The organism is Sphingobacterium sp. UBA1897, from assembly GCF_002337775.1.
In the GTDB taxonomy this organism is placed as follows: Bacteria; Bacteroidota; Bacteroidia; order Sphingobacteriales; family Sphingobacteriaceae; genus Sphingobacterium; species Sphingobacterium siyangense.
Map to the genome: position 1 here is coordinate 133,455 of NZ_DDGR01000006.1, position 105,203 is coordinate 238,657.

The following is a 105,203-nucleotide window of genomic DNA, read 5'->3' on the forward strand; positions in this document are numbered from 1 at the left end:
TTTCCCTTGGTTCCCATAGTTGGACAATGATTTCAGTCCAGGAGTTCATTACGCCACCACAATCGACGGATACGATAGGAGCCTGTTTGATTTCTGTAATATGGTAGGAGGGATCTACCCATTTACCTGCTGCATATTCAAATTGTAAAATTTGATTCGGGTTTTGCTGGAGCTGCGTTTTAAACGTTTCCCAGCTGATAAATGCGGAGTTGTTCATGTTATATTGCAATTTAACGATTAATTGATGTAAATTTTTTTAGCAACAGTTTGTGTTCTCTTTATAAGAGTCAAAGAAAGCTGCCAGGTTTGTTTTCAATAATTTCCAGGCTTTCGGTTCAATGCAATAGCATACCCGTACACCCTCAATGGTGCCCTGGATAATACCCGCATTCTTCAATTCTTTAAGGTGCTGGGAAATTGTTGGCTGTGCCAATCCTAGTTCCTCAACCAAATCACCACAGATACACGAATTTGCACGGATGATGGATTGAAGGATCGCAATACGGGCAGGATGGCCCAACGCTTTGAGCATTGTGGCGAGCTGATTCTGCTCTTCTGTGAATATTTCTGTCTTAGTAAGTCCCATAATGTTATTGCAATATTACGATTAATTTTTCTAAAATCCCAAATTGGAAACATAAAAATTATGTTACGATGATATTAATCGTAGTATTGCGCTCAAATCGAACTCGAAATGGCCTAATATTAAATTTGGGGCAAAGGGTTTATATTGGTATAAAAAAAAAGAGACAACCGATATTCGGCGTCTCTTTTTGTACCTAGGGCGGGAATCGAACCCGCACTCCCTTAACGGGAACAGGATTTTAAGTCCTGCGTGTCTACCAGTTCCACCACCTAGGCAGGTGAGCGAAAAACGAGATTCGAACTCGCGACCCCAACCTTGGCAAGGTTGTGCTCTACCAGCTGAGCTATTTTCGCATTGGAATTATTATTCTTTCAATCTGTCAGAACCTTGCGTTCTTCCTTTTTGGTGGTGCCAGCTGGATTCGAACCAGCGACACAAGGATTTTCAGTCCTTTGCTCTACCAACTGAGCTATGGCACCTTTTCAATTTAGCTGTCTGCCTTATTGATGATGCAAATATAGACGGATTATTTGAATTACGAAAGCTAAAAGCGCTTTTTTTTGCGTTTAAACGCCAACCTGCTGATTTTTAAGGAAAAAAAATAAGGGGCTATTCGTGTAGAATAGCCCCTTTATAGGATTACTGGTCGAGTTGATTAAGACAATTTACCAACTTCTAATACCAAGTCAACGATTTTGTTTGAATATCCCCATTCGTTGTCATACCAAGATACAACTTTAACGAAGTTATCATTCAATGAAATTCCTGCTTTTGCATCGAAGATTGATGTACGTGCATCACCTAAGAAATCTGAAGAAACAACTTCGTCTTCAGTATAACCTAAGATACCTTTCAATTCGCCTTCAGAAGCTTCTTTCATTGCAGTTTTGATTTCTTCGTATGAAGCACCTTTGTTCAAACGTACTGTTAAGTCAACAACTGAAACGTCTGCTGTAGGAACGCGCAATGACATACCTGTCAATTTACCTTTCAATTCTGGAAGAACCAAACCTACTGCTTTAGCAGCACCTGTAGATGAAGGGATGATGTTTTGGTATGCACCACGACCACCTCTCCAGTCTTTTACTGAAGGACCGTCTACAGTTTTTTGTGTTGCTGTAACCGCGTGTACTGTTGTCATCAAACCTTCAACGATACCAAATTTATCGTTTAATACTTTAGCGATAGGCGCTAAACAGTTTGTAGTACATGAAGCGTTTGAAACGATGTGTTGATCAGCTTTCAATTCTTTGTGGTTTACACCCATTACGAAAGTAGGGGTGTCGTCTTTCGCTGGAGCAGACATTACCACTTTTTTAGCACCTGCATCGATGTGTTTTTGAGCCAACTCTTGAGTCAAGAAGAAACCTGTAGATTCGATGATTACTTCAGCACCTACTTCATTCCATTTCAAGTTTGCCGGATCTTTCTCAGCTGTAACACGGATAGTTTTTCCGTTAACAACCAAATTACCGTCTTTTACTTCTACAGAACCGTCAAATTTGCCATGTGTTGAATCATATTTCAACATATAAGCCATATAATCTGGTTCAACTAAGTCATTGATACCAACAATTTCAATTTCTGGACGATTGATAGCCGCTCTAAATGCTAAACGACCAATACGGCCAAATCCGTTAATTCCAATTTTCATATTCTTAATTTTTATTGATATAATATTTAATTAAATTATGTATCGGTTCTTTTACAACAGTACCAATACTGATATTAAATTCGTCTGTGGCAACTTCCCGAAGCAGGTGCTCATAATTAAACGCTACTGAACCTGTAAAGTTTACGTCACTGTCCGGATATTCTTTCATTAAGGGCTTGATGTAAGTTTTTATAAACGTACGAAGACCATTTTTAACCAATTGACTAATGAATAGATGATCTTTATTTTCGAGGACAAAGTCGGTAAATGAATTCAGAAAATTTGTCGGTTGTGGGGAAATATACACCCTTTCCAAAATGGTTTTCTTATCGATGTTAAATTCTCTTTCCAGTTTGTCCCGCAGATCAACAGGTAAGGTATCTGTCATATAATGTTTGAGCAACTGCTGGCTATTCCAGTTTGTCGCCCCTTCATCGGCCAGAATATAACCTAGACCATAGTTATTGTCAATGATTTTTTTCCCTGTATAATAAGCTGCATTTGATCCACTCCCAATGATACCAATGATTCCTCTTTCGTCGCCGAAAGTTGAAATTGCCGAAGCAATGACATCATGATCAACCCGTACGCGCGCATTGACGAAAAAACGTTCGAGAACGTTTTTTATTTTATCCTTACGTTCCTTCGACGAAGATCCCGCTCCAAAAAAATAGATCCGTCTGATTTTTTCGGCGTTGTTGATCAGGTTGGTGTTTTTATGTAAATGCTGTAGTATGGAGCGCTCATCTTGAAGATAAGGATTGATCCCGTTCATGCGGAACCCCGTAGTGATCCGCCCCTTGTCAGCCAATCTCCAGTCTGAGAATCGAGATCCACTATATACTACTGCTATCATGTCTGTTCAAATTATGATTATAAAATCTCAGCCATTTCCAATAAATCAGGGCTAAGTTTAATTTCCTTATTGCTGATTGCTTCTTCAATTGGAGTTGTCTTGATTTCATTACCACGAAGCCCAACAGTAACTCGTGTGTTTCCGGCCAATAATTCATTGACAGCAGCAAAGCCCAATCTACTCGCAAGCACGCGGTCGAAACTCGTTGGAGAACCACCTCGTTGCAAATGCCCTAATATACTAACTTTCGTGTCGTAATGATCAAACTTTTCTTTTACTTTTTTTGCGACATAATAAGCACCACCATTTTGGTCGCCCTCTGCAACAATAACAATAGATGACGATTTCTTTTTAATGGCGCCGTCTTCTAAATGACGGATTAAATCGTCAATGGCCGTTTCTTTCTCTGGAAGTAAGATTGCCTCGGCTCCGCCTGCAATACCTGCATTCAACGCAATACAACCTGAATCCCGGCCCATTACTTCAACAAAGAAAAGACGTTCATGTGACGCCGCAGTATCTCTGATTTTATCAATAGCTTCAATGACTGTATTGTTGGCCGTATCGTAACCGATGGTATAATCAGAACCGTAAAGGTCGTTATCTATTGTACCAGGTATACCTATAATAGGTATCTCAAATTCTTTGGAGAAAAAATTAGCCCCTGTAAAGGTGCCGTCACCACCAATAACCACCAATGCATCCACACCGGCAGCGATCAGGTTGTCATATCCTTTTCGACGGCCTTCCGGCGTCTTGAACTCCATGCAACGCGCTGTTTTTAGTATCGTACCACCACGTTGTATAATATTGCTGACCGAACGCGTATCCATTTCCATGAAATTTGCATCGATCAGACCTTGGTATCCTTGATAAATACCCGTTACTTGCAATCCCTTATGTAACGCTGTTCGAACAACAGCACGAATACAGGCATTCATACCGGGAGCATCACCTCCCGACGTTAATACACCTATTTTTTTAATTTCTTTTATCACACGCTATATTTTAGGTTTTACGAATATAAGATTTTTATAGTGTATATTCTACACTTTGAATAAATTTTTCAATATTTTTTTGCGCATCACGTTTAGGAAGCGTATAATTGTTACAGATAACCCGATGATTAGTAACCGCTAAATTTAGCTCAGTATATTGCACATAAATAAATTTAGAAGTTTTGTATAGTAATTTTACCGTTGACTGTGTCATATTAGGCTTTCACGAAGGAGAATTAAAAGTTCTTTTGGCCGAAAGAAATGAATATCCTTTTAAGGATTGGTGGGCATTGCCAGGTTTTTTCGTGGATAATGACGAAGAGATGGAAGATGCCGTAAAACGAATTTTGTATGAGAATACAGGTTTGAAAGATGTATTTATGGATCAACTGCATTCCTTTGCCGGATTAAAACGGCATCCAAAGGGGCGCATTCTGACGGTGGCCTATTACGCCCTCGTGCAGCTGGATAATACCAAATTGAAAACCAAGCCTGTTACAAATTATATGAAACAGGCGAAGTGGTTTCCCGTTCGGAATGTACCTGAACTGGCATTTGACCATAAGCAGATTTTGGACCTCTGTCTGGAGCGATTGCAGCGGCGCCTTGCTTATAAGCCGATTGCTTTTGAGCTGCTACCCGAAAAATTTACCCTCACCCAGTTACAGCTGGTGTATGAGGGAATCTTGAATAAACCACTCGATAAACGCAATTTTAGAAAGAAAATGCAAAATTATGGCTTTCTAAAAGAGCTCGACGAAGTGCAGACTGGAGTTGCCTATCGCGCAGCACGGCTCTATAAACTGGATAAACGAAAATTCTTAAAACATTTTCAGAACACGGTCGCATTCTAACAGATCTGTTCGTATAATAAAAGGCAAACTCGAGAGTTTGCCTTTTTTGTTGTCAGGTTAATATCAAAATTATTACAATTTCAAAATTTATTTTGCCCAAGATGTTACTTTTTATATTTTTGAACAATTTTTGACAAAAGTCAGAAAGTAGAAAGGAGTTTTTTGAAGAATGGAAGATAGAAAAGATCAAATCATTCATGCAGCGATAAGACGCTTTATGCATTACGGTTTTAGTAAGACTACGATGAATGAAATTGCGGAGGATATAAAAATTACCAAAGCGAATTTGTACTACTATTATTCGGAAAAGAATGCACTTATACGGGATGTGATTGTGCGTTTGACAGATGAATATAGGGAAGAGGAGGAGAAGATGGTGGCTGTGCATGTGGGCACCACTTACGAGCTGATCATGAAAATACTGGAACTGCGCGATGCATTTGTCCGTAAATACTATATGTTGCACATGAACGAAAATCTGGAATGGATCAAGGGACTTTCCATGCAGGATTTTTTTCAATGTCTCCACGACCGCGATGTGAAAGCCTTGTTTGAGATCCTTCAGATCGGTGCCGAAAAAGGTGAAATCGATGGGGAGCATCTCTATGAAACAGCCGAAATCTATGTGGAATTGATGAAAAGCTTATCCTTGATGTGCAATATTTCCGATATCATTTCGGGGATTCCAAATCAGGATCGGTTTGATGAAGTATTGCAGAAACAAAAGCTGGCTACCAAGCTGTTTTTTAATGGTATAAATAAAAAGTAGATATAAAATTAGGACAAATAAATTAGGAATGAAAACAATCAGAATACTAGCCAGCCTTTTATTAGGTACGATGGTTTTCCAGAGTCATGCACAGCAACAATTGAGCTTAAGTGATGCGATTAAATTTGCTTTGCAGAACAAAAAGGAAGCTAAAAAGGCAAAGTTAGATCTCGAAAACTCGCAATACCAGATTGATGAGGTTAGGGGTAGCGCGTTGCCACAAATTACAGCAAATGGTTCCTTAAAATACAATGTGTTAATTCCAGAAATGGTATTGGAAGCCGGTGGTCAGACTCAAAAGATTAAAATGGGACAACCCTGGAATTCAACAGCAGTGGTTTCTCTGAATCAGCAGCTTTTTAATCAATCAATCTTTACAGGGTTGAAAGCTGCTAAGACAACAAAAGAGTTTTACCAAATAAATGCGCAGTTAACAGATGAACAGGTGATCGAAAAAGTAGCAAATGCTTACTATGATATCTACCAAGAACATCTGAAACTTCAAACGATAGAAAATAACTTGCAAAGTACCACAAAAACGAAAGATGTGACGGAAGGACTTGTGAAAGCTGGGCTTGCAAAAAAAATAGATTTGGATCGCTTGGTGGTCAATGTGAATAACCTGGAGGCACAGAAACAACAAACAACCAACGCCGTACAGATCAAAGAAAATGCATTGAAATTCGCAATCGGGAAGCCGATCGAGGAAGACATTGAATTATCTGAAGAGACTTTTGATATTAATGCAGCATTGGCCGTGGAATCGGATAATGTAGAAAATAGGACCGAGGTGCAGTTGATGAAGAAGCAAATTGAACTTTACGAACTGAATAAGAAATCGAAAGTTGCTGATCTATACCCTAAATTATCCTTAGGTGGAGATTTTGGTTTTAATGGATTTGGTAAAGGGTTTCCTATTGGTGGTGATTTTAGCTGGCCAAAGACCTCGAGCATAGGTTTAAATCTTTCGGTGCCAATCTTCACGGGAGGTACAACAAGAGCAAGAATCAACCAGGCGGACATTCAGATTAGACAAGCACAGGTTGATCTTGAAGATACCAAACTTGGCCTAAATCTAGCGAAAGAAAATGCCAAATCACAGATCAAGATCAGTTTGCTGACGATCGACAATAATCGCCGGAATGTTAAATTGGCTAAAGGTGTTCTAGATGATACAAAAAACAATTTTAACAATGGTTTAGCAACTTTAACAGAATTACTTGACGCTGAAAAAGCACTAGCTGATGCAGAAAATAATCTAAATACGAGTTTGTTGAACTATAAAGTAGCCGAAGTACAGATTATTAAGGCGAACGGCGAATTAAAATCACTAATTAAAGAATAATTGACTAATACAATATGAAACGCGGAATTATTACCTTACTTATTATTGCTGCTGGTTTAGCAGGAATATTTTTTGTGTTAAATAAGAATAAAAAGAAAAATGAGGCCGAAACTGCGGAAGTAGCCAAGAAAAATGTGGCTATTGCTGTGCGTATCGATACAGCAAAAGTATCTTCCATGGATTTACGCTATACTGCTAACGGAACATTTTCTCCGAAACAGGAAGTAACTGTTTCGGCTGAAACTGCCGGCCGGGTAGTGAAAGTATTGGTTGATGAGGGTTCGCATGTGAGTGCGGGACAGACTTTGGCAATCATCGAGGGTGATAAACTGAATGTTAACGTGGCGAATGCGCAAGCGGCATATACCAATGCGCAGGCTGATCTGCACCGCTTTGAAAGTGCTTTTTCTACGGGAGGTGTAACCAAACAACAGTTAGATCAGGTGAAATTGCAATTTGAGAATGCGAAAAATAACTTAAAAGCTTCTAAATTAAATGCTGGCGATGTAACCATAAAAACGTCGGTATCGGGTATTATCAATTCACGTAAAATCGAACCGGGGACTTACCTGAATGTCGGTGCTGCGGCCTTCGATATTGTGAATGTAGCGACCTTGAAATTGCGTGTCAATGTAGACGAAAAGAATGTAGCTACCTTAAAGATCGGTCAATCTGTTGATGTGACAGCGAGTGTGTATGCAGATCAACGCTTTACCGGTAAAGTAACATTTATCGCACCTAAATCGGACGGTAGCTTAAATTTCCCGGTTGAAATCGAGGTAAATAATGCATCGAACCAATTGCGTGCTGGTATGTATGGCACGGCCATCTTCGGCGAGGGCGTTGCCAGCAATACATTGATCGTACCACGAAATGCTTTTGTGGGTAGTGTGAGCGACAACAAGATCTTTGTGCTGAAAAACGGTAAAGCAATCGAAACAAATGTCAAATCGGGTAGAAACTTTGGTGATTACATCGAGATCTTAGGTGGTTTGCAAAATGGCGATCAGGTGATTGTTTCGGGTCAGATCAATCTATTTGACCAAAGCCCAGTAGAGATTATTAAATAGAGCATACTGTAATCAGTAGCAGATGCAACCCCGGTTGCATGGCTATTAAAAATAAATTATTCGAATGAAAATTACCGAAATATCGATAAAACGCCCCAGTATAATTATCGTATTATTTATAATACTGACATTAGGCGGGTTGTTTTCTTATACGCGATTGGGCTATGAATTGGTCCCTAAATTTGAAATTAACGTCATTACGGTACAGACGGTCTATCCGGGAGCTTCACCTGCAGAGGTTGAGAGTTCGGTGACCAAAAAAATAGAGGATGCCATTTCATCCCTGGAAAGTATCAAAAAGGTGGAGTCTACTTCGTTGGAAGGGGTATCGATTGTCATGATTACCCTCAACAACGGTGCGGATGTCAACTTCCTGCTTACCGATGCTCAACGGAAAATCAATGCCGTGATCAACGATTTGCCGGATGATGTAAAGACACCTTCACTCTCCAAATTCTCCCTGGATGATGTGGCCATCATGAGTTTGGCCGTCACGTCCAACTTATCGGAAAAAGAACTCTATGATCTTTTGGATAATAAAATCCAACCGGTCTTTGCGCGGATCAATGGTGTCGCAAAAGTAGACCTGATCGGTGGTGAGGAGCGTGAAATCCAGATCTCTGTAGATCCGAAGAAAATTGAAGGTTATGGACTGACAATTTCTCAGGTACAGCAAATAGTAGCTGCATCCAATCTCGATTTCCCGACAGGTAACGTAAGTACCCGCGATAACCGGACAACCATCCGTCTTTCGGGTAAAGTAACTTCGATCGAGGAGCTGCGTAACCTTCCGATCACAACGCCGGCAGGGGTGCAGATCTATCTGCGCGATATCGCCGATGTACGGGATGGTATCAAAGAGATTGAAAAAGTAGCTCGTCTGGACCGTCAGAATACAATCTTATTGCAGGTCTTTAAACAGTCTGATGCAAATGCGGTAGCGGTGTCCGAAGCGGTCAAGAAAACGATTGCTGTACACGATAAAAGTGGAAAAGTAATTAGTGGTGTAGAGAAGGATTATGCGGCACAGAATATTAAAATTCTGGTGGCCAATGACTCTTCAGAATTTACATTGAATGCGGCCGATAACGTGATCCACGACTTAATGATTGCCATTGCATTGGTGGGCTTTATCATGTTGTTCTTCTTGCAGAGTTTACGTAATGCGGCGATCACCATGGTGGCGATTCCTTTATCTTTGATTGCTACCTTTATTGGCTTGCTTTTAATGGGCTATACCCTGAATTTGATGTCTTTACTAGGTTTATCCCTGGTGGTAGGTATCCTCGTGGATGATGCGATCGTTGTTATCGAGAATATTCACCGCCACATGGAGATGGGTAAAAACAAGGTGCGTGCGGCATTTGATGGTGCTTCGGAAATTGGATTTACGGTAACGGCGATCACCTTGGTTATCGTGGTGGTGTTCCTTCCGATCGCGATGTCTACGGGCTTGGTGGCCAATATCCTGGCGCAATTCTGTGTGACTGTAATCATCTCGACTTTATTATCCTTATTGGTGTCATTTACGGTAGTACCTTGGTTATACTCGCGTTTCGGTAAATTGGAGCACTTGAGCAAAACTTCTTTCTTTGGCCGTATTATTCATGGCTTTGAAAGCGGTTTGAACAGCTTCACACATTGGGTTGCAGGATTATTGACATGGGCTTTAAAAAACGTTGGTACAAAACTAGCTACTTTGTTTTTGGCTATTGGTTTGCTTGTGGCATCGTTTTTTTTGGTCGGTATGGGTTATATCGGTTCGGACTTCTTCCCGAGTATCGACCGTAAGGAGTTTTTCATCCAGTTGGAACTCGATAAGGATGCTTCCCTGGAGAAGACCAACTTATTGACGCAGAAAGCGGAAGCTTATATTAAGTCGAAACCCGATGTCAAAGAAATTATTACGACAGTGGGGCAGTCTTCGGACGGTATGGCCTCGACAACGGGTTCGCGTTACAAATCGGAGATCCACGTGATCCTCGACAAAGAAAATTTTGAAGGCAACTCACAGGTATATTCAGCGACGTTGAAGCGTGAACTGGAAAATAAACTGATCGGTGCAAAAATTAAAACCGTCAATGTGGGTATCATGGGAGCGGAGCAGGCGCCATTAAAGCTGACCATTATTGGTGCTTCTGTCGAAGATGCACAGGAATTTGCGGAGAAGGCGGCAGATCAATTACGCAAGATTCCTGGAGCAGCGGGTGTCAAATTGACTTCTGAAGCGGGTAACCCCGAGATCAATGTTAAGATCGACCGTGATAAAATGACCTCTTTGGGGCTAAATGTCTCTACTGTGGGTATGACGATGCAAACGGCATTTTCAGGAAATACGGATAACAAATACAGAGCCGGCGATAATGAGTACGATATCAATATCCGCTATGCGGAAAATGGTCGTGCCAATATCGACAACGTGCGTGATCTGAAATTTATCAATAATCAGGGCGCTTCTATTTCTTTGGATCAATTTGCCAATGTAACTTATGGTTCGGGACCTACTTTGTTGGAACGTCGCGACAAGTCGCCGGCAGTATCCATTCAGGGACAGGCGATCGGTAGACCAATGGGTACCGTAGCGCAAGAGTGGCAGGCACAGTTTGAAAAATTGCCGCGTAAACCGGGAATCGTCTTTATCTGGGGTGGTAACATGGAGAACCAAACCGAAGGTTTTGGTACTTTGGGAATTGCCTTATTGGCATCTATTATCCTAGTATACTTGGTAATGGTTGCTTTATACGATAGTTTTATCACACCATTTGTGGTCTTGTTCTCTATTCCATTGTCGTTTATCGGAGCCCTGTTATTCTTGGCTTTGGGAAATCAGACCTTGAATATCTTTACGATTTTGGGTATCATCATGTTGATTGGTCTAGTGGCCAAGAATGCGATCATGCTGGTTGATTTTGCCAACCATCGTAAGGAAGCTGGCGATAACACGCACGATGCATTGGTGGCAGCCAATCATGCACGTCTTCGTCCGATTTTGATGACGACAATTGCCATGGTATTTGGTATGATTCCTATTGCAATCGCTACTGGAGACGGTGCCGATATGAATAGAGGTCTTGCGATTGTTATCATCGGAGGTTTGTTATCTTCTTTATTTTTAACCCTGGTTGTTGTACCAGTGGTGTACTCCATTTTTGATAGTCTTCAACGCCGTTTTGGCAAGAAGGAAAAAACAGATTATGAAGCCTTGATGAAGGAAGATTATGACCATGTAGATGTGGCAGAACACTAAAAAATAATACATTTTACAATAGAAAAAGGCGGCTAATGTTTCATTAGCCGCCTTTTTTGTGTTAATTTTAGGTTAATCAATCGATTGCGTAGATATTTTTTATTACATTGCGGCGCATTAACAAAATATACACTTAAAATTGAGACATACATGTGTGGAATTGTAGGATACACAGGTTATCGTCAGGCGTATGGTATCGTCATTGACGGATTACAAAAGTTAGAATACCGTGGTTATGACAGTGCTGGAGTGGCATTGCATAAAGGTGATCAGATCGATGTTTACAAAAAAACAGGTAAAGTCGCAAACTTGGAGGAGTTTGTGTATGACAAAGATCTACAGTCGACCACAGGGATAGGCCACACCCGTTGGGCTACCCATGGCGAACCTTCTGATCGGAATGCACATCCGCATTATTCCAATAGCGGACGTATTGCGATGATTCATAATGGCATCATTGAAAACTATGCTTCCTTAAAATCAGAATTAATCAATAAAGGTTATACATTTAAAAGTGATACCGATACAGAGGTTCTGGTCAACTTTATCGAAGAGATCCAATTGCAGAATGAATGTTCTTTAGAAGAAGCGATTCGTATTGCTTTGAAACGGGTCGTAGGGGCCTATGTGATCCTTGTATTGGAGGCAGGTCATCCTGATCGTATTATTGCAGCGCGTAAAGGAAGTCCTTTGGTGATTGGTATCGGTAAAAATGAGCATTTTTTGGGTTCAGATGCTTCTCCGATGCTAGCATATACCAAAGAAGTCGTTTATATCAATGACTACGAACTGGCCATTATCACTCCGGAGGAGTTGATCCTTAAAAATCTGGGTAATGAGCGCATCACGCCTTATGTCCAAAAATTGGATCTGGAGTTGTCGGCTATTGAAAAAGGTGGCTTTGATCACTTTATGTTGAAAGAGATCTTCGAGCAACCGCAAACGATCTTTGACTCCATGCGTGGACGTCTGGATCTGCAATCCCATCAGATTACATTGAGTGGCATTGAAAAATTTGCGAATGAGATCAGCAATACCAATCGCATTGTGATTGTTGCCTGTGGTACGAGCTGGCATGCCGGACTTATTGCAGAATATGTTATTGAGGAATTATGCCGTATTAATGTAGAAGTTGAATATGCGTCGGAATTCCGCTACCGTAATCCGGTTATTCATCCGGGGGATGTTATCTTGGCGATTTCCCAAAGTGGTGAAACGGCTGATACATTGGTTGCATTGGAAAATGCGAAAAAACAAGGCGCTATCATATTGGGTGTTGTCAATGTTGTTGGATCTTCTATCGCCCGACTTTCGGATGCAGGTGCCTATACACATGCTGGACCTGAAATCGGTGTGGCGAGTACAAAAGCATTTACGGCACAGTTGACTGTATTGAACCTGATTGCCTTAAAGATTGCTTCTTTGAGAGGTTCGATCAGCGAAGAACGTTATCAAAAACTTGCACAGGAATTAAATGAGGTGCCTGAAAAGGTCCAGTGGATTTTGGATACGCAGGTTGATAAAATCAAAGCCATCGCCAAAAAGTACAAAGATGCCCGAGACTTCCTTTTCTTGGGTAGGGGGTATAATTTCCCGGTTGCCTTGGAAGGTGCGCTTAAACTCAAGGAAATTTCCTATATCCATGCCGAAGGTTATCCTGCAGCAGAAATGAAGCATGGACCTATTGCATTGGTTGACGAGAACTTACCGGTTGTTTTTATCGCTACAAAAGATGCTTATCACGAGAAGATTGTTTCAAATATTCAGGAGATCAAAGCGCGTAAAGGAAAGATTATATCGGTGGTTACCAAAGGCGATGCTGTTTCAGAAAATCTATCGGATGATTTTATGGAAATTCCGGAGGCCGATGAGATCATTGCTCCATTGATTTCGGTTGTACCATTGCAACTGCTATCGTATTATATTGGTGTAGAGCTAGGCTTGGATGTGGACAAACCACGTAACCTGGCGAAGTCGGTAACTGTAGAGTAAGGAGGCCGATGAGTGTATTGAAGAAGAAACCTTTGGAACAGCTGGGATATGGATTTATCCCAGATGAGTTTATTCCAACAGGACAAGACGAATATACCCTGCGCTTTCAGCAAAACCCGCGTAATGACTACCGTGATCTGACGGAAACGGAGGTTCAACACTTGATTAACAATGGAAACTGGTCCAGCGACTGGTCCAAGGTCAAAGTATCGGCAGTCTTTGATCCGAATCAGGTTCAGCACTGTAAGTTTTATGGCCTGGTTCGTATCGGCAATTTGAGTCCGAGTTACCTGGATTACCGCAATTTGCAGTTGCCCATTGGCCTGTATCATTCGACGATCATCAGTTCGGACTTTGGCGACGATGTTGCTGTCCATCATGTGGGCTACTTGTCCTACTTTATTGTTGGTAATGAAGTGCTGTTGAGCCAGATCAAGGAAATGGAGACCGGTAGTACAGCTAAATTCGGTAATGGTATTCTCCGTGATGGTGAAGAGTCAGAAAAACGGATCGAGCTGGAACTCTGCAACGAAAATGGTGCCCGTTCGGTTTATCCTTTTGACGGTATGCAGGCTGCAGATGTGTACCTATGGACCCGCAATCGACATGATCATGCTTTACAGCAACGATTTGGAGAACTGACTGATCAGAAATTTGGAAGTCAACGGGGTTATTACAGCCAGATTGGCGACCGTTGCGTCATCAAAAATACGTTAACGATCAAGAATGTCAAGATCGGAACTGATGCTTATATCAAAGGGGTCAGTAAGCTGAAAAATGTTACCGTCAATTCCTCGCAGGAATCGTATACACAGATCGGTGAGGGTTGTGAGCTTGTTAATGGAATTATTGGCTATGGCTGTCGTATATTTTACGGCGTTAAAGCTGTACGTTTTATCCTGGCTTCCTATTCGCAGTTGAAATATGGCGCGCGCCTGATCAACTCTTATTTGGGAGACAACTCGACAATTTCCTGTTGTGAAGTATTAAATTCCTTGATTTTTCCAGCACATGAACAGCACCATAACAACTCGTTTTTATGTGCGGCATTGGTGATGGGCCAAAGTAATATGGCTGCTGGAGCAACCGTAGGATCTAATCACAACTCCAGAGCTGCGGACGGTGAAATTATTGCGGGACGTGGTTTTTGGCCTGGACTCTGTGTGAGCCTAAAACACAACTCCAGGTTTGCATCGTATTGCCTTATTGTAAAAGGGGATTTTCTGCATGAACTGGATATCAAGTTGCCTTTTACCTTAGTGAGCAATGACGTACAACATGATCAACTGGTCTTGATTCCGGGGTATTGGTTTATGTACAATATGTATGCTTTGGTACGGAATGCCAATAAGTATGCGGCGCGGGACAATCGACATTTTAAAAACCAATATTTTGAATACGATATGTTGGCACCGGATACGGTGAATGAAATGTTTGAAGGGATGGATATGCTGGCCTTGGCCGTGGCAGATAGTCTCCACACTGCAGTTGGGAAGGATAAGCACGAACGTATTGTTGCCGGCCGGGCACTGCTTGCCAACAACATGGACCTAAAGGATCAGACAATTGTGCTGCAAGGAGCCGAGAATTCACGCAGACCGACTGTTATTCAGAAGGTTGGCGAGGCTTATCATTTATATCGTTCGTTTATTAAATACTATGGTGTACTGCACCTGATGGATGCCCTCGAGGAAGGCCTGTCACTGCGGGATATTATTGGAGCCTTATCTGGTAGATCGCGTACGAGCTGGGAAAATATAGGTGGACAGCTGATTGAAAGCAATGCCCTGCAAACTTTCCTAGATGAGGTCAAATCAAAAAAAATAGATTCATGGGATGATATTCATGAATTCTATCACGATAAAAGTAAAGCATACCCCTTAGATAAACGTGAACATGCACTCTTGTCTTTAATAGAAATCTTAAATTTGGAAGGTATGGTTTTATCAACAGATAAAATTGTATCTTTGTTGGATCAGGCGCTTGGACACCGGATCTGGATTGGTGAACAGATTTATAAATCCCGTGCCAAAGACTACAAAAATCAGTTCAAAAACATGGTTTATGCCAATGATGAAGAACGTGATATTGTGGTAGGAAAACTGGAGGAAAATTCTTTTATCAATCAACAACAAAAAGAATTAGAGATATTTAAGATAAGGGTTGCTAATTTGAAAGGGCAATTTTAAAAGAAAGGCTTCCGCTCGGAAGCCTTTTCTTTTTTTTTGAACCACGGATTAACGGTCTTGACAGTTGGTAATGTCCCAAAAGTGGTTTTGTAGATTCTTTTTCTGCGATAGCGAGAAGCGGTCAAACTTTGATTTCTTCCTGCGCTGTGAAGCGCATCGCAGGTCCTTAGTCGTTGATCTTATCAAGTGGTTTGCGTTTATTGTCTTTGATTTGCTTAAAGTGGCTTGGCGTCAATCCGGTTACTTTTTTGAATTGATTGCTTAAATAAGCAACACTGGAGTAATTGAGTTTATAGGCAATTTCACTCAAGGTAAGTTCATCGTAAACCAATAACTCTTTGACATATTCAATTTTCTGGCCGATGAAGTATTTTTCGATGGTTATGCCTTCAACATCCGAAAAAAGATTGGAGATGTAGTTGTAATCATGGTGCACTTTCGTGCTGATGATTTCGGAAAGATTAAGGGTGGTGTCGTTATGTTGATTACGGATAAGATCCAATACGACATGTTTTACCTGTTCGATGATGACGGTTCTTTTATCGTCAATCAATTCAAAACCAAGTGCCGAAAAATTTGAGGCAAGTTGCTTGCTCTCCGCTTTGCTCAGCTCTTCTTCAATCTCAACCTGGCCCAAAGAAATATGCTTAACATGGAGATTGAGCTTAGCCAATTCATTTTCAACAACCATAATGCATCTATTGCATACCATATTCTTTATTGCAAGTTTCATATCTAAATTATTACTGATTTAAGTCTGCATCCAATGGTATTTATGAATGCTTCGCATGTTGTCTTTTAGAGGTCCTATGGAATATCCTGTTGATTTTGTGCAGGTGTATTTAATTCTTGGATGCCGTGCATGCTGTGATGTGGTCATCGGTATTTGTGTTTATCACATTGGATATTCCATCGGAATTATTTTAAATACAAGTTACTAATGTAAACTCAAAAATCGATAATTTATTAGACATGGGGTTGTAATATTTAGGGTTTATCTTGTAGTATTTTGAAAACGAGGTATAGGGTAAAATAGGGGGAACGGCTAAGCGGCCAGCGGATGAGCGTAATGGACGGGCCATTCGGCGCTTTAGCCTTCAGGTCGTTAGGGGTGTGTTCCAGCCAAGAGTTGTTTTAGTTAAGTCTTTATTCCAGTTAGGGTTTTATTTCAATAGCTGCACCTATGGGAACAGCATCAAAAAGTTCGTCAATCTCTGCATTTGTAAGTGCCATACAACCGAAAGTCCAGTCCATGTGGCGCTGCAATTTACCAATAAAGCCTAGTCCGTTTCGAAGTCCGTGGATCTTGATGTCGCCACCGGCCTCTTTTCCTAAACTTTTGGCGTGGGCAATATCCTGTTCATTTGGGTAGGAGACCCCCAGGTTTTTGTGATAGCTGCTATATTGATTTTTATCGTTGATCGTGTAAAGCCCTTCGGGTGTTTTTAAATCGCCTTCAAATTCTTTGGCGCCCACAGGTTGGCCGCCCAATGAAATACGGTAAGATTTTAGGAGCTTTCCCTTACTATAGGCCAATAGTGTTCTTTTTGATTTATAGACGATAAGCTTGTCTACTTTGGCATGCTGATCCAACGTTGGTTCTGGATAAAGATTATAGCCTATCAGGCCCAGGCAAAGTAAGATGACGAGGCTGATTACTGTTTTTAAAACTATTCGACGATTTCTTGGTCGCTTCATCTTGGAGATTGTTAGCTAATGGATAAAACGTTTAGACCGAGTGCCTAACCTAGGGCCCTGCACTCGGCCTACTCATGTATTTTGATGCTGCAGCTTAGAATTCGCGGTCAACATCTTTGTCGCCACGTCCCGAGAGGTTCACAATAGCGACTTTGTTTTTGTCTTTTAGCAATTTCACCGCAAGGGCAACAGCATGGGATGATTCAATGGCCGGAATAATACCTTCCAGTCGGGAAAGTAGCTTGTAGGCTTCAATCGCTTCTGCATCTGTCACGGGGTGATAGTTTGCACGATTGCTATCTTTTAGCTGGGCATGTTGTGGCGATATCCCTGGGTAATCAAGGCCTGCAGACACCGAGGTTGACGGGATCGGGTTGCCCTCATCATCGACCAAACAGTACGAAAAGGTTCCCTGGAATACGGTTGGTTTGCCAAAAGAAAGTGTCGCAGCTGTTTTTGGATAAGTTCCGGTGCCACCGCCTTCGCCACCATGAATTTCGACCTCATGATCATCGAGAAAACCCGAAAATAAGCCAATGGCATTTGACCCGCCACCTACACAGGCGAAGATACTGTCTGGAAGGCGCCCTTCCTGATCAAGTATCTGCTGGCGTGCTTCCTTACCGATAACGCTTTGAAAATAGCCGACCATTTTTGGATAGGGGTGCGGGCCGACGTGCGATCCCAGTAGGTAATAAGATGTTGGATTTTCAACGTAATACATCAAGGCCGCATCGACGGCATCTTTCAATGTACGGCTACCTAAGTTGGTCGTTACAACTTCGGCGCCCAACAATTCCATGCGTTTGACGTTCAGGGCCTGGCGTGCAGCGTCGATTTCGCCCATAAATACTTTACATGGTATGTTTAACAATGCTGCCGCTGTTGCTGTTGCAACACCGTGTTGACCGGCGCCAGTTTCGGCAATGATCTCTGTTGCTCCCATCTGTTTGGCCAGAAGAATTTGACCGATACAGTTGTTTATCTTATGGGAACCCGTATGGTTGAGATCTTCCCGCTTTAAATAGATTTTGGAGCCAATATACTCACTTAAATTCTTCGCGTAATATAAAGGTGAGGGACGACCGACATAATGTTTTAAGATTGCAATAAACTCTTTCTGAAATTCTTCTTTTTGGACATGGCTATCGAAAAAAGAAGCCAGTTTATTTAATTGCTCTTCCAGTACCGGGGGGATATAAGATCCGCCGTACGCTCCATATTGGCCATTGTATTGAAGCATCTTTTCGTTTGCTTCGACAGATGCTGCTTGTGTTAGACTCATTTTAGGCTTAAGTTTCTTGTTGTAAAAGGATATATTATTTATTGAAGCCTAATATAGTAATCTTTGTAGGTATTGGGAAAAAAAAACAGGCATCTTTTCTAGAAAAGATGCCTGTTAAATCTTGTATTTGCAAACAAGGATATATTGCGCCCTGTTTTAAGCTTTGGTTTTCCGGAAGATAAAGTAGAAACCCACCAGAATAAAAGGTATACTCAGTAATTGGCCCATGTTTAAAGCCATACTTTGCTCGAAGGCTTCCTGATCAATTTTAAAATGTTCCAACACCATACGTGCACCAAATAATAAGACTAGGAATATGCCAAATAATTGACCTTTTTGGCGATTGGGGTTCGATTTGAATAGGGAACCGATGATAATAAAGATCAAAATATAGGCGATTGCTTCATAAAGCTGTCCCGGATGGCGCGGTACATTGTCGACACGTTCAAATACGATAGCCCAAGGTAGATCTGTAGGCGTACCAATTATTTCAGAATTGAAGAAATTTCCGATACGGATAAGTGCACCGGCAATAGGGACTACGACAACCAATCGGTCCGCTAGCCATAGAAAGTCGGTTTTTGTTTTTCTGCAGAATAAATATAATGCGAGGATAATTCCGATGGCGCCACCGTGAGAAGCCAAACCTGCAAAGCCGGTGATATGAAATCCTGTTTTATCCCATTTAAATGGAAGGAAGATTTCAAGTATATGATCTTTGTAATAGTCAAAATCGTAAAATAGGCAGTGTCCTAATCGAGCTCCGATCAAAGTGCCCAGGAAAATATAAATTGAAAGCTGATCCAGCTGTTCTTGTGTGCGGCCTTCCTTTTTGAATATACGCAACATGATCACGTATGAAACAAAAAACGCTAATAACCAGCATAAGGCATAATAGCGAAGGGCAAAGGCGCCAAAGTTGAACATTTCAGGGTCAATATTCCAATGTATTGCACTTAATATTGAATTCATAAATTTTATAGCTGTTTAAATTACTTTGGAGTAAAGATAAGCTTTAATCTCATTTTTTATTCCTACAATTTGTTTTTAAATATAATATCATTGGGCTGCGAACTTAATTGATTCATCGTGAATGAAATATTGTCTTTTGCTGATCCTTTTTACTAAAATAAGGGGCTATGATCTAAAATAAATTGCGCAAACAATATTTCAAAAAACATTTTTACTTTTGCATTTCATTGAAATTTTCATATTTTGACGAAAGTAAATAGAAAAGGAAAAGATGGCAGAAAAAAACAAGAAAAAAGAGCCGAAGCACAACGCGGTTGTGACTAAAGATTCGCTTTCATTTTTTGAAAAATATATCAATAATGCTTCTCCTACAGGATTTGAGTGGGAAGGACAGCGACTGTGGTTGGATTATTTGAAGCCTTATGTCGATGATACATTCGTTGACAACTACGGTACAGCTGTAGGGGTAATCAATCCAAAAGCGGAGTACAAGGTCGTTATAGAGGCTCATGCGGATGAGATTTCTTGGTTTGTCAATTACATTACCAAAGATGGACTGATCTATGTGATTCGTAACGGTGGTTCGGATCACCAGATTGCACCGTCTAAGCGCGTGAATATCCATACGGAAAAGGGCATTGTCAAAGCTGTATTCGGCTGGCCGGCAATTCATACACGTTCGGGAGAGAAAGAAGAAAATCCTTCGCTGAAAAATATCTTTTTGGACTGCGGCTGTAGTACCAAAGAAGAGGTTGAAGCCCTGGGTATACATGTGGGTTGTGTTATTACCTACGAAGATACATTCTCTATCCTCAACGACCGTTATTATGTTGGGCGGGCTATGGACAATCGTGCCGGTGGTTTTATGATCGCTGAGGTTGCTCGTTTGCTAAAAGAGAATAAAAAGAAATTGCCATTTGGATTATATATCGTAAATTCGGTGCAGGAAGAGATTGGTTTACGTGGCGCCGAAATGATTGCAGATCGTATCAAACCGAATGTCGCTATCGTAACCGATGTGACACATGATACACAAACTCCGATGATCAATAAGATCACGCAGGGAGATCTGTTTTCAGGAAAAGGCCCTGTATTGTCTTATGCTCCAGCGGTTCAGATCAATCTGAATAAACTGTTGGTGAAGGTTGCTGAAAAGAATAATATTCCTTTCCAGCGTCAGGCTTCCTCTCGTTTTACAGGAACTGATACGGATGCATTTGCCTATAGCAATGGTGGTGTACCGTCGGCATTGATTTCCTTACCGCTCCGTTATATGCACACAACAGTGGAGATGGTACATAAAGAAGATGTTGACAACGTGATCAGATTGATCTACGAGACATTATTGAATATCGAGAACGGACAAGACTTTAGAACATTTACAAAGTAGAATTTAAGAATATATTAACTTATCATTAGAATTATTATGGAAAATAACCAAAATCAAAACGAATTGAGCATTGAGTTGACAGAAGAAGTAGCAGAAGGAACCTACTCAAATCTTGCGATTATCACTCACTCTAATACTGAATTTGTGGTTGACTTTATCCGTGTGATGCCAGGAGTGCCAAAAGCAAAAGTGAAATCAAGAATCGTTTTGACTCCAGAGCATGCAAAACGCTTGTTAGGTGCATTGGTTGATAACGTGAACCGTTTCGAAGCATTAAATGGCCCAATTAAAATGGACTTAGGTGTTGCTGAACAACCTCAACAAGGTGGCGATCCTACAGTTGCATTCCCTTTTGGAACGCCACAAGGTCAAGCATAGTTGAGAGCAGCTATCATTGAGATATCAGAAGCGCCAATTGAACATTGGCGCTTTTTTTTTGGCTTTATTTTTAGTAAGTCTTTCCGATGCTCCGATTCGGTTTATGTATGAAAAAGACGATGATCCTAACTGCCTGTTAAGATATTGGATCATCAAGATCTATATTAAAATTGAAACATCTGCATACTAGGTAGTAACTATTAACATTTTTTAATCAATGTTTAGACAGTAATAAGTCAGTGCATATTCAGTGTACACTGAGCAAGCACTGAGCAAGCACTGAACGAGCACTGAACAATCACTGAGTAAGCACTGTCTAAAATACGAAATTGTATGCCATCTGGTGTTCGCTTGTTGCCTATTGCTAGTTTTGGACTTGGCCTTTACTTTTACTAAATTTAAATAACTAATTTCAAAAAGGAGATTTATATGGATATTCAAGTGCGGAACTTGACAAAGAAGGATTATGTTGATTTGAAAAAATCGATGGAACAGGCATATGATGGTGTTGGTGAGACCTGGTCAAAGGAAAATATTCAGGATTTGATAGAGTTATTTCCTGAAGGGCAGCTATGTGTGGAGATTGATGGACATGTGGTCGCTTGTGCCTTGTCGATTATCCTGAATTCAAAGAAGAATAATATTTACGATAGTTATTATGATATTATCGATGACGGTAAGTTTACCAAACATAGTGATGATGGAGATACACTGTACGGAATAGAAGTGTTTGTTCATCCGGCACATCGGGCCTTACGTCTTGGACGCCGTCTCTATGATGCACGTAAGGAGCTGTGTGAACAGATGAACCTCAAATGTATTGTTGCCGGGGGGCGTATTCCCAATTACCATAACTATGCGGATAAAATGAGTCCGCGGGTTTATATCGAGAAAGTCAAACGTAAGGAGATCTATGATCCGACGCTGACCTTTCAGCTATCGAATGATTTTCATGTCAAAAAAATACTTAAGCACTATCTGCCTGAGGATGCTGAATCGATGGAGTTCGCTACCCTGTTGGAATGGAATAATATTTATTATGAGCCCGAGACAAGGTCTATTTCGACGACTAAGCAGACAATCCGCTTGGGACTGGTGCAATGGCAGATGCGTTTATTTGATAATCTTGAGGCATTTTACGATCAGATAGAATTCTTTGTGGATACGGTGAGTGATTATGGAACCGATTTTATCATGTTTCCGGAATTCTTTAATACGCCGTTGATGAGCCCGTATAATGATCTTCCCGAGCGCCTGGCAATGGAGAGGCTTGCGCAGCATACCTCGGAGATTATCGATCGCATTCAACAGTTTGCCGTTTCCTACAATGTGAATATCATTGCCGGGTCGATGCCTTTGGTGGAAAACAAAAAACTCTATAATGTTTCCTACCTCTGCCATCGCAACGGTAAGCTGGATGAGTTTAAAAAAATTCATATCACACCAAATGAATTTAAATATTATGGTATGGTGGGCGGAAGTGAGGTGAAGGTGTTTGACACCGATTGTGGTAAAGTGGGGCTGTTGATCTGTTACGATGTAGAGTTTCCTGAACTGAGCCGTATTTTGGCCGATCAGGGGATGCAGATCCTATTTGTGCCCTTTATGACGGATACTCAAAACGGATACATCCGGGTGCGTACCTGTGCGCAGGCTAGGGCGATAGAAAATGAATGTTATGTGGCCATTGCAGGCTCCGTGGGCAATTTGCCGCGTGTGAATAATATGGATATACAATATTCGCAGTCCGCTGTTTTTACCCCTTCGGACTTTGCTTTTCCCAATAATGCCATTAAAGCTGAGGCGACACCGAATGCTGAGATGGTGCTTATTGCCGACGTTGATCTTTATGCCCTACGAGACCTGCATGAGTACGGTACCGTTAAAGTCAAGAAGGATAGACGGAAGGATTTGTATGAAGTGAAACTTTTGAAGTAAATTTAAATACTCTTTTAATCTCTTAAAATATGATACAAAAAGTCAAATGGGGGACGCTATCCATGGTCTTAATGATGATGTCATGTCAGTCAAATAAGAAAAGCGATACTGCTCAGGAGGTCCGCACAAATTTTTTTGATGTCTCAGGCATGGATACCACAGTGAATCCAGGAGATAATTTCTTCCAATATGCGAATGGAAGCTGGATGAAAAATACCCAGATCCCGGCTTCTGAAACTGGCTGGGGTTCATTTTATATTCTTGCTGATGAAAACCTGGCAAACCTGAAGTCTATTTTGGAGGGTGCGGCGAAGTCTGACAACAAAAAAGGTTCCGATCAGCAAAAGGCCGGCGATTTCTATGCGAGTGGTATGGATACGGTGACGATTGATAAATTGGGCGCGAAACCGATCGAAGGGGCTATTCAAAAAATCAATGGGTTGAAAAGTATGGATGAATTGATCGCTTATGCTGCGGATGGATTTAAAGAGGGTGATGGTGATCTTTTTACATTTTATGTAGCAGCAGATGACCGGATCAGCACTAAAAATGCATTGCAATTTTTCCAGGGGGGACTTAACCTGCCTGAAGCAAGTTATTACTTGGATCAGGATGACAAAGCGAAGAAAATCCGGGAGGCCTATGTTGCGTATCTGGTAAAATTATTCGGACTGATCGGCGAAGGGGCAAATGCGCAAAAGTCGGCTGAGGAAGTGCTGCGCTTGGAAACAGAAATAGCCAAATCGCATGCTACACCGGTGGAATTGCGGGATCCCATCAAAAACTACCATAAATTTGCGGTACAGGAATTTCAAAAACAAACACCAAACCTCAATTGGAAAGATATTTTGCAACGTTTGGATGTGAAGACCGATACCATTTTGGTACAGCAACCCAAATTTTATCTTGCTCTGAATAATTTGTTGAAATCACAGTCCTTAGCTAGTTGGAAAACAAAACTAAAAGCAGATTTAGCGAATGCTTCTGCGACGGCACTGAGCAAAGGTTTCAGGGATGCAAAGTTTGAATTATTCGGAAAAACCCTAAATGGACAGAAGCAGGAGAAGGAACGTTGGAAGCTGATGGTGAGCTCGGCCGACGAGAACCTTGGCGAGATTGTCGGAAAGTTGTATGTGGATGAGTATTTTAAACCCGAAGCAAAAAAACGAATGCTCGAATTGGTCGATAATTTGCAAAAAGTCTATAAGAGCCGTATCGAGAAATTGGACTGGATGACACCTGAAACCAAAAAGAAAGCGATTGAAAAATTGGAAGCATTTACCAAAAAAATCGGTTACCCGGAGAAGTGGAAAGATTACAGTGATGTGGAGGTTGCCAAAGATACCTACTATGCCAATTTACAGTCTGCTGCAAAGCATGCCTATAAAGAAATGGCAGGTAAAATTGGTAAACCGGTTGACAAGGCCGAATGGCTGATGACGACACCTACGGTGAATGCCTATTACAATCCACCATATAATGAAATAGTATTCCCGGCCGGCATCTTGCAGTTCCCATTCTTTGATGCCAATGCGGACGATGCGATCAATTATGGCGCTATCGGTGCCGTTATCGGACACGAGATGACACATGGTTTTGACGATCAGGGGCGTCAATATGATAAAGACGGTAACTTGAACGATTGGTGGACGGCAGTGGATGCGAAACAGTTTACGGAACGCGCCAATCAGGTAGCGAAGTTATATGGTGGCTTTACACTGTTGGACAATCAACATGTAAACGGTGAGCTTACTTTAGGTGAAAATCTGGCAGATATCGGCGGTTTGAATATTGCTTATGATGCTTTCAAATTAACTAAGCAAGGGCAGGGACAGGATAAAATTGATGGTTTTACACCAGATCAACGTTTCTTCTTGAGTTTTGCACAAGTGTGGCGCGTAAAGAGCAGCGATGAGCGCATGCGGTTACGTTTAAAAGTTGATCCACATAGCCCCGAACAATTTCGGGTAAATGGTCCCGTATACAATATGGAGGCCTTCTATAAAGCATTTAATGTACAGCCTACGGCAAAAATGTATGTAGCACCAGAGAAGAGAATTTTGGTTTGGTAAGCGAAAACAGGGGTGAACAGCATTGTCCCGATACGGATTAAGATAATGCTGTTCAACTCATAACGTTTAATTGGAAACGAAAAAGTAAATTTGTCTTTGAATTATGATAAAAACTGATTACTTTTGCCCTTCATTTAATAACACATTTAATTAATTAACAATGTACGCAATAGTAAATATAGCAGGACAGCAATTTAAGGTTGCAAAAGACCAGTTCCTTTTTGTACACCGTTTACAAGGAGATGAAGGCGCTAGTATTGAATTTGACAATGTATTGTTAGCAGAAGACGGTGGTAAATTTACCATTGGTACACCTAGCGTTGCTGGTGCAAAAGTTTCGGCTAAAATTTTGTCTCATTTAAAAGGCGATAAAGTTATCGTTTTCAAGAAAAAACGTCGTAAAGGCTACAAAAAGAAAAACGGTCACCGTCAACAATTTTCTAAAATCCAGATCACTGGTATTACGTTATAATTGAATTTTTAATCAGACAAATAGTCTTAAATTAAGATAAAGAAATGGCACACAAAAAAGGTGCGGGTAGTTCTAAGAACGGCCGTGAGTCACATAGCAAGCGTTTAGGTATCAAAATCTTCGGTGGTCAACAAGCAATCGCTGGTAACATCATCGTACGCCAACGCGGTACACAACACAATCCTGACACAAACGTTGGTATTGGTAAAGACCACACATTGTTCGCTTTAGTAGACGGTAAAGTAGTTTTCCGTAAAAAAGCTAACAATAAATCTTATGTATCTGTAGTTCCTACAGAACAAGCATAAGGTTTTGCAACAATATTGGAAAGGCATCAAGAAATTGATGCCTTTTTTTGTTGTTTATACTTTTAGCTACTGTTCCGATGTGTCTGCTATCGGGTGATGCTGGAGCAGGATAGCGGGCTGCTCTGCGGAATTGCTACCTGGTATGCTGAATTTATCGGGCTTGGTACTGAGCTTTTTAAGCTTTTTGGGCTGTTTAAATTGTTATTTTCTGTTAAATGTAACCGCTTTGGTACAATTTTTATAAGGGATAGGTGTTTTTAAGACAATAGGCGTAGCATTCGTAAATATCACTGGATGCAAGCACGATTGAATAAATACTTACATATGAAATACAACAAGTTTGGATATGGTTTGTGTGCCGGGTTATTTGCCTGTTCATTTTATTCCTGTAGTTCGATTTACATGCCTAATGTGCCTTCAGCGCCGATGTTTACAGAAGCTGGCGAGGTCTATGTTTCCGGCAATATCAATACAAAGGCCAATGTATCGGCCAACCTGGGGGTAGCTGTAACTGATCATGTGGCTGTCATTGCCAATGGTTCATATGTCGATAATAGATCCAATATCAAAGACTACGCACAAAAGATGGGTGAAGCGGGGATAGGTTATTTTACACGCTTTGGTAGAAAAAATAATCGTGTATTTGAGGTTTACGGGGGTTATGGGCTGGGTAATACCAGTGTGGTTGATAAGCGTTCGTCGACGATGGGACAGGCCGTTGTAGAAACGAAGGACATGGATTTTGACAAGGTGTTTGTGCAGGTGAACTTTTCATCGGAGAAAAAGGATGCTCTGAAATTGTTCGGCAACCGGCATGATATCGATTACGGTACCATCATCCGGCTGAGCAATATGCGTATGAAAAATTTTGCTATTGACGGTCTTCCGGCAGAAAAAGAAGATAATATGCTTATTGAACCTGTATTTTATACAAGAATGGGGTTAGGGAAAGGATGGAAGCTGCAATATACGAACGGTATGGTATTCGGTTTTAAAAGTAATACCTATTTAAAAGCAGGGTACCCATTGTTTACACTGGGAGTTTTATATAAATTTGGAGGAAAATAGTGGCTATGAGCAAGAAAATTTTATTTGGATGTTTGGTTCTGCTGGGTTTGTTTATTTCCGGCTGTGGTGTGAATCGACAAAAGGCACAGATCGAAAATTTGGCGAAATGTAAGTTCGATGTGGAATCGGTAGATAGTATTCGGTTGGCTGGAACATCATTACAACGACTGATCAGGAATAATCAAATTGACCTGGGAGCGGCGCCGAGCTTGGCATTGGCCTATTTGCGGAAAGATATTCCATTGGATGCAGTTATCCGACTTAAAATTGATAACCCGACGCTCAAAAAAGCGTCTATCAATAAGTTCCAGTATATCATTCTTTACGGCGGACAGCAGCTTGTGGAAGGGATTGTGAATCAATCATTACAAATAGAGCCCGGAGAATCTACAGTGGCCAATGTGCGTATAGCCACCAATATCTATGATTTGTTGAAGAATTCGGACCTGCAGGATTTTTTAATGTCAAGCGATGAGAATAAAAAGGGAATATTTACGTTAAAAGTTAAACCTTCTATCAATATCGCAGGGCAGTCGGTGTTCTACCCGGGGTATATTACCATCGATAAGGCGGTAAGTCGTAAGATTCTGCTTTAGACACAGGCATGCTGTGATAAGATATCGAGGTTTTCCATGAAAATGGAAAACCTTTTTTATTGATCTTGATTTTCAGGCTAATTAAGTTCCCCGAGGATCCTAATCAGTATCTTGCTAAATCGTTATTACGAATGGACTATTATGTTAAGAATTAAACTGTAATAAAAAAGTTATAGTGTCAAAGTGTAAAGTATACACCTTATTTTATATTTTAGTCTCTAATTACAAACCTAAATATGTTAAAAAGAATCTTTATTCCTGTTTTGTTATTTGCTGGCGTGCACGCTATGGCTCAGAAGACGTTCGAACCGTATGAGCAACCCATTGAAGGAACCAATCTGACGTTCAAAATGCTAGCAATCCCTGGTGGTAGTTTTAAAATGGGAACTACAAGCGGCGGGAAAGAAGATGAAAAACCTGCACATGAGGTGAAGTTGGACCCATTTTGGATGGGGCAGTATGAAGTAACCTGGGATCTCTTTGAACCGTTTCTGTATAAAGATTATGAGATCGCAAAGAGTAAGGACGGTAAAGTATCCAAAGAGATTGATGCCGTTACGCGACCTACCAAACCCTATTTGGATATGACTTTTGGTTTTGGAAAAGAAGGACACCCGGCCTTGGCGATGACCCATTACAATGCCATCCAATTCTGTAAGTGGTTGTATGTCCGTACGGGTGTGTTTTATCGTTTACCAACAGAGGCTGAGTGGGAATATGCAGCTCGAGCTGGTTCAAAGACAACTTATTTTTTCGGTGATCAAGCAACGCCATTAGCAGATTATGCCTGGTTTAAAGATAACGGTGAACAGAAAACACATATTGTAGGACAGAAGAAACCGAACCCTTGGGGCCTTTATGATATTTATGGCAATGTTGCTGAGTGGACTTATGACCAATATAAGGCCGATAGTTACAATGAAGGCAAAGGAAAGGTATTGACCAACCCCGTAGTTGTTCCGACAACCCTGTATCCACATGTTGTACGAGGTGGTGCTTTTGACAGTGGGACCGAGGACATGCGCTCTGCAGCGCGTGGTGCTTCAGATCCCGTGTGGAAACAGTTGGATCCACAAATTCCAAAAAGTAACTGGTGGTTTCCGGAAGCCCCATTTGTGGGTATGAGACTGGTAAGACCCCTTAATCCACCCAGTCACGAAGAAATTATGGCTTATTACGACAAACAGCCAATCAAAGACTTTTAATATAAAATAATCAATATAAAACTGTTATGGAAAATCTAGAAAGAAGAGATTTTATTAAAACTTCTGCTGTAGTTGCTGGGGGCGCTGTGTTGAGCTCAATGCCTTTATCAGGTGCATATGCTGCTGGTTCAGATGTTATCAAAGTTGCCTTAGTGGGCTGTGGGGGCCGCGGAACTGGAGCTACATTTGATGCGTTAAGTTCGGGAATGAACATTAAAGTGGTGGCACTTGCAGATGCTTTTAAAGATAATTTAGAGAGTACTTATAAAACGCTGAAGGAAAAACGGCAAGATAAGATCGATGTAAGTGACAACCATAAATTTGTAGGGTTCGATGCGTATAAAGATGCAATTCAATTGGCCGATGTTGTTATTTTGGCAACTCCTCCAGGATTTAGACCAATGCATTTTGAGGAAGCGATCCGTCAAGGTAAACATGTTTTCATGGAGAAACCGGTAGCGGTTGATATACCTGGTGTACAACAGGTCTTACGTGTGGCTGCAGAAGCTAAACGTAAAAAATTGAATGTTGTGGTTGGTTTGCAACGCCGTTATCAAACGAATTACCGTGAGGCTATCAAACGTATTCACGAAGGTGCTATCGGTGATGTTACCTCTGGACAAGTCTACTGGAACTCAGGTGGCGTATGGGTGCGTCCGCGCAAGCCAGAGCAAACTGAAATGGAGTACCAAATGCGTAACTGGTATTATTTTAACTGGTTGTGTGGCGATCATATCGTTGAGCAGCACGTGCACAATATTGATATCGCCAATTGGGTAAAAGGCGCTTATCCCGTATCGATCCAAGGTACAGGGAGCAGAGCACACCGTACAGGCAAAGAGTATGGTGAAATCTATGATAATTTTGCATTAGAATTAACCTATGCTGATAACAGTGTTGTTTATAGTCAGTGTAGACACTTTGAGGGTATACATAACCGTGTAGACGAGCAATTCCAGGCAACAAAAGGACGTGCTTATCTTTCTGCAGGTGGACAGGCTGTATTGTACGACTGGAAAGGAAAAGAAATCTATCGCCATGATGCTAAGGGCAATCCAAATCCTTATCAACAAGAACATAAGGAACTTTTTACAGCAATTTCGAAAGGCGAATATAAATTTGATAATGCAGAATATGGTGCTTATAGTACGTTGACAGGTATTATCGGGCGTATTGCTTGTTATACAGGTAAGGTGATCAAATGGGATGAAGCCTTGAAATCTACTATCAAACTGGGGCCAGATGTACTTGCTTGGGATGCTAAACCAAAGTTACTTCCGGATGCAGAAGGTTTTTACCCTGTAGCGATGCCTGGTCAAAACACAAACCTATATATTTAAGTTTTTGGGCCGATGGGATTAAGGTGGAATTTGTGTCTTCTATTTTTTGTCACGATTTGTTGCATTGATGTACAGGCGCAAATACCATCAACGAAACTCCATAAAATTCGGCTGGAAGGACCCGCGCAGGGGACTCAATTCCATATCACTTACTTCGCTTCCGACAGTCTTGTTAGACGGTCGGAAGTTGACAGTATTTTAACGGCGATTGATTTGTCGATGTCAATTTATCGGAAGGACTCGAGAATATCCAAGTTCAATACAGATACGGTAATGTCTATCGTGATGGATAGCCATATGGCCAAGGTGATAAAAGCTTCCTTTAAATATCATAAATTATCGAAAGGTCAATTCGATATTACTATTGCCCCGCTAGTCAACCTATGGGGCTTTGGTGCTAATAAGAGTCCGGTCGCCCCAGATTCGGCGACGGTGCTAAAAGCGAAGGAACTAGTGGGAATGCACTATCTGAAGGTTAGCGGCAATCGGCTGATCAAAAAGAAGAAAGGGATTAAAGTAGATGTAAATGGTATTGCCCAGGGCTATACGGTAGATGTTTTGGCCGACTATCTTGGGCGAAAGGGGATTGCCAATTATATGGTAGAGGTCGGTGGTGAAATCAGGGCTTTGGGGACTCCGCCAAGTGGGCAGGGCTTTTCTATTGGTATTGTTCAGCCCGATGATGCGGGCGGGGAGGAATTGATGACCGCTGTTGCGCAGCTCAAAGAAGGGGCGCTGACAACGGCAGGCAGTTTCGAAAAGTTTATGAAGTACAAAGGGAAAAAATTGGGTCATCATATCGACCCTGTTTCGGGTTTTCCATACATGACCGATATATTGAGTGTCAGCGTCTATGCGAAGACTGCTATGGAAGCAGATGCACTGGATAATTATTTTATGGGCATGGAACCCGAACAAGTTAAGACAAAGGCCAAAAAATTGAAGGGTGTGGAGGTTTTTGTCATTTTTAAAAATAAAAATCAGTCCATCGAAGCGATTTATTCGGATGGATTTGGTAAATTATTTAAAAATTAATCAATTATAAATAAAATGAAGAGATCGGATTTTATTAAAGGTAGTCTTTTGGCCGCCGGGGCAGGACTAGCTGGACAGACTTTTGCGTCAACCACTCAAAATACAGCAAATACGATGGATAAAGGAAAGACATTTAACTTAAATTATGCCCCGCATCAGGGGATGTTCAAAAATCATGCAGGTGACAATTTCCTGGATGAAATTCGGTATATGTATGATTTGGGATTTCGTGGAATAGAAGATAATGGCTATTTGGGCAGAACATTGGATGAGCAGAAGAAGATCGGTGATTTATTGGCTAAGTTAGGCATGACAATGGGTGTATTTGTTGTGGATGGCGGACAAAACTGGATGCCTTCTTTAGCGACGGGTAAACAAGAGTATTTAGATAAGTTTGTCGAAACATGCAAGAAGTCTGTCGAAGCTGCCAAGCGTTGCAATGCAAAATGGCTGACTGTGGTACCGGGCTTTTATGAAAGAAAACTACCTTGGGGTAATCAGTTCAGCAACATACTTACTGCGATGCGTAAGGGTGCGGAGATCTTTGAACCACATGGTTTGGTGATGGTGTTGGAAACCTTAAGTGATACACCAGATTTATTTTTGCAGCAAACACATGAGACGTATGCTTTATGTAAGGCCGTGAACAGTCCATCCTGTAAAATTTTATATGATATTTATCATATGCAGCGTACCGAAGGAGATTTAATTGCAAATATGAATCGTTGCTGGGATGAAATTGCTTATATTCAGATCGGCGATAATCCAGGCCGTAAAGAACCGACTACAGGAGAGATCAATTATAAAAACGTATTCAAACACATTCATAGTAAAGGATATAAGGGTATCATGGGGATGGAACATGGTATTTCCAAACCTGGTAAAGAGGGTGAGGATCGCTTGGTGGCAGCTTATCGGGAGGTCGATAGCTTTTTGTAATATTTTAATAGTGTACTATTGACAATTAGATTTAATTTCTTAAATTGAGCAGGTAAAACCAATTAGTAGTATTGTAAAACACCATTTTTTTTATGATTTCATCAACAATAAAATTTAAACTATCCTTCATGATGTTCCTCGAATTTTTTATTTGGGGGGGATGGTTTGTCACATTAGGTACTTTCTTGAGCAAAAATCTACATGCAACGGATTTTGAAATGGCCAATGTATTTTCAACACAATCATTGGGTGCTATTATTGCTCCCTTTATTGTCGGAATGATTGCAGATCGCTATTTCAATGCGGAGCGTATTTTGGGTGTTTTACACTTGGTCGGTGCGGTATTGATGTATCAGATGTATGGTGCTGCAGACATGTCGACATTTTATCCATATGTTTTGGCCTATATGATACTTTACATGCCAACATTAGCTTTGGCTAGTTCGGTTTCCTTTCGCCAATTAACCAATCCGGAAAAACAATTTTCAGGTATACGTATCTGGGGAACAATCGGTTGGATTGTTGCAGGTCTTGCAATCAGTTATATCTTTAGATGGGACGCTGCGGCATCAGAGGGAGCTTTGAAAAATACCTTCTTAATGTCAGGTGTTGCCTCATTGGTACTCGGGGTGTTTTCTTTTGCATTGCCTAAAACACCGCCGGTTAAACTGGATGAAAATGAAAAACCATCCTTTGCATCAATCATTGGTTTGGATGCGATCAAATTATTGAAAGACAAAAACTTCTTGATTTTTTTCATTTCGTCGGTATTGATCTGTATTCCGTTGGCATTTTATTATTCAAATGCAAATTTGTTCCTTTCAGAAATAGGTCTGGAAAATCCAACGGGTAAAATGACAATCGGTCAGGCATCGGAAGTGTTGTTTTTATTGGCCTTACCTGTATTTTTTACAAAATTTGGCTTTAAGAAAACAATCCTTGTGGGGATGTTGGCTTGGGTAATCCGTTACCTGTTATTTGCTTATGGCAATGCGGGTGAATTATCGTTCATGTTGTTGATCGGTATTGCATTGCACGGTATCTGTTATGACTTTTTCTTTGTTTCGGGACAGATTTATACAGATAGCAAAGCTGGTGTTAAATACAAATCGGCAGCACAGGGCTTGATCACTTTGGCAACCTATGGTGTTGGACAATTGATCGGTTTCTGGGTAGCAAGTTATGTCGGAGATAAGTACAAAGAATTGAAAGCAACTGATATGGCGGCATTCTGGAATCATACTTGGGTTGTACCTGCAATTATCGCAGCTGTTGTATTTTTTATCTTTTTAGCTTTATTTAAGGACGAAAAGATCGACAGTACAAATGCTGCACACTAAACAGAAAAAATAACTATTTAAAAACAAATAATTAGAAGAGAGATGGCAACAAATACTTATGACGCAATTGTAATCGGTTCGGGGATAAGTGGTGGATGGGCTGCGAAAGAATTGACAGAGAAAGGGCTGAAAACAATTATGCTGGAGCGTGGTCGTAACATTGAACACATCAAGGATTATACTGCGCCAAATAAAAATCCATGGGAATGGCCTCATGCTGGTGGTCGTACGCAACAAATGATCGAAGATTATCCGGTTTTGCGTAGAGATTATCCTTTGAATGAGAAGAACCTGGATTTTTGGGTAAATGAAAAAGAGAGTCCATATACAGAGGTAAAACGTTTTGACTGGTACCGTGGGTATCATGTTGGTGGACGTTCTTTAATGTGGGGAAGACAATCTTATCGTTTGGGCGATTTGGATTTTGAAGCTAACTTAAAAGATGGCCACGGTGTGGATTGGCCGATTCGTTATAATGAAATTGCTCCTTGGTATAGTTATGCTGAAAAATTTGCGGGTATCTCTGGAAATAGAGACGGTGTACCGTCTTTGCCAGATGGAGATTACATGCCTGCAATGGCGATGAATATTGTTGAAAAAGACCTGGCTGAGCGTTTGAAAAAACAATACGGTGGTCAACGTCATTTCATCATGGGTAGAACAGCAAACATTACTGTTCCGCATCATGACCGTGTAAATTGTCAATATCAAAATCAATGTTGGTTGGGTTGTAATTTTGGTGCTTATTTCAGTACGCAATCGGCGACTCTTCCTGCAGCAAAAAAGACAAATAACTTGACATTACGTCCTTTTTCTATCGTAACAAAAATTATCTACGATAAAAACACGAAAAAGGCAAAAGGCGTTGAGATTGTAGATGCTGAAACAAATCAAACTTATGAGTTTTTCGCTAAAGTAATTTTTGTTTGTGCATCTGCATTGAACTCGACTTGGGTATTGATGAACTCAGCTACAGATGTTTGGGAAGGTGGTTTAGGAAGTAGCAGCGGTGAATTGGGCCACAATTTGATGGATCACCATTTCCGTTGTGGTGCTGGTGGTAAGTTGGAAGGCTATTTAGATAGCTATGTATTTGGACGTAGACCGACAGGTTTGTATGTACCACGTTTTGTAAACGTCGAAGGTGATACCAAAAAACGCGACTATGTACGTGGATTTGGCTACCAAGGTGCTGCAGGTCGTGGACGCTGGTCTGGTGCAGTAGCAGAGATGGAAGTAGGTGGCGCTTGGAAAGATGCGATCTGTGAGCCAGGCGACTGGACGGTTGGCTTTACAGCCTTTGGAGAAACCTTGCCATATCACGAAAATAAAATTACACTTGACAAGTCCAAAAAAGATAAATGGGGTTTACCTGTATTGTCTTTTGACGCTGAGATCAAGGATAATGAATTGAAGATGCGTGGTGACATGCAAAATGAAATGAAGGAAATGTTGGAAAGCATTGGCGTAAAAGATACGTATACGTACGATAACGTATATGGTCTGGGCCAAGGTATCCACGAAATGGGAACTGCCCGTATGGGACGTGATCCGAAAACTTCGGTATTAAATGGTAACAACCAAGTTTGGGATGCATTGAATGTTTTCGTAACGGATGGTGCTTGTATGACTTCTGCAGGTTGTGTCAACCCTTCATTAACGTATATGGCACTTACTGCTCGTGCGGTTGATTTCGCAGTGAGCGAATTGAAAAAAGGTAACATCTAATAGCTAAAGATTGATAACAATGGAAAATAACTCAAATAAGACGAGTAGAAGAGGTTTTATAAAGAGCGCGGCAACAGCTGCTGCGGCTTTTATGATCGTCCCTCGCCATGTATTGGGCGGAAATGGCTTTACAGCTCCAAGTGACAAATTGCAAGTAGCAGGTATTGGTGTAGGGGGTAAAGGTTTTAGTGACATCAATGCATTCCATGATTCAGGAAAGGCAGATCTAGCTTTCTTGTGTGATGTGGACGACCGTCGTGCAGCTGGTGCGTTGAAACGTTACCCGAAAGCAAAATATTACAAAGACTACCGTGAGATGTTGGATAAGGAGCACAAACGTATAGAAGCCGTTTCTGTATCAACTCCAGATCATCAACATGCGATTCAAGCGCTTGCAGCTATGCAATTGGGTAAACACGTGTACGTTCAAAAACCGTTGACTCACGATGTATGGGAAGCGAGAGCATTGACGCATGCAGCTAAGAAATATAAGGTTGTTACCCAAATGGGAAATCAAGGTGCATCAAATGATGGACCACGTTTTGTACGTGAATGGTACGAAGCAGGTCTGATCGGTGATGTACATACGGTATATTGTTGGACAGATCGTCCGGTATGGCCTTCAGGTATTGCATGGCCTACAGGTAAAGCTGAAATTCCAAAAGAATTGGATTGGGACCTTTGGTTAGGTACAGCGCCACATAAAGAGTATGTTGACAAATTGGTGCCTTTCAACTGGCGCGGCTGGTGGGATTACGGTACTGGTGCATTGGGCGATATGGGCTGCCACTTGTTGGAAGTTCCTTTCAGTACTTTAGGATTGACTTATGTACAAGATGTACAGGCAACTGTAGGATCGGTGTATGTGGATGAGTTCAAACGGGGATATTTCCCTGAAAGTTGCCCTCCATCGAGCCATGCGACATTAACTTTCCCTAAAACGCCGCGTACAAATGGTCCTGTTACGTTACATTGGATGGATGGTGGTATTCAGCCTGCCCGTCCAGATGAATTAGGTCCAAACGAAATTTTTGGTGACGGTGGTAATGGTATCTTACTTGTTGGTACAAAAGGTAAAATCCTTGCTGATACTTACGGCCAGAATGCACGCTTGTTGCCGACTTCAAGAAAAGAACAGGTGGCACAGAAATATGCCCGTGTTCAAGGACAAGAAGGCGGACACTATGCACAATGGGTTGAAGCTTGTCAGGCTGGATACGGCAAGAAAGAAGTGAGTTCACCTTTTGAAATAGCAGGTCCGTTGACAGAAGCTTTATTAATGGCTAACCTGGCAATCAGAGGTGCTGATTTACGTATTGATGGTAAATACCCTGGACGTAACTTAAAATTGTTGTGGGATAACGATAACATGCGTGTCACCAATTTTGATAACGTCAATCAATATGTAAAACGTAATTACAGACAAGGTTGGGAAATGAAATATAATTTCTAAAATTAAGATATTTAGTAGTATGAATAGAAGAGAAGCATTACAACGAGTTGCCTTAATTTTAGGAGGTACCGTTATCGGCGCTAATTTATTTTTGGAAGGTTGTACACGCTCAGCAACAAAAGATGTACAAGCCTTGTTTGAAGCGAAGACAACTGATTTATTAGGTGACTTGGCTGAAGCAATTTTACCAGCTACCGCAACTCCGGGTGCGAAAGAAGCAGGGGTAGGAAGTTTTATTCCGGTCATGGTTCGCGATTGTTATACGGAGAAGCAACAAAAAGCATTTTTAACTGGTTTTGGGAGCTTAGATGATAAAGCAAAAGAGGTGAAAGGAAAACCATTCCTGGAGCTTTCTGCTGAAGACAGAACAGCTGTTGCCGCTGCTTTGGATAAAGAAGCAAACGAGTTTAATAAAAAGCAAGCTGAAGATCAAAAAGATATTCTGGAGAAAAATAAAGAAAAACAAAATCAATTGTACAATTATGTTGAGAACGATCCACCACACTGGTTCACGATGTTCAAACAGTTGACATTGACTGGTTTCTTTAACTCAGAGCTGGGTTGTACAAAAGCTTTGCGTTTTGTGAAGATCCCAGGAAGATTTGATGGTAACCTTCCTTACAAAAAAGGAGATAAGGCATTTGCATAACATTATGCTATATGTAAAATAAAAGGGAGGCCCAAAGCCTCCCTTTTTTATTTTGTTTTTATAGCCAAAGCAAAGTGGATTCGTTGCTGTTTAGTAACCGTCATAAAGTAACCTTGATCTGTTGCATCGCCGTTAATTTCAACGGTATCATTATAGCGTAATTCACGCAGGTAATTCATCTCTAAGGATCTGATCTGATTGGTCAATACCAGCTCAATGGGCAATCTGTCCATACACCAATCCAGGTATTTTACATTGTTGGCGTGATTGACAATGTCCAGGTCAGAAAGCCTAACGCTATATTCATCAATATTTTTGACGGTCTGGGAAATATTCAATTTTGAAAATGGCTGTTGTGTTGCCGGGCGATCAGGATAGGTGGTAAAATCTTCAGTGGAAATTGCGAGTGTTTCAGAGCTCCTTTTCACGGTATTGATAACAGCCCAATAACTGGTTGCAGTAACATAGATCTGTCCATTGACTGTAATTTCGAAATTCCGCGTTGAGCGTGCGCCCTCTAATTCTTGAACCCAAGTTTTTACCTTGACATGGTCCATCCATTTGGGCAAGCGTGCAATCTCTATGCGTATGCGGCTAAGTACCCAGGTTTGGTTATGTTTGGCCATTTCTTTAAAACCGAATCCGACAGCATTGGCATGTTCTCCCGCGGTAAGCTGCAGGATATTGGATAAATCGGAGAAACGAATACGGCCGTTAGAATAGCATTGTGTGAAATAAATTTCCCACTCTTTTTCAAAAACAGATTTTTCCATTTACATATTGTTTTGATCAAAAATAGGCAATATGAATGATTTTGGCTATAAATTCAAAATGAAATGACACTATATTTAGATATCTCGTTATAAATGCCTGTTGGGCTTGCTGGTAACCCTCAAAGCGGAGCAGTGTGTCCAAAGTACAATCGTTTTTTTATTGTAAAATAAATGATAGTTTTCAAGGATTTAATTGATTTTTATCATGGGAATCGGTAGATTTAAATAAGCCAATGGCAGAAAGAGATAAAATAAGATTGGCTTTAAAGCGTTATAAAAGTAGCATAGCGCAAAACAATAATTTACACATTAAATGCTAGTATTATGGTTGGAGAACTAATAGCTAAAGAGGAAATTCCTCAATTTAAATTTATCCCGGCGAGTGAAGATAAGACAGCGACTTTTATGGATAAATTGAAAGGGGCACTTCGGTTGGGAAATGAGTTTAAATCCAAAACTGAAATCGCCTTTGAGACTGATTCCGGACCAAAGCGTATCGAGACCACTGTATGGTCGTTAACCGATAGATATATTCAGATTAAAAGTGGCGTTTTAATACCGCTGAAATCTATTATAGCAATTGACTATTAAATAGACAAAGAAAGGCTCCTTATTTAGTTAAGGAGCCTTTCGCTTTTAATAATAGATGCTGTTAAGAAGCGCATCAGATAGTGTTCCTTTCTAAGAGGGCCTCTTGCAAAAAGAAATTTCTAATACGTTTCGCCTGTTAATTCTTTTAGGCGTATCTCGGATACCTTCGCATCATATTGTGCTGTATAGCTACGTGTCATTACATTGATGTAGTTTAACTGCGCTGTTCTTACTTCTAAGGTTGTGATGGTACCGATACGGAATTTATCCATCGTGATGTTTAAATTTTCTTTTGCCAGCTCCTCATTTTTCCGTTCTACATTAGCCAGCTCCATATTGGTGATGTAGGTTTGGAATAGGGTTCTGACCTGAGCCTGGATATCTTGTTTTTGCTGCTGTATCTGTAGCTCGGAGCCTTTAATCTGAAATTTGGCAATCCGTTCGTTTCTATTTTGCAGAAATCCATTGAAAATATTAAGGGAAGCCGATACGCCGTAGGTAAGACCTCTATTTTTGTTTTCTGTCGAGAAACCGAGGGAGGAGTGGGATTCGTTCCAATTGTACCCACTATTTAGGCCAATTTTTGGATAACGTTCGGCCTTAACTGCTTTTAAGTTGAGCTCGGCCACCCGATTGTTGATGATGGCAAGCTGAATTTGCGGATTTTGTCGATCGGCAATTTCGATCAGATTACCAAGTTTAAGATCCGTATCAAGTTTCATGTCGTCTTCAATTTGAAAATCTAGGCTCAAGTCGCGCGTCATCAGCTGATTGAGGTAAGTCTTGGTATTTTTGAAGCTTTCCTGTTGTCTGAGTAAGTTTGTCTGATCGGTATTTAAATCGACTTTTGCATTCAGGAGGTCAAGCTTGGAGCCTTTTCCGATCTCTAGGCGATTTTCGGCAAGCGTGACACGGTATCTCGATAAGGTGATGGTTGTATCTAGGGCATTTATCAGGCGCTTTTGCTGCACCAGATTGTAGTAGGTAGCCATGACTTCGCTGAGCTGGGTAATCACTTGATATTTAATCTCCGCTTCCCCTTGACGTTGTATTTCTTTGAAGCGGTCGCGACGGGCGAACATGCCCAATCCATCGAATATCGTCCAGTTTAGGTTAACTCCATAAGACATGTTATCATTTTTGGCATTGGAAATTTGCTGTATTTGACCATCTGCTCTGACCTGCCTTGAATTCTGGATGGAGTTGCTTCTATTGAACGTTCCAGTTACCGCTGGAAGCATACCGGCGCTTCCCAGACTGGTATTCTCCATATCGATGTTATTGTCATTTTTAGCCAAAAGAATATTGAAGTTATTGCTCAACGTTGTTTTTAGCGCATCTTCCAAGGTCAGTATCTCTTGTGCACGAGCTTGAAACATGATGGAGTAAAGTAATACTAGTAGGATGAAATTTCTCTTCATGTCTTTATTATTCGTAGCTTTTAATGTTATCAAATTCAGGTCTATGCTTTTTTTGTCTTGACCACATGTAATAGATTGCCGGGATAATGAACAAGGTTAGGATAAGGGAGAATATTGTACCACCAACGATAACAACCCCCATACCAATTCTACTCGTTGAAGCAGCTCCAAGTGACATGGCAATCGGTAATGCGCCCAAGGCAATGGCTAGACTTGTCATTAAGATCGGTCTGAGGCGTGATTCGGCAGAGTGCATAATTGCCTCAAATTTTTCCATTCCCTCTTCGCGCATCTGGTTGGCAAACTCAACAATCAAGATACCATTTTTGGTCACGAGACCAATGAGCATAATCGTTCCAATTTGGCTGAATATATTCCAGGTTTGATCAAATAACCATAGACTTATCAGTGCTCCGGCAACGGCCATGGGTACCGTAAGGATAATGATAAATGGGTCGAGGAAGCTTTCAAATTGGGCCGCTAAGATCAGGTAGATGAGCAACAAAGCAAGGCCAAAGGCAAATAGTGTATTGGAACTACTCTCAACGAAGTCACGTGATTCGCCACTGAGGTCGGTGGTGAAACTCTGATCGAGTACCTTTTCTTTTATGCGATCCATTGCTGCAATGCCGTCACTCATACTCATGCCCGGCGCCAAACCGGCTGAAACTGTAGCCGACATGTAGCGGTTATTGTGGTAGAGTTGGGGTGGACTGCTCTCTTCCTTAACGCTTACAACGTTGTCTAACTGGATAAGCTGTCCGAGGTTATTTCGCACGTAAATTGACGCAAGGTCTGTAGGTGTGGCTCTACGGTCGTTTTCAACCTGGCCTATGACCTGATATTGTTTGCCATCACGCATAAAATAAGCGAAACGTTGGCCGCTTAGTAATAATTGGAGGGACTGCGAAACGTCAAGTACAGAAACGCCCAGACTGAGGGCTTTCAGACGATCAATTTCGACATGCAGTTCGGGTTTGTTGAACTTCAGGTTGATGTCCGTTGTGGAGAATGCGGGATCGCTGTTGACCTCATTCATAAATTCGGGTATCTTTTCCTGAAGTTTTTCAAAATTTTGTGCCTGGATAATGTACTGAACAGGTAATCCACCTCTGCGATTCATGGATATCGTTGGCGTTTGCGAAACATTGACGCGGACACCATCGTATTTTTTTGTCCATTTGGTCAGTTCTTTTGCAATATCATCCTGAGACTTTTTACGTTCTTCAGGATCTACCAGTGTCATCCGTATACGTCCGGAGTTGACTGAGCTTGCGCCGAAACCCGGAGAGGTAATATTTAAACTGATTTTGTTTTCGGGAATGGAGTCATAGACTAATTTATCCAGATCTTGCATGTATCGGTCCATGTATTCATAAGTGGCACCTTCAGGGCCCGTCACATTGACAGAGATGCTGCTTCTGTCATCATAAGGTGCCGTTTCTTTTTTAATGGAGGAGAAAAGGATGCCAATAATCACAAAACATAGGATCAGAATTGGAAAGCTGATCCATTTGAATTTCATGAATTTTTCCAGCGCATTGGCATAACCTTTATTCATTTTAACGAACATGGGTTCTGTCCAATCGTAAAATTTTGTCTTCTTGTGTCCACCGCCTTTGATCAGATAGGCGTTGAGCATCGGCGTGAGGGTGAGGGAAACAAATGCGGAAACCAATACGGCCGAGGCGATGACGACACCAAACTCCCGGAAAAGCCGTCCCACAAAACCCTGAAGAAATATAACGGGTAAGAATACGGCTGCAAGTGTGATTGAAATGGAAATAACAGCGAAGAATATTTCCTTCGACCCTTTCAGGGCCGCCTCAATAGGGGACATTCCCTCTTCAACTTTCTTGAAGATATTTTCGGTAACAACGATACCGTCGTCGACGACAAGCCCCGTCGCGAGTACAATAGCGAGCAGCGTCAGTACATTGATGGAAAATCCGAAAATATACATAATAAAGAATGTCGCGATCAAGGATACGGGAATATCCAATAGAGGACGTAGTGCGATACCCCAGTCGCGGAAGAAAAAATAGATAATCAGGGTGACCAGAATGATCGAAATCAGGAGTGTCTCGGCGACTTCCTCAACAGATTTTTTGATGAATGTCGTATTATCAGAAGCGATGTTGAGTATAATATCCTGGGGCAAATCTTCTTTGATCTGATCGAGCATTTTATAGAAATTGTTGGCAATATCGAGGTAATTTGTTCCGGGCTGCGGAATAATGGCAATACCGACCAGCTGTTTACCGTTACTGACCATTTTTGTTTCGAGATTTTCAGCATCTATTTCTGCCCGGCCAATATCGATAAACTTGACGATACGGCTGCTATCAGCCTTTAAAATGATGTTATTGAATTGCTCAGGAGTAGACAGGTTACCGACGGTTTTTACGGTGAGCTCGGTTGTGTTTCCGACAATTTTCCCCGAAGGTAATTCAACATTCTGGCTATTCAATGCTGTACGAATATCCGAAGCCGTGATACCATAAGCAGCCATACGGTCGGGGTTGAGCCATAGACGCATGGCGTAACGTTTTTGACCATAGATCTGTGTGCTGCTGACACCGGGGATGGTTTGCAACCTTTCGGAAATCACATTTTCGGCGTAGTCGCTCAGCGAAAGTTTATCGCGCGTCTCACTTTGCAATGTCAATGTAATAATAGGATCGGAGTCCGCATCGGCTTTGGATACCACTGGTGGGGCATCAATATCCTGTGGTAGGCTTCGCACGGCTTGGGATACTTTATCCCGGACATCATTTGCGGCTTCCTCAAGGTTCTTTTTTAAGTCAAACTCAATGGTGATATTACTGGATCCTTGATTGCTCGAAGAAGAGATGTTGCGGATACCATCGATCGAGTTTATGGCCTTTTCTAGCGGCTCGGTAATCTGAGATTCAATGATATCTGGATTGGCACCGGCATAGTTTGTTCTGACGGAAACAATCGCTGGGTCAATAGAGGGGTATTCGCGTACGCCTAGAAAACTAAAACCAATATAGCCAAACAATATGATGGTAATATTGACGACAATAGTTAAAACAGGACGTTTAATAAAAACTGCAGATAAATTCATGTACAACTAGTTAGCTAATGATACCTTAACTTTTGCTCCATCTTTTAACGACAGAACGCCCGTGGTTAAAACGGTGTCACCGGCACTGATGCCAGATAGAATGACGATGTCTTTGTCGGTACGCGCACCTGTTTCAACCTTCACTTCCTTGGCAAGGCCATGTTGTAATACAAAGACCTTTTTTCCATCCTGTACGGGAACAATGGCTTCTGTTGGAATGGATATCGCATCGTTTTCCACTTCGATCGGCACAATCACATTGACAAAGGATCCGACTTTCAATTTGCCCTGATCGTTCGTTGCTCTGGCGCGGACGGTGAGTGTTCTGGTGTTAAGTGATACTTGCGGTTCAACGGCGTAAATGTTTGCTTTTATGACGGTTGGGTCGTTGGCTACGCTGAACTCAATGGGCATGTTTATTTTAACAATATTGCTGTATTTTTCGGGAACTGCAAAGGTAATTTTGACAAGATTGTCCTTCACTAAGTTTGTAATCAGGGTACTGGATGAGACAATGGCACCTACGGAAATATTCCGAAGTCCAATCATGCCACTAAAAGGGGCGCGGATGGTTGTTTTGGATATTTGTGCCTGAATCAACTGGATCTGTGCTAAGGAGGTTTTTAAAGCTGCACTGGCTATATCAAACTCTTCCTGACTGATTGCTCCTTTTTGCAGCAGCAGTTTGGCCCGACGTTCATTTTCGGCATTCAGCTGGTTTGTTGTTTGTGCTTGTCTTAATTGTGCCTGAAGTTCAATATCATCAATCTTGATCAAGGGTTCGCCCTGTTTGATGCGCTGCCCTTCGGAGAAATAGATTTTGGTGATTCGACCACTTACTTCACTTCTGATTTCAACCTGCTCTTCTGCGTCAATGCTTCCCGAGAGATTAATGGATCGATCGGCGACGGAAGATTTGGCAATAATAGCCTGTGCGGGGACTGGCATATCTTTTTTCCCATTGGGCTTATCAGCTTCTTTTTTGTCTTTTTTAGCAGTTATCAGAAAGTATCCACCTCCAAACACAGCACAAGCCAAAAGGAGGTAAATGATCGATTTTTTATTCATACGATATAGTCTCTTATGTACTTTTTACATTTAACGGGTAAATATAGGTTTATTATTATGAGGATATCAGTTGTCAAAAGGATTTTACAATACGACCAAAACTTTGCAAATGAACATCGAAACGGGCATCGAAATGGACGTAGCGGGAACGATTGGAAATAAAAAAAGCCAGAAATAAGTTTCTAGCTTTATTGATTACTATTTTTTTGATTTTGCTTTTTGTTCCACTTCTGTTGAAGCCTCATTTTTTACTTTTGGCTTGATGGCAGCTTTCGATACATGTGGTCTTCTTTTTCCAAAAGAACCATTTGATATTTTTCCTCTTCTGGTCTTGATATCACCTTTTCCCATAGTGTAAAATATTTTGGTTTTAACAAATTATATTGATTACCTAAATATAACACTTTCTTTTCGGATGTTCAACCTGTTCATTTTTAAATAATTGGAAAAATACGTTTTTGAATAGCTACATTGAAGTTTTGATTAATCGTGTCGAAAAATAAATTATTGACGGGCCTGTTTTCAGCGACTAAATAAGGGATTTCCAATATTTTGTTCTTTAACTTGATACGGTAGTAGCCATATAATAAACCTTTGGTCGTTTGAATTGATTCGATCTTCTGAACGGCTTCTATGTCCTTAAAAATGTTAAAAGCATAATTTTCTCCTTTTAGCTGTTCAATAAAAACCTCATTGGTTTTGGCATTGTACCATATTTGTTGGCTTTTGAGCTTACTAAAGTGGTTGTTGAACAGAAAGAGATAGCCCAACAAGAAAAAGGCAATCGGAAGCAGGAACAGGACAATTTTTATCTTCATGAACAGCAAAATGGTGATCAAAATGAGGATAACCCCCATAACGGCATTGGAAACGCTCTTCTTTAGATTTGCCTGGATGACTGGAGATGAAGCTTCAATCAACTGAAAACCTGATTTTAAATTTCTGGACATATCCTCGGTAAACCCAAATAGATTGAATTTTTTGCGTATCATCAGATAAGCAATAAGAACAATAAGCCCAATGATCAAAAACCGCATATTTTTCTTCTAGTATTGTTCGTCTTCGTTCGGGTATTGTACCGCTTTTACTTCGGCCACATAATTTCCTACTGCTGTTGTGATTTGTTCGTGCAAATTAGCGAAATGACGCATAAATTTTGGTTTGAAGTCGGCATTCATTCCAAGCATATCGTTAATCACAAGGACTTGTCCATCGCAATCCGGCCCAGCCCCAATACCCACTGTTGGAATCACTAGTTTTTCGGTTACTGTTTTAGCTAATTTTGCCGGTATCTTTTCCAGAACAATTGCAAAACAGCCCGCCTCCTGCAAAGCGAGTGCATCTTCGATGAGTTTAGCGGCTTCTTGTTCTTCTTTTGCCCGCACACCAAAATTTCCAAATTTATTGATGGATTGGGGAGTCAAGCCCAGGTGTCCACATACAGGGATGCCTCCGGCAATGATTTTTTTGATGTTTTCAATGATTTCAAGTCCTCCCTCTAGTTTCAATGCGTGCGCACCCGATTCTTTCATCATGCGTACAGCTGCATTGTAAGCCTCATTAGCAGAGCCCTGATAAGATCCAAATGGCAAATCTGCTAATACCATGGCACGTTCGGTACCCCTAGCAACGGCAGCGGCATGGTAGATCATATTATCTAGGGTGATAGGCAAGGTGGTTTCGTAGCCAGCAAATACGTTGGCAGCGGAATCTCCAATCAAAATAACGTCAACACCAGCTTGATCTACCATTTTGGCCATGGAGTAATCATAGCTTGTAAGCATAGAAATCTTTTCCTGACGTTCTTTCATGGCTTGCAGCATTGCTGTGCTTACTCGTTTCATTTCTTTGTTTACAGACATCTTAACTTATATTGTGTGTTCAAAAGTAAGCTTTTTATCATACATTGACCAATATTCTGCCTTGTGTTTTGTATTTTTGCAGAATGATACAAAATGAGACTCGTCTATTTAAATTCCCCAAATTTTCAGAATTAATCATCCATGAGGATGAAAATTTGATTGTTATCAATAAACCGCCGTTTATCGCTTCTTTAGATGAACGTGAGGGTGGGGAGGTCAATATTCTTCGCTTGGCGAAGAAATATCATCCTGATGCACAGGTATGCCACCGCCTGGATAAAGAGACCTCGGGTATTTTATTAATTGCAAAAAATCCAGAAACATACCGTACAATTTCCATTGCATTTGAAAAAAGAAAAGTGAATAAGATTTATCATGCAATCATAGGTGGTACACATACTTTTCAGGATTTGCTTGTCGATTTGCCCATCTTGAACCAAGGCAATAAAAATGTATCTATTGATCGTGCAAACGGCAAACCGGCAGAGACCATCTTCAATTCGATCAAATACTACAAGAACTATACCTTAGTGGAATGTAAACCCATTACAGGACGCATGCACCAAATCCGTATTCACCTAGCGACACAACATGCCGCTATTGTGGGGGATGACATGTATCGCGGTAAACCTGTGTATTTGTCCCAAATCAAGAAAAGGGGATATACATTATCCAAAGATGAAGAGGAACAACCCATTATGAAGCGTTTTGCACTACATTCAAAACATGTTGAATTTGAGTTGAACGGAGTTAAGATGGCTTTTGAGGCACCTTATCCAAAGGATTTTGCGACCTTGTTGAAGCTGTTGGATAAGTTTGATTCTTAATAGCGGGATTACCTATGAGTCCGAAGACAAAAAAGATAATCGGAAACGTTGTATTTGTATTGCTTATCGGTTTGTTGATCTGGCCAACAAGTAGAAGTTATTTTCAGCAATTTTTGATGAAAATGGGTTTTTTCAAACCTAAACTGGAGCTTAATTCAGCTTCTAAAGATTCCGATAGGGTGGCTCCAGGGGGCGCATTCAGTCATGTCTCCTTTGTCAACTCGCTGGGAGAAACAGTCAAGGTGGCGGATTTGAAGGGAAAAGTGGTGTTTATTAATTTTTGGGCAACGTGGTGTGCACCTTGTCGCGCAGAAATGCCTTCGATCAATGTACTCTATGATCGCTATAAAGATAACGCAAATATGGTGTTTTTGATTGTGGAGATAGAAGGCAACAAAGCAAAAGCAGAGGCTTTTATGAAGGAACAGCAGCTGACTTTGCCGATTAGTTTTCCAAATAGTGATATTCCAAAGGAGTGGCTCTCGGGTTCAATTCCTTCAACGGTAATATTGGACAAAGCGGGTAAGGTAGCGACTCGGCATGAAGGTATGGCGGATTATTCAAGCCCTGATGTAGGTAAATTTATTCAAGATTTAATCAATAAATAATTTTTAAGATCTCTAAATATAGCATGACAAGAGCAGAACTTATTCATCAAATAAAAGCGAAACGCTCATTTTTATGTGTCGGATTAGACACAGACCTCACCAAAATCCCGGAGCATCTCTTGGATGATGAGGATCCGATCTATAGCTTCAATAAGGCTATCATAGATGCAACAGCTGATTTATGTGTTGCCTATAAGCCCAATATTGCATTTTATGAATGTTATGGAATTAAAGGCTGGCAATCGCTTCAAAAAACCTGGGCTGCGTTACCAAAGGATTGTTTCAGTATTGCTGACGCAAAAAGGGGGGATATTGGCAATACGTCGGGACGTTATGCGATGGCATTTTTTGATGAAAAGACGTCTGGTCTTGGCTTTGATAGTATTACAATCGCACCTTATATGGGGAAGGACTCGGTGACTCCATTTTTGGATTTTAACGATAAATGGGCAATCGTACTTGCTTTGACATCGAATGAGGGTAGCTTGGACTTTCAAAATTTTGAAAACAAAGAAGGGCTGCAATTGTTCGAACAGGTGATCGATAAAGTCAATACCTGGGGGACACCTGACAATTTGATGTATGTTGTCGGAGCAACACGCGGAGAGGGCTTTATCAAAATTAGGGAACATGCACCAGACCATTTTTTATTGGTTCCAGGAGTGGGGGCGCAAGGAGGTTCGCTTGAAGATGTTTGTAAATTTGGTATGAACAAAGATTGTGGGCTTTTAGTAAACAGCACAAGGGGAATTATCTATGCTTCAAAAGGACGTGACTTCGCTGAAAGAGCACGAGAGGAAGCCCTAATTCTACAGAAAGAAATGGAAGTAGAACTGTTAAAAGCAGGCATTATTTCCTGATTTGACATTTAATAATTCATTCGTAATACTTACCTTTGCAGCATGCCAGAAAAAATTATAATTCTAGACTTCGGGTCTCAATACACACAGTTGATCGCTAGACGTGTCAGAGAACTAAATGTGTATTGTGAGATACACCCGTTCAATAAATTGCCAGATTTTGATGACTCCGTAAAAGGTGTTATCTTTTCAGGAAGTCCTTATTCTGTTAGACAAGAAGATGCACCGCAAATTGATTTTGTCGCTATTCAGGATCGTTTCCCACTTTTAGGAGTTTGTTACGGAGCACAATACATTGCTCAAAAATCAGGTGGTGAAGTGTTACCTTCTGAAATCCGCGAATATGGTCGTGCAAATCTGCAGTTTGTCAATAGTGAGAATGAATTATTGGCAGGAGTACCAACTCAATCGCAGGTATGGATGTCTCATGGAGACACTATCAAAGAAGTTCCTGCAAATTTTGATATTATAGCAAGTACAGATAAAGTTCGTGTTGCTGCTTATCAAGTAAAAGGCACCCGTACCTATGGTATACAATTCCACCCGGAAGTAACACATAGTACTGATGGGGCTATCTTATTGAAAAACTTCGTTGTAAACATTTGTGGTTGTGCACAGGATTGGACACCAGACGCATTTGTTGAAACAACAGTATCCTCTTTGAAAGAGCAATTGGGTGACGATCACGTTATCATGGCTCTGTCGGGAGGAGTAGATTCGACAGTAGCAGCAGTATTGTTGCACCAAGCAATCGGAAAAAAATTACATTGTATTTTCGTAGATCATGGTCTGCTTCGTAAAGATGAATACGAGCAGGTGTTGGATTCTTACAAAAATATGGGGCTAAATATTAAAGGAATAAATGCCAAGGATTTATTTTATGGTAGATTAGCTGGGGTTTCTGAACCAGAAGAGAAACGCAAAATCATTGGTAATTCATTTATTGATGTTTTTGATGAAGCTGCAAAAGAAATCCAAAAGGAATTACCTGAAGGAATTGAAGCGAAATGGTTGGGACAAGGAACAATTTACCCAGATATTATCGAGTCGGTTTCAGTGAAAGGACCTTCAGCAACAATCAAATCGCACCATAACGTTGGTGGTTTACCTGATTTCATGAAATTGAAAGTCGTAGAACCACTTAAAACGTTGTTTAAAGATGAAGTAAGAAGAGTAGGAAAGGCTTTAGAAGTGGATCAGGCAATTTTAGGCAGACATCCCTTCCCTGGACCAGGTTTGGCAATTCGTATTTTAGGTGATATTACACCTGAGCGTGTACGTATTGTACAAGAAGCTGATGCGATCTTTATCAATAATCTGAAGGAAGCTGGCTGGTACGATAAAGTATGGCAAGCTGGTACAATTTTCTTGCCAGTGCGTTCTGTAGGCGTAATGGGTGACGAGCGTACTTACGAGCATGTTGTTAGCTTACGTGCAGTTGGTTCTCTTGATGGAATGACTGCGGATTGGATACATTTACCATATGACCTGTTGGCAAAAATTTCAAATGAAATTATCAACCATGTGAAAGGAATAAACAGAGTTGTATATGATATCAGTTCAAAACCGCCCGCTACAATTGAGTGGGAATAAAATATGGGTTGCGGCACTTGTAGCATTATGTCTTGCAAGCTGCACAACCAAAAAAAGCACAGTATTGCGTTCGCCTTCCTCTGGTCAAGGCGAACAGCAAACTGCTGTGACTAAGCCAGCAGTTGACAAAGATAAGACCATTGCCAAAGTGGGGGATATCCAGGATGTCAACGGCCATGCTGTGAAAAATAATCGCATCGCCTTGCTATTACCGTTCGAGTTAAGTGGTATTGCGGGGACGATTACAAAAGAAGATGTGGAGCGTTCTTCCTTGGCTCTTGATTTTTATCAGGGATTTCAATTGGGCCTTGACAAAATTGCCAAAGAGGGTGCTTTATTTGATCTACAGGTAATTGATTCTCGAGACAATGTTGCCTACAATGCGACTTTAGGGACTTCGGCGAATGTCAAAGATGCCGTACTTGTGGTCGGTCCGGTATATCCGCGTGAGATAAAAAGCTTTGGGCAAACATTTGCAAATAAGAATGTGCTACAAGTTTCTCCGTTGGCGGCGACTATGGCTTCTGAATTTAGCCTACCCAATTTGGTCTCCATCACACCTTCTATTCGTACACACGCAGAAACATTAGCAAAATTTGTTGCTGATCAGTACTATACAGGTGATCAGATCCTGGTATACGATGCCGGTGACGATGAAAGCAAACAGTTTCTAGTCAATTTTGTTAGCGAAATTTCAAAGGCTAATGCACAGGCAAAAGTAAAAACGGTTTATAATCTTGCCGAACTGGATAATAATCTTGTATTGACCGGTTCAAATCATATTGTAAGTGGTACCGCCAATAAGAATCTTGTGAAAGCCCTATTGGATAATATGGACGAACGCTTTTTGAATCCAGGTAATCAATTTAAATTATATGGACATCCAAATATGGCTAAGCTTTCGTTTGAGAATTTCGAAAATATGGATTTCTATGGACTTACTATTACCTCTTCCAACTTGGTGAATGAGGGGGATAGTGATACCCGGAAATTTATTGGAAATTATAAATCGGCTTATAAAGTAGACCCGTCTGAGTTTTCTTATAAAGGTTATGATGCGGCATTGTATTTCGGTCGATTAATTCATAAATATGGCGTGGATTATGTTAGCCGAATGACGCAAGATAAGTTTTCGGGATTGAATAGCGATTACAAATTTGAGTTTTATCCAAAATGGGGCTATGCTAATAGAGCTTTGGGTATAATGGTTTATCACAACAAAAAATTTGAAAGAAAATAATCTTTGAATGGCTGAATTCAGTGAAAGACGTGTTCATCAGCAAATACGTAATTTTGAGCGGGCAATGGATGGTTTTGAAGCTGATCAACCATTTTCGCGTTATTTGACTACTTTTTTTAAGTTGAACAAGCAAATGGGATCTTCTGATCGGAAGTCTACCTCCCGTTTATGTTATAATTATTTTCGTCTGGGAATGGCGGCTTCGCAGTTGTCACAACAGCGTAGATTGGTGCTTGCGGAATTTCTATGTGAACAGGAAAGCCCTTTGGTGGCCCTTTTTGAGCCTTCCTATAGCGATAAACTCCATCTGCCGCTGAAAGATAAAATTGCATTTCTGACGTCTGAGGGTGTTTTTAATCCGAATGATATCTTTCCTTTTGCGGATTATATTTCTGAAGAGGTTGACTTGGTACAATTTTTAGAGAGCCAGTTGATCCAGCCCAACTTATATATTCGGGTGAAACGCGGGAAGACAAAGGTCGTGTGCGCTATTTTGGATAACAATCAGATTCCTTATTCCCTGATTAGCGATCAGACTATCGCCTTGAATAATGGAACATCCTTGCAGCGATTTGATGCCTTGGATGGGATTATAGAAGTGCAGGATCTGTCTTCGCAGCGCACTTTGGATTATATGGAACCCGCTGAAAGAGAATCCTGGTGGGATGCATGTGCGGCTTCGGGTGGCAAATCGCTCTTGTTGATGGATGCTTGTCCATCTGTTAATCTTTTGGTTTCTGATGTTCGCATGAGTATTCTCCGAAATCTCGATGAACGTTTTGACCGTGCCGGAATAAAGCATTACCGAAAAAAAATACTCGATCTTACCAAGGATAGCTTCGCAATTCTTGGGAGCGAACGATTTGACGGGGTGTTATTGGATGCGCCTTGTACTGGATCTGGAACCTGGGGGCGTACACCAGAAATGGTTAGACAGTTTCGGGTCGCTAAGATTGCCGAATTCAATGCACTACAACAGAATATTGCAAGTAATGTGGTGGGGCATGTTAAAGCGGGCAAGCCTTTGATTTATATAACCTGCTCTATTTTTAAAGCAGAAAACGAAGATGTTGTCAATTACATTGTAGATAATTTTGGTTTTGAAATAGAACGTATGGACTATTTGAAAGGTTATGAAGAGAAAGCGGATAGTATGTTTGTGGCACGATTGATTAAAAAGTAATTTGTATATAATAAAAGCAAAAAAGGCTATTTTTTCCATTGAAAAAATAGCCTTTTTTATAAATATGGACCGTTTAATATCAGTCACATTTACTTGGAACAACGAGTACAGGGCAGGTAGATTTACGAATGACTGATTCGGATACAGAGCCTGAAATAAAGTGATCAAAGCCCGTCCGTCCATTGGTCCCCATAATAATAAGATCTGCAGACCACTCATGGGACGCCGCCAGAATTTCTTCTTTGATGGATCCGATTCGATTAAAAAGATATACTTCGCCTGCGCCTGTAAATTCGCGGCTTATTTTCTCAAGATATTTTTGTGCATTATCCTGTTCCATTTCCGATACTTCTGGAACGATAATAGGTTGCTGACCTAATAGCGGGTCGGCACCAAAGCTGGCCGGAGAAGTAGGGGGAACAACGGTGACAAGCGCTATGGAGGCTCCAAATACCGCGGCCATTTCTTTGGCATATAGTATAGCCTTTTCTGAGCATGGTTCGTCGTCAATAGCGACGAGTATCCTTTTGAATTTTGAATTTGTATTCTCCATTTCTACTATAATTAATTTATCTTCGTCATATAATATATAATCACATTTTTGACGATTTTGTTTTGTTTAGCACATGAAATATGGTATTTGTACACTAGCTCTCGTTCCGTTACGTTTAGAACAGGCACACCGTAGTGAGATGGTTTCTCAGGTATTGTTTGGGGAACTTTTTGAGATCCTTGATGAACAGGCCGATTGGACATCAATACGTCTGTTGGAAACGGACTATTTAGGCTGGATTCAAAACGGGCAGTTTCAGGAACTAAACGACTTGGATATGCAACATTATCTGACCGGAACACCAGTTATCGTTGGAAGGGAGGGGGGAGTTCTTTTTACTGATACCGCAAAATTTCAGCTCTGTCATGGAACCAGGCTTTACCTAGATGCAGAGAATACTGTCAATCTATTTCCATTGGGATTAACCTATCAAGGTAGTATCAATCCGTTTATCGGCAATCAATTTGAAACTGAGGTGTCGCGATTGGCTTTGAGTTATAAGGACACTCCTTATCTATGGGGTGGGCGTTCACAATGGGGAATCGATTGTTCCGGTTTCTCCCAATTGATTTATAGCTGTTTTGATCTTTCCTTGCCTCGTGATGCTTATCAGCAGGCAGAGATGGGGCAAACTGTGGATTTTGTTTCGGAAATACGGGTAGGGGATTTGGCTTTTTTTGACAATGCCGAAGGAAGGATTACTCATGTAGGAATTATGCTGGATCGTGATACGATTATACATGCCTCAGCGAAAGTCCGTGTTGATCGGATGGATACGGAAGGTATTTTTAATGCTGAACAGAATCGTTATACACACAAACTCCGGATTGTTAAACGGTATAATTGATAAAGGTGGACATATAAAAAAAGGCTATAAGTAATTATAGCCTTTTCTATTGTCAAACGCCTTATTGACTAGAAGTGGAATTGTACACCTAAAGTTGGCGCTAATGAATTTGCGTCTAAACCAAATGTATTTGTTGATCTATCAGCTGTTTTATTATTGTTGTAGTTGTAGTATAAACCTCTAACTTTTAACTCGATACCAACTTTGCTTGTTGGGAAGTATGCCAAACCTGGAGCTAATTCAACACCGTAGTTTTCAAATTTTGATTCCGCTTTTATGTTATTTGTTTCAACTGTAGTTTTTCCCCAAGACATTGGCACAGATAGTTGTGCAAAAAATCTTAATGGACCATTAGCAGAGTATTTTCTTACGAATGGAGAAACTTGGAACGCATCTCTTTTTGTGCTTAAGTCCGTAACACTCTCATCTTTGCTCCAGTTGTAACCAACTCCAGTACCAATTGCCAAGTTGTCGCTTATGAAGTAACCAACTGTTGGGTTAATGGAGAATGAGTTATTTTTGAAGTCTGTGTCTTTAACTTTAGAAGTTTGGAAGCCAACTTGACCACCAACTATAATTTTTCCTTGTTCAGTTTGAGCTTGTGCTGCTATTGTTAAACCTGCAATGGCAGTCAATGTTAGTAAAACTTTTTTCATGTCTTTTTTATTTAATAGTTTGTTTTAATCTGCCAGTAATTACTTCCTGACTTTTTAAATTTGTTAGTCAAATATCGAAATCTTATTTTGATATTTTGTCACTGGATTGTCTAGATGTTTTGTCATTATTGTAAATTATAGTGGTTCAATTGATTAAAATTTAATGTATTTTTATTTTTATCGTTTCTATTTAACAATAATGATATTGAGCTGACTTTTTGTTTTTAATTGTCAATTTTAAGTAAGAAGATAAAAAAAAGCCATTTGTCAACAGCGGACAAATGGCTTTTTTTTGTATTTGAAAGACCGGTTTTAATCGAAATATTCTTTGATTCGCTCGAAGAATGATTTTTCACTTTTACCTGGTTGAGGTTTAAAGTTTGGCGATTCTTTCAGTTTGTTCAATAATTCTTTTTCTTCGTTAGACACGGCTTTTGGTGTCCAGATATTAACGTATACAAGTTGGTCCCCTTTGTGATAGGAGTTGACTTCAGGAATACCTTTTCCTTTTAACCGTAAAATTTTACCACCCTGTGTACCAGGCTCAATCTTGATTTTTGCTTTTCCATCTATTGTAGGGACTTCAACGCTAGTGCCTAAGGTCGCATCGACGAAATTAATGTATAGATCATAGATTACATTTAGTCCGTCACGTTTTAGACTTTCGTGTTGTACTTCTTCGATCAGGATAATTAAATCTCCTGGAACACCACCACGCGGAGCAGCATTTCCTTTTCCACTCATGGAAAGTTGCATGCCTTCACTTACTCCTGCAGGAATATTGATTGCGATTGTTTCCTCACCGCGTTCGAGTCCTTCACCTCTACAAGTTGTACATTTTGCTGTAATTTCAACGCCTTCACCATTACAAGTAGGGCAAGTGCTTGTTGTTTGCATTTGTCCTAAGATGGTATTTGTTACTCTTCTAACTGATCCGGATCCCCCACAGGTTTTACAGGTATGAAAAGAAGATTTATCTTTAGCACCAGATCCGTCACAAGAATGACAGACCACTTGTTTGTTAACCTTTACCTTTTTCTCGACGCCTTTGGCAATTTCTTCGAGTGTTAATTTAACTTTTATGCGTAAGTTGCTTCCACGAGCTACCCGACGGCCGCCACGCTGGCCGCCACCGCCGCCAAAGAAACTTTCAAATGGATGTCCTCCACCAAAGATATCACCAAATTGGCTGAATATGTCTTCCATATTCATGCCGCCGCCACCGCCAAAGCCACCACTTGCCGAATTACCGGCATGGCCAAATTGGTCATAACGTTGACGTTTTTGTGGATTGCTCAAGATATCGTATGCCTCAGCAGCTTCCTTAAACTGTTCCTCAGCTTCATGATCACCAGGATTTTTATCCGGATGGTATTTTATCGCCAATTTGCGATATGCTGATTTAATCTCCTTCTCGTCCGCTGATCGCGAGACACCAAGTATATCGTAATAATCTCTTTTTGACATCGTCTTAATATTATTGACCTATAACTACCTTTGCGTGACGGATCACTTTGTCACCCAAGTAGTACCCCTTTTCGATCACGTCCACTACTTTATTCTTTAATTCTGCTGTGGGTGCAGGAATTGCTGTGATAGCTTCTTGTAATTCAGGATCAAAGGCTTGGCCTGTAGCTTCCATTTCCTTTAACCCCAATTGCGATAACGTTTGTCTGAATTTGTTGTTAACAATATCCATTCCTGTTTTTACAGATTCAACATCTGTCGCTGTTTCCATGGCTGTTAACGCTCTGTCAAAATCATCTAGTGTAGGTAATAGCTTACTAATGACATCTTTTCCCGCTGATTGAATCAATTCAACACGTTCTTTACTTGTACGTTTTCTATAATTGTCAAATTCAGCAGAAAGACGAATGTATTTATCCTTTGCCTCTGCCAATTCTGCAGCCAATTTCTCTTCAGTAGACAGTTCTTCTGCTATATTATCAGCAGGCTGTTCTTGTTGTTCAGAAGAATTTGTTTCTACTGGATCTTGACCTTCATCGTAATAATTATCTTGCTCATTCATATCTTCAATGCTAAAATTAGATTCAAAAATTTACTCTATGCTTCGTTTGTCAAAGTTTTTGCCAAACAATAAAATTCCGACAGCTTGTCAGATTTTATTAAAAAAGCCTAACAATTTGTCGGAATCTCAATTTCTATATGTCAGTTTTCCGTCTAGATACTGACATTGTCCTGTAATACTCCATCGGTGGTTTTGATAATGCGGGATGGCATATTACGGATGATGGTATAATCGTGTGTTGCCATTAAAATAGCTGTTCCCGAATTGGCAATGTCACGTAATAATAAGACGATTTCTTCTGATGTAGCAGGATCCAAGTTACCAGTAGGCTCATCTGCCAGAATAATTTCGGGGTTATTTAGTAATGCGCGGGCAATTACAATACGCTGTTGTTCACCGCCGGAAAGTTCATGCGGCATTTTCTTAAGTTTGGAACGAAGCCCAACCTTTTCCAGTACATCCAATATACGGCTATCGATCATTTTCTTATCTTTCCAGCCTGTTGCTTTCAGTGCAAATTCGAGGTTTTTCTCGATGCTTCTATCGGATAAAAGATGAAAATCCTGAAATACAATACCTAATTTTCTACGCAGGTAGGGAACATCATTTTCGTGCAGCTTTTTAAGATCAAAGCCCGCAATCATTCCCTCACCATTGCCGATGTATAAATCGCCGTAAATGATTTTTAGTAAACTACTTTTTCCACTACCGGACTGGCCGATAAGATAAATAAACTCTCCTTTACCAATGTTTAAATTGACATTGGACAATACCAAATGTTTTTGTTGGAAGATATCAACGTTTTTTAATGTAATTACTTTATTTTCAATCATGGAAGCTAAAATTCTAATTTTTTAATTTGCCCAAAAGGCATTTCTTTAACCAGTTGCATGATATATTCTGCCTTTTCTCCTAATCCAATCTTATCGAGTGATTTATCGGGGCGGTCGACTCTAAAATATGCCAGCAAGGTGAAGGCATCATCTCTTAATTGAACATAATCAGGGATTTTGGCGACACCTTTTACTTTAATGATATACATGATTTCAAAGTTAGTATTTTTAATGCAATTTATTTACTATGAATTTAAGGAAGCTTATTGGTTTGCGAATAAAAAATCCAGTGTATTCACACCATCAGCAAAATCATCTAAAGCAGGGCATTGGCTTTCTCCAAAATGAAATACCGGCGATGGCACATTTAATGCTATTTCTGATACAATACATTGGATATTTTCTTGGGCTAGTTTGAGTTTATTTTCAACTTCAGCCAGTGTTTCGTATGTTTCGTAATAAACCACGGCAAGGGGAGAAGCCGTGCGCTCATCTTCTTTGAGCAATAAAAAACCATTATCAAAATGCTTTTCGCCATTGATCAGATAGATGGATTTGTTGTAATCGTAATTGTTATTGTATTTAAAATGCTCTGTCATGCTGTTAAAAGCAGCGATACCTTCAAAGAAGTGTGCTATTGGGTAATCTTTTGGAATAAATAGCTTTGAAACAGAGCGACAGCCCAACCCAAAATAATCAAAGATGTCGTGTCCCAGTGATTCCAACTGGTTAGGAGATTCTTGGCCACCGATAACGGCAATACTATTTCTATTGCCACGAATAATATGTGGTTTGGTGCCAAAATAGTAATCAAAGTAACGGGAGCTATTGTTAGAGCCTGTTGCAATAACCAGATCGAAATCTTTTAGTTTGTCAACAATTTCAAAGGCATCATTAAAGTATGGGGCAATTTGTTTAAGAAGGTTGAGCACATAGCTTGTCAATCCTGCATCGTCCGATGAGACTTTGATTTTTGCTGTAAAGCCGCTAATCAGTACCGATAGGATATCATGGAAGCCAACCAATGGAATATTGCCGGCCAGAATTAACCCTACAATTTTCGTTGAATGAAGATCTGGATAAGGCGCCAACCAGTGATTCAGTTTTTCTATTGTCAAATTGGCAGCAATGGCTTGAATGGCGCGTTCAACATTTTGAGGGGTATACCAGGGGTTTTTATGTTGGGCGAATTGAATGATTTGAATCAAATCTTCAGGGCGCTTTTGCAGCTGTTCGCCTAATTTTACAAATGCATTTATTCGTTGTTGCTTTGTCAAAATATTAAAATTTTAAAAGATGAATACACAAATTTGTATTATATTTGTGCTGTTAACATTAATCAACGTGAATCAACTAGCCTTATTGTTCAATCAGACTTTGTTTCATATTGATAATGCAAAAATAGTTTATTTATCATAATTGTGAGGTTATAAATGGCGATTAAAATTACAGACGAATGCATTAACTGTGGTGCTTGCGAACCGGAATGCCCAAATAATGCAATATACGATGCTGGTGTAACTTGGAAATTCTCAGATGGGACTGCTTTGGATGGGGTTATCGATTTTGGCGATGGTGTTACACTAGATGCCAACGAGTCTCAAGAAGCAATCTCTAATGAAGTCTATTATATTGTTTCAGATAAATGTACAGAATGTGTAGGTTTCCACGATGAGCCTCAATGTGCAGCGGTTTGCCCTGTGGATTGTTGTGTGGATGACGAAGATGTACGTGAATCGAACGATGAGCTATTAGCGAAAAAAGCTTGGTTACACGCGGAATAAATTTAGTACTCCGTTAAAATATAAGGCAGGATAAGAAATTTTCCTGCCTTTTTTGTGTCTTTCTATTTTGGCGAAATCGATATTTTGTTGCGAAACTCGGCTATTTGGAATAATAATATTTGCAAAAGCATAGTATTTTTTTATTTTTGTTCTTTTGACCATTAAAATCTTTTAAATGTTAAAAACCAAAATAGGGTTGATGACCCTGATCACAGTTACATTAGCTTGTATCATTGCTGTATTATACGAATTTGATGTTGTAGGCTTTTCGCATGAATTTCTAATGGCTGTCCGTTGGATAGTTGCTACCGTTTTGGTTGTAAATGCGCTCTTTAAGAAAAATTTGACCACCTGGATTTTAACCTGTATGATTATGGGGATATTTGTCGGGTTGGATTTTCCAAATCTAGCGATTTCCCTGCAACCTTTGAGTAAAGGTTTTATTAAGTTAGTCAAGACGATTGTGGGCCCAATTCTCTTTGCTACGCTTGTTTATGGAATTGCAGGCCATTCTGATTTGAAACAGGTGGGACGTATGGCATGGAAATCCATGCTTTATTTCTTTTGCGCAACAACATGTGCTATTTTTATTGGTTTAGGTGCGATAAACCTGACTCGGGCAGGAGTGGGCGTTGATGTTGCACATATGCCACATGAAGAACTGCCTGTACCGAAAGAAAGTATGGATGAGCATATCCTCAAAACACTTCCGGACCATGTACATCCTGTATACAAGTTTACTTCTTTTATACGCGACTTGTTCCCTGAAAATATCGTCAAATCTGTTGCCGATAATCAAGTTTTACAGATTGTTGTATTTTCAATTTTGTTTGGAATTGGATTGGCAATGGTAGATGAGAAAAAGCGTAAACCCCTGGTTGATTTTACCGAGAGTATGTCTGAAACCATGTTTAAGTTTACGAACATGATTATGTACTTTGCGCCTATTGGGGTTGGTGCCGCTATGGCCTACACGGTGGGGCATCTCGGTGTCGATATTCTAAAGAATCTTTTCATGCTTTTGGCGACGCTGTATTTTGCTTTGGTGTGTTTTTTATGTCTGGTTCTTCTTCCGGTGGCACTTTATCTAAAAATACCTGTGAAACGTTTTATTAATGCGATTAAGGAACCTGTTTCGATTGCATTTGCGACTACAAGTTCAGATGCGGCATTACCGAAAGCAATGAGTGCGATGGAGAAATTTGGTGTACCACGTAAGATTGTTTCGTTTGTAATTCCCACAGGATATAGCTTTAACTTGGATGGTACTTCACTTTATTTATCGTTGGCTGCGATCTTTGTCGCTCAGGCGGCTGGTATCCATTTGTCGTTTGGACATCAATTAATGATTGCATTTACATTGATGATCACCTCTAAAGGTGTTGCTGCTGTACCAAGGGCTTCATTAATTATTTTGATTGCGACAGCGGATCAGTTTGGCTTACCAACATTTGTCATCGCTGCAATTTTAGGTATCGATGAACTCATGGATATGGCGCGTACCTCTGTCAATGTAATCGGAAATTGTTTGGCAACCGTTGTTGTTGCTAAATGGGAGGGCGAGTTTGATGAAGAAGCTCCTTACCGCGAAGATACTGAAGAGGCGATCTAATAGAAATAACTGACGAATATTCGTTGAAGAAAGCAGTCTTGACATTCCGTTGAGACTGCTTTTTTATTGTCTTTAGCTCGCGTTGATGATTTGGCTACGCTATTTATTATATTTAGCGCTGTAAATACCGTTCTTTAAACCAAATAGAACTTTAAACCAAATCCGTACAGGGAAATGAGACGATCTATGTTTTATTTTTTGTGTGTAATGATTACGATCAATATGGCATTTGCTCAAACAAAGACGACTGTTGTCGATCGTGATTCATCTGTTTATATTGAAACCCAGGATGAGGTCAAACTTTTTGCGAAGTCTGCTGGAAATGGTCCGGTTTGTATTTTCGTACATGGAGGGCCAGGTGTCTGGAGTAAGTCGTTTGAGGAGATGGGAGGTCGTGGTCTTGAAAAAGCTGCTTGCAAGCTGTTGTTGACGGCATGGTATCCTTTACACTAGCTTGCAAGCGAAATATGTTATATCAACGTCCGTCAACGTAGTACCATAAATCATCTTGTTTTTTGAACGTAGACTTTTCATGGTGAATTTGAACTTCCATCTGTGGATCCAGGTAATGTGCTTCAAACTCGACAGTTTGGAATGTAGATTTAAGGATAGAGAGTTGCATCCATTTATTCTCCCGCGCCCATTGTCCGATTGCCTGTTTATTTTGGAACCGTCGTGTTGAGGGATGAAACGTATCGTATAGGAAATCGATCTGTTGTGCTACAAAGGCGCTATAACGTGCGCGCATCAATGCCTCTGCTGTGGTTGCTTTGGCATGGAAACGATGAATTTGCTGGCAGCATTCCCCATAGGTATTGCCAGAGCCACAAGGGCATAATTGACCTGATTCCATCACTTGAATGTTTAAAATTTTACCAGCCTTTAATAGCGCCATTTTTGAAGACTTTTTTTGCTGTCGCTTCTACTTCCGGTGACTGATACGCCTGGATAAACTGCTGCACCTTCTCATCGTTTTTATTATCTGAGCGGGCAACAATCAGATTGACATAAGGCGATTCTTTATCTTCTGTGAATAAGCCTTGTTTTTCGGGATCCAACCCAGCTTGAGAGGCGAAACTATTGTTGATGATAGCAATTGTAACTTGAGGATCATCTAGGACGCGAGGTAACTGTGGGGCCTCCATCTCTATGATCTTAACCTGTTTAGGGTTGCTGACAATATCTGTTACTTTAGGTTGGATACCTACATTTTCTTTTAGACCGATAATTCCCTCGCGTTGGAGAAGCAAAAGAGAGCGTCCTCCATTGGTAGGGTCATTTGGAATGGCAATAACGGCACCAGGTTGTAACTCTGTGATTGTTTTTATTTTCTTTGAATAGGCAACAATGGGGAATACAAACGTGTTTCCGACAATGGTTAATTTCGTGAAACCGCGTTGTTTGGATTGCTCCTGTAGATAGGGTTGATGCTGAAATACGTTTACATCGATATCACCCTGATTTAAGGCCTCATTAGGTACGACATAGTCGTTGAAAGCCACTAACTCAACATCAAGATTGAACTTTTCTTTTGCAACTTTCTTAGCCGTCTCCGCAAGCTCCTTTTCTGGGCCGGACACAACACCGACTTTGAGGATATTCTCTTTCTTTTCTCTGTTATTGCATGCTACAATCGATACGAGACTGAAGGCTAAAATTGCAAATGCATAGTTCAATTTTTTCATATGATATAATTTATGTTAACGATGGTTTACTTTTTTTGAGATGTAATCTCCTGTATATTGTAACAAGAATACTATTAAAATTAATAAAATTAGAACAGAATTCATGATAAAAGTATCATATCCGACATAACCATACTGATAGCCAATCTGTCCAAGTCCACCAGCACCTACAGCACCGCCCATTGCGGAGTAACCAACAAGTGTTATCAAGGTAATTGTCGCATTGTTTACTAGCGAGGGGAGAGCCTCCGGAAGCAAAACTTTGAAAATTACCTGTTGTGCATTTGCACCCATTGCTCTTGAGGCCTCAAGCAGGCCATTTGGAATTTCCAGAAGACTATTTTCCACAAGTCTTGCTATAAATGGGGCAGCACCTATGCTCAAGGGTACCAATGCTGCGGCCATACCGATTGATGTTCCGACAACGTTGCGTGTAAACGGAATCATCCATACGATAAGTATGATAAAGGGGATAGACCTAAACACATTCACCAGCAATGAAACAAGTTGGTGCATGGCTTTGTTTTCGAGCAGTTGATGTTTTCGGGTCAAGAACAGGTATATCCCGAGTGGGAGACCAAGGATAAAACCAAAGAAGCCTGATAAGAAAGTCATGGTTAGGGTTTCTAAAGTACCCGATAGCAGAAGATTAAATACCTGATCAGACATAGCCTAATATTTTAGTTTGTGAATGCTTTTCTTTTAAGAAAGATAGACTACGCGTTACATTTTCTTTTTCACCCGATAGTTCGGCCAATATAACACCAAATTTCATTTCGCCAATATAATCTATTTGAGCGGTAATGATATTTGTTTTGACTTGATATTGTTGCTCCAAATGCTGTATAAATGGGATGGATTCTTCATTTGAAGTTAGATAGATCTCTACGAGTGGGTTTCCAGCGCTTTTTAAGCGTTCCTGAAAACTTAGTGGAATTTCAACTTCAAGTGAAGACTGAATAAAGTTTTTAGTTGTTGTTTGCTGAGGATTGGCGAATATTGATTCTACCGGGCCGGTTTCAATTAATTCTCCGTGGTCTAATACGGCAACCTGATCGCAAATACTTTTTATAACATCCATCTCATGGGTAATCAACAATATCGTAAGGTCAAGCTGCTTATTGATTTTTTTTAGCAGTTTGAGGATGGATTTTGTAGTTGCGGGGTCTAAGGCACTTGTGGCCTCATCGCAAAGTAGAATGTAAGGATCATTGGCTAATGCTCGCGCGATAGCAACACGTTGTTTCTGGCCTCCGGAGAGATTTGCAGGGTACACGTCGGCTTTATCTTCCAACCCGACCAAACGCAATAGTTCCAACACTTTTTGGCTGATAAATTCTTTCGATTTACCTTCAAGTTCGAGCGGGAAGGATATATTTCCATACACTGTTCGTGATGATAGTAAGTTGAAGTGCTGGAAAATCATACCAATTTTTCTTCTTTTCAACATCAGACCAGTGGAAGATAGCGACATCAAGTCGTCATTTTCTATAATTACTTGTCCACTGTCTGGTCTTTCCAAAAGGTTGACGCAACGGATCAAAGTACTTTTGCCGGCTCCGGAAGCGCCTATTACACCAAAAATTTCACCTTTTTCAATAGACAGTGAGATGTCTTTTAAGGCATCAATACGTGCCGCTTTTACCTCAAAAGATTTGGATATGTTGTTTAGTTGAATCATTGACCCTGCAGGGATTTAGCAATTTTAGTTGGACAAATGGATGATGTTGATATAAATGTACACAAATGCCAGGGATAAAATAAAATGAAGTGAAAGAAAATGGGTTCTTTCAGACGGAAAAAGAATGAAAGAACCCAGATATATGTTTTTTACAACGCTTGATAAGCCGAAATCACCTGTTTTGCAGATCCTAGTCCATCGATGCCATATTCGATGATATCGCCATCTTTCAGGAATCTTTGTGGGGATTTGCCCATGCCAGATCCTGCAGGTGATCCTGTGGAAATGATGTCGCCTGGAAGTAAGCTCATAAAATGGCTTAAATAAGAAATCAATTTGGGTACACGATAGATAAAATCACTTGTATTGCCATCTTGCATAAGCTCACCATTGAGTTTAAGCCATATTTTTAAATTATCAATATCTGTGAATTCATCTTTGGTTGCTATAAATGGGCCAATAGGAGCGAAAGTGTCACATCCTTTACCTTTATCCCAAGTTCCGCCACGCTCGATCTGAAATTCACGCTCTGTAACGTCATTGTGTAGCACATAGCCAAACACATGGTCCAAAGCCTCTTCTTCAGTAACATAAGAAGCTTTTTTCCCAATTACAATGGCAAATTCGGTTTCCCAATCAGATTTTACAGAGAACTTCGGAAGGGTGATTCCATCAAAAGGGCCATTGAATGCAGATACAGATTTCATAAATACGATAGGCTCTGAAGCTTGTTGCAATTTGGTTTCTTTGACGTGATCATCGAAATTAAGCCCTACACAAAGTATTTTGGACGGAGCTTCCAATGGTGTACCGATACGCTCGTTGTCGGCTATCTCTTTAAGCGTGTCGCCTTTTTCATTTATATATGTTTGAAGTCTTTCTAAATTTGCAATATCCGCAAAGAAATCGCGGTTGTATTGAAAATTTCCCTCTGAAACATCATATTTCTTTTCGTTTAAAATGACTCCCGCTTTTTCGGAGCCCTTTGCGCCATATCTAAAAATCTTCATAAGCCGCAAATATACGGATTTTGTCCCAAAAAGGGCAGAAATTAACGCGAATTAACAATTAATCAATATGTAAATTATCTATACAATTATTGTCCAAAAGGGGATATTTAAAAGGGAATTTTTCATGCACTATCTTTTTGTTGCTTACCCAAGTGCCATTGAGCACCATTTCCTGCCCTTTTTTTCCAAGCATAAATTTAATCAAAAAAGAGGGGACGGGTAGGGGAATATAGAATGGACCGTATTTACGTTTAGCTATTCTTTTTGCAAACTCCGCGAGGGAAAGCGGTTCGGATGAACAGGCATTATAAATTCCGGCTATGGTATCATTTTGTATGCCAAAGAGCAGCATCCGACAGAGATCATCCATATGGATCCAACTGAGTATCTGTTTTCCAGAGCCTAATACCGGAATTGAACGAAAGGGTAGGAAACGGTTAATTTCTTTGAGTAAACCTTGATCCTTGCTGATAACTACCCCAAAACGGAAGACAATGAGTCTTTTTCCCAATGTTTCGATAGGTTTCACGCTTCCTTCCCAGAGGTTACATACCCAGGAGAGAAAATTTCCGCCTTGTGGATCTCCTTCTTCAAAAGGTTTCTTTTGGTATTGATCGTCTGTTCCATACCAACCTATAGCGGAGGCCGATATGACTGCTTTTACTTGATTTGGTATTTGTTTTAGACTTTGATAGAGCAGTTGCCCACTTTCTACCCTGCTGGCAATAATTTCTTGTTGATATGATTTTGTCCAGCGTTTCGAATTGAGGTTTGCACCCGCCAGGTTAATGATATAGTCGGCTTCCTGAATTGATTTGACATCAATCTCCTGTTTACTGGGATCCCAATGTACATGTCGGACATTGTTTTGTACGGGATGGGACTTCGGATTTCTGGTAAAAATAATAACTTCATAGAAATTGGCAACCAATAGCTTTGTTAAATGAAGACCTATAGCTCCAGCACCACCTGTAATAATTACTTTTTCCATGAATTGAACCTTGTTTTATAATATACGCGTGTTATCATTTAAGCGAACCAATTTCTGTTGATACTAAATATACTATTTTGGTTTATAAAAATCGACCATTGCGGCAGCAATTACAAAAAAAGGTTTATCTCGTGGGGAGATAAACCTTTTAAGAGTCGATTAAACGACCTTATTTGTTAAAGCGTTTGAATTGTGCTGCCACATGTTAGCATCTGTGCGCCGTAATATGGATTTTTGATTTCTTTATGACGGCTTAACCAAGTCGCACCTTTGCCTTTGTTGAACATTGGACACTTTTGGTAATAAACAGAAGAAGACGGTTTCGAGTTTTTGGACAAACTATAGATATCTTCTGACAATAGCGCGAAGGCTTCTCGTTGTTTACTGATATCCTTTGCCTGTTGTAGGCTCTTCACTGTCGCTTTGAGTGATGTTGTTTTGGTTTTCCAGACCTCCTCTTCCGCTTTCGTTAGATCAGCAGTTTGTATTTTAGCGATTGCATCGGCAAGATCGTTTGCTAGGCCTGCAGCTTGTTTACTATCCGCAGCTACAAGTGCATCTTTAAGCAGAAAGTATTGGTCATAGATCTTTTGAAAATTGCTTGCGTTGCTGATGTCATCTACTGAAGCTACCGGCTCAGTGCTTACGTCTTGTGGGCTATCTGAAGCTGGAGGAGCTAAATTTCTTTCGTATTGGCAGCAAGCATGTAGTTTAGCATAAGTATCTTCCGCGGCAAGGTATTTTTCATTGTCATAGCCTGCTCCTGCGATACTTTTCAATACAGCATCTAAGGAAGTTTTCTTTGCGTCATAGGCTATTGTTGCTGTTTGGTTGTCTTCGTTCCATTCAACTTTAGCCTGAGCGGAGGCTCCTGCATTTTCTATTGTTTTTTTACACATACCGCAGTTTCCCGCAATTTTAACAGTGGTGTTCACGGTGTTGTTTTGTGCATAGTTTGTCAAGGACGATAGTATTAAAGCCCCTGTTATAATATAATGTTTGATTTTCATATGATTGGATGAAAGAATAAATAAAAATAAGTAATCAAAAATGATTGATAAATGATCAACGTATGGATTGTATGGATTAACTTATTTTTGGCGGGACCCAAGGACAAAAATATCCCTCAGAAATAAATGTTGGCGCTATGGGTTTATAATTTTTTTTGATTGCTATACCGCAAAGTTCATGATTTTGTTCAAGGGGATTGGAAATTGCCAAAAATGTACCGCTATACGTGCATTGACAATTGCAATTTTTACATGGTTTGTGATGTTTACAAAAAGCCTTTTTTTGGGAAGATTTAAATTTTGAACAGCACTGGTCCTTTTTGTCAGTGATAGCATTACCTTGTGTGTGACTACTGTGTGCATTCATTTTATGGCAGGCAAAAGCGTCGGGTGCGCTTAAAAGGAAACCGAAGGTTAAAAATAGTAGTATAAGTCGCTTAAGTGCCATATCAGCTCAAATATAATTGTTTTGGGTAGAATCTGCTTCCACTTTTAACTTTTTTTGGCATTATGGACTTTTTTATACGCTCCATGTTATTTGAGTTTGGGAGGACCAGATAACATGGAGCGACGTTTGGAATTCTTTTTTCGGAAAGCAAAGAAATATTTAAAACTTAAAACCAGAAAAAAAGCCGGGCTTTTTCCAGGTACGTTTATATTCATCAGCTAAAGGAGAATGATCCGAATAGGCGAGCACTTCATCAAGCAAATGGTGTGCTTTTTTCAGATTCCCTGTTTTATAGTTTGCATATGCCTCTGCTAATTTAACCGATTCGACATCATCGTCGTAGCCCCAATCGCATTGCTGATAAATACCGTTGAAAACATTGACGTATTTATTTACTTTGTTTATATCTCCGTTTTCGGCGAAAAGTTCAATTCCAAATTTTAACCAAAGGACATAATCATTAGGCTCCATGACTGACTGTACCCAACTGTCATACGTTTGGAATATTTCTATACCCGCGCTAAATTCCGTAAGATAGTAATGGCTTTTAACAATGAGATAGAGCGTCTTTGCTTTATCGAAATTATCGATGATAAATTCCCGTTTATTTTTAAGGTATTTCCGCGCAGCGAGGTTCATGGACTTGTAATTGCTCTTTTCATTATATAGCTGCATCAACACATATTGAGGCTGTGCTTCATGTGGGTACCGTTGTGCCATATTTTCGTAATAGGAGACACGTTGCTCAAAATTATCCGGCTCAATTATCTGATAGATAATATGTTCTATCCCATTTTTTGACGCTTCAAAGTCGCGATAATGATAATCATCTAAATTGGGATGATCAATATAGAATTTGTAAATAAACTCGAGGAGCTGTTGGGCCCGGGATTGAATATTCGCTGATCGACCTAGTTGGTATTCAACATCGATTTGATGCATAAGCATGCGGTAACAAGGAGGAAATACAACAGACTCCATATCTTCAGCTTCTTCATCTTCTTTGGAGGTAAATTCTTGCTGCTCAAGGGTGGCTTCCAACGAAATCTGATAGGTGTCAAAGTACTGTTGAAGGACCTCCTCCAGACGTACGTAATCTTCCAATGCTGACAAGGTATCGGCTCGGGTGAAATGAAGTTCTTCAAAGTCGGAATAGCTTAATCCTTCGGTGGCGATAGCATAGGAGGTTTCTAGTTCACCGGCTTCTTTATACGCTAATGCTAGATTATTACAATTCATGGCCCGGTTGTGGGAGCCCCCAAAGTAGTCACTTTCGTACTTATTTTGTTCAAAATACTCCTTGAAAGCGTCGTAGGCTTGACGATAAAGTTCAAGGACGAGCAATTGTAGTGCAGATTGATCAACTGTGGTTAAGTTGTCCTGGGCGTGAATAAAATCAGATAGCGCGACAGCTTCATTATAACATTCACGGGGAAGGTCATGGAAAGTGGAAACCTGATCGTAAACTTTTCCATTGGCTTTAAGGGTACATTCGATCATACGTCGCCAGGATGTTGCATTCCAATTCCGTTCACCTACCATGGCCAGATATGGAATAGCCGCAGCATACTGTCCCTCGTCATAGAGATAGGCCGCCGCAAAATGGTAACCGACATAAGAATCAGGATAGGCATCGACCAATTTGAGTGCATGGAGATAATAATAGTCAAGCGGGATTCCGATTTCTTCTGAGTAATTGCGTTCAATGATAAGCTGATAGTAAAAGACCTCAGGGTGTTCATACCCCTCGGCAATCAATTCGTCAAATCGAGTATGCCATTTGACCAACTCCTGATGGATATGCAGGGCTGAGTTTTCCCCTTTGATAAGCTTAAGCAAAATCTGCAGTGCTAGGTCGATTGCTTTATTTTCGTAAGCAATTTCAGCGAGATCCACATAATTCATTTCATTGCTGCTGATGAAATGCTTAAAATCCGCTTCCATTAACGCTAAAATATTGGACTCATTGATCTGTTTGGTACGGTCAAGCAGGTATATTTTCTTTATCCAAAAGATGGAAAAATTATGATCCAAGGTTTCCCGTTCATCCTTGAATGTTTCTTTAACGAAATCAATGCTCGCCTCCAAAACTGGAAGCATCGCTGTATCGTCCTGGAGCCCTTCGTAGATGTTGGTTAAATAGTTGTGCCCATATCCGGACATATTGGGGGAAGCGATTAGTTTTTTTGCGTATTCGATGAATAGACCTTTATTGCCTTCAGTAATATGGAATTTTGGACGACCAATTTGTGCTAATGTCGCTTGATTGTCCAAAACATAATTCAGTATATGATATAGGGTCGTTTCATTATCAGGCTCGATGGCTAATGCTTTTTGAAAATAGGGGATCATTTTTTCCTGAATAACATCGAAAATAGCTTCGTGGCCTTCATAGAATGCCTGATCATGATAGGCGATCGCGAGGTGTGTCCAAAGCGTAACATCTTGATCGTTTTGTCGCAATTGGTTTTCTCCTTCAATGATAAATAAGTCTAGTTGTCCGCTGTAGAACAAATCATATATATTCTTTTCTTCCATTTATTAATTTTTATATGTATCCAGTATGTTAGAATCTTTGAAAAGTACTATTTAGTTGTTGGAAGCTTTTCAAAGCTAGTACCGTTCCATAGAAATTCTTCACTCTTTTTTATAATCTTGAAATTCGGATTTTCTGCATCGTCGTCAATAGCTTCTCCCTCTTCGATGTATTTATAGATAATCTGATTATTTTTTCCGTGTTCGGAAGGGAAAAGAATCTTTTCATCGTAATAGAACACACCAGCATCACTCACCGAATACCTGCTGGGAAGATCCACAAGTCGTTGTCCTGTCCAGGCCACATAGTTGTACTCAGAAGGTATACCACAGGCTTCCCCCAGAAATTCGATGCGGATGATTTGTTTGACATTTTGCAGCCCCATTGCCGGCAGCAATTTACTCTGAGAGAAGGTTTGTTCTGAATAGGCGAAAGGGAAGGTGTGTTCAGCTAGAAAATTTCCTTTTGCGTCGAGAAGTTTTACTACTGTTGAAAAATGATCCTGTTCCTGTTCGTTGATACTTTTGGTAAAACGCTCAAAACCGTAAATATATTGCGAGCCGTCCGAAGCGGTTTGTTTTCCGAGCGCTACTAGTCCGAGCCAAATAAAACCATTTTTTTTACTGTTACCGTCGGAATAACTTATCTCATACCAAGGAGCATAAAAATTTTTCAGTGTATTTCCTTTGAAGGGCGCACTGGTGATCGTAACAACATTTCCTACCGATAAAGAATCTACGATTGCTGCCTTAAGACTAGGTTGAGCACGCACATAAGCTTTTGTGGCAAAAACAGTTGCCGATTGACCTTTTTGTATGTTCCATAAATTGAAATTATCGTCAAATTTTAAATTTTCCTGCGCCTTCGAGCAAAATGGTCCGATGACCAAGATGATTAAATAGCATCCCATTAGTTTTCTCATTTTTCACTCTCCTTTCCTGCAAAAATAGACGAATTGGTCCATAACCCTTATCACTGGTTTCAGGTATTTTTTTGTAGAGTGCCAGAAATAACATTTTATAATCTTAGACATGTCGTTGTTATTAGGGATAAAAAGAGCTATTTGTTCAGTTATGCCCAATTTGGTAGTAGCGTAAATTTTGGAAAGTTTAAATGGCTATTGAACTTTACCCGTAGATAATTTGATGAAACAGGAAATTGGGGATAAGAAATGTTGATTTTATGTGGACCGATTTCCTAAAAGTACAAGACAATGCGATAATCACACCATTTGCATCATTGTTTAATATTGAAATTTGTAGAGTCAATAAAAACAATAGTATGAATCAGATATCAAAATTTGGAATATTTGCTTTGCTACTGAGCAGCAGTTTAACAATTATGGTTGGAACTGTTATAGCACCGTCATTAAAAGAAATTTCAGTCCATTTAGGATTTGAAGAAAATCCAGGTTTGTTGATTACGTTGCCTTCGCTCGGCGTAGTAATTTTCGCACCTTTCGTTGGGAAATTGATTGACCGAAAGGGAGCATATCTGATGCTTAGATGGGGTTTGATACCTTATGCTTTACTTGGGCTGTTGGGGGGGCTTCTTACCAACCCTTATTTGGTTGTGATAGATCGTATTCTTTTAGGTGTTGCTACGGCGTCAATACAGGCAGCTGGAACAGGCTTAATTGCACTATTATTCATTGGTGACGACCGACTGAAAATGATAGCCTGGCAAGGTATGTCCATCGAATTGGGTGGGGTCGTATTTTTGAGTTTTGGCGGTCTTTTGGGGGGCTTTTGTTGGAAATATCCTTTTTTAATTTATCTAATGGGGTTGGTATGTGCATTATTAATTTCCATAAGTGTCAAGAGGAGCGCTGATGCTTTACGCAAAAAAGTGGTTGCTGTTGAGTCAACAGAGAGAACTAAAATCAGTAGACATTTATTGATAATAATTTTGTCTGCTGCGTTTGCCATGATGCTGTTTTTTGTGGCATTTGTTTGTCTTCCATTATTTCTTCCATCTTCGTTTCACTACAGTGAGGCTGAAACGGGATACTTCATGGCTTTTATTTCGATTGTGGCCGTTATAGCAGCGAGCCAGATGCCTCGCGTCACCAGGTATTTATCAAAAGACTTTACGTTGTCAATGGGATTTTTTGCATTTGCCATTGGGCTTACTATTTTCTTTATTACCACATCCAACATCACCTTATTCATAGGGGCGGTAGCGATGGGCATAGGTTTTGGATTTACTGTTCCATTGCTAAATCATATGACCGTCGAAGAAAGCAGCAGTAGTAATCTAGGGCAGTACCTAAGCTATTATTCCATGGCGATTTTTGGCGGACAGTTCCTTTCATCCTTTATCACGGAACTGAATTATGAAATGAGAACAACCTTCTTAATCGCTGCTGTTTTGGCTTGTGCAATTTCGGTGGCTTTATATATCATCGCAAGCATCAATAGAATACATGTATTTAATAATAATTTATAACGACTAAAATAGAATAACATGAGAATTGAAGAAGCAAATGAGCTCTTAGAGCCTGGGTATCTACCGTTTGAAGCAGGGTGGAGACGGTACGAAGACGGTTTACTTGTTGTTGCAGCAAGGTCTTCACTGGCCAATATAAACGGCGAAATGATTGAATGGTGGTTTTCCTATATTCAGGATACGCATCAGTATTTACTGTGGCATAAAGAAGACCATGTTTATAGTGACTGGATCGGTGAGAGGGGGACTGGAAAGTATATTGGGGGAACCCATATTGCCCACGAAAGATTGGGTGGAAATGAAATTCATAAATTGAAGATTAATTTTTTAAATCCCTCAAATATTTTGGATATAAGTAGATTTCCAGAACAGCGTGTAACCGCTATTCACGCGAGATTGGGTATGGATGGCCAAGAAGGCTATGCCGCCAAAATGGTACACTTTATTCGGGATACTGCCTATGGCTGTGAAATGAGAAGTCGTTTTTGGTTGGGTTATTTTGAAGGTAATGATCTTGCAAATGATTTGGAGACTCGGCTTAAAATCTATCCCGATCATGTAGGTGCAGGACTATGTAAACATTGTCATGAGGAAATGAGTAATTTTACGACTTTTCTTCCCGAACTTTATGAAAAAAAGACTGGTAGAATATATACTCCGAAATAAAAAAGAATGACTAATTTAAAATAAAAACCACATGAGAGTCAGCCATCAGATTGATCCACTTAAAATGATATATTTTGAACTGGAGTGTTGCCCGGAAAGCTATTTGAAAAGTGAAGATAGAAATTCCTTTTTCGAAATTATCTGTCAATATAGCAATATTGGTGATTCTGATTCTCATGTTGATATCTATCTGATTCCACTCTATCGTATGGAAGAGTTCAGCAATTCCAATACTGGATATCTTCTCGCTTTCAAGCGAGATTACTTGGAGGAGGATGACAAAGAATATGCTTTGGATGTGTTCAATCTCTTCAATATGCAAGGACAATCTACACATTTGATCGTCAAGTCTCGGGATGCTGGTATTCTTGCTCAGGTTGTGAACTTAATAAAAGAGGAATACAATAAACCCGAAGGTACTTATCTTATCTTGAAGGCTCTCATAAAAGTTTATTTGTTGAATCTAATCCGTTTACATCAGGAATATTTTTTAGAACAGGATGTGAATCAAAAACGAATTTATCAGTTTATTGTCCTGTTGGATCAATATTATAAGGAACAGCGCACTGCTGACTTCTATGCAAAGGAAATAGGTATTACGGCAAAACGCTTAAATCAGATTCTAAAGATTAAAATGAGTAGGTCAATTTCGCAGTTAATTCATGAACGGTTGGTTTTAGAAGCAAAAAGAATGCTGATCTCGAGTGAAAAAACCATAAAAGAAATTGCTTTCGAGCTTAATTTTGAAGATCCCGCTTACTTTAGCCGTTTCTTTAAAAAGAAGACCCAAGTTTCACCAGAGACATTCAAACTACATCAGGCAAATTTTAGCAAATAGATGCTTAGCATTTATAGCAAAAATATCTCTTTCACGTCTGTAATTTTTTGTAGGTTAGTAGAATTGAAAGAAAGCTATTTTATATATCGACAGTGCAATTACGACAAGTAAATGTTTGAACAATTCAGAATTAAATTCCAACTTGATGACGATAAATGGAACGAATATATAGATTGCTTCCATCGCATTGAAGTTCCTGCCAAAACCATACTTTTGAAGGAAGGAGAAGTTTCCAAAAAAATGTTTCTGATTGAAAAGGGGGGGATTCGTGCTTGGTTCAATAATAATGGTAAAGATATCACTTGTCAATTTTTCTTTGAAAATGAAACGGTGGGTTCTATTGAAAGCTTCCGAAAAATATTCCAAGTCAGACCACTATAGAAACCATTGAACCAAGCATTTTATGGTGGATACACAAAACCGACCTAAACAGGATAGTTGAAGAAATTAAAGAAATTCCACAGTTACGGGATATGCTTATAGACAAAGTTTTTGAGCGAACATTCGATTATATGAAATATTTTTTCTCAATGGTCAAAAATACGCCGCAGGAACGCTACATCAATTTGCTAAAAGAAAGACCCGAAATTATAAAACGTGTTCCACAACATTATATCGCTTCTTATCTTGGGATTTCTTCGGTCCATTTAAGTCGTATAAAAAGTGTATTGGCAAAAAAACGGATTTAATAACAAATGTTATCAACTGCTGAAATATCGGTTTTTAATTTTGCTGCATAAAATTATATAAAATGAAAGCAGCAGTAGTATTGAAAAAAGGCGAAATGCCAAAATATGTAGTAGACTTTGCAGAGCCAATAGTGCAAAATGAAAATGAATTATTGATTTTGGTGAAAGCATCTGCAGTGAAAAACCTTGACAAAATGCAGGCAAGTGGAAAACATTATTCCTCGCAAAACGAAGTGTTTACAGCAAAAGTGGTCGGTGGAGATGGTGTTGGGGTACTTGCAGATGGTACACGTGTTTATGGAATTGGCGTTGGCGGAATGATTGCCGAAAAAGCGATTGTTGAAAAAAAACGTATGGTAAGGTTACCCGTAAATATTGATGATGCAACAGCAGCAGCTTTACCAAACGCAGTGATGGGCTCAGCTTTGGCATTACGTTTCAGAGCGGGTTTGCAAAAAGGGGAAACCGTACTTATTAACGGTGCAACAGGTGTTACCGGCAAAATTGCTGTGCAAATTGCCAAACATTACGGTGCGAAAAAGGTGATAGTGACAGCGAGAAACGAACGGTCTTTAAACGAATTACTATCATTAGGTGCAGATGAGATCATTTCGTTGAAACAGGACGATGAAGCGTTTATTACACGACTAAAAATCTTACAGCAGTAAAATCCAATTGACGTGGTTATTGATTACCTGTGGGGAAAGAGTGCAGAACTGATTTTATCAGCATTAAAAGGCAATGGGGGATTTTCGCACCATACGCGATATGTTACTGTTGGCGGAATGATGAGCGATTCAATTACATTGTCATCTTCCATTTTACGCAGTACAGCTATTCAGCTTTCCGGTTCGGGCTTAGGAACCTGGACGCCAGAAGAATTAAAACTATTGATTACAGAAATACTTCCCGAAATGTTTCAGCTTGCTGCTGACGGAAAATTAAAAATTGAAACGGTAAATATTCCACTTAAAAACATTGAAAAGGCTTGGGAAATGGGCATCGATGGAGGCAAACGCCTGGTGGTTTTAATTTAGTTGATCTATCCAGCATCTCAAGTATATGTGGAATTAATTGTAATGATATGAATGCCGTATTCTTATTACTATTTACAATATGCTAAGATGTTCCAATTCAGTAGATTCAGTTGAGATATTAACCGGAGATCTGCGCAGTATGACAACCTGCTTTCCTGGAAACAGTCCTACGAACCCCATTTTTGATGACTACCATAATTACCTGATTCGGGTGTAGCTATTCAAGAAATATTAAAACGGAAGCATCCTAATACTAAATGGCATGTAATAACAATTTTTAATCAATATTTAGACACTAGTAAGTCACTGCTTATACAGTCTATACTGAGTGATCACTGAACAAGCACTGAATAAGCACTGAACAAGCACTGTAGAAAGAGATAATCTGACCACCACCTGGTCTTCGTTTGTTGCAACAGAAAGAGAGCAAGAGGGGGGGGGAGCTACACTTGTGTAAAAAATAAAAATCGCTGTTGTGACTGAGATAAAACCTGGTAATACACTAAAAGGCGATTGAGTGGTGCTGGACAATGTAGCCACTAATAAAATTACTATCCCTATTGATGCCCGAAGGGCTTTTAGAATACTTTCAGATTTTAGAAGTCGATTAGATAGACAATCAGCTCCACATTTATCTAGACGAGCTTAATATTGCTCCAACGGGATATGAGAAAAGTAAGTTGGAGTCAAAGGGATTTATGCCTTCCACAGAGATTTCAGGCTTTCCCATTAGAGGTCAGAAAGTTACACTACATATCCGCCGCGCCGGAAGGTGTTAGATACGGGACAGATTATCACAAGAGATTGGAACCTGGTGCGTGAGGGTACTCGAATGACGACTGAATTCGGGTTTTTTTTAAAGAAAATATTTGGATAACTATCCGGTAAGCGCCCAATTGGTAGGATTATTCTTTCAGATGGATGGCAAGCAACTGCAGGATCAATATAAGAACCATCTCAGCGATTTCCATGATTGGAACCAGAAGCCGCATGCGGAGAGCTGGACATTATTTGCTGAAAACATCTCCGAACAGCTAAGCATTGATGAGACCAGCTTTAGTAACGGTGAGCTTTCACGATCGTAAGCAGTAAGTCGGCTAAAGGCCGCAAAGGGACTATTCTGGCAACTATCAAGGGAACAAAGGCCGAAGATATTATCCCTGTTCTTGAACGAATTCCCCTGCGCTCAAGGAATAAGGTAAAAGAAGTGACCATGGATATGGCGCCGAACATGGCTAAGGCAATCCGTAGATGTTTCAGGAATGCCAGACGTGTGGTCGATCGGTTCCATGTCCAACTGTTAGCTTACGATGCAGTGCAGGAACTCCGTATCAAGTATCGTTGGGAGGTATTGGATGCGGAAAGCAAGAAGATAATGGAATCGCGAAAGGGAGGAACCCCATATGAACGCGAGTTGTTGCCTAATGGAGACACGCTCAAACAGCTACTAGCTAGATCCAGACACCTCTTGTTCAAGCATCCAAGCCGATGGTCCGAAAACCAGAAAAGCCGAGCTGAATTGCTGTTCATACGGTTTCCCAGGCTAAAGCGGGCTTATGACCTTGGAATTGCCCTAGGTGACATATTCAATAAATGCAAGGACAAAAAGATAGCATTTACCAAACTTGGACTGTGGCATAATCAGGTTGAGAATGCAGGCATCACTTCATTTGAGAGCGTAGCAAGATCCATTGCAGCGCATCATCAATATATCCTACATTACTTCGACAACAGAAGCACCAATGCTTCAGCAGAATCTTTCAATGCAAAGCTCAAAGCTTTCAGGAGTGTCTTTCGTGGCGTAAGGGACACCACATTCTTCCTATATAGAGTAATGAAATTGTATGCTTAAAACTTTACCCCCCAAACTTTCGGTATGATCCGTTTAGATATATTTTAGGTACTGCTTTTTGCTCAAAAACAAAAAAAGGCTTTCTGATTTCTCAGAAAGCCTTTTTGTCTTGGCGGAAGAGGCGGGATTCGAACCCGCGGTACCGTTTCCAGTACGACAGTTTAGCAAACTGTTCCTTTCGGCCACTCAGGCACCCTTCCTCGTTTTGACATTGCAAACATAAGGCAATTATTTGATTCTGCAAAGTCTAAATACTAAAAAAAATGCAAAAAAAATGTAACGTTGCAATAAGCGTTTGAAATTCAATTTGTTGTTTGATAATTAAAATTACATTGTTTTTTTGCTTAAATCATAATCTACCCGAACATGGTAGATACTTTTGAGCATTGCCTTAAAAATAACTGCAGATTCGGTGATATCTTTTAGCGTAATGTTACTATTATTGAACTGCCCCCGCATCAATTTATGTTCAATAATCTTATCGACAAGGTTATTGATAGACTCTTCAGATGGTTCTTTTAACGCACGGGATGCGGCTTCGACCGAATCCGCCATCATAAGTACAGCTGTTTCCTTGGAAAAAGGAATAGGTCCGGGGTAGGTAAATAAAGACTCGTCAACCAGTTTATCGGGGTTGTTCTTGACAAAAACGTTATAAAAATAGTCAACACGCGTTGTTCCATGGTGCGTACGGATAAAATCAAGGATAACGTCAGGCAATTGATGTTTTTTGGCGATATCGACACCTTTGATGACATGTGATATAATAATCTGCGCACTTTGTTCCGGAGAAAGCTCATCATGCGGATTTTTTTCTGTCTTCTGATTCTCGATGAAAAACTGGGGATTTGTCAATTTCCCGATGTCGTGGTACAGGGCTCCGGCGCGGACCAACAGCGGATTCCCGCCAATTTTGTAGATAGCGGCTTCCGCTAGATTAGCCACCTGTAAGGAGTGCTGAAATGTTCCCGGAGCTTTAAAAGAGAGCTCCCGCAATAACTTGGAGTTACTATTAGTAAGCTCCATGAGTGTTAGATCAGATACAATACCAAATAACTTTTCGAATGCATAGATCATTGGATAAGCTAATAAGGTAATCATGACGCTTACGAAAAAGGGAAGAAGGTCAGACCAGTAAATGGTGTCTATAGATCCATTTCTCGTGACGACCAGGCCAATGTAAGCAATCCAATAGGTACCGAGGATAATAGCCGAGGAAATGAACAGCTGCTCTCGTTTGACCAATGTTTTAATACTATAGATCGCAACTATCCCCGCCATAAATTGTAAAAAGACAAACTCAAAACTATTTGGTACAAAAAGACCTGCTAGCAGAACCATCAACAGATGGATATTGAGTGCTACACGCGTATCAAAAAGAATACGAATAATAATGGGGACGGCGCAAAATGGGATGTAATAGAGATTAGGGATTTTGATTTTGATCGCCCAAGATAGGACAGCGAGCATACCAATGATCACAATCATGATAATGACCAGCAACCTATTGTTAAAATAGATGTCCTTACGGAAAAGAAAAAGGAATACCATCAAAATAGACAGAGCAAGCGAGATAATCAGAAATTGCCCAAGGGTCACATAGTTTTGATTTCCACTGATCTTGCCTTCATCTTCATATACCTTGCGTAATGACTCAAGTTTTTGGTAGGTTTCATTGGAAATTATTTTCTCTTTTTCAGCGATCAGTTCTCCTTTTTGGACCACACCGCGCGTAGCAGATATGTTTGCAATGGCATTTTGTTCTAAAGCTTCTGTTTGTTGATCGTTGTAGATGTAGTTAATGGTAATGTAATTTTTTAAAGTTTCCTCCAGCCAGCTCTTTTGCTTTATCTTGGTCAATTTGGGCATAATCTCATCCATATAACCATAAGAGCTTTCGATGGTGTAACAGTCGGCTGTGTTTTTTTGGCTGGCAACTTTGTCCTGGATCAGTGTAAAGTTGTAATGCTTGGAAGCTGGAGATTTGTCGTTGCTGCGGTTCTGAAACCGATTGTTCAATGACAGAATGCCTTTGCCATAGAGATGGCTTAAGATGGCATTACCGGCATTTCTATAATCTACTATATTTTCATGCGTTGTATCTAATTTGCTGCTTTGCCACTTTTCGGCCAGATCCGTGTTGAACTGATCAATTTGCTCTTTGCTTGTTGTCGTATTGGCATTATAAATCGGTTGAATCGTGTTTAAGATACTTTTCTTGTCCGCATTCAATTCCTCCTGCGTTTTTAATATGGCAAAATTATAGGGTGATATCAGATTCTCATGATTCCATACTTTTCCCTTTTGGAATTCATAGCGAAAACGAGGTTGTTTGGGAAGGAATATACAGATCAGAATAATGGTGATAAGTATTAATCCAATTTTTCGGACGAGGTTCTCCGTTGTATTTAATTCTCTTCTGTATTTTATTTTTAGTCTTCCCACGGTGAGCTGTATTTTATTATCATGTTAATATACAAATGTAATTATAATTATTTTCTGCAGCTTCAGCCAATTGTCGTTTATAGGTATTAAATCGGGTAAACGCTGTGATGAACAAAAAATACTTGTTATCTTTGCAAAAAAAATACAACATGTCAACAAAATCACATCTAATTGCACCATCCGTTCTTGCTGCAGACTTTGCAAAATTATACGATGATATCATCATGGTAAACAACAGTGAGGCAGATTGGTTTCATATTGATATTATGGACGGTGTTTTCGTTCCAAATATCTCTTTTGGATTTCCAGTTATGCAGGCTATTGCAAAACATGCTGCTAAACCTTTGGATGTACATTTGATGATTGTTGATCCAGACCGTTATCTGCAGGTATGTAAAGACTCGGGTGCAGCAATCATTACCGTGCACTACGAGGCCTGTACACATTTGCATCGTACACTGGCTGCTATTAAAGAATTGGGCTGTAAGGCAGGCGTTGCGTTGAATCCACATACGCCAGTCGCACTTTTAAAAGATGTTCTTGCGGATCTCGACTTGGTTTGTATTATGTCGGTCAATCCAGGGTTCGGCGGTCAGAAATTTATTCCAAATACCTATGCCAAGGTACAGGAACTAAGGACCATGGCACAGGGAGTGAATGATGGTCTGCTGATTGAAATCGATGGGGGAGTAACGACTGCGAATGCAGCACAGTTGTTGAAAGCCGGAGCAGATGTGCTGGTGGCAGGTTCATTTGTATTCAACGCGACTGATCCTCTGGAAACCGTGAAAGCATTAAAAGACATTGATATAACTGTAGAAAGTATATAAAACGAAAAGGTGATTTAATAATTTAAATCACCTTTTTTTTGAAAGAAATAAATACAATATAGCGGATTTCAAAAAAAGATGGCAGGATTGCATAAATGCTGTTTAGAACAATTCCAAATTGATTTAAATAAATGGAATGCATGCGTTTAAAGTTGGATTTTCACTATTTTTGTAATTAGTCATACAAGTTGATTTACGACAAATAGATCAGCTTCAAAACATGAAGTGGAAGGGCTAATTTGTGATTTGTCAGGGAGGACCTGATAGATGGCGTATTAGCTTAATTATATTACAGACATGGTAGTGTAGAAAGACATAGGTGTTTTTATGCTGCCCATAAAATAGAAAGATAGATATCTATGAGTATTTACAACGATTACGTACAAGAGGTTGTAGAACGAGAAGGCCAAGGATTACATCCTAAGCCTATTGACGGAGCAGAATTACTAAGTGAGGTAATTGCCCAGATTAAAGATTTAAACAATGAAAATAGAGCTGAATCTTTAAGATTGTTTATTTACAATACGTTGCCGGGTACTACGCCTGCAGCGGGTGTTAAAGCACAATTCCTAAAGGAAATTGTTTTGGGTGAATCAGTTGTTGCTGAAATTACACCTGATTTCGCTTTTGAATTGTTGTCACATATGAAGGGTGGTCCTTCAATCAAGGTTTTATTGGACCTGGCTTTGGGTACAGACCTAGCTATTGCAAAACAGGCGGCTGAGGTTCTTAAAACACAAGTTTTCTTATATGACGCGGATACCGCTCGTTTGAAAGAAGCTTTTGAACAAGGCAATGAGGTTGCAAAAGATATTTTAGAAAGCTACGCAAAAGCAGAGTTTTTCACAAAACTGCCTGAGGTTGCTGAGGAAATTCAGGTGATTACTTTTATCGCTGGTGAAGGTGATATCTCGACAGATTTATTGTCGCCAGGTAACCAGGCGCACTCGCGTTCAGATCGTGAATTACATGGAAAATGTATGATCACACCTGAAGCACAGCAACAGATCGTTGAGCTACAGGCGCAACACCCTGGTAAAAGTGTCATGTTAATTGCTGAGAAAGGAACAATGGGTGTGGGGTCATCTCGTATGTCGGGTGTCAACAACGTTGCATTATGGACGGGTAAACAAGCGAGTCCTTATGTTCCTTTTGTGAACATCGCACCAATTGTAGGCGGTACAAATGGTATCTCACCTATTTTCTTGACCACAGTGGATGTGACCGGAGGTATCGGTATAGACCTTAAAAACTGGGTGAAGAAAGTGGATGAAAATGGCAACGTAATCCGTAACGAGAAAAATGAGCCAATCCTTGAAGAAGCTTATTCTGTCGCTACAGGTACTGTCTTAACAATCAATACTAAGACTAAAAAATTATATAATGGCGAGCAGGAGCTGATCGATATTTCCAAAGCTTTGACTCCACAAAAAATGGAATTTATCAAAGCGGGTGGTTCTTATGCGATCGTTTTCGGTAAAAAGATACAGACTTTTGCCGCTGCTACGCTGGGGATTCAGGCACCTACAGTGTTTGCTCCATCAAAAGAAATCACGATTGAAGGACAAGGTTTGACTGCTGTAGAGAAAATTTTTAATAAAAATGCGGTTGGTGTAACTCCAGGTAAAGTGTTACATGCCGGTTCTGACGTTCGCGTTAAAGTAAATATTGTTGGTTCTCAGGATACAACAGGCTTGATGACAGCGCAGGAGCTTGAAGCAATGGCTGCGACTGTAATTGCACCTACTGTAGACGGCGCTTATCAATCGGGTTGTCATACGGCATCGGTTTGGGATAAAAAAGCACAAGCGAATATTCCAAAACTGATGAAATTTATGAATGACTTTGGATTGATCACAGCTCGTGACCCTCAAGGTGTATATCATTCGATGACAGACGTTATTCATAAGGTATTAAATGATATTACAATTGATGAATGGGCGATCATTATCGGAGGTGATTCACATACCCGTATGTCTAAAGGTGTTGCTTTTGGTGCTGACTCTGGTACGGTGGCGCTAGCTTTAGCGACAGGTGAAGCTTCTATGCCAATCCCAGAATCGGTAAAAGTTACATTTAAAGGCAGTATGAAAGAACACATGGATTTCCGTGATGTGGTTCATGCTACACAAGCACAGATGCTGCAGCAATTTGCTGGCGAGAACGTTTTCCAAGGCAGAATTATTGAAGTTCATATCGGAACGCTTTTAGCCGATCAGGCATTTACTTTTACTGACTGGACTGCAGAAATGAAGGCGAAAGCTTCTATTTGTATTTCACAGGATAATACATTGATCGAATCATTGGAGATCGCTAAAAACCGTATCCAGATTATGATCGATAAAGGCATGGAAAACAAAAACAACGTTTTGCAAGGCTTAATTGACAAGGCGAATAAACGTATTGAGGAAATTAAATCTGGTGCTAAGCCAGCTTTAACTCCAGATACCAATGCGAAATATTATGCAGAAGTTGTTATTGATCTGGATATCATTGAAGAACCAATGATTGCTGACCCGGATGTGAATAATGCGGATGTTTCCAAACGTTATACGCACGATACAATTCGCGACCTTTCGTACTACGGTGGAAACAAAAAGGTAGACTTAGGTTTCGTCGGTTCTTGTATGGTTCACAAAGATGATTTGAAAATTGTATCGAAGATGTTGAAAAACATTGAACAGCAAAAAGGTGTCGTTACATTTGAAGCTCCTTTGGTCGTTGCAGCTCCAACGTACAATATCATTGATGAACTGAAAGCTGAAGGCGATTGGGAATTCTTACAAAAATACTCTGGATTCGAATTTAGCGATGCTTTACCAAAAAGTACTGCACGTACTGAATACGAGAATATTATGTACTTGGAACGCCCTGGTTGTAACCTTTGTATGGGTAACCAGGAAAAAGCAGCTAAAGGTGACACGGTAATGGCTACTTCAACACGCTTATTCCAAGGACGTGTGGTTGAAGACAGGGATGGTAAAAAAGGGGAGTCTTTATTAGCATCAACTCCAGTTGTTGTTCTTTCAGCGATCTTGGGCCGCATTCCGAATATCGAAGAATATAAAGCTGCTGTGGAAGGCATTAACTTAACAAAGTTTGCGCCTATTCCAACAAAATAATGAGTGATTAGGGTTTAGTAACTTAATTAAACAACATAAATTAGAGAGATATGGCTTTTGATATAGATATGATTAAAAAGGTCTATAGCCAATATGACGAGCGCATTGCTGCGGCTCGTCAAGTGGTTAACAAACCTTTGACTTTATCTGAGAAAATTTTGTATGCCCACCTTTGGGATGGCAATGCTACTGAAGATTACAAACGTGGCGTTTCTTACGTCGACTTTGCTCCAGATCGCGTTGCTATGCAGGATGCAACTGCACAGATGGCATTATTGCAATTTATGCAAGCTGGTCGTCCAAAGGTAGCAGTTCCTTCTACTGTACACTGTGATCACTTGATTCAGGCGAAAGAAGGAGCAGACAAAGATTTAGCACGAGCTAAAAACGAAAGCTCTGAAGTATTTAACTTTTTGAGTTCTGTGTCCAATAAGTATGGTATCGGTTTCTGGAAACCCGGAGCAGGTATTATTCACCAGGTTGTTTTGGAAAACTATGCTTTTCCAGGCGGTATGATGATCGGAACAGACTCGCATACGGTGAACGCCGGCGGTTTAGGTATGGTTGCGATCGGTGTGGGTGGAGCTGATGCTTGTGATGTTATGGCAGGTTTGCCTTGGGAGCTTAAATTTCCTAAGCTGATCGGTGTAAAATTGACGGGTAAGCTCAGCGGATGGGCTGCAGCAAAAGACGTGATCTTGAAAGTTGCAGGTATCTTGACTGTAAAAGGCGGAACAGGTGCTATCGTTGAATATTTTGGCGAAGGTGCGGAGTCTTTATCTTGTACAGGAAAAGGAACAATCTGTAACATGGGCGCTGAAATTGGTGCGACAACCTCAACTTTTGGGTACGACGAATCCATGGAGCGTTATTTACGTGCTACCGGTCGTGCCGAAGTGGCGGATGCGGCAAATGTGATTAAAGAGCACCTGACAGCGGATGCCGAAGTTTATGCTAATCCTGAGCAGTATTTTGATCAGTTAATAGAAATCAATCTATCTGAGCTGGAGCCTTCTCTAAATGGTCCTTTTACACCAGATTTGTATACACCAGTTTCGCGCATGCGCGAAGAAGCTGAAAAGAATGGCTGGCCATTGCAAGTGGAATGGGGATTGATCGGTTCGTGTACAAACTCTTCTTATGAAGATTTATCCCGTGCTGCCTCCATTGCAAAACAAGCAGTTGATAAAGGATTGATTACAAAAGCTGAATTTGGTATTAATCCAGGGTCAGAGCAAGTACGTTTTACGGCTGATCGTGATGGTTTGCTGAAAACTTTTGAAGACCTCAATGCGACAATTTTTACCAATGCATGTGGTCCTTGTATCGGTATGTGGGACCGTGTAGGTGCCGATAAACAAGAGAAAAATACAATCGTTCATTCTTTCAATCGTAACTTTGCAAAACGTGCAGATGGCAATCCAAATACTTATGCATTTGTTGCATCGCCAGAATTGGTAGCTGCGATCGCGATTTCCGGTGATTTGGGTTTCAATCCGGTAACTGATACCTTGACAAACAATAAAGGTGAACAAGTGAAGCTAGATCCGCCTGTAGGGGATGAGTTGCCAACGAAAGGCTTTGCGGTAGATGATCCTGGATATCAAGCACCTGCGGCTGATGGTAGTTCGGTGGTGGTTGATGTAGCTCCTACTTCTGATCGTCTTCAACTGTTGGAGCCTTTTGCGCCATGGGAAGGTACGGATTTGAAAGGGTTGAAATTATTGATTAAGGCAAAAGGTAAATGTACTACTGACCATATTTCAATGGCTGGTCCTTGGTTGAAATACCGTGGTCACTTAGATAATATTTCAAACAACATGTTGATTGGCGCTTTGAATTTCTTCAATGAGAAGACTGATAGCGTTAAAAATCAACTCACAGGCGAATATGGTCCTGTTCCTGCAACACAGCGGGACTATAAAGCACACGGTATTGGTTCAATTGTAGTCGGTGATGAAAACTACGGTGAAGGTTCTTCCCGCGAGCATGCTGCGATGGAACCTCGTCATTTGGGTGTTCGTGCTGTTTTAGTTAAATCTTTCGCACGTATTCACGAAACGAACTTGAAAAAACAAGGTATGTTGGGATTAACTTTTGCAAACAAAGACGATTATAACAAGATTCAGGAAAATGATACCATTGATATTCTCGGCTTGACAACATTTGCACCAGGTAAACCTTTAACACTTGTATTACATCATGCCGACGGAAGGCAAGAAGAGATTTTGGCGAACCATACCTACAACGCGCAACAAATTGAATGGTTTAAAGCTGGTGGGGCTTTGAATATCATTCGTAAAAATCAAGGGTAACAATTCCTTGGAAATAAAATAAATGAAAAGCTGCTTTCCTGGAAGGCAGCTTTTTTTGTTTCTGGCGTGGAATGACATTTCTGTGATCTTCGTCATATTTTTCCAATTCCCATTGATTTTATTTGCTTATAAAATAGAATGCAGGTACTTTTGCCCAACGTTTTTAGCACCGATATGAGAAAAATATTTTTAACGATTGGAGCACTTGCATTAAGTGTTTCTGCCTTATTTGCCCAAGAAAATCCTGAGATAGGAAAAAGCATTTTCAAACCGAAAAATTTGAGAACAGAAAGTAACAAGGGCAAATTCTTCTTCTTTTGGGGGTACAACTTCTCTTCTTACGCAAAATCAGATATTCATTTTACGGGTCCTAATTATGACTTTATACTCCATGATGTAAAAGCGGGTGATAGGCCAACTAAATTTGGTTCGACGTATTTTGATCCAAGCCGGTTAACTATTCCACAATTTAATCTGCACTTTGGTTATTATATCAAAGATAATTATTCAATTTCATTGGGATGGGATCATATGAAATATGTGGTCGATATTCCGCAGCAGGTGAAAATTTCCGGTTTTATCGGTGAAGAAATTTCTAATCCTGGTATCCCGACGGGAAACCGCGCCGGTCAATATAACGGTGAATTGATTACTGTAGACTCTGCTATGCTGACATTTGAGCATACAGATGGTTATAACTTTGCCTCAGTAGGTCTGGAGCGTTATGATGACATCATCAATAATCGCAAAGGTCAACAGGTGCTGACAATGGAATCTGGTGTGGATGTAGGTCTATTGATTCCTCGTTCCGACGTGCATCTTTTTGGCGAAGGGGCCAACCACTTTTGGAACATTGCGGGTTATGGTGCTTCGGCAAAAGTTGGTTTGCACTACCGTTTTTATAAAGGACTCTATCTTCAGGGGAACTTCAAAACGGGCTGGACTGATTTAACAAACATTCGTACAACAGGAAGAAGAGGGGTAGATAAAGCATCCCAACAAATATGGTTTTTTGAGAATTATTGGGCTTTGGGCTTTAGATTCTAAACATATTCATGAAACAAAAAAAGGCTACTTTCAAAGTAGCCTTTTTTGTTTATCCTTTTTCATATCCTATTTGATCTTCTTTAAAAAGACCAGCTAAATCTCGCCTAGTTTGAAAATATCCTTTACCCGGATACCTTTTTCAGTACGTTGAAGTGTACAGCATTCATGTATGGGATCGTGTTCGAAAAATAAGATGTATTCATTATCGACGATCTCATTCCAATAGCTGTTGCGTTCCTCCATGGTCACGAGGGGTCTGACATCATAACCCATAACATAAGGAATGGGAATATGTCCCACCGAAGGCAATAGATCCGCCATATAGAGGATTGTTTTGCCTTTATACTGTATCTGTGGCAACATCATAGCTTCTGTATGGCCGTGTGCATAACGGATAGCGATATTGTTTCCAAAAGGATTTTGATGATCTTCGACAAATTTTAATTGTCCGCTCTCCTGTATCGGTAGAATGTTCTCTTTTAAGAAAGAAGCTTTTTCGCGCGGGTTAGGATCGGTCGCCCAAGACCAATGGTCGCTATTGCTCCAAAAATGAGCATTTTTAAAAGCCGGAACCAGCTGTTCACCTTCGCGCACTATAGCGCCGCCGCAATGGTCAAAGTGTAGGTGTGTAAGGATGACATCGGTGATATCGCTTCTGTTAAATCCAATATTTTTTAATGATTTATCCAGCGTTGCATCGCCGTGAAGATAATAATAGCTGAAGAATTTTTCATTCTGTTTGTCTCCCAGTCCTGTATCGACCAGCATTAATCGATTACTGTCCTCGATGAGGAGCAGGCGGTTTCCCCAGGTACACATATTGTTTGAGTCGGCCGGGTTTGTTTTGTTCCAGATACTCTTTGGAACAACGCCAAACATTGCACCGCCATCGAGTTTAAAAAATCCCGTTTCTATAGCATGTAATTTCATTCGCAGATTATGTGTCTTTTAATGGTTATATAGCATATCCAGTTTATTTTAAGCACAAGCAATTATTTGTCAGATAGCATGAAAGCCACCCTGTGCTCTTCCGTGTTCGTGCTACAATTCTAGCTATTTCATCTCTTTATCTTTACTCATGTTAGTCCGTCGGCCTGGACATTGCTGCCACTTTCAACGATCAATGGCTGATGGACGTTACACCTTCTGTTTTTTTACTTTATTAATATTTGTAAAGGTTGGAACAATTTACGAAAAATATGTGATATTTTTTGATAGTGATAAATTGATGTGCTAAAAAAATATGCTAAAAAGTTTATTTTTTTTTACTTGCGTAAGTTGTTGTTAATGAGTGTTTTGTTTTTGTGTTTTTTGTACAATAAGCTTGATTTTTAGATAATTAAGTTTTGTTTTTAGCGAAAAATGCCTTTAAATTTGGGCACATTTTAAAACAAACAAAAAATATGAAAAAGGGTAACATTGGAAACGCGCCTGATTTGAAATATTTAAAAATTGATAGTACAAAAAATGTATTTTATCAATTGCCTGTTTCTGAATTGGTCGAACATGCCTTAGCAAATCACGAAGGTCGACTTTCTGATACGGGAGCACTCGCTGCTGATACGGGAAAATTTACTGGGAGATCGCCAAAAGATCGGTTTCTGGTCGAAGATTCTTTAACAAAAGATAGCGTTTGGTGGGGAGAGATCAATCAACGGATGTCTCCGGCTAATTTTGAAGCACTATTTTCGAAAGTAGCTGCTCACTTAAGTGATAAAATCATCTATGTAAGAGATTGTGCTGCAGGGGCTGATCCAGCTTATCAAATAGATTTGCGTGTTGTTACGGAGACAGCTTATCAAAGTATATTTGCCAATAACCTGTTTCTGCGTCCGGAACCAAATTTGGATGCTCAGCCTGCTTGGTCGATTTTAGCTGCCCCGACGCTGCTTATCGAAGAGCCGCATCAATATGGCATTATCAACGAAAATTTTGTTGCGATTGATTTTACAAAAAAGATAGTTCTGATTGCAGGGACCGGTTATACAGGGGAGATTAAAAAGAGTATTTTTTCAATATTGAACTTTATTTTGCCATTTCAGCATAATGTGCTTTCTATGCACTGTTCGGCGAATACTTCGAAAGAAGGGGAGACTGCTTTGTTTTTTGGACTTTCGGGTACAGGGAAGACGACCTTGTCAGCTGATAGAAATAGAAAGTTGATCGGTGATGACGAGCATGGATGGAGCGAAAAGGGAATATTCAATTTCGAAGGTGGCTGCTATGCCAAATGTGTAGGTTTATCGGAGGACAAAGAGCCTGAGATTTTTCACGCAATTCGTTTTGGGTCTCTGCTTGAAAATGTTGTTTTGGATGAATTTGATCGACCTGATTACAACGATATTAGCAAGACGGAAAATACCCGCGTATCCTATCCAATAGATTTCATGGAAAATGCCGAAATGAGCGGTATTGGTCGTGAACCTGAAAATATTTTTTTCCTGACGGCAGATGCTTTTGGTGTACTTCCTCCCATTTCATTGTTGACCATCGATCAGGCAGTATATCATTTCGTTAGTGGTTATACAGCAAAGGTCGCGGGTACAGAGGTAGGGGTAAAGGAGCCTACAGCAGCATTTTCAACCTGTTTTGGACAGGCATTTTTGCCGCTTCATCCTTCAAAATATGCGGCTTTGCTGCGTTCAAAACTAGAGCAAAATCGCGATATCAAAGTTTGGCTAGTGAACACGGGCTGGATTGCCGGTCCTTACGGAATAGGCAGACGTATTAAGCTAAATTATACGCGATCGCTAATTCGAGCAGCAATAGATGGTTCACTGCTGGAGTCTCACTTCAACAAGCACAATATTTTTGGACTGGAGTATCCAACGAGCTGTGGAGAGCATGTTCCTGCACAAATTTTAGATGCGCGAGGCTTATGGAACAATGACGAGGCTTATGACATGCAGGCAAAACGCCTGGCGAAGCTGTTTATTTCGAATTTTGAAAAATTCAATAATGAGATGCCACCCTCGGTGCACGCAGCAGGACCTAAAATAGAAACTACAGTTCTGGTGTCCTAATTCGTTCTGCCATTATAACAAACAGGAGGAAATACTTTTCCTCCTGTTTGTTATAATTGTACCTTTCCTAATCGACAGACCTTTAATCGTGTTTTGTGACGAAAGAATCTATTTTTTCCTGTTCACTTCCAACAAGAGCATTGATAATAAGTCTGAAGGACGCCAGGCGAGCCTTTTTCTTATTATCTTTCGCGATTTCTAGCCAAGGCGATTTTTTTGTACTTGTCTTTTTAAATAAATCCTCAATATAGCCCGTATATACATCCCATTTCTCCTGTGCCTGCTGGTCTAGCACACCGATTTTCCATTGTTTTAGGATATCTTCTTTTCGCTCTTTTAACCTTTCGGCTTGCTCTTCTTTGCTGACGTTCAGGAATAATTTGATAAGGATGATGCCATCATCGATTAACTGCTTCTCAAATTCAGGGACCTGGTTCATAAACAGCTCATGTTGCTCCTTGGAGCAAAATCCAAATACAGGTTCAACAACAGCTCTGTTATACCAGCTACGGTCAAAAATCACAATTTCGCCGGCATTAGGGAGCTGTTTGATATATCGTTGAAAATACCATTGTCCAGCTTCCTCTTCGGTTGGTTTGGGCAATGCAACAACGCGTACCTTTTTGGGATTTAGATATTGGGTTATGCGGCCTATTGTACCACCTTTACCCGCAGCGTCCCTACCTTCAAAAATAATAAGGACCCGTTTTCCTTTTTCAATGATTTCATATTGAAGCTTTAAGAGCTTGACTTGAAGCTCGTAAAGTTCTTTCTCATAATCGTAAACATCATTGAATTTTTTTATTTCCAGAATGCCATGTTGTTCCAGATAGTTTAAAACATCTTTGTTTTCGTGGATCTTCTGAAGTTCATTTAAATCGTACTCTGCCATATGATATTTATTTATATGTTCGTTTTCCTAAAGTTACTTATTGAATTGTTAAAAAATGTCAAATTTCACATAAATCCGTAAGAGCTGCGTAATAATAAGCTTATGGTTTACGTTTAATATTCAAAACAGCGAAAGAGGCTGTTTGTATAAATTAGACTTTTCATAAATTTAGGTTAATAATTGGTTAGGTTAGCTCGGAGTTCCCCACTTCGAGCTTTTTTTGTGAACAGGATCGGAGGATCCCTGACAAGAACACGAAAAATTATGGTTTTTGCCACGCTCAAATAGAGTTTAATATTAATCTCTTCTAAACGTTAAAAAATGTTAAATGACTATTCTTGTTATAATGAATTCAAAAATGTGGCGTTTTCATTACAAATACTTTTCATAAAATAGGTTAATATATGGCTAACGAAAGCTCAGAGTTCCCCACTCTGGGCTTTTTATTTTTCAGCTTCCTTTTTTGACTTGCAGACTCTTTTTTTGACTTGAGTCAATGTTTAGCTTTTTGATCCGCGGCATATTTGCACTCGAAATATAGTTAAACAAAAAATTTATGAGTGTAATTTTAGAAAAAGGACAAACAATTGGTTTCTACAAAGCCATAATTCCCATTATTGTATCGGTATTTGGAGTCTATTTGACTATTGGAATTGCTTTGGGGCTACTTCCGAAGTTTGTTGAGGAGAAATTAGGATACGACAGTTTTATTGTTGGTTTGGTTATTGGTTTGCAATCGCTCGCGACACTTCTTACACGCGCTTACTCGGGTAAAATTACCGATACGAAGGGTGCTAAGAAGAGCAAGATGTCGGGCGTTATTTTAGCTGTTCTAGCGGTATCAGCCTATGTTTTAGCTGTTTTTTTTCAATTTAGCAGCGGTACAGCGCTTGCATTGCTTCTTTTTGCCAGGGTAATGCATGGTATTGCAGAAAGTTTTCTGGTCACAGGAGCGCTTACTTGGGGCATCGGGTTGGTTGGACCGGCGCAGTCAGGAAAGGTGATGACCTGGAACGGTATTGCGATGTATGCTGGTATCGCTATCGGCGCCCCTCTAAGTATTTGGTTGGGACGAGTATCCGGAGACCTTTCCGCCTGTTTTCTTATGTTATTATTGCCAATGATGAGCTGGCTAGCCACGGTAAAACTGCCAGCCGTAGCCATTGATAAAGACCATATCCGTACACCGTTTTATAAGGTGATAGGGGCGATTTCTGGACAAGGGCTTAGCCTGGCATTCTCTTCCATGGCATTTGGCTGTATTGCGTCCTTCATTGCCTTGTTCTTCAAGGCAATGAATTGGGGGGAGGCTTCATTGGCGTTTATGGTTTTTGGGACATGTTATGTGTTGACCAGAGTGTTCTTTGCATCATTTCCAGATAGATTTGGCGGTCTTAAAATAGCTTTGATATCATTGTTTATCGAAGTTCTGGGACAAGCGCTGATCTGGACTGCCACATCCAAAATGCTTGCAATAATAGGCTGCGGACTTACAGGTGTAGGGTTTTCCCTGGTATTCCCGGCTTTGGGTGTGCTAGCCATAAAAAAAGTTGCACCGCAGATGCGTGGTACAGCACTTGGAGCTTATGTTGCGTTTGTGGATTTGTCGCTGGGACTGGCAGGACCATTGGCGGGAATGATCGCGGGCTCGTTTGGTTATCAGTCGGTCTATTTATTTGGGGGAATCAGCTGTCTGCTGTCTATCCTTATATTGATCTGCAACAGGAAATAAGCTTACGGAAATTCACAGCATGTTGCAGCAAAGAATTTCATTAAAGGCGAGAGGAAATTAAATTGATCTGTATAAATAAGACGGACCGGGTGTAGATCCCCTGAGTCCGTCTTATTTATTGTGTATTTCGTTGCTCACTAAGCAACTTCTCTTAGATCTACTGCAACTACACGGGATACACCTTGTTCAACCATGGTTACGCCATAGATGATGTCTGTACTTGCTATCGTTTTTTTATTGTGTGAGACCACGATAAATTGTGAATTCTTGGAAAAATCCCGGATAATATTATTGAATTTATCAATATTAGTATCATCCAACGGAGCGTCCACCTCATCGAATATACAAAAAGGTGCCGGTTTAGAAAGATAGAGTGAGAATAACAAGGCTGTTGAAGTCAAGGTCTTTTCACCACCCGAAAGCTGATTGATAGACAGCGGTCTTTTCCCTTTTGGTCTTGCAATAATGTCGATGTCTGAATCCAGCGGATTGCTTGGGTCTGTGAGCACCAGGTCGCAGCTGTCTTCTTCGTTAAATAGCGAACGGAATACCTTGACGAAATTATTCCTTACGGCATCGAATGTAAACATAAACTGAACTTGAGCGGTATCGTCAATTTCTTTTATTGTTGCCATCAATGAGCCTTTTGCTTCGATTAAATCAGCTTTCTCTTTGTTAATGAAATCATAGCGTTCATTCATCTCGTCAAAAGCCTCTTTTGCCATTAGATTGATCGTTCCAAATTCATCAAGCTGTTTCTTGAGTTTACTGCATTTGGTTGCCAATGTCGTCTGATCTTCTGTGATCTCAGGCACATCTTCACGGTCAATCAGGTCTTTCAGTTCAACGTTGAATTCAACAGAAAGACGTTCTTTCAAGGCATTGAGGTCGATCTGAAGACCCGTTTTTTTATCTTTGATCTCTGAAACAAGAAAGTCACTCTGTTCTTTTGAACGACGCTGCTGTGTCAGAGCATCTTCGAGGTTATTGATTTTCTGCTTATCTGCATAGTAGCCGTCTTCCAATTCTTTGAGACCATCTTCCAGGGCGATCTTCTGCTCATACATGGCAATAAGATCCTGATCTTCTTCATCTTCAAATGGAATGGTTGTTCTTAAAGCTTCCTGCACTTCAACTAATTCTGCACTGTTTCGCTCCACACGGATTTCGTGATCATCTTTCTGCGTCTCTCTAAATTCGAGATCTTTTGTGATATTGGAAACTTTGTTTAACTGTTGATGGTAAGCGATATTCTCTTGATTGTATGCGGTTGATTTTTCGTTAAGTACCTCAGATATTTCATGGAACTGATCTTGTAAAGTCGATAATTCGGCTATACTCTGTTCTTTTTCCAGACGGAGCTCCTGAAGCTGTGGCTCCGCAATTTTTAAATCCGATTCTATACCTTCAATTTTCTCCTGAATATCTTTTTTACGGGCCTGGGAGTTATTGATGAAGGCTTGGTATTGCTCTTGCTTTGTTTTGACGGTAATTAATTCATTATTCAGTCTATTGAGCTGAAAGCGCAGCTCATCGATTAACTCTTTCTGTGAATTGCCACGCAGTGCATCCAAACGAGCTGTTTCGGCCGTTATTTTATCTTCAAGTTTTGCTATTTCCTGATTTAAGGTTTTGATCTCTTGGGATAGCACTTCCAGATTTTTCGCTCTTCCGATACGTTTGCCCTCAAATAATCCCACTGAACCACCCGAAAGGCCTAAATGATGTTTCGAATAACGTCCATTTTTTTGTAGAATCACCTGTCCTAGAGCAGGTAGCTTTTCATCCAGCTCCTTTTCATTTTCATGTTTAAGGATGAAGACTTGCTGGAGCAGCATCGTACATAAAGCCTTGTACTTTTCGTCTACGTTAATCACATCTAACGCAGACATCAAATTGTCATTTGGTGCGGGGGCAGCGCTTGGGGAATCTACTATGGCATCTAAAACAAAGAAATTAGCTCTTCCTTTTGCTGCATCGCTCAATAGTTGGATAGCCTGAACGGCATCTTGTTGTGTTTCGACAACATAATGGTTCATAATAGGCTCTAGGTAGTTCTCAATAGCCACACGGTAATCTTCCTGACAGAAAAGGACATCTGATAGGAGTGGGGGCTGCTTTTTCCAGCCTGCATTTTTCTTGAGGAAGCGAATGGAATCGGGGAAACCTTCTAAATTATCAACAAGGGATTTCGTGAGGTTGTATTCGTTTTGTTTGGCATCTACCAGGCGGAGATCTTTGGCAAGCTGGGCCTTAAATTCCTCGAGGTTTGCCTGGCACTGATTAATCTGTCCTTGGAGCTCTTCTTCCTGCTGGTTTGCTGAATCGTACTGTAGCTGCTGTGCTTCTACACGGCCTTCCAATTCCATAACAGAGGAATTGAACTGCAGCAATTCGGCTTCTTTTGCTTCTGTATCTACACTATTGCGAACAGATTCTTGCAGAAGAGCTTCTTTCTGAATTGTGAATACCGCAAGATCTTTTTCTAATTTGTATATTTTTGCCTGTAATTCAGCATTGCTCTTATTAAAGATATCGAGCTTTCCCTTTGCAGATTGTTGCTGTCCTCTCAATTCGTCGACTTCGGTTTTATCCGATTCAAGATTTGTTTTTAACGAATCGAGTTTATTTTGCTCATCAAACAATTCCTCATTCAGTCGTTTGATGGTGTAGAGGACATGATTAAGCTGTTGTTTATCGCTGTTGATATCGAGGTTCAGTCGGTTTTCTTTATCTTGAAGATTTTTGACTTTTTCGTTTTTGATCTTCTTTTCCGATTCATAACCTCGGATTTTATTGACAAATTCCTGTGTTGTCTTTTGCTGTACCGAAAGGTTTTTTTCCTGTTCCAAATTTGTCTGGCGGAGTATTTGGAGTTCAGTTTCCGCGTTCAGAATATTTTGCTGTGCATTGACGGCATCTTTTTGAACCTTGGATTCTTGTGTCTGAAGTCTTTCTAATTCGGTCGAAAAATCAGCAATTCTATAATAAGCCAAATCTATACTGCTCTGGCGGTATTCTGCTTTAAGGGAGGTATATTTTTCAGCTTTTTTAGCTTGATTTTCTAATGATTTGAGATTCTTTGTGATTTCGTAAAGCAAGTCATCAACACGGGAAAGATCGGCTTCAGTATCTCTCAGCTTTGCTAAAGTTTGTTTTTTACGAACTTTATACTTAGAGATTCCGGATGCTTCTTCAAAGAGGTTGCGACGTGAATTATCTTTGTTGTTGATAATTTCATCAATCATTTTCAATTCGATGATCGAATAACTGTCGGCACCAACTCCGGTATCCAGGAACAGATCCGTGATATCTTTTAAACGACATTTGACATCATTCAATCGATATTCACTATCGCCGTTGCGAAACAGCTTACGGGTGACCGTCACTGTAGAGAATTCCGTTGGTAAAATATTATTGTTGTTGTTGAAGGTCAGCGAAACCTCTGCAAGGTTTGCCGGCTTTCTGTTTTTCGTTCCATTGAAGATAATATTTTCCATTTTATCGGAGCGAAGCATCTTTGTACTTTGTTCCCCCAGTACCCAGCGTATGGCGTCGACCACATTGGACTTTCCGCATCCATTGGGACCGACAATCGCTGTGACACCATCATTGAAGTTGATCGTGATCTTGTCTCCGAAACTCTTAAATCCTTTAATTTCTAGTTTGGTTAACTGCATTTATACCAAATTTGTTTGTCGTTATAAGCTTGCGAAAATAGTAAAATTAAACAATAATTTTTTCTTTCTTTATTCACATTTTCCTGTTTCAGGATCACATGAAGGGCCTTCTTCGCCTCTGCGTTCAAGAGGTGCAGGCTGACCGGCCAGGCATTCATTTATTGTATTGTGAAAGACTTCCATGGGCTGTGCTCCGGGGATAGCGTATTTTCTGTCAAATACAAAGAAAGGAACACCTCGGAGTCCTAAGCTGACACCTTCTTGGATATCCTGTGCAACATCATAAGCAAATTCATCCGATTCCAATAAGTTTTTTACATCCTGAGCGGAAAGCTGCTCTTGCGTTGCGATAGTGACGAGAACCTCATTGTTATTTACATCGAGACCATCGGTGAAATGAGCCTTAAATAAGGCTTTTTTGATCTGAGTGCCTTTTTGCTGCGCCTGGGAAAAATGGATCAGACGATGAGCTTTTTTTGTATTTACAACGATTGCTTTTTCAAAATTCAGGTCAATACCCAGCTCTTTTCCCTGCGCACTGAGCTGTGAAGTCATTGCAACAACATCGTCCATGCTCATGCCTTTCGTTTGAACGAGGTAATCGTAGGTTGGCATTGCCGGAGCATCTTCGGGATAGTCGGGGTTAAGCTGATACGATTTCCAGATGATTTCAGCGGCTGGCTTACTTGCGGTTTGTTGAAGAGCCAATTCAAGCTTTGTCAAGCCAATATAACAAAATGGACAAATAATGTCCGACCAAATTTCTATTTTCATATTTCTTTTTTTACTGCGTATATTGTAATCAAAAATACATATAATAACGATGATTATCTGTTTACATTGTTGCTTGGATGTAAACAAGTGTTTCATGTACTTGTATAATTATGTTGGAGAAAGCTTTTTTGAATCGTAAAGTTACCCTTGTCCTGGGCGGAGGTGGTGCAAGAGGTCTTGTGCATATTGGTATTATTCGACGGCTTGAAGAGCTGGGCTTTGAAATCGATGAGGTGGTAGGTTGTTCAATAGGAGCACTTGTCGGTGGTATTTATGCGCAGGGGAAGATGGATGTTCTCGAAGATTGGATGCAGCGCCTGACGAAGAAATCGGTTTTTAATATGATGGATTTTAGCTGGAAGGGACTAGGAATGATGAAGGGGGTCAAGGTGTTTAACGCCTTGAAATCTGTGATCCCCGATGCTAATATAGAGACTTTTCCAATTTTGTTTAAAGCCGTTGCGACAGATCTAAACTACGAAAAGGAGGTTGTGCTGGATTTTGGGAGTATGTATGATGCCATTCGGGCTTCGATTGCAATTCCAGCTGTATTTACAGCGGTAGAGGAGGAGAACCATGTGTACGTTGACGGTGGTGTACTGAATCCATTGCCCATAAATCATGTAACCAAGAAAGAGAATTTAATCATTGCTGTCAATCTGGAATCTAAACCGGATAAACAATATTCTGTTATCAAAAAACTGGATCCGAAGACTTCGAATTCCTTGGATATTCTACAAGCCTCGTACTATGTGATGCGCAGGAAAATGAGCCGTATGATTGTTGATTTATACCATCCCGATGTGGTGGTGGATATTCCCTATAATATCTGTAACCTTTGGGATTATCACCGCTCTGAATTTTTGGTTCAAAAGGGACGGGAATATATTGAAAAAGCATTAAAAAACAAAACCAAACCAAAGTAGTTGAGGCGATTAACGAACTGCTTTGCTTTGGTGTGGCTTGGTTTCTCCTGGCATTGAGATGAACTAGAACTCAATTTTTTTCATTCTAAGCGAAACAAGCAAGGTGTTTGTTAAAACAAATTGGGGTAATCGCTAATAATTCCATCAACCTTTACAGCCTTCAGCTGTTCTATCTCGTCCTTTGTATTGACTGTCCATGGAATAACCTTGATATCGGCTTTGTGGCACTGTGCAATAAAATCGCGTGTAGCTATTTTATAGTGCGGACTTATAATAAAAGGTGTAAAGCCCAAAGCTGCAATTGTTTGCTCAACGCTTTTGGTATAGTTTGCATCAATAAGATAAGAAACTTTGATTTGAGGATATGCTTTGTGCAGATATTTAATAGCTCTACTATCAAACGATTGGATGACGGTTCGTGAAGCAATTTTCTTATCAGTGATCACCTGCACCATAAGGTCCACAAATTCTTCTACCCTTGGATGGAAAATACCATCTTTATCTTCCTTACTCTTCACTTCGATATTATAAAACATCGGCGCTTTCCTTTTTACACTTGCGTAGGCTTCAGTACTGTCAATAAGGTCTGATAGTTTTGCTATACGCGTAACCTGTTTTTTCTGTTCAGGAAACTCTTTATAAAATTTCGATCCGATATCGTATTTAATCAGCTCTTTATAAAGCATATCATAAATTCTCAGCGGTTTATCTTTGTCAGAAATTTCGGAGCCATTGGGTTTCAGTACAAATTTTGGGTTAAGATAATCGTCGTGAAAGACAACAACCTTACGATCTTTGGTAATGTGGCAATCCATTTCCAGTGTGGTCACCTTTGCCAGATCTATTGCATTTTTCATGGCAGCGATAGACTCTTCAGGATATAGGCCGCGGCCGCCGCGATGTGCTTCCAGACTAAGTTTAGGGAAATTGCCTGAATTTGATTTTGCTGAATCTTTCATAACTGAACAAGATACAAATGGTAATAACGTGCCCCAAAAGGCAATTCTGAGAAGACTTCTTTTCATTATTAAAATATTTAAACAAAATAGGGGAGTTGTTATATATTGCCCTTTTGAATAAGCGAATATACATATATATTTTACTTATACGTATTTTAACTGTTTCGAATATTTGATTTTGCAACTTTATGAAGGTTGATTCGAAACCGAATAAAGTTAAATGAATTTGTTTTTGTCTGAAATAGACGGAAACAAAGTGGTCGGAGTGGCAAATTCGCTTGATCTGACAGCGTTTCTGTGTCGAGCTCAACTCCGTTGCGCGGTCCTTTGTCTTTGGATAAATTTCTTTATTGTTGACATGAAATCTATTTTTTTTGTCTTTTTTGCAAGAAATTATTGTCATTCCTTTCAGAATTCCCTTTATTTGCACAAATCTCAAATTAGATGGCGAAAAATTTATTGATAGTTGAGTCTCCAGCGAAAGCGAAAACGATAGAAGGGTATTTAGGAAAGGATTTTTTGGTCAAGTCAAGTTATGGACATATTCGCGACTTGGTGAAAACCGATGATGCAATTGATACCGAAAAGAATTTTGAACAAAAGTATGAAGTTCCCTCCGACAAAAAGGCGGTTGTAAGTGAACTGAAGAAATTGGCTAAAGCTGCAGAAACCGTTTGGTTAGCGTCCGATGAGGACCGCGAAGGAGAGGCTATTTCATGGCACTTATTTGAGACTTTGGGATTAAAAGATGAAAGTACAAAAAGGATTGTGTTTCATGAGATTACGAAGCCAGCTATTCTGAAGGCTATTGACAATCCGCGTAAAATAGATTATAACTTAGTAAATGCACAACAAGCGCGAAGAGTTCTAGATCGATTAGTCGGTTTTGAATTATCTCCGGTTCTATGGAAAAAGGTGAAGCCTTCCTTATCTGCTGGTCGGGTGCAGTCTGTTGCAGTTCGTCTGATTGTAGATCGTGAGCGTGAAATCAATAAATTTGAACCCGAAGCGGCTTTTAAGATCGTTGCTTTTTTTCATACGGGAAAAGTTAAAGATAGTTTTAAAGCCGAACTTCCGCAGCGTTTTGCAACAGAAGCAGAGGCGACCAAATTTTTGGAAGATTGTAAAGCAGCGCTGTTTTCAGTAAAAAATCTAGAAACAAAACCTGCAAAGCGTTCACCAGCGGCGCCATTTACCACATCAACATTACAGCAGGAAGCAAGTAGAAAGCTTGGATTTTCGGTTGCCCGCACCATGCAGGTGGCGCAAAGGCTGTATGAATCAGGACGAATTACCTATATGCGTACCGATTCTGTTAATTTGAGTGATACGGCGATTGAGGCTGCTGAAAAGGAAATCAAATCGGCTTACGGCAATCAGTACCATAAACTCAGAAAATATAAAACAAAAACATCGGGTGCTCAAGAAGCACACGAAGCTATTCGTCCTACTTATTTCTCTGAGCACACCATTGATGGGGATGCATCCGAAAAAAGATTATATGAGCTTATTTGGAAAAGAGCAATTGCTTCCCAAATGAGTGAGGCGGAGTTTGAACGTACATTGGCAAAGATCGACATCTCAACCCGTACCGAAGATTTGAATGCGTCAGGAGAGGTTATGAAATTTGATGGGTTCTTGAAAGTTTACATGGAATCCTTGGATGACGATCAAGACAACGCGATGGACGAAGATAGTGACAATGCTATTCTTCCACCGTTAGCCATTGGTATGCCATTGACTTTGAAAAACATGTCGGCAACGGAGCGCTTTACACGACCTCCAGCACGTTATACGGAAGCTGCTTTGGTGAAAAAATTGGAGGAATTGGGAATTGGCCGTCCTTCAACCTACGCCCCTACGATTTCAACTATTCAAAACCGCGGTTATGTTATAAAGGAAGAGCGTGAAGGTAAATCGCGCGATTACCGTGTACTGACATTAAAGGATGCCGAATTAACAGCGGTAACAAAAACCGAAATAACCGGTGCCGAAAAAGGAAAAATGTTTCCAACGGATATCGGTGTTGTGGTGAATGACTTTTTGGTTGAACACTTCAACGGTATTGTGGATTTTCATTTTACGGCCAACGTAGAAAAGGAATTTGACGATATTGCGCATGGACTGACCGAATGGACAAAAATGTTGCATGATTTCTATGGACCTTTTCATTCTGAAGTAGAAGATACTTTAGTAAATGCAGATCGTGCGAATAATGAGCGTGAGCTCGGTGTGGATCCAGTTTCCGGAAAGCCCGTTTCGGTTCGTATTGGTAAGTTCGGCCCATTGGTACAGATTGGTTCTCCCGACGATGAAGAAAAACCTCGTTTTGCGTCCTTGCGGAAGGGCCAAATGATCGAAACCATTACTTTTGAGGATGCCATGGAATTGTTCAAATTACCGAAAAAAGTCGGTTTATTTGAAGATAAAGAAATGACTGTCGCGGTTGGACGATTTGGACCTTATATACGTCACAATTCATCGTTTTACTCCTTACCAAAAGGTGTTGATCCTTTGGACGTAACAGAAGAAGAGGCGATACAGATTATCAAAGACAAACGTCAGAAAGATATCGAGAAAGTGATTCGGGTTTTTGATGAAAATCCAGATGCTCAAATCGAGCAGGGACGCTGGGGGCCATTTATTCGTTTTGGTAAGCAAAATCTGAAAATCCCTAAGGGAACCGAGATTGAAAAAATCACGTATGCGGATGTGCTGAAATGGGCTGAGGCGGATGCTCCGAAAGGAAAAGCGACCAAAGCAAAAACAACAGAAAAGAAAACTGTAGCAAAAAAAGCTACAGCAAAGAAGGCTCCAGCTAAAAAAACTATAAAGTCTAAATAAGGATGAAAGCAGATTTGCCTGAAAATATTGTCAAAGATATTATGATCGCCGTTGTTTTGGAAGGTGAGACGGTGGAGACAAAAAATTGGACTGTCTATGTTATCAATGACAAGAACATTGCCATTCAGAATGTGCTGATCAGCTCAAAAGGTTATGGCGAAAAGGATGGCCGACAAGTAACAACAACAACTTTGCGTCATTTTATTGGAAATATAGAAGCTAAATCGTTCGATCGTGTTGAAGCGATTGACGAACAGGTATTCGGGTTGACAAATGAATATTGGTTGAGTTTTTATATTGATAATATTATTTACGATAAAAAATATATCTTTTTACCCGAAAGCATTGTGGATGGTAACCTGACTAAGGTTCCTTTGGTCAATCGTCCCGGTGTAATCATAGGAGGAAACGAATAATGAGTGGACATCACAATTTTATTATCGCCATAGATGGTTTTTCCTCCTGCGGCAAGAGTACCCTGGCAAAGGCTTTGGCAAAAAAACTGAAGTTTGCCTTTATTGACAGTGGAGCTATGTATAGGGCCGTCACACTCTATTTTATCCGGCATGAGATAGCGCTGGATGATCAAGAAGCGATCGAAAATGCACTGAAAGATATCCACATTGATTTTATCCCAAATGCAATAAAAACGGAAATTCATCTAAACGATGAGGATATCTCGGAAGAGATCCGTCAGATGTATATTTCTGATAAAGTCAGCGATGTGAGTGCAATCAAAGCTGTTCGGGTTGCTATGGTTGCCCAGCAGCAGAAATTGGGTAGCAGACGAAATATTATTATGGATGGCCGTGATATTGGTACTACCGTTTTTCCAGATGCTGATCTGAAAATTTTTATGACGGCAGACCCTAAAGTACGTGCCGCGAGGCGTTATTTGGAGTTGACGGAAAAAGGAGAGGACGTGACTTTAGAAGAAGTCGTGGAGAATCTTTCTACTCGTGACCGTATCGACAGTACGCGCGCGGAAAGTCCATTACGGCAAGCCGAAGACGCTATTGTTTTGGATAATTCAAATCTGACACCAGAACAACAGCTTCATTTTGTTGAAGAGGAATATTTAAAAGCTAAGGCTGCAAAAGCACAATCATAAAACAAAAAGGAGGCCGACTATTTAGTCGGCCTCCTTTTTTAGCTATTTTACGCTATTGATTTGCTGCTGTTCCAATAGTTTTCCAACATTGTTTTTTTCTCCGAATTCTGCTGTCTGCTCTTGAAAAGACTCCAGAAGAGCTTTGATAGCATCTGAATTATCTGCTGTACGCTGATAGATATCGGGAATTGTTTTTTCAATATTCTTATCGCCGAGTTCAATGTTATCAACTTCGATTTTGCCTATTTTTTCCAAAACAGCTTGTTGACTATTTCTGACATCTTCTAATTCTCTTGCTATTTTTTCCATCAATTGGAATTTCTTCAATTTATCCATATGAAATCGTTTTGGTTACTATAATAAGAACAAGATACCTCGAAAGTTTGTTTTGTTTTTTTTTAAAAGCAAATAGAAGAGGAGTTTATGGGAAGGAACTACAAAAAAGAAAAAGGCGGAACATGCCTGTCCCACCTTTCATAAGTCCTGTTATTTTGTTATTAATTTGTACGTCCCGGATACACTTGAAGAGCTTTCTCTAGGCAAACCAATGCTTTATTAAGATCATCTTGATTAAGCACATAGGCAAGGCGTACTTCATTTACACCAGCACCCTCCGTACTGTAAAAACCCGTAGCGGGAGCCATCATTACTGTTTCGTTATTGTAAGAGAACTCTTCCAACATCCATTGGCAGAATTTATCAGCATTGTCAATCGGTAGTTTGGCAACGACGTAAAATGCACCACCTGGGTTAGGAGAGTAAACTCCTTTAATGGCGTTAAGTCCTTTCACGAGAGTATCTCTTCTTGCTGTGTATTCTTTGGATACTGCTTCAAAGTAACTGTCTGGTGTATCAACAGCAGCTTCACCCGCAATTTGACCTTCCAGCGAAGGGCTTAAGCGAGCTTGCGCAAATTTCAGTGCAGTCTGATATAGTTCTTTATTTTTGGTAATGATACATCCAATACGCGCACCACAAGCAGAGTAACGTTTTGATACTGTATCAAAAATAACCACATTATTTTCGAGACCTTCTAAATGCATTGGTGAGATAAACTCTCTGCCATCGTAACAAAATTCACGGTAGGCCTCATCTGAGAAAAGGTAAAGATCATATTTTAGACAAAGTTCACGAAGAGCTTCGAGTTCTTCTCTGGAGTAAAGGTAACCCGTCGGGTTATTTGGATTACAGATGCAGATCGCTTTGGTTTTAGGGGTAATTACTTTTTCAAATTCAGCGATAGAAGGTAATGCAAATCCACTTTCAATATAGGACATGATTGGTTTGATTACAACATCAGAGGAACACGCAAAACCATTGTAATTTGCATAAAATGGCTCTGGAATGATAATCTCTTCTCCTTCATTTAAACAGGATTGCATAGCGATCATAATCGCTTCTGAACCGCCATTCGTTACTAATATATCTGTTGGCTCAATATTATAATTTAGCTTATTATAATATTCTGCTAACTTATTTCGATAAGAGGCTGTACCTTCAGAAGGTGTATAGGCCCACACTTTGAACTGTATATTTTTCAAAGCATTAAGCATCACTTCAGGTGTTTGGATATCAGGTTGTCCGATATTGAGGTGGTATATCTTTTTACCTTCTTTTTTTGCTTGATCAGCATATGGCGTCAACTTTCTAATAGGCGACGCAGGCATATTCAGCCCTTTTTCTGATATTACTGGCATTATAGTTTTTTTAAAATTAGTAGTGCAAAGCTAACCAAAATAAAACGAAAAAAGCCAC

Annotated in this window: 94 protein-coding genes and 4 tRNA genes (1 of these 98 only partly in view); 54 read left to right on the forward strand and 44 right to left on the reverse strand. The window is 40.2% G+C overall.

Annotated features, from left to right (window positions below; all coding sequences use genetic code 11):
• The 8 genes from B4N43_RS04885 to pfkA form a co-directional block, all read right to left on the reverse strand.
• Nucleotides 1-217 carry the beginning of a DUF6428 family protein gene (locus B4N43_RS04885; protein ID WP_286733212.1) on the reverse strand. It extends 353 nt beyond the left edge of the window, so only the first 217 of its 570 coding nucleotides appear in the window; it begins with the start codon at nucleotides 215-217; its stop codon lies beyond the left edge, outside the window.
• Nucleotides 218-256: 39 nt separating this feature from the next.
• Nucleotides 257-586: an ArsR/SmtB family transcription factor gene (locus B4N43_RS04890; RefSeq protein WP_075992909.1), complete on the reverse strand. Its 330-nt coding sequence runs from the start codon at nucleotides 584-586 to the stop codon at nucleotides 257-259.
• 190 nt (nucleotides 587-776) lie between these two features.
• Nucleotides 777-861 (reverse strand) — tRNA-Leu (locus B4N43_RS04895).
• A gap of 5 nt (nucleotides 862-866) precedes the next feature.
• Nucleotides 867-939 (reverse strand) — tRNA-Gly (locus B4N43_RS04900).
• Between the two features lie 50 nt (nucleotides 940-989).
• Nucleotides 990-1,065: transfer RNA gene (locus B4N43_RS04905), tRNA-Phe, on the reverse strand.
• 176 nt (nucleotides 1,066-1,241) lie between these two features.
• Nucleotides 1,242-2,240 (reverse strand): type I glyceraldehyde-3-phosphate dehydrogenase, encoded by a 999-nt coding sequence (gap, locus tag B4N43_RS04910; protein WP_070561154.1) that lies wholly within the window; start codon nucleotides 2,238-2,240, stop codon nucleotides 1,242-1,244.
• Between the two features lie 4 nt (nucleotides 2,241-2,244).
• On the reverse strand, nucleotides 2,245-3,096 hold the full coding sequence (locus tag B4N43_RS04915; protein ID WP_075992907.1) for a hypothetical protein: 852 nt from the start codon (nucleotides 3,094-3,096) through the stop codon (nucleotides 2,245-2,247).
• Between the two features lie 17 nt (nucleotides 3,097-3,113).
• Nucleotides 3,114-4,094, reverse strand: a complete 981-nt coding sequence (gene pfkA, locus B4N43_RS04920) for a 6-phosphofructokinase (protein WP_120334060.1) — start codon at nucleotides 4,092-4,094, stop codon at nucleotides 3,114-3,116.
• Between the two features lie 182 nt (nucleotides 4,095-4,276).
• On the opposite strand from pfkA, the gene B4N43_RS04925 reads away from it, so the two are divergent.
• From B4N43_RS04925 to B4N43_RS04955, 7 genes are all read left to right on the forward strand, one after another.
• Nucleotides 4,277-4,948 carry an NUDIX hydrolase gene (locus B4N43_RS04925; protein ID WP_075992906.1) on the forward strand — a complete coding sequence of 224 codons (672 nt, stop codon included), beginning with the start codon at nucleotides 4,277-4,279 and terminating at the stop codon, nucleotides 4,946-4,948.
• A 169-nt stretch (nucleotides 4,949-5,117) separates the two neighbouring features.
• Nucleotides 5,118-5,717: a TetR/AcrR family transcriptional regulator gene (locus tag B4N43_RS04930; RefSeq protein ID WP_088161779.1), complete on the forward strand. Its 600-nt coding sequence runs from the start codon at nucleotides 5,118-5,120 to the stop codon at nucleotides 5,715-5,717.
• 28 nt (nucleotides 5,718-5,745) lie between these two features.
• Nucleotides 5,746-7,062, forward strand: a complete 1,317-nt coding sequence (locus tag B4N43_RS04935) for a TolC family protein (protein WP_286733216.1) — start codon at nucleotides 5,746-5,748, stop codon at nucleotides 7,060-7,062.
• A gap of 14 nt (nucleotides 7,063-7,076) precedes the next feature.
• Nucleotides 7,077-8,132, forward strand: coding sequence for an efflux RND transporter periplasmic adaptor subunit (locus B4N43_RS04940; RefSeq protein ID WP_159332961.1), 1,056 nt, complete (start codon nucleotides 7,077-7,079; stop codon nucleotides 8,130-8,132).
• 64 nt (nucleotides 8,133-8,196) lie between these two features.
• Nucleotides 8,197-11,379 (forward strand): efflux RND transporter permease subunit, encoded by a 3,183-nt coding sequence (locus B4N43_RS04945; RefSeq protein ID WP_286733219.1) that lies wholly within the window; start codon nucleotides 8,197-8,199, stop codon nucleotides 11,377-11,379.
• A gap of 150 nt (nucleotides 11,380-11,529) precedes the next feature.
• Nucleotides 11,530-13,371 carry a glutamine--fructose-6-phosphate transaminase (isomerizing) gene (gene glmS, locus B4N43_RS04950; protein ID WP_286733221.1) on the forward strand — a complete coding sequence of 614 codons (1,842 nt, stop codon included), beginning with the start codon at nucleotides 11,530-11,532 and terminating at the stop codon, nucleotides 13,369-13,371.
• 8 nt (nucleotides 13,372-13,379) lie between these two features.
• Nucleotides 13,380-15,560 (forward strand): DUF4954 family protein, encoded by a 2,181-nt coding sequence (locus B4N43_RS04955; protein ID WP_286733222.1) that lies wholly within the window; start codon nucleotides 13,380-13,382, stop codon nucleotides 15,558-15,560.
• A 166-nt stretch (nucleotides 15,561-15,726) separates the two neighbouring features.
• On the opposite strand, the gene B4N43_RS04960 is transcribed toward B4N43_RS04955, so the two are convergent.
• From B4N43_RS04960 to lgt, 4 genes are all read right to left on the reverse strand, one after another.
• A complete protein-coding gene (locus B4N43_RS04960; protein WP_286733223.1) occupies nucleotides 15,727-16,293 on the reverse strand; it encodes a helix-turn-helix domain-containing protein in 567 nt (188 codons plus the stop codon).
• A gap of 422 nt (nucleotides 16,294-16,715) precedes the next feature.
• Entirely contained in the window at nucleotides 16,716-17,258 is a 543-nt protein-coding gene (locus B4N43_RS04965) for a L,D-transpeptidase family protein (protein ID WP_286733225.1), read from the reverse strand.
• Nucleotides 17,259-17,352: 94 nt separating this feature from the next.
• Nucleotides 17,353-18,543, reverse strand: a complete 1,191-nt coding sequence (trpB, locus tag B4N43_RS04970; RefSeq protein ID WP_216640366.1) for a tryptophan synthase subunit beta — start codon at nucleotides 18,541-18,543, stop codon at nucleotides 17,353-17,355.
• A 156-nt stretch (nucleotides 18,544-18,699) separates the two neighbouring features.
• Nucleotides 18,700-19,515: a prolipoprotein diacylglyceryl transferase gene (lgt, locus tag B4N43_RS04975; RefSeq protein ID WP_075992897.1), complete on the reverse strand. Its 816-nt coding sequence runs from the start codon at nucleotides 19,513-19,515 to the stop codon at nucleotides 18,700-18,702.
• A 271-nt stretch (nucleotides 19,516-19,786) separates the two neighbouring features.
• Between lgt and B4N43_RS04980 the strand changes: the two genes are divergently transcribed.
• The 16 genes from B4N43_RS04980 (at nucleotide 19,787) to B4N43_RS05055 (ending at nucleotide 37,426) form a co-directional block, all read left to right on the forward strand.
• A complete protein-coding gene (locus B4N43_RS04980; RefSeq protein WP_088161775.1) occupies nucleotides 19,787-20,905 on the forward strand; it encodes a M42 family metallopeptidase in 1,119 nt (372 codons plus the stop codon).
• Between the two features lie 36 nt (nucleotides 20,906-20,941).
• Nucleotides 20,942-21,283 (forward strand): DUF3467 domain-containing protein, encoded by a 342-nt coding sequence (locus B4N43_RS04985; RefSeq protein WP_046672455.1) that lies wholly within the window; start codon nucleotides 20,942-20,944, stop codon nucleotides 21,281-21,283.
• Between the two features lie 429 nt (nucleotides 21,284-21,712).
• Complete coding sequence (locus B4N43_RS04990; protein ID WP_145326901.1) at nucleotides 21,713-23,221, forward strand: carbon-nitrogen hydrolase family protein; 1,509 nt, start codon at nucleotides 21,713-21,715, stop codon at nucleotides 23,219-23,221.
• Between the two features lie 29 nt (nucleotides 23,222-23,250).
• A complete protein-coding gene (locus tag B4N43_RS04995) occupies nucleotides 23,251-25,293 on the forward strand; it encodes a M13 family metallopeptidase (RefSeq protein WP_145326900.1) in 2,043 nt (680 codons plus the stop codon).
• 160 nt (nucleotides 25,294-25,453) lie between these two features.
• Nucleotides 25,454-25,765, forward strand: coding sequence for a 50S ribosomal protein L21 (rplU, locus tag B4N43_RS05000; protein WP_028068281.1), 312 nt, complete (start codon nucleotides 25,454-25,456; stop codon nucleotides 25,763-25,765).
• A 44-nt stretch (nucleotides 25,766-25,809) separates the two neighbouring features.
• Nucleotides 25,810-26,073, forward strand: coding sequence for a 50S ribosomal protein L27 (gene rpmA, locus B4N43_RS05005; protein WP_046672918.1), 264 nt, complete (start codon nucleotides 25,810-25,812; stop codon nucleotides 26,071-26,073).
• A gap of 324 nt (nucleotides 26,074-26,397) precedes the next feature.
• Nucleotides 26,398-27,141 carry a hypothetical protein gene (locus B4N43_RS05010; protein WP_145326899.1) on the forward strand — a complete coding sequence of 248 codons (744 nt, stop codon included), beginning with the start codon at nucleotides 26,398-26,400 and terminating at the stop codon, nucleotides 27,139-27,141.
• A 5-nt stretch (nucleotides 27,142-27,146) separates the two neighbouring features.
• The gene (locus B4N43_RS05015) at nucleotides 27,147-27,737 is read left to right on the forward strand and encodes a hypothetical protein (protein ID WP_075992892.1); all 591 of its coding nucleotides are present in this window, start codon (nucleotides 27,147-27,149) and stop codon (nucleotides 27,735-27,737) included.
• Between the two features lie 236 nt (nucleotides 27,738-27,973).
• Nucleotides 27,974-28,942 (forward strand): formylglycine-generating enzyme family protein, encoded by a 969-nt coding sequence (locus B4N43_RS05020; protein ID WP_286733230.1) that lies wholly within the window; start codon nucleotides 27,974-27,976, stop codon nucleotides 28,940-28,942.
• 26 nt (nucleotides 28,943-28,968) lie between these two features.
• On the forward strand, nucleotides 28,969-30,282 hold the full coding sequence (locus B4N43_RS05025) for a Gfo/Idh/MocA family oxidoreductase (RefSeq protein ID WP_286733232.1): 1,314 nt from the start codon (nucleotides 28,969-28,971) through the stop codon (nucleotides 30,280-30,282).
• 12 nt (nucleotides 30,283-30,294) lie between these two features.
• Entirely contained in the window at nucleotides 30,295-31,317 is a 1,023-nt protein-coding gene (locus B4N43_RS05030; RefSeq protein ID WP_286733234.1) for an FAD:protein FMN transferase, read from the forward strand.
• 15 nt (nucleotides 31,318-31,332) lie between these two features.
• Nucleotides 31,333-32,256 carry a hydroxypyruvate isomerase family protein gene (locus B4N43_RS05035; RefSeq protein WP_075992889.1) on the forward strand — a complete coding sequence of 308 codons (924 nt, stop codon included), beginning with the start codon at nucleotides 31,333-31,335 and terminating at the stop codon, nucleotides 32,254-32,256.
• Nucleotides 32,257-32,351: 95 nt separating this feature from the next.
• Nucleotides 32,352-33,596, forward strand: coding sequence for a nucleoside permease (locus B4N43_RS05040; protein WP_075994834.1), 1,245 nt, complete (start codon nucleotides 32,352-32,354; stop codon nucleotides 33,594-33,596).
• Nucleotides 33,597-33,638: 42 nt separating this feature from the next.
• Nucleotides 33,639-35,324: a GMC oxidoreductase gene (locus tag B4N43_RS05045; protein ID WP_153844724.1), complete on the forward strand. Its 1,686-nt coding sequence runs from the start codon at nucleotides 33,639-33,641 to the stop codon at nucleotides 35,322-35,324.
• 19 nt (nucleotides 35,325-35,343) lie between these two features.
• A complete protein-coding gene (locus B4N43_RS05050; protein WP_120334075.1) occupies nucleotides 35,344-36,777 on the forward strand; it encodes a Gfo/Idh/MocA family protein in 1,434 nt (477 codons plus the stop codon).
• Between the two features lie 19 nt (nucleotides 36,778-36,796).
• Nucleotides 36,797-37,426 (forward strand): gluconate 2-dehydrogenase subunit 3 family protein, encoded by a 630-nt coding sequence (locus B4N43_RS05055; protein ID WP_075992886.1) that lies wholly within the window; start codon nucleotides 36,797-36,799, stop codon nucleotides 37,424-37,426.
• Nucleotides 37,427-37,473: 47 nt separating this feature from the next.
• Here the strand turns inward: B4N43_RS05055 and B4N43_RS05060 are convergent, their stop codons facing one another.
• Entirely contained in the window at nucleotides 37,474-38,199 is a 726-nt protein-coding gene (locus tag B4N43_RS05060; RefSeq protein WP_286733241.1) for an acyl-[acyl-carrier-protein] thioesterase, read from the reverse strand.
• Between the two features lie 324 nt (nucleotides 38,200-38,523).
• Here B4N43_RS05060 and B4N43_RS05065 point away from each other — a divergent pair, with 324 nt between their 5' ends.
• On the forward strand, nucleotides 38,524-38,790 hold the full coding sequence (locus B4N43_RS05065) for a hypothetical protein (RefSeq protein WP_172462508.1): 267 nt from the start codon (nucleotides 38,524-38,526) through the stop codon (nucleotides 38,788-38,790).
• A gap of 119 nt (nucleotides 38,791-38,909) precedes the next feature.
• On the opposite strand, the gene B4N43_RS05070 is transcribed toward B4N43_RS05065, so the two are convergent.
• The 6 genes from B4N43_RS05070 to panB form a co-directional block, all read right to left on the reverse strand.
• On the reverse strand, nucleotides 38,910-40,211 hold the full coding sequence (locus tag B4N43_RS05070; RefSeq protein ID WP_286733242.1) for a TolC family protein: 1,302 nt from the start codon (nucleotides 40,209-40,211) through the stop codon (nucleotides 38,910-38,912).
• A 7-nt stretch (nucleotides 40,212-40,218) separates the two neighbouring features.
• On the reverse strand, nucleotides 40,219-43,302 hold the full coding sequence (locus B4N43_RS05075; RefSeq protein ID WP_120334078.1) for an efflux RND transporter permease subunit: 3,084 nt from the start codon (nucleotides 43,300-43,302) through the stop codon (nucleotides 40,219-40,221).
• A 6-nt stretch (nucleotides 43,303-43,308) separates the two neighbouring features.
• Nucleotides 43,309-44,370: an efflux RND transporter periplasmic adaptor subunit gene (locus B4N43_RS05080; RefSeq protein WP_120334079.1), complete on the reverse strand. Its 1,062-nt coding sequence runs from the start codon at nucleotides 44,368-44,370 to the stop codon at nucleotides 43,309-43,311.
• A gap of 198 nt (nucleotides 44,371-44,568) precedes the next feature.
• Entirely contained in the window at nucleotides 44,569-44,721 is a 153-nt protein-coding gene (locus B4N43_RS05085) for a 30S ribosomal protein THX (RefSeq protein WP_286733245.1), read from the reverse strand.
• Between the two features lie 83 nt (nucleotides 44,722-44,804).
• Entirely contained in the window at nucleotides 44,805-45,407 is a 603-nt protein-coding gene (locus B4N43_RS05090; protein WP_157626111.1) for a hypothetical protein, read from the reverse strand.
• A 9-nt stretch (nucleotides 45,408-45,416) separates the two neighbouring features.
• Nucleotides 45,417-46,232 (reverse strand): 3-methyl-2-oxobutanoate hydroxymethyltransferase, encoded by an 816-nt coding sequence (panB, locus tag B4N43_RS05095; RefSeq protein ID WP_075992878.1) that lies wholly within the window; start codon nucleotides 46,230-46,232, stop codon nucleotides 45,417-45,419.
• Nucleotides 46,233-46,315: 83 nt separating this feature from the next.
• Here panB and B4N43_RS05100 point away from each other — a divergent pair, with 83 nt between their 5' ends.
• The 6 genes from B4N43_RS05100 to B4N43_RS05125 are packed head-to-tail and all read left to right on the forward strand — an operon-like array spanning nucleotide 46,316 to nucleotide 52,543.
• Nucleotides 46,316-47,059: an RluA family pseudouridine synthase gene (locus B4N43_RS05100; RefSeq protein WP_153844717.1), complete on the forward strand. Its 744-nt coding sequence runs from the start codon at nucleotides 46,316-46,318 to the stop codon at nucleotides 47,057-47,059.
• 14 nt (nucleotides 47,060-47,073) lie between these two features.
• On the forward strand, nucleotides 47,074-47,667 hold the full coding sequence (locus tag B4N43_RS05105) for a TlpA family protein disulfide reductase (RefSeq protein ID WP_286733251.1): 594 nt from the start codon (nucleotides 47,074-47,076) through the stop codon (nucleotides 47,665-47,667).
• Between the two features lie 23 nt (nucleotides 47,668-47,690).
• Complete coding sequence (gene pyrF / locus B4N43_RS05110; protein ID WP_153844715.1) at nucleotides 47,691-48,527, forward strand: orotidine-5'-phosphate decarboxylase; 837 nt, start codon at nucleotides 47,691-47,693, stop codon at nucleotides 48,525-48,527.
• 42 nt (nucleotides 48,528-48,569) lie between these two features.
• Nucleotides 48,570-50,120 carry a glutamine-hydrolyzing GMP synthase gene (guaA, locus tag B4N43_RS05115; RefSeq protein WP_286733254.1) on the forward strand — a complete coding sequence of 517 codons (1,551 nt, stop codon included), beginning with the start codon at nucleotides 48,570-48,572 and terminating at the stop codon, nucleotides 50,118-50,120.
• Nucleotides 50,077-51,360: an ABC transporter substrate-binding protein gene (locus tag B4N43_RS05120; protein ID WP_286733256.1), complete on the forward strand. Its 1,284-nt coding sequence runs from the start codon at nucleotides 50,077-50,079 to the stop codon at nucleotides 51,358-51,360. The genes guaA and B4N43_RS05120 overlap by 44 nt, the downstream gene beginning before the upstream one ends.
• Nucleotides 51,361-51,367: 7 nt before the next feature.
• Nucleotides 51,368-52,543 carry an RsmB/NOP family class I SAM-dependent RNA methyltransferase gene (locus B4N43_RS05125; RefSeq protein WP_286733258.1) on the forward strand — a complete coding sequence of 392 codons (1,176 nt, stop codon included), beginning with the start codon at nucleotides 51,368-51,370 and terminating at the stop codon, nucleotides 52,541-52,543.
• Between the two features lie 79 nt (nucleotides 52,544-52,622).
• Here B4N43_RS05125 and B4N43_RS05130 read toward each other — a convergent pair whose 3' ends face one another.
• Nucleotides 52,623-53,096: a universal stress protein gene (locus B4N43_RS05130; protein WP_286733259.1), complete on the reverse strand. Its 474-nt coding sequence runs from the start codon at nucleotides 53,094-53,096 to the stop codon at nucleotides 52,623-52,625.
• Nucleotides 53,097-53,169: 73 nt separating this feature from the next.
• Between B4N43_RS05130 and B4N43_RS05135 the strand changes: the two genes are divergently transcribed.
• On the forward strand, nucleotides 53,170-53,943 hold the full coding sequence (locus B4N43_RS05135) for a C40 family peptidase (RefSeq protein ID WP_286733262.1): 774 nt from the start codon (nucleotides 53,170-53,172) through the stop codon (nucleotides 53,941-53,943).
• Between the two features lie 68 nt (nucleotides 53,944-54,011).
• Here the strand turns inward: B4N43_RS05135 and B4N43_RS05140 are convergent, their stop codons facing one another.
• From B4N43_RS05140 to B4N43_RS05165, 6 genes are all read right to left on the reverse strand, one after another.
• Entirely contained in the window at nucleotides 54,012-54,599 is a 588-nt protein-coding gene (locus tag B4N43_RS05140; protein WP_286733264.1) for an outer membrane beta-barrel protein, read from the reverse strand.
• 312 nt (nucleotides 54,600-54,911) lie between these two features.
• Entirely contained in the window at nucleotides 54,912-56,066 is a 1,155-nt protein-coding gene (dnaJ, locus tag B4N43_RS05145; RefSeq protein WP_286733265.1) for a molecular chaperone DnaJ, read from the reverse strand.
• A gap of 10 nt (nucleotides 56,067-56,076) precedes the next feature.
• A complete protein-coding gene (locus tag B4N43_RS05150) occupies nucleotides 56,077-56,628 on the reverse strand; it encodes a nucleotide exchange factor GrpE (protein WP_046672893.1) in 552 nt (183 codons plus the stop codon).
• Nucleotides 56,629-56,780: 152 nt separating this feature from the next.
• Nucleotides 56,781-57,461, reverse strand: coding sequence for a cell division ATP-binding protein FtsE (locus tag B4N43_RS05155; protein ID WP_070561120.1), 681 nt, complete (start codon nucleotides 57,459-57,461; stop codon nucleotides 56,781-56,783).
• A gap of 5 nt (nucleotides 57,462-57,466) precedes the next feature.
• Complete coding sequence (locus B4N43_RS05160) at nucleotides 57,467-57,670, reverse strand: fructose-6-phosphate aldolase (protein ID WP_070561119.1); 204 nt, start codon at nucleotides 57,668-57,670, stop codon at nucleotides 57,467-57,469.
• A 54-nt stretch (nucleotides 57,671-57,724) separates the two neighbouring features.
• The gene (locus B4N43_RS05165; protein WP_286733266.1) at nucleotides 57,725-58,738 is read right to left on the reverse strand and encodes an acyl-CoA reductase; all 1,014 of its coding nucleotides are present in this window, start codon (nucleotides 58,736-58,738) and stop codon (nucleotides 57,725-57,727) included.
• A gap of 156 nt (nucleotides 58,739-58,894) precedes the next feature.
• On the opposite strand from B4N43_RS05165, the gene B4N43_RS05170 reads away from it, so the two are divergent.
• The 3 genes from B4N43_RS05170 (at nucleotide 58,895) to B4N43_RS05180 (ending at nucleotide 61,310) form a co-directional block, all read left to right on the forward strand.
• Entirely contained in the window at nucleotides 58,895-59,245 is a 351-nt protein-coding gene (locus B4N43_RS05170) for a 4Fe-4S dicluster domain-containing protein (RefSeq protein WP_046672889.1), read from the forward strand.
• Nucleotides 59,246-59,420: 175 nt separating this feature from the next.
• Nucleotides 59,421-60,857, forward strand: coding sequence for a dicarboxylate/amino acid:cation symporter (locus tag B4N43_RS05175; RefSeq protein WP_286733268.1), 1,437 nt, complete (start codon nucleotides 59,421-59,423; stop codon nucleotides 60,855-60,857).
• A 207-nt stretch (nucleotides 60,858-61,064) separates the two neighbouring features.
• Entirely contained in the window at nucleotides 61,065-61,310 is a 246-nt protein-coding gene (locus B4N43_RS05180) for a hypothetical protein (protein WP_286733270.1), read from the forward strand.
• A gap of 22 nt (nucleotides 61,311-61,332) precedes the next feature.
• Here B4N43_RS05180 and B4N43_RS05185 read toward each other — a convergent pair whose 3' ends face one another.
• The 9 genes from B4N43_RS05185 to B4N43_RS05225 form a co-directional block, all read right to left on the reverse strand.
• Nucleotides 61,333-61,752 (reverse strand): YchJ family protein, encoded by a 420-nt coding sequence (locus B4N43_RS05185; protein WP_232475541.1) that lies wholly within the window; start codon nucleotides 61,750-61,752, stop codon nucleotides 61,333-61,335.
• Nucleotides 61,730-62,542: a methionine ABC transporter substrate-binding lipoprotein MetQ gene (metQ, locus tag B4N43_RS05190; RefSeq protein WP_088161762.1), complete on the reverse strand. Its 813-nt coding sequence runs from the start codon at nucleotides 62,540-62,542 to the stop codon at nucleotides 61,730-61,732. The genes B4N43_RS05185 and metQ overlap by 23 nt, the downstream gene beginning before the upstream one ends.
• 15 nt (nucleotides 62,543-62,557) lie before the next feature.
• Nucleotides 62,558-63,211: a methionine ABC transporter permease MetI gene (metI, locus tag B4N43_RS05195; protein WP_088161761.1), complete on the reverse strand. Its 654-nt coding sequence runs from the start codon at nucleotides 63,209-63,211 to the stop codon at nucleotides 62,558-62,560.
• The gene (locus B4N43_RS05200; protein WP_088161760.1) at nucleotides 63,204-64,223 is read right to left on the reverse strand and encodes a methionine ABC transporter ATP-binding protein; all 1,020 of its coding nucleotides are present in this window, start codon (nucleotides 64,221-64,223) and stop codon (nucleotides 63,204-63,206) included. The genes metI and B4N43_RS05200 overlap by 8 nt, the downstream gene beginning before the upstream one ends.
• Before the next feature lie 149 nt (nucleotides 64,224-64,372).
• Nucleotides 64,373-65,233 carry a fumarylacetoacetate hydrolase family protein gene (locus tag B4N43_RS05205; protein ID WP_286733275.1) on the reverse strand — a complete coding sequence of 287 codons (861 nt, stop codon included), beginning with the start codon at nucleotides 65,231-65,233 and terminating at the stop codon, nucleotides 64,373-64,375.
• Nucleotides 65,234-65,291: 58 nt separating this feature from the next.
• Nucleotides 65,292-66,224, reverse strand: a complete 933-nt coding sequence (locus B4N43_RS05210; protein WP_286733276.1) for a TIGR01777 family oxidoreductase — start codon at nucleotides 66,222-66,224, stop codon at nucleotides 65,292-65,294.
• A gap of 176 nt (nucleotides 66,225-66,400) precedes the next feature.
• The gene (locus tag B4N43_RS05215) at nucleotides 66,401-67,234 is read right to left on the reverse strand and encodes a DUF3347 domain-containing protein (protein WP_286733278.1); all 834 of its coding nucleotides are present in this window, start codon (nucleotides 67,232-67,234) and stop codon (nucleotides 66,401-66,403) included.
• Nucleotides 67,235-67,841: 607 nt separating this feature from the next.
• Complete coding sequence (locus tag B4N43_RS05220) at nucleotides 67,842-70,220, reverse strand: hypothetical protein (RefSeq protein ID WP_286733280.1); 2,379 nt, start codon at nucleotides 70,218-70,220, stop codon at nucleotides 67,842-67,844.
• 47 nt (nucleotides 70,221-70,267) lie between these two features.
• Nucleotides 70,268-71,128 carry an SH3 domain-containing protein gene (locus tag B4N43_RS05225; protein ID WP_286733282.1) on the reverse strand — a complete coding sequence of 287 codons (861 nt, stop codon included), beginning with the start codon at nucleotides 71,126-71,128 and terminating at the stop codon, nucleotides 70,268-70,270.
• Between the two features lie 371 nt (nucleotides 71,129-71,499).
• Between B4N43_RS05225 and B4N43_RS05230 the strand changes: the two genes are divergently transcribed.
• From B4N43_RS05230 to B4N43_RS05270, 10 genes are all read left to right on the forward strand, one after another.
• Nucleotides 71,500-72,666: an MFS transporter gene (locus B4N43_RS05230; RefSeq protein ID WP_286733283.1), complete on the forward strand. Its 1,167-nt coding sequence runs from the start codon at nucleotides 71,500-71,502 to the stop codon at nucleotides 72,664-72,666.
• Nucleotides 72,667-72,684: 18 nt separating this feature from the next.
• Complete coding sequence (locus B4N43_RS05235) at nucleotides 72,685-73,332, forward strand: DAPG hydrolase family protein (protein ID WP_286733286.1); 648 nt, start codon at nucleotides 72,685-72,687, stop codon at nucleotides 73,330-73,332.
• A 31-nt stretch (nucleotides 73,333-73,363) separates the two neighbouring features.
• Entirely contained in the window at nucleotides 73,364-74,170 is an 807-nt protein-coding gene (locus B4N43_RS05240) for a helix-turn-helix domain-containing protein (protein ID WP_286733290.1), read from the forward strand.
• Between the two features lie 111 nt (nucleotides 74,171-74,281).
• Complete coding sequence (locus B4N43_RS05245) at nucleotides 74,282-74,551, forward strand: hypothetical protein (protein ID WP_286733291.1); 270 nt, start codon at nucleotides 74,282-74,284, stop codon at nucleotides 74,549-74,551.
• 131 nt (nucleotides 74,552-74,682) lie between these two features.
• Nucleotides 74,683-74,859: a hypothetical protein gene (locus tag B4N43_RS05250; protein ID WP_286733292.1), complete on the forward strand. Its 177-nt coding sequence runs from the start codon at nucleotides 74,683-74,685 to the stop codon at nucleotides 74,857-74,859.
• Nucleotides 74,860-74,921: 62 nt separating this feature from the next.
• Nucleotides 74,922-75,527 carry a zinc-binding dehydrogenase gene (locus B4N43_RS05255; protein WP_286733294.1) on the forward strand — a complete coding sequence of 202 codons (606 nt, stop codon included), beginning with the start codon at nucleotides 74,922-74,924 and terminating at the stop codon, nucleotides 75,525-75,527.
• Between the two features lie 12 nt (nucleotides 75,528-75,539).
• Nucleotides 75,540-75,896: a hypothetical protein gene (locus tag B4N43_RS05260; RefSeq protein ID WP_286733297.1), complete on the forward strand. Its 357-nt coding sequence runs from the start codon at nucleotides 75,540-75,542 to the stop codon at nucleotides 75,894-75,896.
• 650 nt (nucleotides 75,897-76,546) lie between these two features.
• Nucleotides 76,547-76,675: a hypothetical protein gene (locus B4N43_RS25635; RefSeq protein ID WP_422663602.1), complete on the forward strand. Its 129-nt coding sequence runs from the start codon at nucleotides 76,547-76,549 to the stop codon at nucleotides 76,673-76,675.
• 90 nt (nucleotides 76,676-76,765) lie between these two features.
• Nucleotides 76,766-76,981, forward strand: a complete 216-nt coding sequence (locus tag B4N43_RS05265) for a hypothetical protein (RefSeq protein ID WP_286733300.1) — start codon at nucleotides 76,766-76,768, stop codon at nucleotides 76,979-76,981.
• A gap of 44 nt (nucleotides 76,982-77,025) precedes the next feature.
• Nucleotides 77,026-77,748, forward strand: a complete 723-nt coding sequence (locus B4N43_RS05270) for an ISAon1 family transposase (protein ID WP_422663603.1) — start codon at nucleotides 77,026-77,028, stop codon at nucleotides 77,746-77,748.
• 110 nt (nucleotides 77,749-77,858) lie between these two features.
• Here B4N43_RS05270 and B4N43_RS05275 read toward each other — a convergent pair.
• Both B4N43_RS05275 and B4N43_RS05280 read right to left on the reverse strand, forming a co-directional pair.
• Nucleotides 77,859-77,948, reverse strand: a tRNA-Ser gene (locus tag B4N43_RS05275).
• A 127-nt stretch (nucleotides 77,949-78,075) separates the two neighbouring features.
• Entirely contained in the window at nucleotides 78,076-80,193 is a 2,118-nt protein-coding gene (locus B4N43_RS05280; RefSeq protein ID WP_088161752.1) for an HD family phosphohydrolase, read from the reverse strand.
• A 149-nt stretch (nucleotides 80,194-80,342) separates the two neighbouring features.
• Here B4N43_RS05280 and rpe point away from each other — a divergent pair, with 149 nt between their 5' ends.
• The 4 genes from rpe to B4N43_RS05300 all read left to right on the forward strand — a co-directional run bounded on the left by rpe (nucleotide 80,343) and on the right by B4N43_RS05300 (nucleotide 87,507).
• Complete coding sequence (rpe, locus tag B4N43_RS05285; RefSeq protein ID WP_201671535.1) at nucleotides 80,343-81,023, forward strand: ribulose-phosphate 3-epimerase; 681 nt, start codon at nucleotides 80,343-80,345, stop codon at nucleotides 81,021-81,023.
• Nucleotides 81,024-81,382: 359 nt separating this feature from the next.
• The gene (locus tag B4N43_RS05290) at nucleotides 81,383-84,145 is read left to right on the forward strand and encodes a bifunctional aconitate hydratase 2/2-methylisocitrate dehydratase (RefSeq protein WP_286733306.1); all 2,763 of its coding nucleotides are present in this window, start codon (nucleotides 81,383-81,385) and stop codon (nucleotides 84,143-84,145) included.
• 50 nt (nucleotides 84,146-84,195) lie between these two features.
• Complete coding sequence (locus tag B4N43_RS05295) at nucleotides 84,196-86,460, forward strand: aconitate hydratase (protein WP_286733308.1); 2,265 nt, start codon at nucleotides 84,196-84,198, stop codon at nucleotides 86,458-86,460.
• Between the two features lie 174 nt (nucleotides 86,461-86,634).
• Nucleotides 86,635-87,507 (forward strand): hypothetical protein, encoded by an 873-nt coding sequence (locus B4N43_RS05300; RefSeq protein WP_046672928.1) that lies wholly within the window; start codon nucleotides 86,635-86,637, stop codon nucleotides 87,505-87,507.
• A gap of 93 nt (nucleotides 87,508-87,600) precedes the next feature.
• Here the strand turns inward: B4N43_RS05300 and B4N43_RS05305 are convergent, their stop codons facing one another.
• The gene (locus B4N43_RS05305; protein WP_145326875.1) at nucleotides 87,601-88,437 is read right to left on the reverse strand and encodes an MBL fold metallo-hydrolase; all 837 of its coding nucleotides are present in this window, start codon (nucleotides 88,435-88,437) and stop codon (nucleotides 87,601-87,603) included.
• A gap of 473 nt (nucleotides 88,438-88,910) precedes the next feature.
• Between B4N43_RS05305 and pckA the strand changes: the two genes are divergently transcribed.
• Complete coding sequence (gene pckA / locus B4N43_RS05310; protein ID WP_286733311.1) at nucleotides 88,911-90,530, forward strand: phosphoenolpyruvate carboxykinase (ATP); 1,620 nt, start codon at nucleotides 88,911-88,913, stop codon at nucleotides 90,528-90,530.
• Between the two features lie 82 nt (nucleotides 90,531-90,612).
• Here pckA and ppk2 read toward each other — a convergent pair whose 3' ends face one another.
• On the reverse strand, nucleotides 90,613-91,422 hold the full coding sequence (ppk2, locus tag B4N43_RS05315; RefSeq protein ID WP_145326873.1) for a polyphosphate kinase 2: 810 nt from the start codon (nucleotides 91,420-91,422) through the stop codon (nucleotides 90,613-90,615).
• Nucleotides 91,423-91,978: 556 nt separating this feature from the next.
• Here ppk2 and B4N43_RS05320 point away from each other — a divergent pair.
• Nucleotides 91,979-93,154 (forward strand): MFS transporter, encoded by a 1,176-nt coding sequence (locus B4N43_RS05320; protein WP_286733313.1) that lies wholly within the window; start codon nucleotides 91,979-91,981, stop codon nucleotides 93,152-93,154.
• A gap of 137 nt (nucleotides 93,155-93,291) precedes the next feature.
• Here B4N43_RS05320 and smc read toward each other — a convergent pair whose 3' ends face one another.
• Both smc and B4N43_RS05330 read right to left on the reverse strand, forming a co-directional pair.
• On the reverse strand, nucleotides 93,292-96,834 hold the full coding sequence (gene smc, locus B4N43_RS05325; RefSeq protein WP_286733314.1) for a chromosome segregation protein SMC: 3,543 nt from the start codon (nucleotides 96,832-96,834) through the stop codon (nucleotides 93,292-93,294).
• A gap of 69 nt (nucleotides 96,835-96,903) precedes the next feature.
• On the reverse strand, nucleotides 96,904-97,608 hold the full coding sequence (locus tag B4N43_RS05330) for a DsbA family oxidoreductase (RefSeq protein ID WP_286733316.1): 705 nt from the start codon (nucleotides 97,606-97,608) through the stop codon (nucleotides 96,904-96,906).
• A 110-nt stretch (nucleotides 97,609-97,718) separates the two neighbouring features.
• Here B4N43_RS05330 and B4N43_RS05335 point away from each other — a divergent pair, with 110 nt between their 5' ends.
• A complete protein-coding gene (locus B4N43_RS05335) occupies nucleotides 97,719-98,534 on the forward strand; it encodes a patatin-like phospholipase family protein (protein WP_286733317.1) in 816 nt (271 codons plus the stop codon).
• 110 nt (nucleotides 98,535-98,644) lie between these two features.
• On the opposite strand, the gene B4N43_RS05340 is transcribed toward B4N43_RS05335, so the two are convergent.
• On the reverse strand, nucleotides 98,645-99,559 hold the full coding sequence (locus tag B4N43_RS05340; RefSeq protein ID WP_145326869.1) for a glycerophosphodiester phosphodiesterase family protein: 915 nt from the start codon (nucleotides 99,557-99,559) through the stop codon (nucleotides 98,645-98,647).
• A gap of 378 nt (nucleotides 99,560-99,937) precedes the next feature.
• On the opposite strand from B4N43_RS05340, the gene topA reads away from it, so the two are divergent.
• Genes topA through cmk form a run of 3 tightly spaced genes read left to right on the forward strand, consistent with a single transcriptional unit; the run spans nucleotide 99,938 to nucleotide 103,448 of the window.
• Entirely contained in the window at nucleotides 99,938-102,337 is a 2,400-nt protein-coding gene (topA, locus tag B4N43_RS05345) for a type I DNA topoisomerase (RefSeq protein WP_286733320.1), read from the forward strand.
• Between the two features lie 2 nt (nucleotides 102,338-102,339).
• Nucleotides 102,340-102,753 (forward strand): hypothetical protein, encoded by a 414-nt coding sequence (locus B4N43_RS05350; RefSeq protein WP_046672862.1) that lies wholly within the window; start codon nucleotides 102,340-102,342, stop codon nucleotides 102,751-102,753.
• On the forward strand, nucleotides 102,753-103,448 hold the full coding sequence (cmk, locus tag B4N43_RS05355) for a (d)CMP kinase (protein ID WP_286733323.1): 696 nt from the start codon (nucleotides 102,753-102,755) through the stop codon (nucleotides 103,446-103,448). The genes B4N43_RS05350 and cmk overlap by 1 nt, the downstream gene beginning before the upstream one ends.
• Before the next feature lie 42 nt (nucleotides 103,449-103,490).
• Here the strand turns inward: cmk and B4N43_RS05360 are convergent, their stop codons facing one another.
• Together B4N43_RS05360 and B4N43_RS05365 are read right to left on the reverse strand one after the other, a co-directional pair.
• A complete protein-coding gene (locus B4N43_RS05360) occupies nucleotides 103,491-103,784 on the reverse strand; it encodes a hypothetical protein (protein WP_075992843.1) in 294 nt (97 codons plus the stop codon).
• Between the two features lie 161 nt (nucleotides 103,785-103,945).
• Nucleotides 103,946-105,145 carry a pyridoxal phosphate-dependent aminotransferase gene (locus tag B4N43_RS05365; RefSeq protein WP_286733330.1) on the reverse strand — a complete coding sequence of 400 codons (1,200 nt, stop codon included), beginning with the start codon at nucleotides 105,143-105,145 and terminating at the stop codon, nucleotides 103,946-103,948.
• Nucleotides 105,146-105,203 lie beyond the last annotated feature (58 nt).

Excerpts from the sequence above, each read along its gene's own strand:
- B4N43_RS04890 (WP_075992909.1), bottom strand. The coding sequence starts at position 586 with ATGGGACTTACTAAGACAGAAATATTCACAGAAGAGCAGAATCAGCTC.
- gap (WP_070561154.1), bottom strand. The coding sequence starts at position 2,240 with ATGAAAATTGGAATTAACGGATTTGGCCGTATTGGTCGTTTAGCATTT.
- B4N43_RS04915 (WP_075992907.1), bottom strand. The coding sequence starts at position 3,096 with ATGATAGCAGTAGTATATAGTGGATCTCGATTCTCAGACTGGAGATTG.
- B4N43_RS04930 (WP_088161779.1), top strand. The coding sequence starts at position 5,118 with ATGGAAGATAGAAAAGATCAAATCATTCATGCAGCGATAAGACGCTTT.
- B4N43_RS04935 (WP_286733216.1), top strand. The coding sequence starts at position 5,746 with ATGAAAACAATCAGAATACTAGCCAGCCTTTTATTAGGTACGATGGTT.
- B4N43_RS04940 (WP_159332961.1), top strand. The coding sequence starts at position 7,077 with ATGAAACGCGGAATTATTACCTTACTTATTATTGCTGCTGGTTTAGCA.
- B4N43_RS04945 (WP_286733219.1), top strand. The coding sequence starts at position 8,197 with ATGAAAATTACCGAAATATCGATAAAACGCCCCAGTATAATTATCGTA.
- glmS (WP_286733221.1), top strand. The coding sequence starts at position 11,530 with ATGTGTGGAATTGTAGGATACACAGGTTATCGTCAGGCGTATGGTATC.
- B4N43_RS04955 (WP_286733222.1), top strand. The coding sequence starts at position 13,380 with ATGAGTGTATTGAAGAAGAAACCTTTGGAACAGCTGGGATATGGATTT.
- B4N43_RS04960 (WP_286733223.1), bottom strand. The coding sequence starts at position 16,293 with ATGAAACTTGCAATAAAGAATATGGTATGCAATAGATGCATTATGGTT.
- B4N43_RS04965 (WP_286733225.1), bottom strand. The coding sequence starts at position 17,258 with ATGAAGCGACCAAGAAATCGTCGAATAGTTTTAAAAACAGTAATCAGC.
- trpB (WP_216640366.1), bottom strand. The coding sequence starts at position 18,543 with ATGAGTCTAACACAAGCAGCATCTGTCGAAGCAAACGAAAAGATGCTT.
- lgt (WP_075992897.1), bottom strand. The coding sequence starts at position 19,515 with ATGAATTCAATATTAAGTGCAATACATTGGAATATTGACCCTGAAATG.
- B4N43_RS04980 (WP_088161775.1), top strand. The coding sequence starts at position 19,787 with ATGGCAGAAAAAAACAAGAAAAAAGAGCCGAAGCACAACGCGGTTGTG.
- B4N43_RS04985 (WP_046672455.1), top strand. The coding sequence starts at position 20,942 with ATGGAAAATAACCAAAATCAAAACGAATTGAGCATTGAGTTGACAGAA.
- B4N43_RS04990 (WP_145326901.1), top strand. The coding sequence starts at position 21,713 with ATGGATATTCAAGTGCGGAACTTGACAAAGAAGGATTATGTTGATTTG.
- B4N43_RS04995 (WP_145326900.1), top strand. The coding sequence starts at position 23,251 with ATGATACAAAAAGTCAAATGGGGGACGCTATCCATGGTCTTAATGATG.
- rplU (WP_028068281.1), top strand. The coding sequence starts at position 25,454 with ATGTACGCAATAGTAAATATAGCAGGACAGCAATTTAAGGTTGCAAAA.
- rpmA (WP_046672918.1), top strand. The coding sequence starts at position 25,810 with ATGGCACACAAAAAAGGTGCGGGTAGTTCTAAGAACGGCCGTGAGTCA.
- B4N43_RS05010 (WP_145326899.1), top strand. The coding sequence starts at position 26,398 with ATGAAATACAACAAGTTTGGATATGGTTTGTGTGCCGGGTTATTTGCC.
- B4N43_RS05015 (WP_075992892.1), top strand. The coding sequence starts at position 27,147 with ATGAGCAAGAAAATTTTATTTGGATGTTTGGTTCTGCTGGGTTTGTTT.
- B4N43_RS05020 (WP_286733230.1), top strand. The coding sequence starts at position 27,974 with ATGTTAAAAAGAATCTTTATTCCTGTTTTGTTATTTGCTGGCGTGCAC.
- B4N43_RS05025 (WP_286733232.1), top strand. The coding sequence starts at position 28,969 with ATGGAAAATCTAGAAAGAAGAGATTTTATTAAAACTTCTGCTGTAGTT.
- B4N43_RS05030 (WP_286733234.1), top strand. The coding sequence starts at position 30,295 with ATGGGATTAAGGTGGAATTTGTGTCTTCTATTTTTTGTCACGATTTGT.
- B4N43_RS05035 (WP_075992889.1), top strand. The coding sequence starts at position 31,333 with ATGAAGAGATCGGATTTTATTAAAGGTAGTCTTTTGGCCGCCGGGGCA.
- B4N43_RS05045 (WP_153844724.1), top strand. The coding sequence starts at position 33,639 with ATGGCAACAAATACTTATGACGCAATTGTAATCGGTTCGGGGATAAGT.
- B4N43_RS05050 (WP_120334075.1), top strand. The coding sequence starts at position 35,344 with ATGGAAAATAACTCAAATAAGACGAGTAGAAGAGGTTTTATAAAGAGC.
- B4N43_RS05055 (WP_075992886.1), top strand. The coding sequence starts at position 36,797 with ATGAATAGAAGAGAAGCATTACAACGAGTTGCCTTAATTTTAGGAGGT.
- B4N43_RS05060 (WP_286733241.1), bottom strand. The coding sequence starts at position 38,199 with ATGGAAAAATCTGTTTTTGAAAAAGAGTGGGAAATTTATTTCACACAA.
- B4N43_RS05065 (WP_172462508.1), top strand. The coding sequence starts at position 38,524 with ATGGTTGGAGAACTAATAGCTAAAGAGGAAATTCCTCAATTTAAATTT.
- B4N43_RS05070 (WP_286733242.1), bottom strand. The coding sequence starts at position 40,211 with ATGAAGAGAAATTTCATCCTACTAGTATTACTTTACTCCATCATGTTT.
- B4N43_RS05075 (WP_120334078.1), bottom strand. The coding sequence starts at position 43,302 with ATGAATTTATCTGCAGTTTTTATTAAACGTCCTGTTTTAACTATTGTC.
- B4N43_RS05080 (WP_120334079.1), bottom strand. The coding sequence starts at position 44,370 with ATGAATAAAAAATCGATCATTTACCTCCTTTTGGCTTGTGCTGTGTTT.
- B4N43_RS05085 (WP_286733245.1), bottom strand. The coding sequence starts at position 44,721 with ATGGGAAAAGGTGATATCAAGACCAGAAGAGGAAAAATATCAAATGGT.
- B4N43_RS05090 (WP_157626111.1), bottom strand. The coding sequence starts at position 45,407 with ATGCGGTTTTTGATCATTGGGCTTATTGTTCTTATTGCTTATCTGATG.
- panB (WP_075992878.1), bottom strand. The coding sequence starts at position 46,232 with ATGTCTGTAAACAAAGAAATGAAACGAGTAAGCACAGCAATGCTGCAA.
- B4N43_RS05100 (WP_153844717.1), top strand. The coding sequence starts at position 46,316 with ATGATACAAAATGAGACTCGTCTATTTAAATTCCCCAAATTTTCAGAA.
- B4N43_RS05105 (WP_286733251.1), top strand. The coding sequence starts at position 47,074 with ATGAGTCCGAAGACAAAAAAGATAATCGGAAACGTTGTATTTGTATTG.
- pyrF (WP_153844715.1), top strand. The coding sequence starts at position 47,691 with ATGACAAGAGCAGAACTTATTCATCAAATAAAAGCGAAACGCTCATTT.
- guaA (WP_286733254.1), top strand. The coding sequence starts at position 48,570 with ATGCCAGAAAAAATTATAATTCTAGACTTCGGGTCTCAATACACACAG.
- B4N43_RS05120 (WP_286733256.1), top strand. The coding sequence starts at position 50,077 with ATGATATCAGTTCAAAACCGCCCGCTACAATTGAGTGGGAATAAAATA.
- B4N43_RS05125 (WP_286733258.1), top strand. The coding sequence starts at position 51,368 with ATGGCTGAATTCAGTGAAAGACGTGTTCATCAGCAAATACGTAATTTT.
- B4N43_RS05130 (WP_286733259.1), bottom strand. The coding sequence starts at position 53,096 with ATGGAGAATACAAATTCAAAATTCAAAAGGATACTCGTCGCTATTGAC.
- B4N43_RS05135 (WP_286733262.1), top strand. The coding sequence starts at position 53,170 with ATGAAATATGGTATTTGTACACTAGCTCTCGTTCCGTTACGTTTAGAA.
- B4N43_RS05140 (WP_286733264.1), bottom strand. The coding sequence starts at position 54,599 with ATGAAAAAAGTTTTACTAACATTGACTGCCATTGCAGGTTTAACAATA.
- dnaJ (WP_286733265.1), bottom strand. The coding sequence starts at position 56,066 with ATGTCAAAAAGAGATTATTACGATATACTTGGTGTCTCGCGATCAGCG.
- B4N43_RS05150 (WP_046672893.1), bottom strand. The coding sequence starts at position 56,628 with ATGAATGAGCAAGATAATTATTACGATGAAGGTCAAGATCCAGTAGAA.
- B4N43_RS05155 (WP_070561120.1), bottom strand. The coding sequence starts at position 57,461 with ATGATTGAAAATAAAGTAATTACATTAAAAAACGTTGATATCTTCCAA.
- B4N43_RS05160 (WP_070561119.1), bottom strand. The coding sequence starts at position 57,670 with ATGTATATCATTAAAGTAAAAGGTGTCGCCAAAATCCCTGATTATGTT.
- B4N43_RS05170 (WP_046672889.1), top strand. The coding sequence starts at position 58,895 with ATGGCGATTAAAATTACAGACGAATGCATTAACTGTGGTGCTTGCGAA.
- B4N43_RS05175 (WP_286733268.1), top strand. The coding sequence starts at position 59,421 with ATGTTAAAAACCAAAATAGGGTTGATGACCCTGATCACAGTTACATTA.
- B4N43_RS05180 (WP_286733270.1), top strand. The coding sequence starts at position 61,065 with ATGATTACGATCAATATGGCATTTGCTCAAACAAAGACGACTGTTGTC.
- B4N43_RS05185 (WP_232475541.1), bottom strand. The coding sequence starts at position 61,752 with ATGGCGCTATTAAAGGCTGGTAAAATTTTAAACATTCAAGTGATGGAA.
- metQ (WP_088161762.1), bottom strand. The coding sequence starts at position 62,542 with ATGAAAAAATTGAACTATGCATTTGCAATTTTAGCCTTCAGTCTCGTA.
- metI (WP_088161761.1), bottom strand. The coding sequence starts at position 63,211 with ATGTCTGATCAGGTATTTAATCTTCTGCTATCGGGTACTTTAGAAACC.
- B4N43_RS05200 (WP_088161760.1), bottom strand. The coding sequence starts at position 64,223 with ATGATTCAACTAAACAACATATCCAAATCTTTTGAGGTAAAAGCGGCA.
- B4N43_RS05205 (WP_286733275.1), bottom strand. The coding sequence starts at position 65,233 with ATGAAGATTTTTAGATATGGCGCAAAGGGCTCCGAAAAAGCGGGAGTC.
- B4N43_RS05210 (WP_286733276.1), bottom strand. The coding sequence starts at position 66,224 with ATGGAAAAAGTAATTATTACAGGTGGTGCTGGAGCTATAGGTCTTCAT.
- B4N43_RS05215 (WP_286733278.1), bottom strand. The coding sequence starts at position 67,234 with ATGAAAATCAAACATTATATTATAACAGGGGCTTTAATACTATCGTCC.
- B4N43_RS05220 (WP_286733280.1), bottom strand. The coding sequence starts at position 70,220 with ATGGAAGAAAAGAATATATATGATTTGTTCTACAGCGGACAACTAGAC.
- B4N43_RS05225 (WP_286733282.1), bottom strand. The coding sequence starts at position 71,128 with ATGGGATGCTATTTAATCATCTTGGTCATCGGACCATTTTGCTCGAAG.
- B4N43_RS05230 (WP_286733283.1), top strand. The coding sequence starts at position 71,500 with ATGAATCAGATATCAAAATTTGGAATATTTGCTTTGCTACTGAGCAGC.
- B4N43_RS05235 (WP_286733286.1), top strand. The coding sequence starts at position 72,685 with ATGAGAATTGAAGAAGCAAATGAGCTCTTAGAGCCTGGGTATCTACCG.
- B4N43_RS05240 (WP_286733290.1), top strand. The coding sequence starts at position 73,364 with ATGAGAGTCAGCCATCAGATTGATCCACTTAAAATGATATATTTTGAA.
- B4N43_RS05245 (WP_286733291.1), top strand. The coding sequence starts at position 74,282 with ATGTTTGAACAATTCAGAATTAAATTCCAACTTGATGACGATAAATGG.
- B4N43_RS05250 (WP_286733292.1), top strand. The coding sequence starts at position 74,683 with ATGAAATATTTTTTCTCAATGGTCAAAAATACGCCGCAGGAACGCTAC.
- B4N43_RS05255 (WP_286733294.1), top strand. The coding sequence starts at position 74,922 with ATGAAAGCAGCAGTAGTATTGAAAAAAGGCGAAATGCCAAAATATGTA.
- rpe (WP_201671535.1), top strand. The coding sequence starts at position 80,343 with ATGTCAACAAAATCACATCTAATTGCACCATCCGTTCTTGCTGCAGAC.
- B4N43_RS05290 (WP_286733306.1), top strand. The coding sequence starts at position 81,383 with ATGAGTATTTACAACGATTACGTACAAGAGGTTGTAGAACGAGAAGGC.
- B4N43_RS05295 (WP_286733308.1), top strand. The coding sequence starts at position 84,196 with ATGGCTTTTGATATAGATATGATTAAAAAGGTCTATAGCCAATATGAC.
- B4N43_RS05300 (WP_046672928.1), top strand. The coding sequence starts at position 86,635 with ATGAGAAAAATATTTTTAACGATTGGAGCACTTGCATTAAGTGTTTCT.
- B4N43_RS05305 (WP_145326875.1), bottom strand. The coding sequence starts at position 88,437 with ATGAAATTACATGCTATAGAAACGGGATTTTTTAAACTCGATGGCGGT.
- pckA (WP_286733311.1), top strand. The coding sequence starts at position 88,911 with ATGAAAAAGGGTAACATTGGAAACGCGCCTGATTTGAAATATTTAAAA.
- ppk2 (WP_145326873.1), bottom strand. The coding sequence starts at position 91,422 with ATGGCAGAGTACGATTTAAATGAACTTCAGAAGATCCACGAAAACAAA.
- B4N43_RS05320 (WP_286733313.1), top strand. The coding sequence starts at position 91,979 with ATGAGTGTAATTTTAGAAAAAGGACAAACAATTGGTTTCTACAAAGCC.
- smc (WP_286733314.1), bottom strand. The coding sequence starts at position 96,834 with ATGCAGTTAACCAAACTAGAAATTAAAGGATTTAAGAGTTTCGGAGAC.
- B4N43_RS05330 (WP_286733316.1), bottom strand. The coding sequence starts at position 97,608 with ATGAAAATAGAAATTTGGTCGGACATTATTTGTCCATTTTGTTATATT.
- B4N43_RS05335 (WP_286733317.1), top strand. The coding sequence starts at position 97,719 with ATGTTGGAGAAAGCTTTTTTGAATCGTAAAGTTACCCTTGTCCTGGGC.
- B4N43_RS05340 (WP_145326869.1), bottom strand. The coding sequence starts at position 99,559 with ATGAAAAGAAGTCTTCTCAGAATTGCCTTTTGGGGCACGTTATTACCA.
- topA (WP_286733320.1), top strand. The coding sequence starts at position 99,938 with ATGGCGAAAAATTTATTGATAGTTGAGTCTCCAGCGAAAGCGAAAACG.
- B4N43_RS05350 (WP_046672862.1), top strand. The coding sequence starts at position 102,340 with ATGAAAGCAGATTTGCCTGAAAATATTGTCAAAGATATTATGATCGCC.
- cmk (WP_286733323.1), top strand. The coding sequence starts at position 102,753 with ATGAGTGGACATCACAATTTTATTATCGCCATAGATGGTTTTTCCTCC.
- B4N43_RS05360 (WP_075992843.1), bottom strand. The coding sequence starts at position 103,784 with ATGGATAAATTGAAGAAATTCCAATTGATGGAAAAAATAGCAAGAGAA.
- B4N43_RS05365 (WP_286733330.1), bottom strand. The coding sequence starts at position 105,145 with ATGCCAGTAATATCAGAAAAAGGGCTGAATATGCCTGCGTCGCCTATT.